This is a genomic window from Reyranella sp., from assembly GCF_017305915.1.
In the GTDB taxonomy this organism is placed as follows: domain Bacteria; phylum Pseudomonadota; class Alphaproteobacteria; order Reyranellales; family Reyranellaceae; genus Reyranella.
In genome coordinates this window covers 56,546-163,958 of sequence record NZ_JAFKJN010000013.1, presented here as the reverse complement: position 1 = coordinate 163,958, position 107,413 = coordinate 56,546, and the positions used below count along the sequence as shown (strand labels likewise).

Genomic DNA, 107,413 nt, shown 5'->3' with positions numbered 1-107,413 from the left:
GCCTTCGGTGCCGGTCTCGACGGCGATCAGCGAGGTGCCCTTGGCGCCGAGCTTGGGATCGGTCTTGGCGACCACGATCACCAGGTCGGCGAGCTGGCCGTTCGAGATGAAGGTCTTCGAGCCGTTGATCACCCAGTGATTGCCGTCCATCACCGCGTTGGTCTTGACCGCCTGCAGGTCCGAGCCGGTGCCGGGCTCGGTCATGGCGATGGCGGTGACCAGCTCACCCGAGCAGGCCTTGGGGATCCACTTCTTCTTCTGCTCCTCCGAGCCGTAGTGCAGCAGGTAGGGCACGACGATGTCGTTGTGCAGCGAGAAGGCCGGACCGGAAGCGAGCGCCCGGCCCTGCTCCTCGATCAGGATGGCGCTGTAGAGGAAGTCGGCGCCGGCGCCGCCGTATTCTTCGGGCATGGTCATGCCGAGCAGGCCCTGCTCGCCCGCCTTGCGCCACAGGGCGCGCGGGACCATGCCCTCCTCCTCCCACTTCATATGAAAAGGAGTGACCTCCTTCTCGAAGAAGCGGCGGCAGGACTCCCGGAAGATCTGGTGCTCGGGCGTGTAATGGGCGGCCAACGCGGTCACGTGCTTTTCCTCCCCGGCGACTCTGGGCCGGCAGCTCTTGGGGCGCCAGCAACGCTTAGGTAGTTTCCCTTTACGTAAACGTCAACTTGAAAGGTAGTGGGGTGGCAGATCGCACGAGTCTCCCTGCCCGAGACTCGCTCCAGTGCCCCGGCGACAGGGTCTTTCCGTGCAGGAGTCTCAAGTCTTGTCACTCCCCCGGGGGTGCAAAGAGCGGCGGCCCCTCCCCTCCGTCGTTCCGCCGCCTGACGACGGAAGAAGCGTACGCAGGAGGCCTCGGCAAACCATGCCGCCATTTTACCAGTGACGCCTGCCGCGACCTATTATGGACAATGGACGGCCGATTCGGCCCTGAGTTTCCGGGGTTTCCGAAGCTTCCATTGCCCATAACGAATTGTCGCCGAGACGGCCTAGGATGGCGGCATGTCCCTTGAAGAAAGCCCAATCGATTACGCCGATGGCGACGTTACCTGCCGCGGCCTGCTCGTCCGTGTCCCCACCGCCGGTCCACACCCCGGCGTCGTCCTGTTTCCCGATGCCCGCGGGCTCGGCGAGACCGCCAAGGCCAGCGCCCGCCGCCTGGCAGGCGAAGGCTTCGCCGTGTTCGTCGCCGATCTCTATGGCAACGGCGCCTTCACCCCCGAGGTGCCGCAGGCGATCGAGTGGATGAAGAAGCTGGGCGCCGACGCTGACCGCTGGCACGCCCGGGCCCGCAGCGCCCTCGACGTCACACGCCGTCATCCAAGCGTGGACGGCACGAAGCTCTCGGCCATCGGCTACTGCTTCGGCGGCACCACGGCCCTCGAGCTCGGCCGCAGCGGCGCCGCCCTCCTGGCGATCGTCACCTTCCATGGCGGGCTAGCGACTTCGCGGCCGCAGGACGCCGCGAACATCAAAGGCCGTGTGCTCGTTTGCCATGGCGCCGCCGATCCGCTGGTGCTGCCCGCTCAAGTGTCGGAGTTCGTGACGCAGATGAGCGCGGCGACTATCGACTGGGAGATCCAGGTCTATGCCGGCGTCCAGCACAGCTTCACCAATCCCGAGCTGACTGACGACAGCGTGCCCGGCCAGCGCTACGACGCCGCGGCCGATGCCCGGTCTTGGAAGGCGATGGTCGACCTGCTGCGGGAGGTATTCGACCGTCGGCCAGCGGACGGATCACCAGCACGCGGGTAACGAACTCGCGCCCCAGCATCTCGATCCGCATGATCTCTGGCGACTTGTCGGGCCGACGCTCCGGACCGTTCTCGATACCTTTTTCGCGCTGCATCTTGGCGGCCATGTCCGCCATATTTTCCTGATGCGTGCCGAGAAAAAGATGCCTCGGATTAATGCACGTCCGTACATCACATCTGTGACAGACGTACAGGCCCTTCGGGATGGGGCCCCGTGCGACTGCCCACGACGTTCGATGAGCCGTCATCAGCTTGTTGAAGGCCGTCAGTATTCCGTACCCCTGTTTGTTGCGGCAGCCCGTCCATAGGATGCAGCCGGTCTTGGGATCACGGACACTGCGGTGGCGAAGGCGTTGCTGGAGCGTCCAGTGACGCGGACATCGGCGGAAGGACATGCCGCCATTGTACGCGCGCGTGTTGCCGTCACCTATTATGGGCAATGGATCGCGATTCGCGGCCTGATTCTCAGGGCCTTTTCATCGTTCCATTGCCCATAATGATTTTCACGGACCGCGGTTGAGATAGCCGCGATCGTGAGTTGCATAGCGCCCATCAGCGCCGGGCGCGTCCTTGCAGCTGACAAGACCAAGAGCTGCAACAAACAGCACCAGCGTGGCGACGATCGGCTTCATCCCATCGACATATGATCGCGGCGGCGGAAAGAAAGTCGATGCCTCCTCACAAGTCGGTGACAGCGCGCCTTCGGCTCGTCACGCTGCGATCACTCTGGCGTCGTGGCGCTCATGCCGAGCATGGCGCGGCGGCGCAGCCACTGGCTGGGACGGTAGCGGTCGTCGCCGGTGATGGCCTGGAGCTGGACCAGGATCTCGTGGCAGTCCTTGACGCCCAGCCAGTCGGCCAGGGCCAAGGGCCCGCGCGGATAGTTGAGGCCGAGGGTCATGGCGGTGTCGACGTCGGCCGCCGAGGCGATGCCGATCATCGCCATCTCGCAGCCGAGGTTGGCGATCATCGACACCATGCGCTGGGCGATGAAGCCGGGCGAGTCCTTGATCAGGGTCACCTTGGTGCCGGCCTTGGCGAACATCGCCGCCGCCGCATCCCGCACCTGCGTGTCGGCGCCCGGCGGCGTCATGATCGTGATGCGCTTGTGGTGGTCGCCGGTGAGGTCGACCGCGACGGTGCGCTTGGGATCGAGATTGCGCTCGATCGCCGTGGTCGTCGCGTCCTTGCCGATCGGCGCCACCAGGATCGGGCTCTTGCCGTCGTCGATCGCCAGGGTGTCGGCGCCGGCCGCGACCACGAGCTGGACCAGCTTCTCGTTGTGGCTGTCCATCACCACCGCGCTCGTCGCGGGCGGCACCGACGGCAGATGGTCGGCGCCGGGATCGACCTTGGCGCCCTTGGCGTCGTAGGCGTACCAGCCGCCACCAGTCTTGCGGCCGAGCTTGCCCGCCGCATAGAGGCTCTCGTGGTACGGGCTCGGCGTCATGCGCCGGTCGTGGAAGAAGCCCTCGTAGATGATCTTGCGCGCCGGGAAGTTCACGTCGATGCCGGTGAGATCCATCAGCTCGAACGGCCCCATGCGGAAGCCGCAGGAGTCGCGCATCACGGCATCGACTGCGGCGACCGTAGCGCGGCCCTCTTGGTAGATACGCAGGCCCTCGGTGCCGATCGCCGTGCCGCCGAGATTGACCAGGAAGCCCGGCGTGTCGCCGACCACCACCGGCACGCGGGTCTGCCGCTTGCCCAGCGCCACCATGGCATCGACCACCCATTGCGCGGTGTCGGCGGCGCGGATGACCTCGACCAGCTTCATCAACGGCACCGGATTGAAGTAGTGCATGCCGCAGACCCGATCGCGCTGCTTCAGCGAACGCGCGATCGAGGCGATGCGGATCGACGAGGTGTTGGAGGCGAGGATGCAGTCGGCCGCCACCACGGCCTCGAGCTCGCAGAACAGCTTCTGCTTGACCTCGAGGTTCTCGAACACCGCCTCGACCACGACGTGGCAGGCCTTGAGGTCCTCGAGCTTGCCGGCGACGGCGAGGTTGGCCTCGGTCTTGGCGAGATCGACATCGGTCAGCCGCCCCTTCGCCACCAGCCCCTTCAGCGTCTCGAGGATGCCGCCCTTCGCCTTGGCCGCCCCGCCCGCCGCGGCGTCGAACAGGATCGCCTTGATGCCGCCCTGCGCCGTCACCTGCGCGATACCGCGTCCCATGGCGCCGGTGCCGACCACGCCCACCGTGAGATCGGGGCGGTTGATGTCGAGAGTCATAATCGTCTTCCTTCCAGCTACTTCCTCGTTCTCCGGCGCTGCGCCCGAAACGGCCGCTTCTCTTCGGCCAGCCCTTTCCGTCTATCCTCGGCATCGAGGCGTCTCAAAGTCGCCTCCAGACGCTTGGGATCGCCACGCGAGGCCATCAGGCGGAACCTCACCTCGGCATCATGCGCCGCTAACGTCGCCGTCGCCATCTCCTCGATGAGCTTGTTGATACTCAGGCCGCGAACGCGCGCAAGATCGCGAAGACGTGCGTGAGTGTCGTCCGGCATCCGAATGGTCAGGGTGGACATGGAAACTCCTTCAGGAAAGCTCCCGGCGTGAGGACGCGCACGGAGGGGAACATCAATTCTCCACTCACCAGATCGCGAACATTGTGGGTGACGATGGCCGCCGCACCACCGGCGACGGCAAGCTCGACGAGATGATTGTCCGCCTCATCTCGCAAATTAGGTCGCCACAGATAATATACGTTCACCCATCGCCCGACGGCCGTCACGTCCGCCAGAATCTCCCGGCGTCGGCTTTGGTTCGCAAGGCTCTCGGGCAGACGTTCATGAAAGAGCGCGTATTCATACTCCGCGAGTAAGGCCGGACCAAACAGAGGCTCGTAGGCGCCGACCGCACAACCAAGCAGAACCTGCCTTGCCGCGCCGCTACCCGACCGCAGGGCCGCGATCACGACATTGGTGTCGAGAACGATTGAAACCACGATGACAGCATATATGCTGTCATTCAAACGGCAACCAACCTACGGTTTCAGCCCTTCGCCGCGAAGCCGGCCGACTTCAGGCTGCCGGTCACTTCTTCCAGCGCGGCCGGATCGTCGATCGTCGCCGGCATCTTCCACGGCTGGCCGTCGGCGATCTTCTGCATGGTGCCGCGCAGGATCTTGCCCGAACGCGTCTTGGGCAGCCGCGGCACGACCAGCGCCTGCTTGAAGAAGGCGACCGGGCCGATCTTGTCGCGCACCATTTGGACGACTTCGCGCACGATCTCTCCTTCGGGCCGGCTGACGCCCGACTTCAGCACCAGGAAGCCGAGCGGCACCTGGCCCTTCATCTCGTCGGCGATGCCGACACAGGCGCATTCGGCGACGGCGTCATGGCTCGCCAGCACCTCCTCGATCTGGCCGGTCGAGAGGCGGTGGCCCGCGACATTGATCACGTCGTCGACGCGCGTCATCACCGAAACGTAGCCGTCCGCGTCGATCACGCCGGCATCGCCGGTCTTGTAGTGGCCGGGGAACTCGCTGAGGTAGGCCTCCTTGAAGCGCTGCTCGGCCTGCCACAGGGTCGGGAAGGTGCCCGGCGGCATCGGCAGCCTGGCGACCAGCGCGCCGACCTCGCCGCGTTTCATCGGCTTGCCGTTGTCGTCCAGCACATGCAGGTCCCAGCCCGGCGCCGGCACCGAGCACGAGCCCGGCTTGATCGGCATCGGATCGAGCCCCTGGAAGTTGCCGCAGATCGACCAGCCGGTCTCGGTCTGCCACCAGTGATCGACGATCGGCACGCCGAGCATGGTCTGCGCCCACTGGATGGTCGGCGGATCGCCGCGCTCGCCCGCGAGAAACAAAGTGCGGAAGCTCGCCAGGTCGTAGCTCCTCAGGAGCTTGCCGTCGGGATCCTCCTTCTTGATGGCGCGGAAGGCGGTCGGCGCGGTGAACAGCGCCACCGCCTTGTACTCGGAGATCACGCGCCAGAAGGCGCCGGCATCGGGCGTGCCGACCGGCTTGCCCTCGTAGAGGATCGAGGTCGCGCCGTAGAGCAGCGGGCCGTAGACCGTGTAGCTGTGGCCGACCGCCCAGCCGACGTCCGAAGCGGTCCACCACATCTCGCCCGGCTCGATGCCGTAGAGGTTCTTCATCGACCAGTAGAGCGCGACGCAGTAGCCGCCGGTGTCGTGCACCACGCCCTTGGGCTGGCCGGTCGTGCCGGACGTATAGAGAATGTAGAGCGGATGCGTTGCCTCGACGGGCACGCAAGCGTGCGGCTCGGCGGCGCCGACCGTCTCGACCCAGTCGAGATCGCGGCCGGGCTTCATGGTCGCGACCGCCTGCGGGCGCTGGAACAGGATGACTTTCGGCACCTTGTGCTGCGCAATCTCGATCGCCTGGTCGAGCAAGGGCTTGTAGTGGACGATGCGGCCGGGCTCGAGGCCGCACGAGGCGGCCAGCACCAGCTTGGGCCGGCTGTCGTCGATGCGGGTCGCGAGCTCGTTGGCCGCGAAGCCGCCGAACACCACCGAATGGATGGCGCCGAGCCGCGCGCAGGCCAGCATCGCCATCGCCGCCTCGGGGATCATCGGCATGTAGACGATCACGCGGTCGCCCTTCTTGACGCCTTGCGCGGCGATCGCGCCGGCAAGCTGCGCCACGGCATCGCGCAGCTCGCGGTAGGTGAAGGTCTTCTTGGTGTTGGTGACCGGCGAATCGTAGACCAGCGCCGCCTGGCTGCCGCGCGGCCCGTCGGCATGGCGGTCGAGCGCGTTGTGGCAGGCGTTCATCTCGCCGCCGGTGAACCAGGCATAGAACGGCGCGCGCGAAGCATCGAGCACCTTGTCCCAGCGCTTCGACCAGTCGAGCTTCTCCGCCTGCTCGGCCCAGAAGCCGTCGGGATCCTTCAGCGAGCGTGCGTGCTCCGCGCGATACTTGTCGCCTGTCGCCATGACCGTTTCCTTCCAGCCTACTGGGCGCCGCCGATCGGGATGCCGGCGGCTTTCACCAGCTCCGCATTGTCGGCGATTCCCCTCTTGAGCTACAGATTATAGACGTCGGGCTCGACCAGCGAGGCCTCCACACCGAGCTGCGACATGCCGGCGCGCAGCTCCGCGCCCTCGATCGCCTTGGCGGTCTCGGGATAGAGCTTCTGCACGATCTCGCGCGGTGGCCAGACGGTACCGATGACCCAATCGCATCGGCCCGCGCCGATCGAAGGCGCGGCTTATAGAAGCCGCGCATGCCGTCTGCACGGGGACAGGCGCCAACGAGAAAGCTTTTCGGCCGGGTGTGACGGTCAAGCCACAGCGCGCGTTACGACGCGATGAAGAACCCGCACTCCATCCAACGCCGACGGCTGCCCTGCGCCGACACCCAGGATCGGCGCACCTCGTCCGGCGTCGCGCCGAGGTGCCGTGCCACCGCTTCGATCCCCGCGTCGACGCCGCCGCCGTCGGTCATCGCCTTCAGGAACAGATACTCCGGCGCGCTGAGCACGACGGTGCGGGTGACGTAGTCCGTCCGCACCAGAGCCGCAAAGCTCGGTTCGGCCGGCGGCAGCTCGACGGACTGCTTCTGGCGAACGGCGTGATAGTAGGCGGCGACCGGAAAGCGATAGGCGCCCAACGCGAAGGCCGGCTGCAGACGCAGTTGCGCGTTCGGAGTCTCAGGCGCGGCAAACGGCTTGCCCTCGTGGCCCGGGGCATCGAACATCACGAACATCTGGCGCTCGAAGCGGGCGAGATCGACCATGAAGTCGATCCACACCTCGCGCTCTTCCGGCGGCTGATCGCGATCGGGCCGGCTCTCGTCGAGGAACGCCGGGAAGCGGCGGCCGAGATCGTAGAGTGTATGGCTTTCGGGCGGCTGCTCGCGGATGTACTCGGCGACGAAATCGTCGAACAGCGGCGCGCCGAGCGCGTGGCAGAGCGCCGGGAACTGCTCGCGCATGCAGCTCGCGATACGCAGGAAGTAGCCGCGCTGGTAGATCGCCAGCCCCTCGGCGCCGCTCAGGCCGGGAAACGAGGCGAGCCGGCCATCGATCCCCTCGCGCGACACCCGGCGCGGGAAGACCAGCGCCTCGTGCATCCAGCGCTGGACGGTTGCGAGGTCGGCGGGCCCGACGCTCATGCCGGCTCCAGCACGGCGCTGTCCATGACGCGCGGCACGAGGAAGCCGACCGGATTGGAGACGCCGGCGCCGCCGCCGGACCCGGTCGGCTGGACGCTCTCCGGATCGAAGCGCCCGTCCATGTAGGGCTTGGCCTTCAGCAGCTCGGCGTGGCAGTCGGCGAAGCCCGGAATGTCGCCGTCCCATTCGAGCAGCGTCGACGCCCCGCCGGTGCGCGCCCAGGCGAGGCGGAACAGCTCCCAGACCTCGGGACGAACCGGCCGGTCGTGGGTGTCGATGATGTGGCCGCCATGCTGCTGGTGCCCGGCGAGGTGCATCTGGACGACGCGCTCGCAGGGAAAGGCCTCGAGATAGGCGACCGGATCGGCGCCGCTATTGAAGCAGCTCACGAACACGTTGTTGACGTCGAGCAGCAGGCCGCAGCCGGTAGCCTCGGCGAGCCGGCGCAGGAACTCGGGCTCCTCCATCGTCGACTGCACGAAGCGGACGTAGCTGCTGGGATTCTCGAGGATCAATGGCCGCTCGAGGATGTCCTGCACCTGGCACACGCGGCCCGCGACATGCGTCAGGCTCTCCGCGGTGAGCGGCATCGGCAGCAGGTCGTGCGAGTTGAGGCCGCCCACGCCGGTCCAGCACAGATGGTCGCTGATCCAGGCGGGCCGGATCTCGTCGGCGAGCCGCTTGAGGCGGGCGAGATAATCCCTGTCGAGCGGGTCGGTGCTGCCGATCGACAGCGAGACGCCGTGCAGTGCCACCGGATAGCGTTCGGCGATGGCGCGGATCACCGCCCGCGGGCGGCCGCCGGAGTCCATGAAGTTCTCGGAGATCGCCTCGAACCAGTCGACCGCCGGCCGGCTCGACAGGATCTCCTCGAAATGAAGGTTGCGCAGACCGAGGCCGAGACCGAGCCTCGGCAGGTCCGCGATCACATCGCTAGCTGCAGCCACCCGCGCCGCTCATCCCGCTCGCGCCGCACGCCGTCATGTTGTAGCGCTCCTGGTTGTCGTCGCTGATCCACAGGTAGGTCGGACCGGTGGCGACGAACGCGGCCGGCGGCGATCCGAGGTTCTGGGGCAGCGGCTGGCCCTTGGGGATCTCGCCCTTCGCCTGCTTGGCGAGCAGCTCCTGCTGGATCTTGGGCCAGTTCTGCGCGAATACCGTGCGCGCCCGCGCCCACACGCTCTTGCCCTGGTTGGGGCCGTTGGTGCTGAAGCGCTCGGCGTTGATCGGCGTGGCGCAGGAGCCGAGCGACTTGCAGTCGTTGGCGCCCGGATTGTTCATCTCCTCGCCGGTGCCGTAGAGGCCGCAGCCGCCCTGCCCGCGGCATTGGTTCTGGACGTGGCAGGTGTGGTCGGCGGCGGTCGAGCAATAGCCCTGACCGGCGCACGCATTGGGCTGGCCGCCCGGCGGGCCCGCCGGGCCGAACCGGTCCGAGCCGGCGCAGCTGTTGAGGCCCATGCAGGCGTGCAGCGGCATTCCCCAGGGTGGCGGGGCGGGATTGGCCGGAAAGGCCGGCACGGGGGCGGGATAGGGATAAGGCGTCGGCACGGGCTCGCCCGGCTTCAGCGCCGCCGCCACTCGCGGCTTCACGGCCTTCAACATGGTCGACTCCTCATTGCTGCCCGCCGGATTGCCGTACGCCGGCCCAGTACGGACCGACATCGGGCAGCGTCCTGCCGGTGTACGTGCTGTCCGGCTGCGGAGTGGCGACGCAGACGTAGTAAATGACGTTCGTCATCGCCTGGTAGAGATCCGACTTGGGGTCCAGGCCGGCGGACACGGTGTACGCCGCGGCGATCGCGTTGGCGCCGTAGGCGATCAGCGCCTTGAACGAGTTCTCCCGGGCGCCGAGGTCGACGTTCTCGAACACCGGCGCCATGTACTTGCCGCTGCCGAGCGGGATGTCGCGGATGGTCCGGATGTACTTGTCGAGCACCCAGATCATCGAGCGGTGCAACGCCTCGTTGAAGAACAGCTTCTGCTTGGCCGGCGGCACCCGGTAGATCGTCTCGGTCATGATCAGCATGTACTGGAAGCACGCGCTGCAGAAGGCCGCGATCGGCTGGTACTGCGCGGGATAGCTCGCCGTGGTCGGATTGTCGGGAAAGTCGACGACAAGCTGCGCCTTCAACAGATCGCTGTCGTGCATGATCGGCATCTGCTGCGGCGGTGGCGTTGGCTGCGCCGGAAGGTGCTCGGTCGTCCCCGTGTACTCCGCGTACTGCGCCTGCAGCGTCAGGAACTTCATGTAGTGCGATTCTTCGTCCTTCGACGGATCGTCGTCGGGACCCGGGCCGACATTCGGCGTCGGATAGCCCTCGCCCTGGTCGCAGATCGTGTCGATGGCGATCGCCGCGTCGCGCCGCGAGCTGACGGTGACCAGCTCGGCCGGGCCGGCGTGGCTGTCCGGGGCGTCCGGATAGACGGCCGCGGCCGACGCGGACGGGGCCGCTGCCCAGGAGGGCGGCGGCACCGGCGGCGCGGGCGTCCAGGGATCGAACTTGCCGGTCGGGTAGACGGTGTCGACGTTGTTCGGCGAATAGTTGAACGGCTGGATCGCGCTGGCGGACGGGCCGTTCTGGAAGTCGGCGTCGGTGACGAACTTGGTGCTGATCAGGCAGCGGATGTACGAATAGAACTGCCCGATGGTCTGCCACTCGCGGTCCTGCGGCGGGTCGTTCCATTGCTCGGGATACTCGATCTGCAGGAAGTGCCAGAGCTGCTCGAAGCTCAGCCGGGCTTGCGGGATCAGCACGTCGGTCCCGCCGTGCGGCCCCTTCGGTCCGACACGCTTGTGGTAGGGCAGCGGGGTCGGATACTGCTTCGGCGCCCGGCCATAGAGCTGCGGTGCGACACCCAACGAGAACAGGACGTTGGACGAGAGCGACATGTGGAGCATCTCCTCCACCGCCACGCTCATGATCACGCCGCCGGCCTTGTTCACGAACTGCTCGAGGGGACCGAGGCCCTCGCCGGTCGTCGTGTTGCGCACCAGCGAATAGTAGGTGTTGAGATAGATCGGGATGGTCGCCAGCTCGATCTCGATCGCGGTCTGGAGATCGCGCTTCAGCCAGCCGATCACCTGGTCGCGATTGCTCGTGGCGTCGAGATGATCGACGAACGCCTGTTCGGCCGGCGTGAGCGGCGTGATCGGGTCTGACTGCGGCATGAAACGCTCCCCAACACCCCACGCTCCCCCAAGAGCGCGTGCAAGCTTAAGCGCATGCCATCGACGAACACAACCAAAAAGAGAGCACCTCTCGCGAGGCGCTCTCTCATCGGATCATAACCGATCTGCAACAAAGTCGCCGATCAGCGCCGGCGCAGCGGAATCGAATCCGACCACGTCCAGCATCCCGGCATCGGCCGGATCGGCGATGGTGAAGCCCGTCGAGGTGAGCGCCACCACTGCCAGCTTGGCCGCAATGCCGGTGCGCTCGCGGTAGCGCCGCAGCGCCGCAGCGCCGCCGACGGATGCACGCGCGATCCTACATGCCCGCAACCGACAAAACGCGTTGATGCGCAAACGCGTAAGCGTTGTGGCCGCAAAGCCACAGACGCGCTTGCGCGCGGCAGCGATCGGGAAAACACTCCGCATGAAGGGATGGCGCAACGATGAAACGACGGCTCGTCTTGGCAAGCTTCGCGGCTCTGACGTCCTCTCGCGCCTGGAGCCAGGCGTGGAGCGACTATCGCAGCGACGACGGAAACTTCCACGTCTAGCTTCCCGGCACGCCCAAGTTGAACGCGACGACGGTGTCGATCGGCAACAACGAGACCGCGCCGGTCGCCGAGGCGGTGCTGGGCACGCCGGACGCGACCTATCAGGTGGTCTACACCAGCTACCCGCGCCGCATCTCGGGCGCGGCGTCGGCGGACGTGCTGCTCGATACCTTCCGCAACAACATGGCGTCCGGCATCGCCTATCGCGGCGAGGGCAAGCTCACTCTCGGCCGCTTCCCGGGCCGCGAATTCGTGCTCGTCGAAACGGCGGTGCGCCATCGTGCGGTGCGGCTCTACTGGATCCGCGGCCGGCTCTATCAGCTCCTGGTCACCGGCAAGCCGGGCATCGAGGCCCGGCCGGACACCCGCAAGTTCTTCGACTCGTTCGCGCTCAACGCCGCCTGACAAGAAAAAGAGGGAGAGGAAACGCATGATCCGACGTCGCACGGCCCTCGCCGCCGGCCTCGCTGCCTTGACGCCGATCGCCGCGCGCGGCGACTGGAAGCCCAGCAAGCCGCTGCGGCTCGTCGTGCCCTACGGCCCCGGCGGCTCGGCCGACCAGGTGGCGCGGCTCTATGCCGAGCGGATGACCGTCGGGCTGGGCCAGCAGATCGTGGTCGAGGACAAGCCCGGCGCCTCGGGCGGCGTCGGCGCGGCCATGGTCGCGACCAGCGCGCCCGACGGCCATACCCTGCTGTTGTCGCCGACGGCGATCATGGCGATCACGCCGTCGGTGCGGAAAGTGCCGTACGATCCCGAGGCGCTGACCGCGGCCTGCCGGCTGTCGACGCCGGTGCTGCCGGTCACCATCACCACCAAGCTCGGCGCCGGCACCTGGCAGGAGTTCGTGGCGCTCGCCAAGGCGAACGCCGGAAAATTCTGGTACGGCTCGTCGGGGCTCGGCACCATCACCCATCTCACCGGCGGGGTGCTGACGCGCGCCGCCGGTATCCAGATGCAGCACGCGCCCTACAAGACCATTGTCGACGCCACCGGCGACATCTTCGACGGCCGCATCCAGATGGTGTTCGATCCGTCGTTCGTGCCCTACCACAAGGCCGGCAAGGTGCGGACCGTGCTGCAGGAGGGCGCGACCCGCCTGCCCGATCTTCCCGACGTGCCGACCGCACGCGAGGCCGGGCTCGACCTCAAGGGCTTCCGCGAGCGGAGCTGGTTCGGCCTGCTGGCGCCCAAGGGCACGCCCAGCGATGCGCTCGAGCGCATCTCGCAGGAGGCGGCCAAGGCGGCAGCCGAACCGGACCTCCAGACCAAGCTGCTGGGCGTGGCGCAGATCGCCCACCACCAGTCGCCGGCCGCGTTCGGCCGGCAGGTTGGCGACGACAAGGTCTACTTCGCCAACCTGATCAAGGAGCTCGACATCAAGCTCGAGTAGAGCGGTTTCCGGTCAGGCCTGCTGGATGGCCGACAGGATCCAGTTGCCGCCGCGGCTGCGCAGGAAGGTCCAGATTTCCGTCGCCTCGCTGCGCGCGGTCGGATTGCCCTCGACCACCGCGCCGTCGGTGAGGCGGCGGGTCACGTCGGTCATGCTGAAGCGCATGGCGACGGTGGCGTAGTCGATGTCGCCCTCGCGCCAGGCTTCCGACAGGTCGCCCTGCTCGAGCTTCACCGCCTCGACCTTGTTCTCGAGGCCGCGGCTCGCGTTGGTGGAGAGCTGCTCGGAGAAGTAGCCCAGCATCTCCGGCGTCGCGAGCGTGCGCAGCCGGCCGAGGTCGCCGCGGCTGTAGGCGCCCTGGACGTCACCCAGTATCGCCTCGAAGGCCTCGAAGTCCTCCTTGGCGATAGCGAGGCCGGCGGTGCTGCCGGCCAGCATCGTCGGCGTCGACCGCGCCATCGGCGCGGCGGCCTGATGCGGCGTCGGACCGGCATAGGCCGGACGCATCTCGCCCGGCATCGCCGAGCGGCCGCGGACCAGGCGCAGCACGAGGAAGACCAGGCCGCCGATCAGCGCCGCCTGGATCAGCAGGCTGAGGATGCCCGCCATGCCGCCGAAGCCGCCGCCCATCAGCATGCCGATCAGGCCGGCGCCGACGAGGCCGCCCATCAGTCCCGACAGGAACGGATGGCGCTGGAAGAAGCCGGGCTGTGCCGCCGGAGCCGCCGGCCGCGGCGCCGCCTGCGCCTGCTGCTGGTTCGGCGTCGTGCTGCGCTCGATCGGCTTGGCCGTGGGCGCCGTCTGGGTCGGCGGCGGCGCCTGGTTGGTCTTGGTGCCGCGACTGCCGTTGTTGGTGCCGCCGCCGGCGCGCGCATCGGCCACCGCCGGCACCAGAAGAACGATCGCGGCGAAGGCCGCCATCAGATGCTTGATTTTCATGTTAGCCACCCCTGTCGCGCGTAATGTGTGTGCAGATTGTGCGCACTTCAAGATGGAACAGGTGTTCCCGCCTGCCGCTTCGTGGGTAAAGTGCAGGGGGTCGGAGGCAACAGGACAGGGCCATGGCGAGAAAGACGTCGAAGGGTTCGGGCAAGAAACGCACGGCTAAGCCCAAGGCCGCCAAGGCAAAACGTCCTGCCCCGAAAACGCCATCGCGCAAGTCCGCCGCCAAGAAGAAGGCGGCGGCGCCCAAGCCGGTCGTCCGCCCCGCGCCGCGGCGCCCGGTGAAGAACCGGCAGTCGGTGGTGCGCATGCCGGGCGCACGGCCGGCCCTCCACCACAAGGCGCCGTCGCTCAATGCCAACATCTACGAGCGCGACCTCGACAAGAACGCCGCCAACTACGCCACCCTGACGCCGCTGCAGTTCCTCGAGCGCTCGGCCAGCGTCTATCCCGACCACCTCGCCCTGGTGCACGGGCCGCGCCGCCAGACCTGGGCGGAGACCCACGAGCGCTGCAAGCAGCTCGCCTCGGCGCTGGAGAAGATCGGCATCGGGCAAGGCGACACCGTCGCGATCATGGCGCCCAACATCCCCGAGATGTACGAGGCGCATTTCGGCGTGCCGATGACCGGCGGCGTGCTGAACTGCCTCAACACCCGGCTCGACGCGGCGATGATCGGCTTCATCCTCGACCACAGCGAGGCCAAGTTGTTGATCGTCGACCGCGAGTACCACAAGGTCGCCACCGAGGCGCTGGCCACCGCCAAGGTGCAGCCGCTGGTGATCGACATCGCCGACCCGCAGTATCCCGAGGGCGTGCCGATCGGCGACACGACCTACGAGGAGTTCATCGCGACCGGCGACGCCGACTATCGCTGGGACTATCCCGGCGACGAATGGAACGCGATCTCGCTCAATTACACCTCGGGCACCACCGGCAACCCCAAGGGCGTCGTGTTCCATCACCGCGGCGCGACGCTTTCCGCCTATGGTAACGCCACCCAGTGGCCGATCGGCCTGCACCCTATCTACCTCTGGACCTTGCCGATGTTCCATTGCAACGGCTGGTGCTTCCCGTGGACGCTGGCGCTGGTCGCCGGCACCTCGGTCTGCCTGCGCCGGGTGAGCGCGACGACGATCTACGATTCGCTGGTCGACCATGGCGTGACGCACATGTGCGGCGCGCCGATCATCATGCAGTTCATCATCGGCGCCACGCCCAAGGAGCGCCGGCCGCTGAAGCGCCGGGTCGAGTTCATGACCGCGGCCGCGCCGCCGCCCGCCGCCGTGCTCGAGGCGCTGGAGAAGGAGAACTTCCGCGTCACCCATGTCTACGGCCTGACCGAGGTCTATGGCCCGGCGACGGTGTGCGCCTGGCACGACGACTGGGATGCGCTCGATTCGGGCGAGCGCGCGCGGCTCAAGGCGCGCCAGGGCGTGCGCTACGCCGCCGAGGACGGCGTCACGGTGATGGATCCCACCACTATGCAAGAGGTCCCCCGTGATGGCAGCACCATGGGCGAGGTGATGTTCCGCGGCAACCTGACGATGAAGGGCTACCTGAAGAACGCCAGGGCGACGCAGGAGGCCTTCGCCGGCGGCTGGTTCCACTCGGGCGACCTCGGCGTGCTGCACGAGGACGGCTACATCGAGCTGCGCGACCGCTCCAAGGACATCATCATCTCCGGCGGCGAGAACATCTCGACCATCGAGGTCGAGGGCGTGATCATCAAGCATCCCGCCGTCGCCAACGTCGCCGTGGTTGCCAAGCCCGACGAGAAATGGGGCGAGACGCCCTGCGCCTTCGTCGTGCTGAAGGCCGGCGCCGAGGCGACCGCCGACGACATCATCACGCACTGCCGGGCCAACCTCGCTTCCTACAAGTGCCCGCGCTACGTGGTGTTCCGCGACCTGCCGATGACCTCGACCGGCAAGGTGCAGAAGTTCGTGCTGCGCGACTGGGCGAAGACGGTCTGAACCTTACGGGCGAAAGTCGAAGGCGAGCGCGAGCCACTCCCAGATCGCCCGCGTCGACGTTTCCTGGGCGTCGCCGCTCGGCATCCAGTTGTCCCAATAGGCGCGTGCCTGCCAGGGCGGGTACCAGTCGGTCGGAAAGGCGGCGGCATTCAGGCCGTTTCGCGCCGCCAGCCGCAGCGCGCGCGGCATGTGGTAACCCGAGGTCACGAGCGCCACGGGCTTGTCCTGCACCATCGCACGGACCAGCCGGATGTTGTCGCTCGTATTGGTCGACTGCGCCTCGCTCACGATCGCCGAGCCGGGCACTCCGAGATCGGTGAGAAACTGCGTCATGGCAACGGATTCGGTCGAGGACGGCACGCCGCCGTAGCGCGCCAGCGGATCGCCGCCGCTGACAATGACCTTGGCCGCTACGCCCTGCCGGTAGAGCCGCGCCGCGTGCCAGAGCCGATCGGCCGCCGAGCTGAGATCGGGGTTGGGCAACCAGGGTGGAATGGCCGGCGCGATGCCACCGCCCAGCACCACGATCGCGTCGTAGCAGCACGGCGCGGCCTTCTGGGCGGCAGCTCGGGCCTGCCTCTGGAGCGGCTCCATCAACAAATCCGCGACGGCCGGCACGGACAGCAGCACCGTCTGGAGCACCGCCAGGATACCTACGATACGCGCGAGCTTGCGCCATCCGAACAGGGCCAGCAGCAGCGCCAGGAGCAGGCCGGCCACCATGGAGGCCGGCGGCAGCGCCGCCCGGCCGAGGAATTTGAGCAGAACGAAAGGATCCATGTCGGGCCTGTGGCGGCGTGAGGAGTCGTCAGGAGAGACCCCTTGGTTTATCCTATGTCGTTGGAATCACAACCGAACAGGTTCATGGACGCCCCATCGTCCTCGGCCCCCGAGATCGACCCCGGCCTCGCCTGCCTGACGCTGCTTCTGCGCTTCCTCGGCATCGGCGCGGACGGCAACCAGATCCTCCACCAGCTTGGTACCCAGACCATCGGCAAGACCGAAATGCTGCGGACGGCCCGCCGGCTGGGGCTGAAGGCCCGCATCCGCGCGACCGCCTTCGCGCGGCTGGCCACCACCCCGCTGCCGGCGATCGCCGCGCTCAAGGATGGCGGCTTCGTCGTGGTCGCCAAGGCCGACGACAAGAAGGTCCTGCTACAGGCGCCCAACGAACCGCGGCCCTCGCTGCTCACCCAGGAGCAGTTCGAGGCGACCTGGAACGGCGAGCTGGTGCTGATGACGCGGCGAGGCTCGCTGCTGCATCTCGCCCGGCGCTTCGACGTGACCTGGTTCATGGGCGCGATCTGGAAGTACCGCCGGATGTTCACCGAGGTGCTGATCGCCTCGTTCTTCCTGCAGATCTTCGCCCTGGTCTCGCCGCTGATCTTCCAGGTGGTGATCGACAGGGTGCTGGTGCACCAGAGCATGAGCACGCTCGACGTGCTGGCGATCGGGCTGGCCGGCATCGCGCTGTTCGAATGCATCCTGACGATCCTGCGCACCTATCTCTTCTCGCACACCACCAACCGCATCGACGTCGAGCTGGGCGCGCGGCTGTTCCGCCACCTGCTGGCGCTGCCGATGGCCTATTTCCGCGCCCGCCGCGCCGGCGATTCGGTGGCGCGCGTGCGCGAGCTCGAGAACATCCGCAACTTCCTCACCAGCTCGGCCCTGACCTTGGCGATCGACCTGATGTTCACCATCGTCTTCATCGCCATCATGTTCATGTACTCGACGATGCTGACCCTGGTGGTGCTGGCCTCGCTGCCGCTCTACGCAATCATTTCAGCGGGTGCGACGCCGCTGTTCCGCCGCCGGCTCGACGAGAAGTTCCGGCTCGGCGCGGAGAACCAGGCCTTCCTGGTCGAATCGGTGAACGGCGTCGAGACCTTGAAGGCGATGGCGGTCGAGCCCCAGATGCAACGCCGCTGGGAGGAGCAGCTCGCCAACTACGTCGCCGCCAGCATGCGGGTGCTGCAGCTCGGCAACGTCGCCAGCAACACCATCCAGCTGATCAGCAAGATCACGGTCGCCGCCATCCTCTATGTCGGCGCCCGGCTGGTGATCGGCGGCGAGCTCACGGTCGGCGAGCTGGTCGCCTTCAACATGCTGGCCGGCCGGGTCACCGCGCCGATCCTGCGGCTGGCGCAGATCTGGCAGGACTTCCACCAGGCGCGCATCTCGATCGACCGGCTGGGCGACATCCTCAACACCCCGGCCGAGCCGTCGCATTCGGCGTCCCAGGCCGCCCTGCCGCCGATCAAGGGCGACATTAGGTTCGAGCGGGTGACCTTCCGCTACCGCATCGACGGCCCGCCGGTGCTGCGCGAGGTCGAGCTCGCCGTCCCGGCCGGGCAGTTCATCGGCATCGTCGGCGCCTCGGGCTCGGGCAAGAGCACGATCGCCCGCCTGGTCCAGCGGCTCTACGTGCCGGAAGGCGGCCGCGTGCTGATCGACGGCACCGACCTCGCGATGGCCGATCCGGCCTGGCTCCGGCGGCAGATCGGCGTCGTGCTGCAGGAGAACATCCTGATGAACCGCACGGTGCGTGACAACATCGCGCTGGCCGATCCCGGGACGGCGCTGGAGCGGGTCATCGAGGCGGCCAAGCTCGCCGGCGCCCACGAGTTCATCCTCGGCATGCCCGAGGGCTACGACACCATGGTCGGCGAGCGCGGCGACACCCTGTCGGGCGGCCAGCGCCAGCGCATCGCGATCGCGCGCGCGCTGCTCAACAACCCGCGCATCCTGATCTTCGACGAGGCGACCAGCGCGCTCGACTACGAGAGCGAGCGGGCGATCCAGGACAACATGGCGGCGATCTCTCGCGGCCGCACCGTGCTCGTCATCGCCCACCGGCTGTCGACGGTGCGCCGCGCCGACCGCATCATCACCATCGAGCAGGGCCAGATCGTCGAGGACGGCACGCACGACCAGCTGATCCACGGCAAGGGCCGCTACGCCACCCTCCACAAGCTGCAGTCGGGGCTCCATGAGGTGGCTTGACGCCCTCGGCCGCGCGCTCACCGCGCCGTTCCGCTGGATCGGCCGGCTGTGCGCCGCGATCGTGTCCGGCGCCGAACGGCTGGTCTATGCGCTGCTCGGCGTGTCCGCGCGCGGCCAGCGCGGCCAGGCCGAGCGCGAGTTCCTGCCGGCGGCGCTGGAGATCATCGAGACGCCGCCGTCGCCGATCGGCCGTGCCGTCGCCGCCACCATCGTGATCCTGGCGGTGGCGATGATCGCCTGGGCCTGGATCGGCCGCATCGACATCGTGGCGACCGCGCCGGGCAAGATCGTCGCCACCGGCGGCACCAAGCTGATCCAGCCGTTCGAGACCGGCGTCATCAAGGCCATCCATGTCCGCGACGGCCAGCGGGTCAAGGCCGGCGACCGCCTGATCGAGCTCGATCCGACCGCGGCCGAGGCCGAGCGCGCCCATCTGCAAAGCGACCTGCTGTCGGCGCGCCTCGACGTGGCGCGGCTGAACGCGGCGCTCGGCGACCTCGACGATCCGCTCAGGAACTTCGCAGCGCCGGCCAATGCCGAGGGACCGTTGCTCGAGCTGCAGCGCAACCTGCTGCTGAGCCTGGCGGCCGAGCAGCGTAGCAAGCTCGCCAATCTCGACCGGCAGCTGGCGCAGAAGGAGGCCGAGCGGGTCACCATCGCGGCGACCATCGAGAAGCTCAAGACCACCATCCCCTACGTCGAGCAGCGGGTCGACATCCGCAAGGGGCTGGCCGACAAGGAGCTCGGCTCCAAGCTCACCTACCTGGAGAACATCCAGCAGCTCAACGAGATGCGCTACGAGCTCGCCGTCCAGCGCCGGCGCTACGAGGAGGCGACGGCGGCGATCGCCACCGTGGTCGAGGCGCGCGCCCAGGCGGTCGCCGAGTACCGGCGCACCCGCGCCGCCGAGCTGGCCGAGGCCGAACGCAAGGCGATCGGCTTCCGCGAGGACCTGAACAAGGCCGAGCAGCGCGCCAAGCTGCAGACGCTGGTCGCGCCGGTCGACGGCGTGGTGCAGCAGCTCGCGGTGCAGACGATCGGCGGCGTCGTGACGCCGGCGCAGCAGCTGCTGGCGATCGTGCCGCTCGACAGCCATATCGAGATCGAGGCCAACGTCTCCAACCGCGACATCGGCTTCGTGTCGGAGGGCGCCAAGGCGCAGATCAAGATCGACACCTTCAACTTCACCCGCTACGGGCTGCGCCACGGCACGGTGCTCAGCGTCTCGCGCGACGCCATCATGCGGCAGAAGCCGGGCGATCCGTCCAAGGACCGGCTGCAGGGCGCGCAGAACGCCTCGAGCGAGCCGACCGGCCAGGAGCTGGTCTATTCGGCGCGCGTTTCGCTCGACAAGGCCGAGATGAAGGTCGACGACAACGTCGTGGCCTTGAGCCCCGGCATGGCGGTGACGGTCGAGATCAGCACCGGCTCGCGCACCGTGCTGAGCTACCTGCTGTCGCCGCTCTCCAAATATGCCCACGACAGCCTGCGCGAGCGTTAAAGCCGCGCGGCCGCCGCAAAACCATGCCGCGTCGATCATCGCGCCGCCACAATCGGCCGGTTAATTCCGGACCAAGACCATGGCCGGCGAAAGCACGCTGATCGTCACGACCCGGACCGGCGTGCGCCCCCTCGGTGTGCGCGGCGAGCCGCTGCACAACGCCGCCAGCCCGTTGCGCAGCGCGGTCCGCCGCCGTCTCGGCGACGCCACCGCCGACCTGCTGGCCGAGCCGCAACTGCACGAGGATGGCAAGGCGATCGACTGGTACGCCGGTTGGACCGGGGCGGTGCAGAAGGTCGCCGATCTCCCGCCGGAGCGGCGCAGCGAGATCCTGGCGCAAGTCGATGCGGGACTGGCCGACATCGCCCGGTTCGGCGCGACGCTCAGCGCCGCCGGCCAGCGCGAGGAGAGCGGGCTGGTCGGCCGCTCGCTGCAGCTCGCGGCGAGGAAGCCGGCTGAATCCTTCGTCTTCCTGGTCGGCGACCGGCCGGTGGTGGTGTGCTGGGGCTACGAGAAGGAGGCCGCAGCCAGCCTGATGGGCCCGGCCCTGCCGCGCGTGCCGGAGGTGACCGGCCGCCGCTCGGTGCTCGATATGGCTCCGCCGCGGCCGGCGCTGCCGGTCCGTGCGCTGCCGGTCCGTGCGGTACCGGGCACCATTCCGTGGTTCCGCACGCTGTTGCTGGCGCTGCCGCTGCTGCTCCTGCTGCTGGGCGGCATGTGGCTGCTGCGCGAGCTGTTGCCGGCCGATCCCGACACCGCGCTCGCCACGCGCGAAGGCCCCGACGCGTCGGTCGCCCCGACACCGGCCGCCGACCCGCTGCCGGCGATGAAGGCCTCGCTGTCGACCGAGCAGGCGCGCACCAAGGCGCTGCAGCTCGAGCTGGCGGCGATCCAGGGCGAGCTGAGGAAGCGCTTCGCCGACTGCCGGCCGGCGGAGGCGGCAAAGGAACCGCCGAAGGAGCCGCCCAAGGAAACGCCGAAGGAACCACCCAAGCCGCCGCAGACCGCACACGCCGTGCCGCCGCCGCAGCCCAAGCCCGCCCCGCCTCCGCAGCCGCAGCGCCCGTCGGATGGACGGATGCGCATGCCCCCGGCGCCGACCAACGACTTCGCCTTCATGGCGGGCTGCTGGCGCACCGATCCGTTCAAGCACGAGGTGAACCAGGGCCAGATGGGCGTGTCGTCCTACTGCTTCGACGCCAACGGCAACGGCAGCCTGGAATGGCGGCGCGGCCGCACCGCGTGCCGCACGCGGGCGCGGGCGGCCTTCAACGGCCCCAATCTGGCGCTGCGCGACCAGGACACGACCTGCAACGACGGCTCGCACTGGTACGCCGACCAGCTGGTCTGCCGCCGCGGCGCCGACAATGTGGCCGACTGCTACGGACGCTCGCAGGGCGCCTACGGCCCGGTGTCCTGGATCGTCAACCTGCACCGCATCAACTAAAAGCAAAAGGCGCGCTGCTCACGGCCGGCCAACGGCCGCGGCGCGCGCCTGGCTGATTGCAATGCTAAGGTGGCGGCTAATGCGGCCTAGGGTCGGCACTCAGCCGCGTGATCTCGTCCTTGATCTGGAGTTTTCGCTTCTTGAGGGAGCAGATCGCGTCGTCATCGGGATACGGCCGGGCATTTTCTTCGTCGATCGCATGCTCGAGCGAAGCATGCTTGGCCTTCAGCGCTTCGATGTGGTCGACGGTGCTCATCGAGAACCTCCACGGCTGGTTGGCAATGCAAATTATGTGACTCCTCGGCCCGCCCGAATCAACCTCTCTCCCGCCGCTGTGCATAACTCTATAGGATCAGGGTCAGGATGGCTGACCGACCGCGATTGATCGTCGGGATTTCCGGCGCTTCGGGCGTGATTTACGGCGTGCGTTTGCTGCAGGTGCTCAAAGGGCTGCCGGTGGAGACGCACCTCGTGATGACGCGCACCGCCGAGGTGGCGCTGGCGCACGAGACCGATCTGAAAGTGGACGACGTGCGGCGGCTCGCTGATGTGGCATTCCGAATTGACGATCTCGCGGCGGCGATTTCGAGTGGAAGTTACCGGACGATCGGGATGATCGTGGCCCCCTGCTCCATGCGCAGCCTTGGCGAGATCGCTCACGGCATCACCAGCAACCTGCTGACGCGAGCCGCCGACGTCGTGCTGAAGGAACGTCGCCGGCTGGTTTTAGTTGCCCGTGAGACGCCCCTGCATGCGATTCACCTGCGCAACATGACGACGCTCGCCGAGATGGGCGCGATCATCGCCCCACCGGTGCCGGCGTTCTACAATCGGCCCAAGACGTTGGACGACGTCATCGATCACACCGTCGGACGTGTCCTCGATCTCTTCGATCTCGATACCGGCACGGTCAAGCGCTGGAGCTGAGCCCCCTTTTGTCATCCTGAACGAAGCGAAGGACCTAAGGGATCGACCGAAGACCCTGTTGAAGCGCTAGATCCATCGCTTCGCTCAGGATGACAGGGGGCTCAGGATGACAGGAGGCTCAGGATGACAGGCCCACCGTCTTCTCGATCTCCTCGCGAGGCACCGTCGGGAAGCAGGCGGCCATCAGCGCCGCGACGGCGGCGCGGTCCCTGGCATCGGGCACCACGCCCAGGCACACCGCATAGACGCCGAGATTGCCGACCGCCGAGCGCAGCCGCTTCTCGGCTGGCCGGTCGCGGTCGGCCGGCGGCGCATGGAGGCTGGCGAGCTTGAGCTGCTCGGCATGTTCGGCTGCGAGCTCGGCATCGGCAACGCGGCGGCGGGCCGAATCGACCGTCTCGGGCAGGGTCCCGAGCCACGGCTTATCCTTCAGGAGGCGCCGGACCTGGCGCAAGGGGCGGACGATCTCGGCCTGCCAGACGTCGGTCACCTTGAGGATGGCGTGCAGCCGCTCGGCGGTCAACGTCGGCCGGCCGGAGGCGCCGAGCCAGCAGCAGAACAGCAGCACGTTGACATCGCAGCCGCGGCGCTCCTGCAGGTCGAGACAAGCCTCGGCCACCCCCTCGCCGGCATAGAACTCGAGCGAGAAGTTCCAGAACGGATGGGGCAGGAAGTCAGACATGCTTGTTGGCTTCGGCGGGCCGAAGGGGTACACGGCGCACAGCCGATGAGCAACGACACCGACCCGCTGGACGTCGAGGCGGTCAAGGCCAAGCTGGAAGCCTTGCGGATCGAGCACCGCGACCTCGACGAGGTGATCGACCGGCTGATCGAGCGCGCCCCGTTCGACCAGTTGCAGCTTCAGCGGCTGAAAAAGCGCAAGCTTGGGCTCAAGGACCAGATTACAAAGCTGGAAAGCCACCTCATCCCCGACATCATCGCCTGAGAGACGAATGGCCAAAGCGAAGAAGACCTCCCCCATGGTCGGCGTGATCATGGGCAGCCAGTCGGACTGGGCGACCATGAAACATGCCGCCGACACCCTGCAGGCGCTGGGCGTGCCGTTCGAGGCCAGGATCGTTTCCGCCCATCGGACCCCCAAACGCATGGCGGCCTATGCCGAAGGCGCGCAAAAACGCGGGCTGAAGGTGATCATCGCCGGTGCCGGCGGGGCGGCCCACCTGCCGGGCATGACGGCGGCCTTCACGACCCTGCCGGTGCTGGGCGTGCCGGTCGAAAGCGCCGCCCTGAAGGGGCAGGACAGCCTTCTTTCCATCGTCCAGATGCCGGCCGGAATCCCCGTCGGGACCCTGGCGATCGGTCGCTCGGGAGCCATCAATGCCGCGCTTCTGGCGGCCTCGATCGTCGGTCTTGGCGACGCCAAGATTGCGGCGGCGCTGGCCCGATGGCGGGCCCGGCAGACCGCGGCCGTCGCCGAGGCGCCGTCCGATGACGCGCCGGCCCATCGCTAGGCCCGTCGACGCGACATGAGGGACCGGATCATCCCGCCGGGAGCGACCATCGGCATCCTGGGCGCAGGGCAGTTGGGCCGCATGACGGCCCTGGCTGCGGCCCGGCTGGGCTACAAGGCGCTGAGCTACTCGCCTGAAGCCGACGCCATCGCCGGCCAGGTCGCCCCGCACATGCAGGGCGAGTACGACGACACCGCCGCGTTAGCCCGCTTCGCGGCCCAGGTCGACGTCATCACCTACGAATTCGAGAACGTGCCCGAGGCCACGGTCGTGGCCTGCGAGAAGCACAAGCCGGTACGGCCGGGTGTGCGGCCGATCCACTTCGCCCAGCACCGGCTGCGCGAGAAGGCGTTCTTCCGCCAGGCCGGCCTCGGCACCGCGGCATACCAGGCGATCCACACCCTGGCCGACGTCGCGGGCGCGACCGCGCTCCCCGGCATCCTCAAGACCTGCACCGACGGCTATGACGGCAAGGGCCAGGCGCGCGTCGCCAACAAGGAGCAGCTGGCGGAATCCTGGGAGAAGCTCGGCCGGCGCGAATGCATCCTCGAGGCGCTGGTCGATTTCCAGGCCGAGGTCTCGGCCATCGTGGCACGCGGGCTGGACGGCCGGACGCGCTGCTTCCCGATCGGGCTGAACGACCATCGCGACGGCATCCTGCGGACCACGACGGTGCCGTCGGGCCTGCCGGCTGCGGTCGTGACCGAGGCGGAGCGGCTGGGCGTGCGGCTCGCCAACAGCCTGGAGCTGGTGGGCCTCGTCGCGCTGGAGATGTTCGTCACGAAGGACGGCCGCGTGCTCGCCAACGAGATGGCGCCGCGGCCGCACAATTCAGGGCACTGGACGATCGACGCCTGCACCACCAGCCAGTTCGAGCAGCTCGTGCGGGCGGTCTGCGGCCTGCCGCTGGGCGCAGTCGATGTGCTGGCGCCGTCCCGCATGGAGAACCTGATCGGCGACGAGGCCAACGACTGGCTGCGCTACCTGTCGGATCCGACGGCGCGACTGCATCTCTACGGCAAGGCCAAGGCGCGGCCCGGCCGCAAGATGGGACATGTCACTTTCCTGACGCTCGGCTGAGCCGCACAGCTTCGGGTTTGCGCCCGAAAAAATTTTCGCTTCTCTCCCTTCTACGCAAAGTTGTAGCGTTCCGCCGCCATCAATCGTGGTGTGTGGGCACCCGTAGGTGTGCGGGTGTCGAAGCTTGGGGAGCTTGAAAAAATGGCGCATGCAATCATCGTCCTGCCCGGGACGACGGGGACGAGTCTGGTCGCGAACCAGGCTGACGAAACCTCTCAGACGCCGGTGTGGGAATATTGGGCCGTTCGCGAGGGCGCGGTTCTCCCTTCGACGGGGGCCGATGCCCTGGAGAAGGCGCTCTATGCCGGCCGGCCCGGCGGATATGGCAAGAAGGACAAGAAGACGGGCCTGCCCAAAGGCTACCCTTCGCTGATCGACTCGATCGTCACGGCCGCCCAGAACGCCAAAGCGACCTATGTTCCGATGTACACGACCTGGCCGACCAACACGCCGCCGATCAGCCCGCCGCAGCAGCAACAACCGTGGCTCCAGTGGCCCCTGACCGCCAACGCGGTGATCGGCTGGGGCTACGACTGGCGCCAGGACAATCTGACGGTCACGGCGCTGATGCTGCAGAACTTCCTGTACAGCCTCGTCAGCAGCAGTCCGGCCGTCGACAAGATCACCCTGATCGGCCACAGCATGGGCGGGCTCGTCTCGCGGACCTACCTCGAGCATGTCGGTGTGAACGACACGACCATCATGCCGAAGATCGACCAGCTGATCACCCTGGGAACGCCGCATCTCGGCGCCCCGCTCGCCCTGGGGCCGATTTCACACACGCTCGATATCAATCTCAGTGGCCAGGGCAGCGGCAATGCCTTCATCGCGCTGTTGCACGACGTCCTCGACGTCCTCGAGCAGCCGGCGGTCGACAACGTCATCAAGATGGTCGACATGGTCGTGAACAGCAACCCGATGGGCATCAGCACCTATCAGCTGCTGCCGCCCGGCTTTACCCCGTTCATCTCGTCGGACGGCACCGACTATTCGATCTTCGCCAACAACCTGCCCGCCGGGCTGGTGGGGCTGCTGAAGGACGCCGGCATGCTCCAGACGAACCTGACCTGCGCCGGCAATCTGTTCAACGTCCTGAACTACACGGGCACGCCGGCGAACATCGCCTACAACTGCCTCTACGGCATCGTCGGCACGGGCAATACCGCCTACGACCCGTCGCTGGCGGGCCAGATCTATACCACCACCGGCTACAGCTACACGCCGGGCGCCATGGGCGGGCCGTTGCAGCCTGTGGAGACCGACAACGGCGGCGATCTCGTGGTGCCCAAGGTCAGCGCCATGTTCACCGGGAACAGTTCGGTCACCACCTATGAAGTGCCCGGCGCGGACCACATCTCCATGCCGAGCAATCCAGCCATCCAGACGAAGGTGAACGCGCTGCTGAACTTCGCCAGCTAACGGCGCGCCATGCGGGGCCCGGCGGCGTTGCGCAGCCGGCCCTTCCATTTCTCGAACGACATCACATTGTCGATGCGGCGGTCGAGGAAGCTCCAGGTCGCCTCGTTGCCCTCCGAGCGGTCGTTCAGCCAGTAGAGCAGCGTCGAGCTGAACACCCCCGCCAGGGTGGCGCGCTTGGTGTAGAAGTTGAAATCGGTGCTGGTGTCGCCGGCGGCGTACCAGATGGCGTCGACGGTGCGGTAGAGCAGCTTCAGCGCCAGCGGGCCGTTGAACGGCAAGGCCAGCAGGGCGAGGCCGCGGCGGACCGATTCCTTGCCGCCGACCGTGTGCTCGATCCGGGTCCGGACGGCGGTCTTGATGCGCTCGCGGATCTTGAGTCCCTCCACCCCGGCCTGCTCCAGGGCGGCGACGGTGCGCTGGTCGGCGCGCCCGGAGAGGTAGGCCAGGACGTCGACCGGGCCGCCCGGGAACAGGCGCTCGGCGTCGGGGCCGGCGCCGATCTGTCGGGCGGCGGTCCGCAGCGCCTGGCCGCTCCAGCCGGTGAAGGCGGCTTCGCTGGCCATAGCCTCGGCCAAACGGTCGCGTAGGGCGGAATCGGGGTCCGAATCGATCGTCCGGGGGGCATCCATGCGACACATATATGCCGTCGGGCGGGGCTTCCCAAGGGGCGGCCCCTGTGATACCACCCCCGCCTCGAATTCCGGCCCCGGAGGATTTCGTCCGGGGCGCTTGGGCTTGGAAGGAAGCGATCGAAGTGCAGGTTCTCGTCCGCGAAAACAATGTCGATCAGGCGCTGCGCGTCCTGAAGAAGAAGATGCAGCGCGAAGGGATCTTCCGCGAGATGAAGCTCCGCCGTAATTACGAGAAGCCCTCCGAGCGCCGCGCCCGCGAGCGCGCCGAAGCCATCCGGCGCACCCGCAAGCTGATGCGCAAGCGCATGGAGCGCGAGGGCTACTAGGCCCTTCGCCCAAGCTTCGGAACGAGACGACGACCCCCGGCATCCCCGGGGGTTTTGTTTTGGGCGAAGAGGTCAGCGCGTCTTGGCCCCGATGACGATCCGGATGGGCGCTTCGGTCGGGCCAGGCGTCTGGGGGCCGTTGAGCATGCCGCGGAAGCGGCCCCAGCTGGCCCCGGCCGGCCAATCTCCCTTCGCCGCATTGAACCCGGCGGCGCGCAAGGCCTCCACGACTGCGGCCGCAGCCTCGTTGGTTGCCGGGTCGCTGCCGTCCTTGATCAGCACGACCACGCCGAAAATGCCTCCGACACCCGACCACGTCCATGTCGCCTGTGCCCAGCCGGCGTCGCCGAGATAGCCGGCGATCGTCGCGCCGACCGGTGCCGCGTCCTGGACTTCATCGACGACGTACACTGCGGCCTTGGTACCGGCGTATTTCCTGAGGCTCTCGACGATCGGCGATGTCGGCGAGGGTCGCGCCTCCGGGCTTGCGGCGGCACTTGCGGGTGCGGCCTCCTCCCTGGGCTGAGCCGTCTCCGCCGCAGGAGCCTGGGCCGGCTCCGGCGCGCGTGCGCCCGCCTCCTTGACCAGCTTTGCGAGCTCGGCCACCCGCTTGCGGACTTCCTCCGCATCGATCTCCGCCGACCGCGCCTGCTCGCGGGAGGTCGCACTCTCGCGAGTGGCTTGCGCCGCCCGTGCGTCGGCGTCGGCGGCGGCCTGTTCGAGCTCGGTCGTCCGCCCTTGCGCCGTCGTGACCTTCCGTTCCAGCTCCGTCGTCCGCTCGCGCTCAGTGGAGACTTTCTGCTCGAGCTCGACGGCGTGCTTTCCCATCTCGGCCTTGTATCGATCGAAGGCGGCCTGCTCGTGGGCGCGCACGGCCCCGCCGGCCTTGAACGACAACCAGGTCGTGGTCGCGAGCGCCGTGACGGACAAGACGGTGGCGACGAGGCTCACGATCACGGCTCTGTCCAGGACCGTCGCCCATCCGCGAAGCTGCTCGATATCCATGTTCCCCGGCTTGTTGGAGCGCATCGCCGTGACGGTGATCGCCATTGTGCTTGGCCTATGCGCGTTACGTGTGCTCGTCGAGACGACCAGTGTATTGCTTTGCCATAGTCCGTCACCGATTTCGAAATCAACAGGCGGCCTACCGGCGGCATCCGCGATGATATTTGTGTGGCGCGCGGCCCAGTCCGTAGAGGCGGTTTATCCACAGGGATTCCCGGTGAAGCCGTTCGCAGACATTCAGCACGTCGGCCGCCTGCTGGCGTCGGTGGCGCACGCCGAGATCATGCCGAGGTTTCGAAACCTCACGCCGGCGGGTGTGCGGGAGAAATCGTCGGCCTTCGACGTGGTCACCGAAGCCAATGAAGCCGCCGAAGAAGCCATCGCACGCGCTTGACTCATTCATATCCCGCTGGTTATGAGAAACCCATAGCTGACGGGTTATCGATCAGATGCCGAACACGCACGACGTGCTCTTCCGGACGCTCGCCGATCCGACGCGGCGGGCGCTGTTCGAGCGTTTATGCCGCGAGGGCGAGCAGACGGTCGGGGCGCTGACGGCGCGGGCCGGCATCTCGCAGCCGGCGGTCTCCAAGCATCTCGGCGTGCTGAAGCGGGCCGGGCTGGTGCGCGACCGTCCCGACGGCCGGCTGACGCACTACAGCGCGCAGCTCGGCGCGCTGGCGCCATTGATCGACTGGACCAGCCGGATGACCGGCTTCTGGCAGAGCAAGTTCGACCACCTCGAAGACCTGCTGAAAAGGATGGACCAATGACCGAAGCCGCGACCGAGGCCCTCTCCGTCGTCGTCGAGCGCGACATCCCCCATCCGCCGGAGAAGATCTGGCGCGCGCTGACGCAGCCGCACCTGATCGAGGCGTGGCTGATGAAGAGCGACTTCAAGCCGGCCGTCGACCATCGCTTCAACTTCACCGCCGACTGGGGCGCGGTCGACTGCAAGGTGCTGACCGTCGAGCCGCACCGGACGCTGTCCTACACCTGGACGGCCCATGGCCTGGAGAGCGTCGTCACCTGGACCCTCACCCCGACGGGCACGGGCACGCACCTGCGTATGGAGCAGTTGGGCTTCCGGCCGGATCAGCGGCAGGCCTATCAGGGCGCCCGGCATGGCTGGCCGCAATTCTTCGCCAAGCTCGAGACGGTACTGGAGCGAGAGGGCTGAGCATGAAGAAGACGACCGCGACGCCCTCAAGCAGCGGGTCCGCCTCGACGCTGATCGACGGGCGGATCAAGGAGCTGGGCGACTGGCGCGGCCGGACGCTCGCCCACGTCCGCGCCCTCATCAAGCAGGTCGATCCCGGAGTGGTCGAGACGTGGAAATGGCGCGGCGTGCCGGTGTGGGAGCATGACGGCATCCTCTGCACCGGCGAGACCTACAAGGCGGCGGTGAAGCTCACCTTCGCCCAGGGCGCCGCGCTCGACGATCCCGCGAAGCTGTTCAACGCGAGCCTCGAGGGCAACATCCGGCGCGCGATCGACATCCATGAGGACGACAAGATCGACGAAAAAGCTTTCAAGGTGCTCATCGAGGCCGCCGTGGCGCTGAACACCTCCAAATCGAAGAAGGCCAGGAGCCGATAGCCGCGCATCCGGCGCGTCGCTTAAGATACCGCGCGTGAGAACGACCCTTCCGCGGCTTGCCGCCCTCCTCGCCCTGTCGACCGCCGGCGATGCCGCGGCGGCCGACGAAGTCCGCTTCCGGCTGGTCAACGGCACCGACTTCCCGATCCGCGCCCTGGTGCTGTCGCAGGCCAACCTGGCCGCCTGGGGGCCCAACGTGCTGGCGCCGCCCTCGATCAAGCCCGGCGAGGCCCGCGAGGTCACGGTCAAGGGAGCCTTCTTCGCCTGCAATCTCGACCTGAAGGTCACGTTCGACGTCAACGCGTCGGAGCCGGTATGGCAGTACCTCAATGTCTGCGAGCTGAAGAAGATCCGGCTGCGCTTCGATCAGATGAGCGGCGTCACCACCGCGTCCTACGAGGAGTGACGGCTGCGATAAGGAAAATCCAATTGCAGTCTCTTGTCCGGGCGTCCGGAGCGTCCGCGGGCGTCCGGCCTGGGGGGTGGTGCCCGGATTCCCGGATTCTCGACAAAATCCTTATGGAATCGGCATCGGAGGCGTCCGGCCCTCCGCCGGATTCGGTGCCTACCGCACGTTGGGGTCGTATGGCGTGACCGGCAGGCCGGTCTCCGCGCCGCCGCGGTTGGGGCCGCCATAGCCCTGGTAGCGGCCGTCGTCGGGGATGCCCTTGCAGCCGGTCGTGCCGATCAGCAGCACGGCCAGCAGCGAGGCAAGCGCGGGAAGGCCGCGGCCCACTCAGTTCAGCCCGTACAACCGCGCGACGTTGTCGTGCACGATCTTCTTCTGCACCGCCGGCGAGAAGCCCGAGAGGTTCTGGGCCAGCGTGTCGCGGCTGTTGGGCCACAGGCAATCGGGGTGCGGATAGTCGGCGCCCCAGATGATGTTGTCCTCGCCGATCAGCGGCACGATCGGCTCGAGGAACTTGTCCTGCTGGTAAGTGACGTAGCCCTGGCGGCGGAAGTAGTCGCTGGGCTTCATCCTGAAGCCGAGCTGGCGGGCGCGGTCGTGATACTCGGTGTCGAGCCGGTCGAACACGTAGGGCAGCCAGGTCACGCCCGATTCGCCCAGCACGAAGTTGAAGTCGGGATACTTCTCGCAGGCGCCCGAGGCGAGCAGCGAGACCAGCACCTCCATGGTGTCGAGCTGGAACAGCGCCGAGCGCACCAGGCGGTGCTGGACGGCGTACTGCTTCTCCATCTCCGGCGTATCGGGCGCGCGCACGTTCTTGAAGCCGGTCGAATGGAAGGAGATCGGGAACTTGCACTCCGCCGCCGCCTCCCACAGCGGATACCAGCCGTGGTGGTAGAGCGGCAGGCTCATGCGCTTGAAGGCGAGGTCGCCGCCCTTCAGCCCCATCCTGGCGCAGCGCCGCACTTCGGCGGCAGCGACGACGGGATCGGTGTTGGGGATGATGGCCAGCGGAAACACGCGGTTGGGATCGGCGCGGCGGGCGAAGTCGGCGGCCCAGTCGTTGTAGCGCTCGTTCACCCAGTTCCGGAGCGCGACGTCGTCGACCATGTCGTTGACCATCAGGCAGCCGTAGATGATCTCCTTGGCAAGCCCGTCGCGGTCGAGATCGGCGATCCGCAGTTCGGGTGTCGTCGGCCGCGGCTTGGCGCCGGGATAGGAATCCCAGTCGAAGCCGGCGTCCTTCATCTCGTCGATGTGGCCGAACGCGCCCTTGGTGTAGGGCAGGAAGCCCGGGCCGACGCCGTTCCACATGCCGCGGTCCTTGTCGTCGACGAACCAGTGCTGGCCGTCGTTGCGCTCCTCGACACGCGGTGCGTTCTGTTTCCATTTGTCGGGCGCCTGCGCCGACCACAGGTCGGCGGGGCAGTAGGTCAGGTCGATGTGGTTGTCGCCCGAAATCAGCTCGTGCTGCATGGCCGTTCCATCTCCTGGTTCTGACGATCATGCTACAGGGGTTATCCGCAGCCCCTCAAGCCGGATCGCTTGCAGCGGCGGCATGGCTGAGGGCACTTTCCCGCCCGGTATGGTCCAGTTCGGCTAGTTCTGCGGTCGGCAACCTCGTGCCGGTCGGGCACGGCCTGCGCGCCCACGCTGATCCCGCCGCCATCGCCGGCTCAACATCATCCCCGACAACGTGGTCGGGCTGATGGCCAAGCTCGAACGGCGAGGATGTTGCTGTGACAGGCTGCTCGCCATGGCACTGGGGCGATTCGAGTCGCCTTCGTGGCACCATGTTTGCGAGACTGTGGCCGCATGGCCCAGAAACCTTCGACGAAGCCTCCCGCTCACACCGTCATTCGCGGCGGCAAGCTCCTCGACATCGATCGTCGCCAGGCGGTGCCGGCCGACATCCTGATCAAGGGAGACACGATCGCGCAGATCGGACGGCCCAACATGGCCGCACCGGAAGGCGCAGCGGTGATCGATGCGCGAAACCGGCTGATGCATCCCGGCCTGATCAACGCGCACACGCACGGGCCGGGGAACCTCGGCAAGGGACTCTACGATCGCTGGTCGCTCGAGCTGTTGCTGACGGCGAGCCAGTGGGTCGGCATCGGCCGTACGCTGGATGACAAACATCTCTCGGCCAAGATCGGCGCGGCCGAGATGCTGCTGAAAGGCTGCACCGCAGCCTACGATCTCGCCGCCGAGTTCCCGCTGCCGTCGGTCGAGGGCCTGTCGGCGATGGCGCGCGGCTACGAGGAGGCCGGCATGCGCTGCGTGCTGGCGCCGATGGTGGCCGACCTCACCTTCTTCGAGGCGATCCCGGGATTGATGGAGCGCCTGTCGCCGGGCCTGCAGAAAGAGGTCGAGAGCTTCAGGCTGGCGCCGTGGAAGGCCACGGCCAAGCAGATGAAGAAGGCGCTGCAGAAGTGGCCGTTCGAGACGGTGCATCTCGCGCTGGCGCCGACCATCCCGCACCATTGCAGCGACGCCTTCCTGCTCTCCTGCCGCGACCTCGCCAGGGAATACGATGTCGGCCTGCATACACACGTCGCCGAATCCAAGGTGCAGGTGATCGCGGGCTTCAAGCGCTATGGCAGCACGCTCACCGCCCACATGGACGAGCTCGGCCTGGTGACCGACCGCTTCACGGTGGCGCACGGCGTGTGGCTCGACAACGACGACATGAAGCGGCTGGGCGACCGCGGCGCCTCGGTGGCGCACAACCCCGGCTCCAACATGCGGCTGGGCAACGGGCTCGCCGACGTGCGCGGCATGATGAACGCCAAGATCAATGTCGGCATCGGCACCGACGGCGCCAACTGCTCGGACAACCAGAACGTCTACGAGGCGATGCGGCTCGCCTCCTTCGCCTCCAAGGTGCAGGGGCCGGACCACGACCGCTGGGTCACCACCGAGGAAGCGCTGCGGGCCGCGACCGAAGGCGGCGCCCGTGCGCTCGGCCTCGCCACGCAGATCGGCAAGATCGCGCCGGGCTACAAGGCCGACATCGTCTTCCTCGACCTGCATCACATCAACTGGATCCCGATGAACGACCCGGTGAACCAGATCGTGCACACCGAGGACGGCAGCGCCGTGCATTCGGTGATGGTCGGCGGCCGCCTGGTCGTCGAGGACCGCAAGCTGCTTACCGTCGATCTCGCCCAGCTCGCCGACCAGGCGGCCGCCTCGCAGATGCGCCGCGCCAAGCCGATGGGCGACGCCCGCAAGCTCTACCACCGGCTGGAGAAGGTGGTCGGCGCCTTCTGCCCCGGCCTCGCCAAGGCGCCGCTGCACATCCACCGCTTCGGCGCCAGCCACCATCACCCTTGAGCTGGACGGCCTACCCCGAGATCGACCAAGTCCTGGCGGCGCTGCTGTCCGAAAGCCGCGCCCTCCTCGGCGATGACCTCTTCGGCATGTACCTGTTCGGCTCGCTGACCAGCGGCGGCTTCGACGAAGAAACCAGCGATATCGACTTCGTCGTCGTGACCCGGAGCGATCCCATGGCACGGCAGACCGAGCTCGGCGCGCTGAACCGGCGGATCCAGGCCTCCGGTTCGCCTTGGGCGGCCAAGCTCGAAGGCTCGTTCCTGCCCCTGCGCGTGTTCGAGGACTTCAATCCCGCGGGCACGATGTTCCCCACCATCGGCATGGGCGGCTGGTACGGGCTGGATCACACAAGGGCATCGAGCGCGCGCTGCAGCGCTTCATGCTGCGCGAGCATGGCATTGCCCTGGTGGGTCCCGAGCCGAGGAGCTTCATCGCGCCGGTCGATCCGCAAGACCTGAAGGCGGAAACGCTCGATGTGCTGCACGGCTGGTGGCAGTCGCAGCTCGACGATCCCGTGCGGCTCAAGCGCCGCGGCTACCAGGCCTATGCCGTCCTCACCATGTGCCGCATGCTCTACACGCTCGAGACCGGCGACGTGGCGTCCAAGCCCGCCGCCGCACGCTGGGCCCGCCCGCGCGTCGCCGAGCCATGGCGCGGCTTGATCGACCGCGCCCTCGTCTGGCGCGACGGTGACGGCGTCGACGATTTCACGACGACGCGGGATCTGATCCGATGGATGCTGGGCACAGCTCGAGGATCGCCGCTTCCAGCCCGGCCACGTCCGTGACCTCGGCATCCGGCGTCTCGGCCGGCGAGCGCGGCTTCTGCTTGCGATAGCGGCCTGTCCTGAAGCGGATCGTCGCCATGCCGAGCGCCTTGGCCGGCGCGATGTCCCGATCGAGACGGTCCGCCACCACGATGCAGTCGGCCGGCGGCACGCCCGGGTCGCCGTAAACGAAGAGATCGCCGAGTCCGGCCCGTTCGATCCGCTCGCGCTCGGCCTCTGCGACGGCGAGCGTCAGGCCGGCTTTGCGCAGTTTCCGCAGCAGGCCGTCGATGTCCGGGCGGAGCTGGAAGACGTCGAGGTTGCCGGTCATCGCCTGCACGCGCTGGCGCACGCGCTCGACCGTGCGCGGGTCGCCGCACAGCGTCTCGATCATGTGGACGTGTGCATCGGGCGCGAACGCCACGACGGCCTTCTCCGAGGCCTCCTCGATCGCCGCCTGGTCGATGCGGATGCCCTCCAGGCCGCAGGCCGAGGCGATCGCGCCGTCCAGCGCGATCTCGCGGGCGAACTCCATGTCGATCGGCCCGCCGACGTCGAACAGGACGGCGCGGCGGGGCAACGGCGTCAGGCCTTCTCGACCGAGCCTCCGGCCTGCACCCAGCCCTGGAAGCCGCCGAGGTTGCGGACGTTGTCGTAGCCCATGTCCTTCAGCGTCTTGCCGACCAGCGCCGAGCGGCCGCCCGAGGCGCAGTAACAGACCACCATCTTGGAGCGGTCGAACGCCTTGTCGTGCATCGGCGAGGCCGGGTCGGCGCGGAACTCGACCAGCCCGCGCGGCACCGCGACCGCACCCGGCACCTTGCCCGAGGACGCGACCTCCGGCGGCTCGCGGACGTCGAGAAACAGCACGTCGGCCTTGCCGACCAGCGCCTTGGCCTCCTGCGGGCTGATCATGGGCACCGCGGCCTGCGCCTCGGCGAGCATCGATTGAACGGTCTTCATGGCGTTCCTCCGCATTTGCGAGGCTCGCCGCGAACGGCGCTCCTCAGTGAGCCGAGCCCTCCAAGGCCTTTACGATGTTCTCGCACATCACCTTGGCATCGGCGAACAGCATCATGGTGTTGTCGCGGAAGAACAGCTCGTTGTCGACGCCGGCATAGCCCGACGACATGCCGCGCTTGACGAACAGCACGGTCTGCGCCCGCTCGACGTCGAGGATCGGCATGCCGTAGATCGGGCTCTGCGGATCGGTCTTGGCCGCCGGGTTGGTGACGTCGTTGGCGCCGATCACGAAGGCGACGTCGGTCGAGGCGAAGTCGCGGTTGATGTCGTCGAGCTCGAAAACCTCGTCGTAGGGCACGTTGGCCTCGGCCAGCAGCACGTTCATGTGGCCCGGCATGCGGCCGGCCACCGGGTGGATGGCGTAGCGCACCTGCACGCCGTCCTTCTTCAGGATGTCGGCCATCTCGCGCAGCGCGTGCTGGGCCTGCGCCACCGCCATGCCGTAGCCCGGCACGATGACCACGCTCTGGGAATTCTTCATCAGGAAGGCGGCGTCCTCCGCGGACCCCGCCTTGACCGGCTTGTCGGACTTGTGGGCCGCCGCCCCTGCCGCCGAGCTGTCGGTGCCGAAGCCGCCCAGGATCACGTTGAAGATCGAGCGGTTCATGCCCTTGCACATGATGTAGCTCAGGATCGCGCCCGAGCTGCCGACCAGCGCGCCGGTGACGATCAGCGCGGTGTTGCCCAGGGTGAAGCCGATGCCCGCCGCCGCCCAGCCCGAATAGGAGTTCAGCATCGAGACGACGACCGGCATGTCGGCGCCGCCGATCGGCAGGATCAGCAGGAAGCCGACCGCCAGCGACAGCGCGATCAGCAGCATAAAGGTGATCGGATGGCCGCGCATGGCGAACCACACCAGCAGCAGCAGCAGCGCCACGCCGATCAGCGCGTTGAGCGGATGCTGGCCGCGGAAGATCAGCGGCGCGCCCGTGACCAGGCCCTGCAGCTTGGCGAAGGCGACGATCGAGCCGGTGAAGGTAATGGCGCCGATGATCGTGCCCAACCCCATCTCGACCAGGCTCTGGGTCTTGACATGGCCGGGCGAGCCGATGCCGAAGGCCTCCGGCGAGACGAACGCCGAGGCCGCGACGAACACCGCCGCCAGGCCGACCAGCGAATGGAAGGCGGCGACCAGCTGGGGCAGCGCCGTCATGTGGATCCGCATCGCCACCACCGTGCCGATCGTGCCGCCGACCAGCAGGCCGCCGATGATCAGCCACGGCGAAACGACGCCCGGGGTCGCCACGGTGACGCCGATGGCGACCACCATGCCGACGATGCCGTAGAGGTTGCCGCCGCGCGACGTCTCGGGCGACGACAGCCCGCGCAGCGCCATGATGAAGCAGATGGCGGCGATCAGATAGCCGTAGGCGGCCAGTTCCTGGGTCATCGGTCGTCTACTTCTTTACCGGAGTCTTCTTCTTGAACATCGACAGCATGCGATGCGTGACGATGAAGCCGCCGAAGATGTTCACGGCGGCCAGCGCCACGGCGATCGCGCCGAACAGCTGCGCCGGCCCGAGGCTCTTCAGACCCGCCGCCAACAGCGCGCCGACGATGATCACCGACGACACCGCGTTGGTCACCGCCATCAGCGGCGAATGCAGCGCCGGGGTGACCCGCCAGACCACGTAGTAGCCGACGAAGCAGGCCAGCGCGAAGATGGTCAGCAGCGCCACGAACGGCATGTGGCCGTCGGGAATGGTGAGCGTGCCCTGCGCCGAGAGATCGGTGATCTGCTGCGCCACCGCCCGGAGGTTGGCGGCGAGTTCCTGCGCCTGGGAGGCGAGCTTGGCGGCTTCGCCGGCGAGTCTGTCGTCCATCGGGGCTCCTAGGAGGCTTGGGCGAGCGAGGGGTGCACGATCCGGCCGTCCTGGGTAACCAGCGTGCCCTTCACCACCTCGTCGTTTGTGTCGATCTTCAGGCTTTTGGTTTCCTTGTCGATCATCGGCGTGATGAAGTTCAGCAGGTTGCGCGAGAACAGCGCCGAGGAATCGGTCGGCACCTCGCCGGGCAGGTTGGCCGGACCGACGATCTTCACGCCGTATTTCTCGACGACCTTGCCGAACTCCGAGAGCGGGCAGTTGCCGCCCTGCTCGACCGCCATGTCGACGATCACCGAGCCGGGCTTCATGGTCTTGACCATGTCCTCGCTCACCAGGACCGGCGCCTTGCGGCCGGGGATCAGCGCTGTGGTGACCACGATGTCCTGCAGCTTGATATGTTCGGCGACCAGCGCCGCCTGCTTGGCCTGGTACTCGGCGGACATCTGCTTGGCGTAGCCGCCCGCGGTCTCCGCCGCCTTGAACTCCTCGTCCTCGACCGCGACGAACTTGCCGCCCAGCGATTGCACCTGCTCCTTGGTCGCCGGCCGCACGTCGGTAGCCGTCACGATCGCACCCAGGCGCCGCGCCGTGGCGATCGCCTGCAGGCCCGCGACGCCGACGCCCATGATGAAGGCGCGCGTCGGGGCGAGCGTGCCGCCGGGCGTCATCATCTGCGGGAAGATGCGGCCGAAACTGTTCGCCGCCAACAGCACCGCCTTGTAGCCCGCGAGGTTGGCCTGCGAGGAGAGGATGTCCATCGACTGGGCGCGGGTGATGCGCGGGATCAGCTCGAGCGCGAAAGCGGTCACGCCCTTGCCGGCCAGCGCCTGCACCAGGCCGGCGTTGGTCAGCGCGCCGAGCGGCGCCATCAAGGTCTGACCCTGGCGCAGCAGGGCGAGCTCGTCGACGCCCTCCTCGGCCGACATCGGCCGCTGGATCTTGAACACGATGTCGCCCGCCGCCGCCGCCGCCGCGGCATCCGGCACGATATTTGCGCCGGCGTCCTGATAGGCCTGGTCGGTGTAGGCAGCGGCGCTGCCGGCGCCGGCCTCGATCGTGATCTCCGCGCCCAGCGCCTTCAGCTTCTTGACGGTCTCGGGAGTCGCGGCCACGCGGGTCTCGTGCGGGCGGCGTTCTTTCAGAATGGCGATTTTCATGGAGCGGGCACCTTGCACAGCGATTTGTTCTTTGCCAAGCCGGTTTTTCGCCGCGCGGGCCGTTGACGATTTACGCATGCAACGGGCGCATGTTAGGGCCAAGCCATGACCGACCGTCCCGTGATCCTGACCGGCTTCCATTTCACCAAGACGACACTGGCCACCATCGGCGAGCGCTACGAGATCGCGGGCCATATGGACAAGCCCACGCCGGCGCACATCCCGCCCGGCGTCGCCGACAAGGTGCAGGCGATTGTCAGCACCGGCAGCGTCGGCCTCTCCGAGGCAATGATGGAGGCGCTGCCGCGGCTCTCCCTCTTCTGCTGCTACGGCACCGGTTACGAGCGGGTCGACCTCGCCGCCGCCCGCAAGCGCAACATCATGATCACCCACGGCGCCGACGCGAACGCCCCCGACGTCGCCGAGATGGCGGTCGCCATCCTGCTCGCCTCGACCCGGCGCATCGTGCGCGCCGACAAGATGATCCGGCGCGGCGAATGGACCAAGCGCATCCCCAACCGCTTCGGCCCGATCGCCGGCCTGACCGGCGGCAAGGTCGGCATCCTGGGCCTGGGCGCGATCGGCCTGGAGTTCGCCAAGCGCATCAAGGGCTTCGACGTCGAGATCGGCTACTGCAACCGCAACAAGCGGACCGACGTCGACTTCCGCTACTTCCCCAACGCGATGGAGCTCGCGACCTGGTGCGACTACCTGATCGTCGCCCTGCGCTCCGACGCCTCCAACCGCCACATCATCAACATGGACGTGCTGAAGGCGCTGGGCCCGCGCGGCCACGTGCTGAACATCTCGCGCGGCTGGGCGGTCAGCGAGGCCGACCTCGCCGAGGCGCTGCGCACCAACGTGATCGAGGGCGCGGCGCTCGACGTCTACGACGAGGAGCCCTACGAGGGCACCGAGCTGCTGGGCCTCGACAACCTGGTGATGACGCCGCATTTCGGTGGCGGCACCGAGCATGCGCAGCGGCGCATGACCCAACTGGTGACGCAGAATCTCGACAACCATTTCACCGGCAAGCCCGTGGTCTCGCCGGTGCCGGAACTGCGCGATCAGGCCGGGGTGTTCAAGCCCAAGGCGGCATAGGCTCCAAGGCGATCACCGCTCGAGCCTCACCGTGACGTCGTAGTAGGCGAGCAGGCTCGCGAGGTTGCGCATCGTGGCCTCGTACCAGCCGTCGCGGTCGGTGCCGCGCGCCGCGACGCCCCAGGCCTCGATCCCGAAATGCCGCGCCAGGAAGATGGCGCGGGCCAGGTGGACGCGCTGCGAGACGATCAGCAGCCGACGCTTGCCGTAGACGTCGCGGGCGCGGCGGATCGAATCCCAGGTGCGCCGACCAAGCGGATCGAGCGTGATCGCCTTGGCCGGCACGCCGCGCGCCACCAGCTCGTCGCGCATGGCGGCCGGCTCGTCGTAGTCGTCGTCGATGCGGTTGCCGCTCACGATGAAGCGGTCGGCCGCGCCGCTGTGCCAGAGGCCGGCGGTGGTATCCATGCGGTAGGACAAGGTCCACTGGTCTTGCCCACGCTTGCCGTAGGGCGAGGTGCCGAGCACCAGGACGGCGTCGACCCGCGGCCAGGCCTGCGGCGCGTCCAGCTCATAGGCGCGGCCCCACGCGTCGAGCGCGGTCCACGCCATCGCCCCAAGCGTCAGGAGTGACGCGATCGCGAGCGCGACAGCCGCCGCGCCGATCCCCAGGAAATGCAGCAGCTTCATCAGTTGGGCGGGTCGACCCCGACGGCGATGGTGGGGCCGGTGTGGCGCGGCGGCGTCTCGAACCAGACGTCGAGATGGGCGCGCACCGCCGACGGATAACGGCGCAGCTCGGTGAAGATGCTGTAGGCGCGCGTCACGTCGCGGGCGGCGAGCCCCCAGGTCTCGATGCCCTCGCGCCGTGCCAGGAAGACGGCGCGGCTGGCATGGAAGCCCTGGCTGACGACGATCAGCCGCTGCTGGCCGAACACCGCGCGGGCGCGCAGCACCGAATCTCGGGTGCGGACGCCGGCGAAGTCGCGATAGATCGCGGCCTCCGGCACACCGCGCTTGATCAACCCGGCACGCATCGCGGTCGGCTCGTCGTAGTCGGGACGGCGGTTGTCGCCGCTCACCAGCAGGTACTTGGCCTTGCCGGCGCGCCACAGCGCAGCCGCGGCATCGAGGCGATACTCGAAGTAGCGGTTGGGCCCGCCCTCCGGCCCGATCGGCGCGGCGCCCAGCACCAGCGCCACGTCGACCTTCGGCAGCGCCCGGGGATCGTCGGCGAGGAAGGGCGCGGCGAAACGCTCGAGCCGGCGGTCGGCGAGCCAGGCGACCAGCACCACCATCAACGCCAGCGCGCCGCCCAGCAGGAGCCCGGCCAGGATCAGCCGCATTGCCTTGCTCGCCTTCCCTGCCCGCTATAGAGCCCCTGCATGCTCCGCCTCAGCCCGCGCATCCGACCTGCCGTTCGAGGCCTTCTACCATGCAGCCGACCGCCTGCGCATGATCGATCGGCCGCACGCGCGCAGCATCGCGGCCCTGCAAACGCCACGTTCGGGGGGCTCGTCCTGGCGCCGGCGCCGTTGTTCTTCGCCGTCGTCGGCCTTGCCCTCTATCGCTACCGGCCGGTGCCGCCGCTCGCCTGGAACGCGCCGCACTGGCTGCGGTCGGGCGTCTTGACGCTGGCTCTCGGCGGGAAGGCCCTGGACGAACTGCAGCGGGCGGCGATCGTTGCCAGGCCGCCCATATGGCTCAGATCCCGTCCTCGCGGTCGAGCTGGGTGAGGATGTCGCCGAAGTCGGTCTGACAGACGAAGCCCATGCGCCGCATCGCCTTGTTCGAATCGTAGACCCGGTCGATGTAGTCGAACATCGTCCAGCCGCGCCGGGCGTAGATCTCGCGGTAGCGCGGAAAGTAGCGATGCACGACCAGCGGCGCGTACTCCATCAGCTGCTCGCAGTCGTCCGGGCTGAACGGCGTCAGCGCCGAGATGATGAAGGTGTCGAAGCCGATCTGCGGCGCGCGGTCGAGCGCCACGATGTGGGCCGAGGCGGCGTCGTGCACGGTGAGGCGGCGGAACAGGAACTCGTTGGCCTTGGTGTTGGCGCTGGACTGGATGATCTCGTGCGCCATGTCGTCTTCCTCGGGGAAGAAGCGCGAGGTGCGCAGGATGACGGTCGGCAGGCCCGACGCCTCGTGCACCATCCGGCAGAGATGCTCGGCCGAGAGCTTGCTGACGCCGTAGATGTTGCGCGGCTCCAGTGTCGTCATCTCCTCGTCGATCCAGAAGGCGCGATCGGCGCCGCGCCTGTGGGCGTCGCGGATCTCCTGCGAGATCATCAGCGACGTGGTCGAGGTGAAGACGAAGCGGTCGACCGTCGAGCCACGCGCCGTCGCCTCCTGTAAGAGGTTCAGCGTGCCCTGCACGTTGGTCTCGATGAAGCGCGTGGCATCGTGGGTGGCGACCTGCGGCTTGTGCAGCCCGCCGGCATGGACGATGCCCTGGATACGATGGTCGCGGATCGCCTTGCGCACCGTGTCGCGGTTGGCGACGGTGTCGACGATGTCGGTGTGGGGGCCGGCCAGCACGTCGAGCCCGACCACGGTGTGACCGGCACGCTTCAGCCGCGGGATCAGGTCCTGCGCCAGCCAGCCGGACGAGCCCGTCACGAGGATGTTCATCAGAGACCCGCGTGCGCCAGGGCGTCCTGCTGGCGGCTGGCCAGCGCATCGACGTCGAAGCCGTCGATCAGGCCCTCGAACAGCCGGTGCCAGTTGATCGACGCCCGCAGGTGGATGAACACGGCGCCCAGGCCGATCGCGGCGCGGTCCATGAACACGAACTCGCGCGGCGGCCGCACGCCGCCCATGCGGCGCAATTCGCCGAACACGTTCTGCGCCATGTCGCGGCCGTGGCCCTCGGCCATGCCTTCGGTCAGGCGGCGCGGACGGTCGTCCATCAGCGGGCCGTAGAGGAACGCAGCCCAGCGGTTCAGCACCGCGATCATGCCGCGGCTCAGGCCGGCGAAGCCCCAGTCCTCGTAGGCCGCCACCGCACGGTCTGTATCGTCGCTCATGAGGGCGCGATAAAGCTCGATCGAGCCGCGGACGAAACGCGGCGGAAAGACGCGCACGCAACCGAAGTCCATCAGGTTGACCGAGCCGTCGGGCCGGACGCTGTAGTTGCCGAGATGCGGGTCGCCGTGGATCACGCCGTAGACATAGAACGGCACGTACCAGGCGCGGAACATGTTGATGGCGAGCGCATCGCGCTCCTCCTGGCTGCGCGCCTTCCAGTTCAGCAGCGGCTCGCCGGCGAGCCAGCTCATGGTCAGCAATCGGTCGGTCGAGTAGTCCGGCACGGTCTCGGGCACGTGGACGTTCGGCTCGTCGCGCAGCATGTGGCAGTAGAGCGCGACGTGCTTTGCCTCGCGGCGGTAGTCGAGCTCCTCGCGCAGGCGGGTCCTGATCTCGGCCTGGATCTCGTCGGTGCGGATCGCCGGGTCGAAGCGCTGGCCGACCGCGAACACCACCTTGAGCTGGTCGAGGTCGGCCTCCAGCGCCGAGGCCATGTCGGGATACTGCAATTTGGCCGCGACCTCGCGGCCCCCAAGCGGATGATTGGCGGGCAGGATGGCGTGATGCACTTGGCCCAGCGAGGCGGCGAACGAGGCTTCCTTGTCGAACTTCCGGAACTTGGCCTGCCAGTCGGGCCCCAGCTCGGTCGCCATGCGCCGCTTCACGAACGCCCAGCCCATCGCCGGCGCGTTGGCCTGAAGCTGCGCCAGCTCGCGGGCGTACTCGGGCGGTAGCGCATCGGGAATGGTGGCCAGAAGCTGCGCCGCCTTCATCAGCGGGCCCTTCAGCCCGCCCAGCGCGCTCTTCAGCTCGGCCGCGTGCTTGTCGCGGTCGAGCGTCCAGCCGAGATAGCGCTCGCCAGCCAGGCGTACGGCGAGGCCGCCGACCGAGGCGCCGACGCGCGCATAGCGGCCAAGCCGGCCGCCCAGCGAGGGGCCTTCGTCGTCCGCCATCTAGAACGTCTCGAGCTCGTCGACGAAGCCTGCGATCACGCCCAACCCCTTGTCCCAGAATGCCGGGTCGGAGGCGTCGAGGCCGAACGGCGCCAGCAGCTCCTTGTGCCGCTTCACGCCGCCCGCCTTCAGCATGTCGAGATACTTGCCCTGGAAGCCCGGCAGGCCCGACTGGTAGGCGGCGTACAGCGAGTTCACCAGGCAATCGCCGAAGGCGTAGGCATAGACGTAGAACGGCGAATGGATGAAGTGCCCGATGTAGGACCAGTAGTGCTTGTACTCGTCGTCGAAGGTGAAGGCCGGGCCCAGGCTCTCGCTCTGCACCGCCAGCCAAATCTCGCCGATCGCGTCGGGCGTCAGCTCGCCCTTGCGCCGCTCCTCGTGCAGGCGCGATTCGAAGTCGTAGAAGGCGATCTGGCGGACCACCGTGTTCAGCATGTCCTCGACCTTGCCGGCCAGCATCGCCTTGCGCGTGGCCTGGTCGGGCGCCGACTTGAGCAGCGACTGGAAGGTCAGCATTTCGCCGAACACCGACGCCGTCTCGGCGAGCGTCAGCGGCGTGTCGGCCATCAGCGCGCCCTGCCGCGCCGACAGGACCTGGTGCACGCCATGGCCGAGCTCATGTGCCAGCGTCATGACGTCCCGCACCTTGCCCTGGTAGTTCAGCAGCAGATAGGGATGCGCCGACGGCACCGTCGGATGGGCGAAGGCGCCCGGCGACTTGCCCGGCCGCGCCGGCGCGTCGATCCAGCCGGTACCGAAGAACTTGGCGCCGACCGACGCCAGCTCCGGCGAGAAGGCGCCGTAGGCATCGAGCACGATCTTCTCGGCCTCGGTCCATGGGATGGTGCGGTCGTCGTGCTCGGGCAGCGGCGCGTTGCGGTCCCAGTACGGCATCGTCTCGACGCCGAACCACTTGGCCTTGAGCTTGTAGTAGCGATGCGCCAGCCGCGGATAAGCGGCCTTCACCGACGTCGCGAGCGCGTCGACGACCTCGTCCTCGACCACGTTGGCGAGGTTACGGAACGACTGCGGCCGCTTGTACTTGCGCCAGCGATCGTCGATCTCCTTGTCCTTGATCAGGGTGTTCATCACCAGCGAGAAGACGGCGATGTTGTCGCCCTGGACCTTGCCGAAGGACTTCGCCGCATCCTTGCGGACCTCGGCATCCTTGCTCGAGAGCTTGTCGAGGATCTGCGACTCGCTCAGCATCTCGTTGCGGAAGGGATAGCGCAGCCGCGCGATCGTCTCGTCGAACAGCCGCGACCAGGCGCTGCTGCCGACCACCGACTGGTCGTACTGGTACTTCTCCAGCTCGTCGGAAAGCTGGTGCGGCCGGAACAGGCGCACGTTGCGCAGCCACGATTCATATTTGGCGAGCGCAGGCTCCTTCAGCTTCGCGGCGAGGTCGGTGTCCTCGATCTTCTTGAGCTCGAGATCGAAGAACAGCAGCTTCGAGCCGACGTCGTTCAGCTTCTCCGACACGTTCTGGGCGAACTGGCCGCGCTTGGGATCGGCCTGATCCTGCGCGTAATAGAGCTGGGCGTAGGCGCCGATCCGGCCCAGCAGGTCGCTGAGCGCCTCGAAGCGCGCCACGGCGGCGCCGAGCGTCTTGCCGTCGAGGCCAGCGACCTTGCCCTCGTAGTCCCTGGCAAAGGACCCGGCATCCTGGTCGGCGCGCTTCAGGTCTGTGTCGAGGTCGGCGCCGGTGGGGCTGGAATAGAGGTCGCTCAGGTTCCAGGTCGGCAGCTCACCCAGCACGGCGTTCATCGACAACTCCTTGGATCGCGGCCACCCGGTCTAGCACGCTTCCCGGAGAGATTGGGATCAGCTCGAAACCCTGCAAGCGGTAGGTCTTTTCATGTACCGCCTCGAACCGTCGTGCCTCTTCGAGACTAATCCGGCGGGCGGCGCTCGGTGTGACGAAACCAAGGCTTTGCACGAAGAACGCGCGCTTTTCATAGAACGCCTCGCGCTTCAGGCGTTCCAGCTCGGCGGTCAGCATTTCCGACGGCGAATAGCCGAGGTAGTCCGCCAGCGCCGCGGTGCAGAAGGCCGAACGGTCATGAAACTGCAGCGGATCGGTCAGGCGTACGCGCCGCCGGGCCTGCAGGGCGACCACCTGATCGATGAAGACAGGCCGCGTCCACGGTTCGGCGATGCCCTTGGCCTGTTCCAGGGCGATGACATCGGTCGCCGCCTCCTCGACGACGCCGTAGCCTTCCCCTTCGAGCTGGCGAAGGATCGCCGTCTTTCCCGATCCCGGCGTGCCGGTCAGGATGAAGCGCTTCATCCCGGATCGGCGGCGATGGCGTCGAGGAACGGGCCGACCAGCAGCGCGGCGAAGGGCTCGCACTTCGCCGGGTCGCTCTCCTTGTAATGCCCCTCCGCATCGAGGAGGTTCATCGTGCCCAGCAGACGGCCATTGTAAAGCACCGGGATGTTCATCGCCGATTCGCAGCCCAACGACACGATCAACTCGTGATCGAAGAACGTCCACTGGATGTCCTTCTTGTTGTAGCCGACCCAGGCCTTCTTCTGGCCGAGGATCTGCTTGTGCCACTCGGTCTCCTTGATCTCCTTGTAGCCGCCGACCGGATATTCCCTGGGCATGTTGCTGTACATGCGCTTCACCCGCTTGCCGTTGGGCGCCACGTAGAGAAGCGTGAACAGCTTGTGGCCGACGACCTCGGCCATGCCCTTCTCGACCGCCTTGAAGATGGCGTCGGTCGGACCGGACCTCACGGCGGCGATGCAGGACTCGAGTGGGCTCATGGCTTTCCTCCAACTAGCGGTGCGCGCGGGATGCGTTCGGGCAGCAGGCCCTTGGGCATCAGGCGCAGCACCAGGATCAGGGCGACGGCGATCAGCAGCTCCTTCAACGCCGCGCGTTGCACGGCGGTGACGGCCGGGATCAGCTCGACGAAGAAGCGTGCCGATTCGAGCAGCGCGATCAGCAGGTAGGCGCCGACCAGCGCGCCGGCCGGGCTGCCGACACCGCCCGACGCGACAGCCAGGAAGATGTAGACCGTGATCAGCGGCAGGAACAGGTCGGGCGCGATGTACGAGGTGAAGTGCCCATAGAGCGCGCCGGCGAGGCCGGCGATCGCTGCCGACAGCGCGAAGGCCTGCGCCTTGAAGCGCAGCACCGGCTTGCCGGCGACCTGCGCCACCTGCGCATCCTCGCGGATCGCGCGCAATGCGCGGCCGTAGGGCGAGCCGTCGATGCGGCGCATCAGCCAGTACACCAGCAACAGCACGACCAGCAGGATCGGCAGGTAGACGGCATTGAAGTACTCGCGGCCCAACGCCACGCGCCATGGGCCGGGGATGCCCGAGATGCCATCGGTGCCGCGGGTCAGCCAGATCTCGTTGGAGGCGACCAGGCGCACGACCTCGGCAAAGCCCAGCGTGACGATGGCGAGATAGTCCTCGCGCAGGCGCGTGGTCGACAGCACCACGACCAGGCCGGCCGCACCGCCGACGATCAGCGCCAGCACCCAGCCGGCAAGGATCGGCATGTGACCGGTCGTGGTGGTCAGCGCCGAGGCATAGGCGCCGACGGCGAAGAACCCGGCGAGGCCCAGGTTCACCATCCCCGTCCCGCCCCAGATCAGATTGAGGCTGAGCGCCAGCAGGCCGTAGATGCTGCCGATGGTGGCGATGAAGAGCAGATAGTTCAGCATCAGAAGGCCCGCTCGCCGAGCAGACCGCGCGGCCGGAGGCTGAGCACGATCAGAATGGCGAAGAAGCCGACCGCGGCGCGGTACTGCGAGCCGACGACCAGCACCGACACCTCTTCCGCGATACCGATCAGGAAGGCGCCCAGCACCGCGCCGGGCGCGCTGCCCAGCCCGCCCAGCACGGCGGCAGCGAAGATCGACAGCAGGACGCGCGTGCCGGTCAACGGATCGATCGAGCTGTCGAGCCCGAGCAGCATGCCGCCCATGCCGACCAGGCCCATGCCGACGAAGCTCGCCATCATCGCCACGCGCTGCGGCCGGATGCCCTTGAGCGCCGCGAGATCGGGATTGTCGGCCGAGGCCCGCATCGCCTTGCCGATGCGGGTGAAGGCGAGCGCGGCGAACACCGCCAGCATGATGGCGAGGGCAATCGCCATGGTCTCGAGCTGCTGCGGGTTGAAGCGGACCTCGCCGATCCGCATGTCGCGCGCGATCGGCCGGTCGTAGCCGCGCATATCGTTGCCGAAGAGCAGCCGCACCACGTTCTCCAGCACCAGGCCCGAGGCGATCGAGGCGATGGCGGCCGGCAGCGCGCCCTGCTTGACCAGCGGCATGTGCGCTGCGCGATCGAGGAACAGGCCGGCCGCACCGGCGATGGCGAAGGCCACGGCGAGCGAACCCACGATCTGCAGGCCCGCGCCATAGGCGACGTAGCCCGCAAACGCACCGAGCGTGGCGATGCCCGAGACCGAGAAGTTCGGGAAGCGCAGCACGGCGAACATCGCCGTGAAGCCGATGGCGGGCACCGCCAACAGCGCGCCCGACACCAGCCCGTTCAGGAGGGCTTGGACGAGGAGGGTCAAGTCGTCAGGCGACCTTCACCAGCGTGGCCTTGCCGGCCTTGACCTGCTCGTAGCGGAACTTGCAGTCGAGGATGTCGCCCTTGTCGTCGAAATCGCACGGACCGGAGGCGCCGGTATAGTCGACCTTCTCGCCCGCCGCGATCGCCTTCAGCCCGTCGACCGCGTTGTCGACGGTCTTGCCGCCGCCCTGGGTGATCTTGCGGATGTTGTCCTTGATGGCGGTGCCGGTCGTCGCCTTGGCGACCGCCATCGCCATCAGCACCATGTTGGTGTGGTCGTAGACCTGGCTGGTGTAGGGGTCGGGATTGGCGAGCCCGCTCATCTTCTTGACCCGCTCCAGGGCCGTGCTGCCCTCGGCGACCGACGGCGCGTAGGTGTAGACGCCTTCAACGACCTCGTTCTGGCCGATCTGGTCGATCAGCTTCTGGTTCACCGCATAGGCCTGGCCGATGATCTTGCCCTTGTAGCCGGCGCGATAGAGATCCTTCAGCAGCACGATGGTGTCGGGCGTGTAGCCGGCGCAGAAGATCGCGTCGGGCGCAAAGCGCATCGTCTGGTCGACCTCGGTGCGGTAGGTCGTCTTCTTGTCGTCGTAGATCTGGCCGCCGTGCGTGCCGCCCGCCTTCTTCATCGTCTCGCCCAAGACCTCGATGCTGCGCTGGGCGAACGGCGTCTGCGGCACCAGGGTGTAGGCCTTCTTGGCGCCGAGCGAGAGCAGGAACTCGCCGCAGCGCGTCACCTGCAGCACGGTGTTGGGCTGGGTGCGCACCAGATAGCCCTGATGCGGCAGCAGCGTGATCGAATCCGCGCCCGACACGGTGCACAGGAAGGTCTTGCTCTCCCAGCACAGCGGCGCCACCGCCGTCGTCACCGCCGAGGCCCAGGTGCCCATGATCGCCGACACCTTGTCGACGTCGATCAGCTTGCGCGCCGCGCGCACGCCGGCATCGGGATTGGTCTGGTCGTCCTCGCTCACGAGCTGGACCTTGCGGCCGAGCACGCCGCCCGCCGCGTTCACCTCGTCGACCACGGCCGCCGCGACCTTGGCCATCACCGGACCGTAGGGACCGCCCGCGCCGGTGAGCGGCGTCAGCGTCGCGATCCTGATGGGCTCGCCCTGCGCCCGCAGCACCGCCGGTGCGACGACCGCGGCAACGCCCGAAAGCAGCGCCGTACGGCGCCCGATGGCCAGACGATTCATTGGAAGTCCCCTCTGTTCCCCGAAAGCATAGGCGGGGCTGAGCCGCCGAGAAAGAGATCGCGCACCGTCGGATCGGACGCCAGCTCGGCCGCCCGCCCCTCGCGCTCGGCGCGGCCCTGCACCAGCACATAGGCGCGCGCCGACACCGCCAGCGCCTCCAGCGCATTCTGCTCGACCATCAGGATCGCGACCCCGCCCTCGTTCAGGGCAACGATCGTGCCGAACAGCTCCTCGGCGGCGCGCGGGCTCAAGCCCGCTGTCGGCTCGTCGAGCAGCAGCAAGGCCGGCGCGTTCATCAATGCCATCGCCATGGCGAGGATCTGGCGCTGCCCGCCGCTCAGCGTACGGGCGGCGGCGCGCCGCTTGTCGGCCAGCATGGGGAAGCGGCCGTAGAGCTCGTCCATCCTCGCCCGCGTCGCCGCGCGGTCGAGGAAGCCGCCCATCTCGAGGTTCTCGGCGACCGTCATGGTGCCGAACACGTTGCGTTCCTGCGGCACGAAGCTTAGGCCGCGCCGGCTGATGTCGGGCGCCGCCAGCCCGGCGACGTCGCGATCCTTGAAGCGGACGTGGCCGGCGCGCGGCCGCAACAGACCCGCGATCAGCTTGAGCAGGGTCGACTTGCCCGCCCCGTTCGGGCCGATCAGGGCGACGATCTCGCCCGGCTCGACGGTGAGTGCCGCGCCGCGCACGATTTCGTCGGCAGCGCCGTAGCCGCCGCGCAGCTCGGTTACGGAGAGGAGGGTCATTTCGTCCCACCTCCCCCTTCAAAGGGGGAGGGGCCCGCGTCTTCGCGGGCGGAGGGGTCATCAGCAACGATTTGCCGCCCACGACCCCTCCGTCGCGGATAGGGCACTTTCACGCGGAGCGTGAAAGTGCCGACGCGCCACCTCCCCATATGAATGGGGAGGGAAAGAGTGAGCAGGATCATGCCGCGCGCCTTCCCAAATAGGCTTCGCGCACCCGATGATCGGCGCGCACCGAATCGAACGTTCCTTCCGTCAGCACCTGGCCCTCGGCCATGACGATCACCGGATTGCAGAGCTGGGCGATGAATCCCATGTCGTGCTCGATCAGCAGCACGGTGATGCCGCGCTTGGGCAGCTCGAGCAGCCGTTCGCCGATCTCGTTCTGCAGGGTCGGATTGACGCCGGCCGTCGGCTCGTCGAGCAGCACCAGCCTGGGCGCGGCCATCAGGGCACGGCCGATCTCCAGCAGCTTCTTCTGGCCGCCCGACAGCGCCGTCGCCGGATTGTCGATCAGCTCGTCGAGCCTGAGGAATCGCGCCGTCTCCCACGCCCGCTCGGCGAGCTCCGCCTCGCGCTGTCGCGCCGCCCGCGTGCCGACAATCGCCTGCCACAGCGTCTCGCCCGGCTGGTCGCGGCCGTAAAGCATCAGATGCTGGAACACCGAGAGCTTGGGGAAGCCGCGCGCCACCTGGAAGGTGCGCACCAGCCCGGCGCGGCTCACCGCGTCGGGCGCCAGGCCCGAGATCTCGCGGCCATCGAAGCGGATCGACCCGGCATCCGGCGGCACCAGCCCCGACACCACGTTGAACAGGGTCGTCTTGCCCGCACCGTTCGGGCCGATCAGTCCGGTGATGCCGCCCGCCTGCACCGTCATGTCGACGCCGCGCAGCACCTCCAGACCATAGAAGGCGCGGCGCAGGTTGGCGATTTGGAGCAGCGACATGTCCCGCCACTATAGTATGCGCTCCTGAAGCTTGCGATGTGGGTAGGACCACATTGCGTGGCTGCCGGCTGCTCGGTACCGTCCGCGCGGGTGAAAGCAATCCAAATACATGGCGGTGTATCGGGGCGCGCATGCACCTTGGCGCGGTCGCTCATCGTCGCGCTCTGCGTCCTGTTCATTGGCCTGCCGCAACTCCTGTCGTCATTCCACGACTCGCAGCGCTACGCCACGGCGACCGAGTCGGACTGGGAGGGTACAAACAACTCGCTGGAAAGCGCCACGTGCGCCCGCAAGACCGGCAAATGGCTGCTGCAGCTCTGCGATGGCGACCGGATCGTGCCGTTCAGCGCGGAAGACCCGGGTCAGGCCCTGCTGATGAGCGCCTGGGCTCGTCTTGCGGGCCGGGACGCGACGGTGATGGATGTGGCCCGGCTCAATCTCGGCATCAACGCGCTGGGCCTGGTCGTCCTCGTGGCAACGCTGATCACTTTCGGCACCTTCGCGACCGCCGTCGTGGTGCTGATCCTCGGCCCTACCGTCTTCCTCTCATGGTTCGATACGCTGCCGCATTGGGCACTGATCGGCACGGTCTCGATGCAGCTCATCCTGCCGCTGGCGCTGATCGCCCGTGCCAGGAGCTGGCTGTCGCCGACCGTCTCCGGCCTCCTGATCGCGGTCGGGCTGCTGTTGCTGGCATTCGCCTCCCTGCTGCGCGAGGTCGTGGGCCTGTCGGTGCTACTGGTCACGATCGTCGCCGGCATCTGGGCTCTGTGGCACGACCGGCATCGACGGCGACGGTGGATGGCGACGATCGCGATCCTCGCGGCCGCCGTCGTGGCATCGCAATCATCGCGGCTGGTCATTACGGCACGGAACGCGGCCTACGCGCTCGACGCCGCCAATCTTCCGGCCACGCACGGCATGTCGCATACGCTCTACATCGGTTTGGGCGCCGTTCCGAACAAGTGGGGCATCCGATACGACGACGCAGTCGGACGCGAGGCCGCCGCCGCTGCAGAGCCGGGCGTGGCGATGTACTCCAAGGACTATTTCCGCGTGATGAGCGCACTCTACTGGGCCAAATGGCGGGAAGATCCCGGTGAGGTCGCCCGCATCTATCTCGTGAAGCTCGGCATCCTTCTCGGCGACAGCGTGATCGAGCTGACGCCGCCGCTGGGGGTGCTGCTCGTGCTGGTGACCGCCATTCAGCTGCTGGCGCGCCATCGGCGCTGGACCGCGGGCGACCGTGGCGGCGAAACGCGGCTTGCGATCAACCTGATCGTCCTGGGGCTGATCGGCCTGATCATGGCGCAGGCCATGCTCGCGACACCGACGCGGCTCTATACGATGCCGATCGGGCCGCTCATCTTGGTATTGGTGGGCATCGCGGTCGAAAATCTGGCGAGTTGGGCGTGGCGAACGATAGCGAGACCGACCACTCAATCGCCCTGAACGTCAGAGCCGGTTGTATTCCTTGAACCACTCTACGAATTTCGGCACGCCCTCGGCCACCGTCACTTTCGGCTCCCAGCCGAAATCCCGGGTCGCGGCGGTGATGTCGGCCGAGGTCTCCTGCATGTCGGCGGGCTCGCCGGGCTTGAGCTCGATGCGGGCCTCGCGGCCGAACGCCTTCTCGAACAGCTTGATGACGTCGAGGATGTCTTCGCTGCGCGAGGCGGCGAGATTGTACAGGCGGTGGCTCGGCGCTTCGGCCGGCTTGTCGAGGACGGCGAGCGTGCCGGCGACGATGTCGTCGACGTAGGTGTAGTCGCGCTTCACGAAGCCCAGGTGATAGAGATTGATCGGCGTGCCCTCGTGGATCGCCTTGGCGAAGATGTAGGGCGACATGTCCGGCCGGCCCCACGGCCCGTAGACCGTGAAATAGCGCAGGCCGGTCGCCCGCATCTTGTGCAGATGGACATAGGTCTCGGTTAGCAGCTCGTCGGCGCGCTTGGTGGCGGCATAGAGCGAGATCGGATGGTCGACGCGGTCGTCGATGGCGAACGGCTGCTTGCGGTTGGCGCCATAGACCGACGAGGACGAGGCATAGACGAAATGCTTGAGGTCGGGCAGCCGGCGCGCCAACTCCAGCATCACCAGGTGCCCCATGACGTTGGTGTTCACGTAGAGGTACGGATCGACCAGCGAATGGCGGACGCCCGGCTGGGCGGCGAGATGCACGATGCGGTCGATCGGATGCTGCTGGGCGAGCGCCAGCATGGCGTCGCGATCGGTGATGTCGGCCTCGAGGAAGGTGAATCCGCGGTCCTCGCGCAACGGCTTCAGCCGCGCGAACTTCAGGACGGGATCGTAGTAGTCGCTGAAATTGTCGATGCCGAGGACCCGTTCGCCCCTAGCCAACAAGGCTTTCGCGACGTGCGAGCCGATGAAGCCGGCGGCACCGGTGACGAGGATGGACATGGACGATTGGGGCCGAGACTGGGGAACGCGGGCGGGTGATTACAACGTTTCATGCGGAAACGAAACCTTGAAACGGTAACCGCGTTTTGCGCGGGCAAGGCATTGGGAAAACGTCTTTTTTTGGCGCGACCCGCGTTCCATGTTGAAGGACGCAACATTCTGTCGTTACCGTCCCCATATCGGTGGTCTGGGAGGGCTCCATGTCCCAAGCAATAACCCTGGACGATAAGTATGCACTGGAAAGCGGCCGGGTCTATCTGACCGGCACGCAGGCGCTGGTCCGGCTGCCCATGATGCAGCGCCAGCGCGACCTGGCCGCCGGCCTCAACACCGCCTGTTACATCTCGGGCTATCGCGGCTCGCCGTTGGGCGGCTTCGACCAGGCGCTCTGGCAGGCCAAGCGCTTCATCAAGAAGAACCACATCGAGTTCCAGCCCGGCGTCAACGAGGACCTCGCGGCCACCGCCCTGTGGGGCACCCAGCAAATCCACCTCTACCCCGGCGCCAAGTACGACGGCGTCTATGGCATGTGGTACGGCAAGGGCCCCGGCGTCGATCGCTCGGGCGACGCCTTGAAGCACGCCAACTATGCCGGGACGTCGGAGCACGGCGGCATCGTGGCGCTGGCCGGCGACGACCACATGGCCAAGTCGTCGACCGTGGCGCACCAGAGCGAGCCCGCCTTCATGGCCGCCGGAATCCCGGTCATCCATGCCGCCTCGGTGCAGGAGTATCTCGACCTCGGCCTGCACGCCTTCGCCCTCTCCCGCTATTCCGGCTTGTGGGTCGGCTTCAAGGTGCTGGCCGAGACGGCCGATTCCTCGGCGTCGGTCCTTGTCGATCCCCACCGGGTCGAGATTCACCTCCCGACCGACTTCATCCTGCCGCCCGACGGCCTGCACATCCGCTGGCCGGACGACTGGCTCGGCCAGGAGCGCCGCGTCATCACCGTGAAGCATCCGGCGGCGCTCGCCTACTGGCGCGCCAACCGGCTCGACCGACTTATGCTGGGCCGCCCGGACGCGCGCTTCGGCATCGTCACGGTCGGCAAGTCCTATCTCGATGTCCGCCAGGCCCTCGACGAGCTTGGCATCGACGATGCCGAGGCCGAACGCCTCGGCATCGCCGTTTACAAGGTGGCGATGGCCTGGCCGCTCGAGACGCAGGGCGCCGTCGCCTTCGCCGAGGGCAAGCGCGAAATCCTCGTCGTCGAGGAGAAGCGGTCCATCATCGAGCAGCAATTAAAAGACGCGCTGTTCAACGCGCCGGCCGACCGCCGGCCGGTCGTGGTCGGCAAGACCGACGAGCGCGGCCAGAAGCTGTTCAAGTCCGATGGCGAGCTCACGCCGTTCGAGATCGGATCGGCGCTGGTGGCGCGGCTCGGCCTGGAGGCCTTCAGCGAGCACACCAAGCAGCGCTTCGACGGGCTGAAGCGCAAGGCCGGGCGCCAGGTGCGCAACGAGGCCGGCATGGCCCGCGTCCCCTATTTCTGCTCCGGCTGCCCGCACAACACCTCGACCAAGGTGCCCGACGGCTCGATGGCGATGGCCGGCATCGGCTGCCATACGCTGGCGATCGGCATGGAGCGCAACACCAAGACCTTCACCCACATGGGCGCCGAGGGCGCGCCGTGGGTCGGCGCGTCGCACTTCACCGAGATGCCGCACGTCTTCCAGAACCTGGGCGACGGCACCTATTTCCACTCGGGCTATCTTGCGTTGCGCCAGGCGGTCGCGACCAACACCACCATCACCTACAAGATCCTGTACAACGACGCCGTCGCCATGACCGGGGGCCAGCCGCACGACGGCAACGTCCATCCCTGGACGATCAGCCAGCAGGCCCATGCCGAGGGCGTGCGCCGCATCGCACTGGTGAGCGACGACCCCGACAAGTATCCGATCGGCACCGAATGGGCGCCGGGCGTCACCTTCCATCACCGCGACGAGCTCGACGAGGTGCAGCGGAGCCTGCGCGAGTATAAGGGCGTGTCGGTGCTGATCTACGATCAGACCTGCGCCGCCGAGAAGCGCCGCCGCCGCAAGCGCGGCACCTACCCCGATCCCAACAAGCGGGTGTTCATCAACCAGGCGGTCTGCGAGGGCTGCGGCGACTGCTCGGTTGCCTCGAACTGCCTGTCGGTGACACCGGTCGAGACCGAGTTCGGCACCAAGCGCGCCATCGACCAGTCGTCCTGCAACAAGGACTTCTCGTGCCTCAACGGCTTCTGCCCGAGCTTCGTGACGGTCGAAGGCGGCAGCCTGCGCCACGGTAAGGCGATGGGAGGCAAAGCGGCCGTCGCCAAGGCCGCCGACAAGCCGGCCGAGTCGCCGCTGCCGGCCGCGCCCGCGCTGCCGTCGGTCGCCGACCATCCCTACGGCGTGCTGATCACCGGCATCGGCGGCACCGGTGTCGTGACCATCGGTGCCATCATGGGCATGGCCGCGCACATCGAAGGCAAGGGCGCCACCGTGCTTGACCAGCTCGGCATGGCGCAGAAGGGCGGCGCAGTCATCAGCCACGTGCGCGTCGGCGCCTCGCCCGAGGCGCTGCATGCGGTGCGGCTGGGCGCCGGCGGCGCCAACCTGCTGCTTGGGTGCGACCTGGTCGTCAGCGCCAGCCCCGATGCGCTCGCCAAGCTCGAGCCCGGCGCGTCGAAGGCCATCGTCAACACGCAGGAAACCATCACCGGCGACTTCACGCGCCATCCCGATCTTGCCTTCCCGTCGAACACGCTGAAGCTCTCGATCGAGGCGGCGGCCGGCGCCGATGCCTGCGACTTCCTCGAAGCGAGCCAGCTCGCCACCGCGCTGATGGGCGATTCGATCGCCACCAACCTCTTCATGCTGGGCTACGCCTACCAGAAGGGCCTGATCCCGATCGGCCACGAGTCGCTCGAGCGCGCGATCGAGCTGAACGGCACGGCGGTACCGATGAATCTCGGCGCCTTTCGCTGGGGCCGCCGCGCCGCGGCGGACCGTGCCGCGGTCGAGGCGCTGATCACGCCGCCGGCCGACAATGTCGTGCCGCTGCGACGGATCTCGACCGTCGACGACGTCATCGCGAGCCGGGTCAAGCACCTCACCGGTTACCAGAATGCAGCCCTCGCCGAGCGCTATCGCGCGCTGGTCGAGCGCGCGCGCACCGTCGAGCAGAGGACGATGCCGGGCGAAACGGCGCTCACCCAGGCGGTGGCGCGCTACTATGCCAAGCTGCTCGCTTACAAGGACGAGTACGAAGTCGCGCGGCTTTTCACCGACGCGGCCTTCGCTGCCCAACTCAACGGCCAGTTCGAAGGTGATTACAAGCTCAAGTTTCACCTCGCGCCGCCGTTGCTCGCCGAGCGCGACCCCAAGACCAACCATTTGAAGAAACAGGAGTTTGGCCCCTGGATGGTCACAGCCTTCCGGGTGCTGGCGAAGCTCAAGGGATTGCGCGGCACGGCGTTCGACATCTTCGGCTACAGCGCCGAGCGCCGGCAGGAACGCGCCCTGATTCGCGAGTATGAGGGGCTGATCGACGAGCTATTGGGGGGACTCGCCCAAAACAATCATTCCCTTGCGGTCGGGCTGGCATCGATCCCCGACGACATCCGCGGTTACGGTCACGTGAAGGATGCCCACCTCGCCAAGGCGCGGCGCAAACAAGATGATCTTTTGTATCGGTGGCGTCATCCGTCGGTTGCAAAACAGGCCGCGGAGTAGGAAAATTTCGAATAGGGCGGAACCGTGGCGGGAACTCTTCGTTAGGTTCGTCAGCCCACCTACCCGATGGGGGATCTGCTAGATGATTAAGAAACTTCTCATTGCGTTCGCTGCCGCTTCTCTCGTCGCCGCCTGCAGCAGCGAGCCTCCACCGCCTCCACCTGCGCAGCCCCAGCCTGCACAGGCGACCTCGTTCATGGTCTTCTTCGATTGGGATCGCTACAACCTTTCCCCGCAGGCTGAGAGCACGATCGGCCAGGCGGCCGCTGCCTTCAAGCAGACGGGTGCTGCCCGCGTCGTCGCGACCGGTCATGCCGACCGCTCCGGCCCCGAGAACTACAACATGGCGCTGTCGCTGCGTCGCGCGAACGCGGTCAAGGACTCGCTCGTTCGCAACGGCGTGCCGGCCGGCGCGATCCAGGTGATCGGCAAGGGCGAGACCCAGCCGCTCGTCCCGACCGCCGACGGCGTGCGCGAGCCGCAGAACCGTCGTGTCGAGATCGTCATCGGCGAGGGCCAGGCCGCGGTGCCGGCGGTCTTCGCCGATCCCCGCTCCTACTGTAAGGCGTTGAGCGACAAGTGGCGCCAGTATCGCAACGCGCAGGTCGACACGGTCGAGGCCGCGGCGATCGCCAAGTGCGAAGCCGGCAACTATGCCGAAGGCATCCCGGTCCTCGAGGACGCCCACATCAAGGCCAAGATCCCGCTGCCGGCTCCTGGCTATCGCTGGCCGGGCCGTCCCTACACGCCGGCCTAAGGCATCCTGACATCGACGGAAAAGGCGGCCCCCGGGCCGCCTTTTTCTTTGGCCGGCAACCTCCGGAGCGGGGGAAAATCCGGGCCCCTTTGCCTTTGCGCGCCAAAAGCCTTAAAAGGCGTTCGCGGCCCGGTGGGATGGGTCGCCCCGTACTTGGGAGTTCAGGTGTGAACCACGTCCTGGTGGGCGCTCTGATGTTCGTCTTCGGAGTAGCCTTCACCTTCGGAGCGGCCACGGCTGTGCAGGCTTGGCACATGTCGAAGCAGGCTCCGGCCGATCAGGGCCCGGTCATCGACCAAGCCTTGCTGCGCCCGGCGTTCGACTATCGCCGCCGCTCCAACGATTGCGCCCCGGCCTCGCTGTGGCCGCAGCCGGTCAACGCCTCTTCCGCGATCCGGCAGTACTAGTTTCGCTCCATTGACACGCTCGCGCGCGGCGGCGCCCAATCGGGCCAGCCTCGCGGAGGGTCCTGTATGAGCACTGTCACCGCCTTGCCCGTCAAAGCCGATCCGGTGGCGCGGGCGCGTGCCCTCGCCACCGCGCTCGAGGCCGCCGCCGACGAGATCGAGCGGACGCAGGAAATCCCCGAGCCGCTGCTCGGCCAGCTGCACGAGGCGAGGCTGTTCCGCATGCTGCTGCCGCGCTCGGTCGGCGGCGATCAGGTCGAGCCCTGGGTCTACATGCGCGCCATCGAGGAGATCGCCCGGTGCGACGGCTCGGTCGGCTGGAACAGCTTCGTCGCCAACAGCTCGGCCCTGATCGCGCCCTACATCCCGATCGAGGCGGCGCGCACCATCTACAGCGACCCGCGCGGGCTGATCGCCTGGGGCCCGCCCAACCAGCATCGCGCCATTGCGGCGCCCGGCGGCTACCGGGTCACCGGCGAATGGCACTTCGCCTCGGGCTCGCGCCAGGCCAACTGGATGGGCGCGCACTGCCACGTCGTCGAGCCGGACGGCTCGCTCAGGCTGAACCGCTTCGGCCGGCCGACCGTGCGCACCCTGCTGATGCCCAAGGACCGCGTCACGCCGATCCGCGACTGGAACACGCTCGGCATGCGCGGCACGGCGTCGGAGGGCTATTCCATCACCGATGTGTTCGTGGCGGAGGCGTTCTCCGGCACGCGCGAGGACCCGACCTTGCGCCGCGACCGCGGGCCGCTCTACGCCTTCACCACCCAGGGCCTCTATGCCGTCGGCGTCGCCGGCGTAGCGCTCGGCATCGCCCGCGCCATGCACGAGGCCTTCATGGCGCTCACCGTCGACAAGGTGCCGCGCTACATGGCGCGGCTGGCCGACAACCCGGTGGTGCAGTCGATGGTGGCGCACAACGAGGCCGCCCTCGGCTCGGCGCGCGCTTACTTGGTCGACATCCTGAAGGAGTGCTGGGCTGGCGCCGACGACATCGAGCCGCTGGCCTCGGCCGACCGCGCGCGGGTGCGGCTGGGCTGCAGCCAGGCGATCCGCGCCGCGCTCGACGTCACCGATGCGGTCTACAAGGCGGCCGGCACCTCGGCGATCTTCCTCGGCACGCCATTCGAGCGGCGCTTCCGCGACATCCACACGCTGTCGCAGCAGATCCAGTCGCGCGAGGCGCATTTCGAGACCGTCGGCAAGGTCATGCTGAACGGCGACCCCGACAACAGCTTCCTCGGCTGAGGCCTACTTCGCGACGATCCAGGCTTTGATCTTGTCGACGGTCTCGCGCTCGATGCCGTTGTAGCCGTGATAGGCGAAGGCCTCGCAGTCGTCGCCGGTCGATTTGCCGCCGTCCATCTCGATCAGCTCGGTGCCGTAGTTGCGATGCGACGCCTCGCCCGATGACGGGCGGGTGACCCGGCAGGCGTCCATGCGGTGCAGCACGATCAGGTGCCGGCTCCTGAACTTGCGCGGATCGAAGGTGGCGATGCCGTTCATCGACGAGGAATGCACGAAGCCCGCGACCTTGCCGTCGAGCGGCATCGACAGGGCCATCGTCGATTCGGTGCTGCGCGACGTGCCGACCATGTAGACCTTGAGCGGACCGAAACGCTTCTGCAGGTCGCCGACGATGGCCAGGATGCGGTCGGACGAGGTCGTGGCGTCGGTCGAGGCCGAGACGAACGGGCCGGTCGCGAACAGCGCGCGCGAGCGAACGAGGAAGTTGCCGCCGGCGCGGAAAGCCAGCCTGCCGCCGGTGCCGATCTGAGGATCGAGGATGCCCGGTCCGCCCGGCATCAGGATGACGGCATAGACCGGCTGCCCGCCGCCCGTCAGCATGTAGGAGAACGACCCGGCCGAGGCCAGCTCGTCGGCCGCCCGCGCGGTTCCCGCAAGGCAGGCCAACGCAAGGAGACTACCCAGGAACCGCCGCATTTTCGGACCGTAGCACAAATTTGTCGGTTATCCGCCGCCACCGCGGCGCCTCCGAGCCGTTAGGTAGATATGGAAGCCCCTCCTCTCGAACGGAAACTCGTCGCCATCCTGGCCGCCGACGTCGAAGGTTACAGCCGGATGATGGAGATCGACGAGGAGGGCACGCTCGCGATCCTGTCGGCCCATCGCAGCATCACCGATGAACTGATCGCCCAGCACGGCGGGCGGATCTTCAACACCGCCGGCGACAGCGTGCTGGCCGAGTTCGCTTCGGTCTTCGCGGCGGTGGACTGCGCGGTCGACATCCAGCGCGAGCTTGCCTTCGCCAACGCGCCGCTCGACGAAGCCAAGCGGCTGAAATTCCGTATCGGCATCAATGTCGGCGACGTGATGGTCAAGGATGGCGACATCTTCGGGGATGGCGTCAATATCGCCGCCCGCCTCGAAGGCCTCGCCGAGCCGGGCGGAATCTGCATATCGCGCGGCGTGCGAGACCAGATCCGGCACAAGCTGCCGCATATGTTCGAGGACCTGGGCGAGCAGGCGGTCAAGAACATCGCCCAGCCGGTGCGCTGCTTCCGCATCCTACCGCGCGAAGGCAAGCCCACGCCGCCGCCGACGCCCGAGCCGATCGCGCTCCAGACCGAGCCCCCCAAGGCGGCCACCGCAGCCGCTCCCGACCCCAAGGCGGTCGAGCTGGTGTTCTGGGACTCGATCAAGGACAGCCTGCGCGCCGCAGACTACGAGGCCTACCTCGAGCAGTATCCCGGTGGCGCCTTCGCGACGCTCGCACGGGCACGGCTGGCCGAGCTGCTCGACTCGGGCGGCGCCGCGCGCGATCCGGCGGAGCGCGAGATCGAGCTCGCCTTCTGGGACTCGGTGCGCGAGCTCGACAACATCGAATCGCTGCGGGCCTATCTCGACAAGTATCCGACCGGCGAGTTCGTCGCCCTGGCCGAGATCCGCCTCAAGGAGCTCGCCGAGACTCCGAGGACGACGGCTACTGCACCGTGACGCGCTGGCTGTGTTGCACGGCGGCCTGTCCGTCCTGCGGCGCGACCTCGGCGACCTCGCAGCCCGGCAGCAGCGCGCCGATCTTCATCGACACCTCGACGAATCGCGTGCCGCCCTCGTCGATCAGCACCTGGCCGGCGCCGGTCTTGTCGCCGATCCTGCAATCGACCTCGATCGGGCCCGGCGGGCCCTCGAGCCGCAGATAGGTGTTGGAGCCGAGCTGCGCGGTGCGGCCGCCGACGACCTGCACGTCGATCGGTCGGGCGAGGCCCATGTAGCCGGTGCGATAGACATAGAGCGCACCCTTGCCGGGCGCGGGCGGCGGAAAGGCCTTGGCCGCCTGGTCGGCCTGCGGGTCGGCCATCGGCACCTGCGCGCAGCCGGACAGGACCAGCGCGGCGGCGATCACGGCTTTGCGGATCACGGGCATTCTCCCAGTTTGCGTCAGGGTCATTGAAGCGCGGTGCGGCGTCGGCGTGTCGGCGATTTGAAGGCAACTCGCGGGCGGGCGCGGCGTTCCCTCCCTGCCATGGATTCCAAGAAGCCCAAGCCCCACGACCACGAACCCAGCCTGGACGAGAAGCTCGACCGTGCGCTGGAAGACACCTTCCCGGCCAGCGATCCGGTGTCGATCACCGAGCCTGCCCCGGCGCCGAAGAAGAAGGGCGACTAGCTCAGCGCTGCCACCACGACCGCTGCGGCTGCGAATAGCCGCGCTGTTCCATGCAGTTGGCGATCAGCCGATCGGAGCGGCGGACGTCGTCGTAATTCGCCATGTCGCTCGGCAGCGTGGTCTGGCCGTAGCGCTCGTAGTTGCCGGCGAACACTTCGCGGCGCGAATCGTCGATGTTGCGCCGGGTCTTCATGTAGTCGTTGACGGTCGCGCGGCACAGCTCGCGGTCGCGCGCGTACTTCTCCGGACTGGCGTTGGCCTTGGCATCGCTCGCCGCCCGCGCGGAGTCGTCCTGCTGCTGCTGTGCGCACGCCGCCAGCAGCAGGATCGCGAGGAGGCCGAGGCGCCGCATCACTTCGCCCCGCCGACTGCGGCCTCGATCGCCTTCAGGGCATCGGACGCCTTGGCCGCATCGGGGCCGCCGCCCTGCGCCATGTCGGGCCGGCCGCCGCCGCCCTTGCCGCCCAGCGCCGCGACGCCGGCCTTCACCAGCTCGACCGCGCTCATCCTCTTGGCGAGATCGTCGGTGACGCCGACCACCGCCGAGGCCTTGCCCTCCTCGACGCCGATCAGCGCGACCACGCCCGAGCCCAGCTTCTTCTTGTACTCGTCGGCCATGCCCTTGAGGTCCTTGCCAGGCACGCCGTTCAGCACGCGGGCGACCATCTTCACACCCGCCACCTCGCGGATCTCGTCGGCCGGATTAGCGGCACCGCCGCCGCCCGCCATGGCGAGCGCCTTGCGCGCATCGGAGAGCTCGCGTTCGATCTTGCGCTGGCCGTCGATCAGCGCCTGCAGCCGCGCCGGCAGGTCCTCCGGCCGCACCTTCATCACCGACGCCGCCTGGTTGAGCAGGTCGATCTGGTGCCGCACATGCGCCTCGGCCGCGTTGCCCGCGACCGCCTCGATGCGGCGCACGCCGGACGACACCGCACCCTCGCCGAGAATGCGGAACAGGCCGATGTCGCCGGTGCGCAGCGCATGGGTGCCGCCGCACAGCTCGACCGAGTAGGTCTCGCCGTCCCGGCCGCCCATCGACAGCACGCGCACCTCGTCGCCGTACTTCTCGCCGAACAGCGCCATCGCGCCGGCCGCGATCGCCTCCTCCGGAGTCATCAGCCGCGTCATCACCGGGCTGTTCAGCCGGATGCGCGCGTTGACCTCGTCCTCGACCGCGCGCAGCTCCTCGGCCGAAATCGCCTTGGTGTGGCTGATGTCGAAGCGCAGCCGATCGGGCGCGACCAGCGAGCCCTTCTGCGTGACGTGCGTGCCGAGATGGCGGCGCAGCGCCTCGTGCAGCAGATGCGTCGCCGAATGATGCGCCCGCAGTTGCGCGCGGCGGATCGGGTCGACCGTCATGACGACATCGTCGCCGACCTTGATCCCGCCCTTCTCGACCGTGGCGTGATGGGCATGCAGGTCGCCCACCATCTTCTGGACGTCGAGGATCGCCGCCTCGCCGTTGCCGCCCGCGAAGCGGCCGTTGTCGCCCTGCTGGCCGCCCGACTCGGCGTAAAACGGCGTCTGGTTGGCGATCAGCCAGCCGGTCTGCCCCGCCTTCAGCGCGGAGACTTCCTTGCCGTCGACGATGATCGCCACGACCTTGCCCTCGGCCTGCTCGGTGTCGTAGCCCAGGAACTCGGTGGCGCCGACCTTCTGGCGCACGTCGAACCAGATCGCCTGGTCGGCAGTCTCGCCGGAGCCCGCCCAGGCCGCGCGCGCCTTGGCGCGCTGCTCGTCCATAGACTTCTCGAAGCCCGCGGTGTCGACCGCGATGTCGCGCGCCCGCAGCACGTCCTGCGTCAGGTCGAGCGGGAAGCCGAACGTGTCGTAGAGCTTGAAGGCGACCTCGCCCTTCAGCGTGCCGCCGGCGCTCAGGCCCTTGGTCTCGTCGTCGAGCAGCTTGAGGCCGGTGCCCAGCGTCTTCTTGAAGCGCGTCTCCTCGAGCTTCAGCGTCTCGGCGATCAGCGGCTGCGCCCGCACCAGCTCCGGATAGGCATCGCCCATCTCGTGCACCAGGGTCGGCACCAGCTTGAAGACCATCGGGTCCTGCGCCCCCAGAATGTGGGCGTGGCGCATCGCGCGGCGCATGATGCGGCGCAGCACATAGCCGCGGCCCTCGTTCGACGGCAGCACGCCGTCGGCGATCAGGAACGAGGTCGCGCGCAGATGGTCGGCGATCACCTTGTGCGAGGCCGCCTGCGGTCCGTCGGGATTGACGCCGGTCTCGTGCGCCACCGCCTCGATCAGGGCGCGGAAGAGATCGATGTCGTAGTTGTTGTGTTTGTGCTGCAGGACGGCAGCCAGCCGCTCCAGCCCCATGCCGGTGTCGATCGACGGCTTGGGCAACGGGACGCGGGTCTCCTTGGTCTGCTGCTCGAACTGCATGAAGACCAGGTTCCAGATCTCGATGAAGCGGTCGCCGTCCTGGTCGGGGCTGCCCGGCGGGCCGCCGGGAATGCCGTCGCCGTGGTCGAAGAAGATCTCTGAGCACGGGCCGCACGGGCCGGTGTCGCCCATCGCCCAGAAATTGTCGGACGTCGGGATGCGGATGATCTTGCTGTTGGAGAAGCCCGTGACCTTGCGCCAGATCTCGGCCGCCTGCTCGTCCTCGCTGAACACGGTCACCAGCAGCCGGTCCTTGGCGAGGCCGTACTCCTTGGTGATCAGGTTCCAGGCGAGCTCGATCGCCAGCTCCTTGAAGTAGTCGCCGAACGAGAAGTTGCCCAGCATCTCGAAGAAGGTGTGATGGCGCGCGGTGTAGCCGACATTCTCGAGGTCGTTGTGCTTGCCGCCGGCGCGCACGCACTTCTGCGACGTGGCGGCGCGCGTGTAGGGCCGCTTCTCCAGGCCGGTAAAGACGTTCTTGAACTGCACCATGCCGGCGTTGGTGAACATCAACGTCGGGTCGTTGCGCGGCACCAGCGGGCTCGACGCGACGACCTCATGGCCGTTCGTGCGGAAGTATTCTAGGAATGTGCGACGGATGTCGCTGACGCTTGCCATAATGCGGTCCTTGTAGCGTGCGCGCGGCGGCCTAGTCCACAACGCGGGAAACGGCGATTCATGGCCGAAACAGGCCAATCCACGGCAACTCTCCGTCTCAAGGTCGGCGACCTTCAGATCGCCCATCCGCTCACCGTCCCCACCCGCCCGGTGGCCGCGACCGCCGTGCTGCCGGCCCTGGAGGGGCTGGTGAACGCGGTGGTCGAGGCCGCGGAGAAGGGCAAGGCTATCTCCTGCCGCAAGGGCTGCGGCGCCTGCTGCCGCCAGCTCGTGCCGATCTCGCGCACCGAGGGTGAAGCGCTGCTGGCGCTGATCGAGGCGATGCCCCGGGAGCGGCGCAAGGCGGTGCGAACACGGTTCGCGGCGGCGGAAGCGGCGATCGCCCGGGCGGGCCTGGCCGAGCGTGCAACCCGCAGCGACCGGGAGTCCGCCCGGTCTGATCGGGCGTTGTCGCTGGCGTACTTCGCCCTGGGCGTGCCCTGCCCGTTCCTCGAGAAGGAGAGCTGCTCGATCCATCCCGACCGGCCGCTGGTTTGCCGCGAATATCTCGTGACCTCGCCGGCCGAGCTTTGTGCGGGACCGGCGCAGGAAGGCGTGACGCCGGTGCCGGTGCCGAAGCTGTCGGCCGGCGCGCGGCGGCTGCAGGACGAGAGCGACACCTGGTTCCCCCTGGCCTTGCTCTTCGCCTGGAGCCGCAAGAGGCCCGTCTCCGCGAAGCGGCGACCGGGTACGGAATGGGTCCAGAGATTCCTCGGGAGTCTCACGAGTCTCAAGTCGTGAGACCTGGCGGATGCCGATGGCGTCGCGCTTTCCCGGCAGGAGTCTCAGAGTGTCAATCCCCCTTCTTCCTGTCGGCAGGGGGCCCCCTCTCTAATAAAAACGGCGGTGCCGTGGGGCGGCACCGCCGGAGACCGAAGATCAGGGGAGAGTCCTGTCTTTCGGCGTGAGCGCTCGAGGGGCTGAGCGCTATTCCTCGTCCTCGTCATCCTCTTCCTTCGAGCCGTCCAGCGCGCCCGCCAGGATGCCGGCGTTCTCGCGGACCTTCTTCTCGATCGCCTGCGCCACCTCGGGGTGCTCGCGCAGGTAATTCTTGGCGTTCTCGCGGCCCTGGCCGATGCGCTGGCCGTCGTAGGAGAACCACGAGCCCGACTTCTCGACCACGCCGGCCTTGTCGCCAAGATCGATCAGCTCGCCGGTCTTGCTGATGCCCTCGCCGTACATGATATCGAACTCGACCACCTTGAACGGCGGCGCGACCTTGTTCTTCACCACCTTCACGCGGGTCTGGTTGCCGACCACCTCGTCGCGATCCTTGAGCGCGCCGATGCGGCGGATGTCGAGGCGCACCGAGGCGTAGAACTTGAGCGCATTGCCGCCGGTCGTGGTCTCGGGGCTGCCGAACATCACGCCGATCTTCATGCGGATCTGGTTGATGAAGATCACCAGCGTGTTCGACTTGGAGATCGTCGCGGTGAGCTTGCGCAACGCCTGGCTCATCAGGCGGGCGTGCAGGCCGGGCAACGAATCGCCCATCTCGCCTTCGAGCTCGGCGCGCGGCACCAGGGCGGCGACCGAATCGATCACCAGCACCTCGATCGCGCCCGAGCGCACCAGCGTGTCGGCGATCTCGAGCGCCTGCTCGCCGGCATCGGGCTGGGAGATCAAGAGGTTGTTGATGTCGACGCCGAGCTTCTTGGCGTAGGCCGGATCGAGCGCATGCTCGGCATCGATGAAGGCGCAGGCGCCGCCCTTCTTCTGGGCTTCGGCGATGACGTGCAACGCCAGCGTCGTCTTGCCCGAGCTTTCCGGGCCGTAGATTTCGATGACGCGGCCCTTCGGGAGTCCACCGATGCCGAGCGCGATATCGAGGCCCAGCGAGCCGGTCGAGATCGCCTCGATCTCCAGCGCCTCGCGCTGGCCGAGCTTCATGATGGAGCCCTTGCCGAAAGCGCGCTCGATCTGGGCGAGGGCGGCGTCCAGGGCCTTGTTCTTGTTCTCCATGCCTTCTTTCTCGACCAGTTTCAGCGCTGCCGACATTGGCTGCCTCCTCTATGTCCCATGGCCCGCTTCGGGGCGGCAATGCGGATAAGTCCGCGGCGTGTGTGCGGCACTGTACGCTCTTTGTTCTAGTCAACAAGGGGATAAATAGAAGCTTGAATCAATTAATGTTATTGACACTTGTTCTAGTGGCGTTCCCATTTATCCACAGGATGGATTGTTAGACGCACTACCGATCACACCCCCTGCGCTTTTTCTCCTTAGGCGGGCGGGGGCCTTGTAAGTGCGGTCGGAAAGACCATATTAACTCAGTCGATACACGGACTGACGACTTGGCTGCGGCTCCAGCTTTCGCAGCGCCTCCGAGATCCTGAAAAAATTGCAACTTCGACAGGTCCGCCCCTCGTGGTTGGCCGGCATATCCATGCTCGTGAAAGGCGTTCCATGTCTCAGGGAACCGTGAAGTGGTTCAACACAACCAAGGGCTTCGGCTTCATCCAGCCGGATGACGGCGGCGCGGATGCCTTCGTCCATATCAGCGCCGTCGAGCGCGCCGGCCTGCAGCACCTGACCGAGGGGCAGAAGCTTCAGTTCGATCTGGTGCAGGACCGCCGCGGCAAGATGTCGGCCGAGAACCTGAAGCCGATCGGCTGACCCGGCCATCAGTTCGGTAAGGGGCCGCCGGAAACGGCGCCCTCGTTTCTCCGCCGCCGCCGACCACGGATGTACTGGCGGACCGCGCGGCGGGGAGACGGACCGATTCCCAATAGGCGTGCGGAGGCCGACGAATGGACATCACCAAAGACACTCTCTTGCGGAAAGCCGATGCGCTTCTCGCCGAGGCACGTCGGGCGCGGAAATTGTCCGCCGCCCAAGCGCCGGGGGCCGACCGCGACCAGCTCATGCGCGATGCCGTGGAGCTGGAGAGCAGGGCCGCCCGCCTCGAGAAGGATGCGGCCTCGGCCAAGAACGGTGTGTTCGCCGGCCTGCAGCGGCCGGCATCCTCGCCATTCCGCTCCTGACCGCGCGGCGCAGGTCACGCTCATGAAATTCCTCGGCAAGTTGCGCGGCAACGGCACGCTGGCCAGTACCGACGGTCCGATCGGTCCCGCTGGCTACGAGCTGGACGGCTACGTCATGCGTCCCGGCGCGGTTGTGGCATCCGGCGAGCTGAGCCTGGAAGCGGGCGTCCTGCTGGGCGCCTTCGAACGTCGCGGCCTGCATCTCGTCACCGCCGACGGCCGGAAGCTGCCGCTGCGCTTCACCGGCAAACCGTCGGACCGCCACGGGCGCATCGCGCACGTCGACATCTCCGAGGGACTTCCCGACGAGAAGGAATGGCGGCGGCTGAAAACGGCGTCGTAGAAGCGCGGCTTCGCGGCCGCCCCTCTCCCCATCGGCTTTGCCTCAGTGAAGGTTCTTCTCGCCCGTCCGCGGCACGGGGGCGAGCAGGATGTCGGCGAGGTCCGGGGCGATCTCCTTCACCTCGTCGAAGAACACCGTGAAGTACCGCGGCAACAGGGCCCTCACTTCTTCGCCGATCATCATGTCACCGCTCTGGGACAGCAGGGTGAGCGAGGTGGCTTGCTGGAACCACAGCACCACTTCCTCCACCGAGTCCGGGTCGTCGAGCACGATGAGCAGGCCGAGGTTCGATGCGGCGCGCTCGCGCTTCACGCGCGCCATCGTCTTGTGACTCGGGTCGGCCAGAGAGAAGCCCAGGATCGCCGTGCTGCCGGACATCAGTTTCACCTCGTATTGCCGCCAGGCCAGCGAGCCCGGCGGCCGCCGTCCCTCCTCTCCGGATCGCGGGCTAGCGGACATCGTTCGCCTGCCGTTCGGCATAGGCGAGGATCAGCCGCTGCTTGGCCGCCAGATACTCGAACCATTCAAGCTGAGCCGATTCGGGGCAACCCGAAACATCGAGAGCGTCGGCGATCGATTCGCGAGTGGCGCATGACTCGCTGATCCGCAGCCAGGTGTCGTAGGCCTCCTGGAGCTCGTGGCGAAGGCGCGTGCGCCTGTCGTCAAACGCTTCCATGCGTGACCTCCTCGGGGCGGTGACGGGCAGCGGTGCTCAAGCGGCAGCACGGTGAAGACGACGCGCGCTTGGATCCAGCACGGCGAGGATCGTCGCCCGAACTCGCCAAGCTGTACGTCTTCCGAGGGCGGTCGTCCAATACGCAATAAAGGCAAGATGATTCCGTCCGAAGGCTTGTCCGCAGGCTTGCCCAAAGGCTTGTAAGTGCGGCGGGAGAGCCCATGTCTCGAGGGACTGACCACCTGGGGCGCGGTTGGAACTTTCGCGACCTCCGAAATCCCGAAATGGTTCGACTTCGACGGCCGGCCCCCGCCTGGGTCGACCGGTACATCCATGCTCGTGAAAGGTGCCCCATGTCCCGAGGAACCGTGAAGTGGTTTGACGAAGCCAAAGGCTTTGGCTTCTTCCAACCGGACATCGACCGTCGCGGCAAGACGGCCGCCGAGAACCTGAAGGCGCTGGACTGACCGGCGCAGCCTTGGAGACCCTGGCCGGGGATTCAGAACAAGAGCCGCCCCAGGCGGGTGCCGCGCGGCAGGCTGTTGCCGCATTCGCGCGGCCCATCAAGCATGACGGCCTAGTACAACTTCTGACGTCGTTCGGCCCCTTCATCGCCGCTTGCGCCGCGATGTACCTCGTCTTTCCGATTTCGATCTTCCTTACCATGGCGCTGGCTGTGCCCACCGGTGCACTGATGGTGCGCGTCTTCATCGTGCAGCACGACTGCGGCCACGGATCGTTCTTCCGTTCGCAGCGCGCCAATACCGTCATCGGCCGGCTGTGCAGCGTGATCACGCTGACCCCTTTCGCCAATTGGGCGCGCCAGCACAGCCAGCATCACGGCAACTGGAGCAACCTCGACCGTCGCAGCGGTCTCGACATCTATTCAGACTGCCTGACGGTTCGCGAGTACCTCGCGCTGCCGCGCTGGCGGCGCTGGCGGCATCGCCTGCCGCGCCATCCGCTGGTCGCCCATCTGCTGCTGCCGCCGCTGGTGTTCCTGGTGCTCTATCGCGTGCCGTTCGATACGCCGCGCCGATGGAGGCGCGAGCGTCTTTCGGTCCATCTCACCAACCTCACGCTCGCGGCGTTGTTCGGTACGCTGGCGCTGCTGCTGGGTTGGCAGCGGGTCCTGACGGTTCATGTGTCGGTGATGGTCGTTGCATCGATCATCGGCGTCTGGCTGTTCTCCGTGCAGCACCGGTTCGATACGGCCCAGTGGACGCGGTGCGGCGACTGGGATGCCGCGGCCGCTTCGATGGAGGCATCGTCATGGCTGCACCTGCCCCGCGTGCTGCGCTGGATCACGGGCAACATCGGCTTCCATCATATCCACCATCTCAATCCCCGCGTGCCCAGCTACCGGCTCGCTGCAGCGCACGACGCCGTCCAGCGCATTTGGCCGGTCAAGCCGCTCAGCCTGCTGCGCGGACTGGGCGCGCCGTGGCTGGCCTTGTGGGACGAGGCGAGCGGCCGACTTGTGAGCTTCCGAGAAATCAACCCGTGTGAACGACCATGACTGGAGACGGGCCGATGGTGAGCGTTGAACAGGAGACGCTGCTGCTGCAGGCGCAGACCGCGCGCGATCTGGCGCAGCGCGCCAAACGGCAAGCCGAGCGTGTCACCAATGCCGACGATCAGACCCGCCTTCGGTCGCAAGCCGAGCAACTCGTCAGCCGGGCCGAACAGTTGGAAGCAAAGGCCATGACGGTCTAGAAAAACATCCCCGGCGCCAGAACACGTCACCGCGTGCGAACGCCCGCGGCATTCTCGCCGCTGAAAATCTTCACGGCAGGTCGAAGGCTGCACCCCGATCGCTTCTTCTTCGTGGATTGTTCGACAGGCCAGGCGCCGTGCGACCGCGGCGTCAGCCGCCGGTCAGCGTCGTTCGCGCCGGCACATCCACCACGCGCGCCACGCACTGAGGCGTTCCTGTGGCGTGCCGGTCAGCGCAAGCCAGCGGTATTCCAACTCGGCGCCTTGGGCATCGAGCCTATCGCTGCGCTTCAGGGTCGAGGCCATGTCCGATCCGTCCCGGCTTGTCACATGCCGGCGGATCCCTGTAGCGGCCTCCCGGGCCGCGCCTGCCTGTTCAATAAAGCTCCGCATCGCTGCTCTCCATCCAAGATGACGGATTGAAGACCATCGCCGTCCGGCGGGCGTGAGTTGAGCGTTACCGGGACGTGAAAAGTGCGGTGCACAAAATGCGGCCGGATTGAAGCTCACGGCGCCAGACGCGCATTGAAAGAGCATTCACGCTGCACCCCTCACGCGCAGTTGACGCGCCGCACCCTCGCAGTTGCGAGACGAGAGAGCCACATCTCCGTCCATGCTGTACGAACCCGCCCCCTATCGCTGGCAGGATCATGTGATCTCGCCGCGCCGCGCCGCAGAAAGCCTGGTGGCAACTGCAGCGGTCGCCCTCGTCTTCGGCGGAGCCCTGGCCTTCGCCTGCGTCAGCGGCCCGATCGCCGACCCGCCCGACCCGCCCGTGACGCATGCCGCCGTCAGCGAGCGCACGCCGTCGCTCTGCCAACTGGTCAAGCGGCCGGGAGCGCCGGACCACGGCCCGAAGCTCCACCGGCTCTGATCGGCGGCCGCCGTGATCGGCATCGTCAGCCGGCGCTGCGGTGGGGCTGGCGCCGACCGATCGGGTGATCGATTCGCCGCCCGAGACCTCGGCGGACGGCGCGCCGGTCAGGCTCGCCAAAGGCGGATGAAGCGGATTGCCACCGCGGCCAGCCAGGCCACCGCGAAGAAGGTCACGGCTGCTCGCACAGCCACTGTCGCAACCTCCGGCGACACGCGCGCCGGCTCGTTGCCGAGCCGCTGCAAGCCGGCGATCAGGCCGAAGCCCGCGCCGATTCCGAGGCTCGCCAGCATCCAGCGCCAGTTGCGCGCCGGCGCACAGCTTTCGGCCACGGCGCGGCGCAGATAGCTCCACGCTTTCATCGCCCTCATCGTAGCCTGGGCCTCGGCTGACGATGGCGGCGATTTGTCCCCGCCTCGCAGTTCGGCGTAACATCGCCGTAACAAGAAGGAAATGGACGCATCATGGGGGGACAGTAGCGGTCGCGCATGACATCCGTGGCTGCAGCCCAGGCGCCGTTCGACGCTTCGCACGCTCGACCGGTATCCGGTCACCGGCTGCAGCGCCGGCTCTTGCCCTGGCTGCTGCTGGCGCCGTCGCTGCTGCTGCTGGCGGCCTTCACCTACCTGCCGATCGGGCGCGTCGCCTGGGAATCGCTGCATGACAAGCCGCATGCGACGGGCAAGACGCTGTTCGTCGGGCTCGGCAACTACACTGCGCTGTTCGCCGACAAGGCCTTCACCCAGTCGGTCGCCAACAACCTGATCTATGCCGCCGGCACGGTGCCGGCGAGCATGGCCCTGGCGCTGCTGTTCGCTTTGGCCGTCCAGCGCGCGACCCGCTTCAACGCGATCATGCGGGCGATCCTGCTGTTCCCGTCGATGGTGCCGCTGGTCGCGGCGGCGTCGCTGTTCTTCTTCATCTTCCTGCCCGGCGTCGGGCTGTTCGACCATTACCTCGCCAAGCTCGGCGTGCGCGGCGCCAACTGGCTGGGCGATCCCGACGTGGCGCTGTGGTCGCTGATCGGCATCACGGTGTGGAAGAACGCCGGCTACTACATGCTGTTCTATCTCGCGGGGCTGACGACGCTGCCCGGCGAGGTGCTCGAGGCCGCGACCATCGACGGCTGCAACGCCTGGCAGCGGCTGCGCTACGTGATCGTGCCGCTGCTCGCCCCGACGACGGCGTTCGTGCTGGTGATCGCGTTGATCAACGTGCTGACCCAGGTCGACCATGTGATCGTGCTGACCAAGGGCGGGCCCAGCAACTCGACCAAGCTGGTGCTCTATTACATCTACGAGCAGGCGCACGAGAACTTCGCCTACGGCAAGGCCGCCGCCGCAAGCCTGCTCTCGGTGTCGTTCCTGCTCGCGCTCTCGGTGTTCTCCCTCAAGACCATGGAGCGCGGCGCCCATGCAGCCTCGTAACCGTCGCCCCGAGCGAAGCCGAGGGGCCTTCTCTCCATTGAGACAGCCATGACCGCGGAGACGGGGTCCCTCCACTCCGCTTCGCTCCGGTCGGGACGACGGCGGCAGCGCAGCGCCCTCGTCGTTGCCGGCCTGATGGCGATCACGGCCTTCCTGTGGTCGACGCCCTTCCTGTGGACGCTGGTGGCATCGTTCCGGCCGGAGACCGCGGGCGGCATCGGCATGGCCTCGCTGCTGCCGGACTACATCCCGACGCTCGACAACTTCCGCAACGCCTTCGAGAGCGGCGATTTCGCCGTCTACTACGTGAACACCGCGATCGTGGCGTTCGGGATTCTGGCCGTACAGATCGTCACGATCTCGCTGGCGGGCTACGCCTTCGCGCGGCTCTCCTTCCCCGGCCGCGAGACGATCTTCTACGTCTTCCTGCTGCAGCTCATGCTGGTGCCGCCGATCCTGATCGTGCCCAACCTGCGCACCATCGTCGATCTCGGCCTGTACGGCAGCCTGGCGGGCGTGATGGCGCCCTACTTCGCCTCGGCCTTCGGCACCTTCCTGATGCGCCAGACCTTCCGCCAGATCCCGCGCGACTTCGAGGAGGCCGCCGTGATCGACGGCGCGCACTGGGGACAGGCGCTGTGGCATGTGCTTTTGCCGATGGCCAAGCCCGGCCTGATCGCCTTCTCGCTGGTATCGCTGATGGCGCACTGGAACGAGTTCCTGTGGCCGCTGATGGTGCTGAACGAGCCACGCACCCATACGCTCACGATCGGCCTCGCCACCTTCGCCCTCTCGACCGAGGGCGGCCGCGAATGGGGCCTGCTGGCCGCCGGCACGCTGCTGGTGATGGCGCCGCTGCTGCTCCTGTTCGCGATCTTCCAGCGTCAGTTCGTCAACAGCTTCATGTTCGCAGGACTCAAAGGATGAAGGGAGACTTCTCATGCGTTGGATCAAGTCATTGGCCGTTGCGGTGGCGCTCGCGCCAACCGCCACATGGGCGCAGACCAAGATCGATTTCTTCTTTCCGGTGCCGGTCGACGGCAAGCTGTCGCGCGAGATGACGCGGCTGGTCAAGGTCTACAACGACAGCCAGAAGGAGGTCGCCGTCACCGCCGCCTACACCGGCAGCTACGACGACACCAAGCTCAAGGCGCAGGCCGCGGCCAAGGCCGGCAAGCCGCCGGCGGTGGTGCTGATGAGCGCCAACTTCGTATTGGACCTCAAGCTCGCGGGCGACATCGTCTCGCTCGAGCCGCTGCTCAAGGCCGACGGCACGACCAAGGCGAAGTTCCTCGACGACTTCTGGCCTGCGGTGCATGCCAACGCCATCGTCGACGGCGACCTCTACGCCATTCCGTTCCAGAACTCGACGCCGCTGCTCTATTACAACAAGGACCATTTCAAGGAGGCCGGCCTCGATCCGGAGAAGCCGCCGCAGACCTGGGCGGAGCTGGTCGACGCCGCCAAGAAGCTGACCAGATCAGACCGCATGGGCTTCGGCCTGCCCGAAGGCTACGACTACATGGGCTGGATCATGGAAGCGCTCTCGATGTCCAACGGCGGCCGCTACTTCAACGAGGAGTATGGCGGCGAGGTCTACTACGACACGCCCTCGATGCTGGGCGCGGCGCAATTCGTCGAGGACCTGGTGTTCAAGCACAAGGTGATGGCGCAGGGCGTGGTCGAGGGCCCGGCGCTGTCGACCACCTTCCTCGCCGGCAAGGTCTCGATGATGCTGCTGTCGACCGGCAGCCTCTCCTTCGTGCGCGATAACATGAAGCAGCCGTTCGGCGTCGCCTTCGTGCCGAGGAACGTGCGCAACGCCGTGCCGATCGGCGGCGGCTCTCTGGTGATGTTCAAGGGCCTCAGCGAGGAGCAGAAGGCGGCGGGCTGGAAGTTCGCCAAGTGGCTCTCCTCGACCGAGACCCTGGGCGGCTGGAGCCGCTTCACCGGCTACTTCTCGCCGCGCAAGTCGCCCTACGACACCGCCGAGATGAAGGACTTCATGGCCAAGAACCCCGAGGCCAAGGTGGCGCTCGACCAGCTCCCCTACGCCAAGCCGTGGTTCGCGACCTACCAGACCGTGGCGGTGCGCAAGGCGCTGGAGGACGAGATCCAGGCGGTGCTGAACGGCAAGAAGAAGGCGCCCCAGGCGGTCAAGGACGCGCAGAAGAACGCCGACGCGCTGATGAAGCCCTATGTCGACCAGACCGCGCTGAAGCTGCCATAAGGTCCACCATGACCCTCATCGCCCAGATCACCGACCTGCATATCCGGCCGTCGGGCAAGAAGGCCTACGGCATCGTCGACACCGAGGCGATGCTGCGCGCCGCGGTCGCGTCGATCCTCGCCCAGCCGCTCAAGCCCGACGCGGTCATCGCGTCGGGCGACCTGACCGACTGCGGCCTCGTCGAGGAGTACGAGCTGCTGCGCGACTGCCTCAGGCCGCTCTCGATGCCGGTGTACCTCATCCCCGGCAATCACGACCGCCGCGAGAACATGCGGCTGGTGTTCGGCGGCGACGGCTACCTGCCGAAGATTGGCTCCGGGGGCGGCGAGCACCTCCACTACACCGTCGAGGACCTGCCTATGCGGCTGATCGGCCTCGACACCGTCGTGCCGGGCAAGGGCCACGGCGAGATGGACGGCCCCCGGCTCGACTGGCTGAAGGCGCGGCTCGACGAGCAGCCCGACCGCCCGACCTTCATCTTCATGCATCACCCGCCGTTCCCGACGGGGCTGCAGCACATGGATTCGATCAACTGCCGCAACGCCCCGGCGATGGCCGCGCTCCTCAAGGACCGCGCCAACATCGAGCGGGTCGCCTGCGGCCATCATCACCGCTCGATCCAGATCCGCTGGGCCGGCACCATCGGCTCGGTGGCGCCGAGCGTTGCCCACCAGGTCGTGCTCGACCTGATGCCGCACGACGACGCCACCTTCACCATGGAGCCGCCGGGCTATCACCTGCATCTGTGGCAGCCCGAGGTCGGCACGATCACCCACACCGCCTTCATCGGCAGCTTCTCGGGCCCACACCCCTTCCTGCTCGATCCCGACTACCCGGCGTTCGGCGACGAGGAGTCGGCGCCGGCGACGCACAAGATGTGACTCTGCATTTGCATCCGCGTTGCAATGCGCGGCTGCCGATTGCCTCGGACCGCTTCGTGCTGGCTGGCGATCAGATGCGGCGTCCAGCCGCTGCCGACCGCGGCGTCCTTCTCGAGCTCGATGCGCACGCAGATGAAACACAGCAGCAGGCCGATCAGCCCGATCCCGGCGAAGCCGAACCAGACGACGAAGACGAAGGCGATCAGGCCCGCGACCAGCCATCCCAGGGCAGCGACAGCCAACGCGACCGTCCTGCCCTCCATCGCCGCTATTTCGGACCGAGCGCGCCGGCGGCCTCGAGCGCGGCGATGCCGGCCTTGTCGTAGCCGATCTCCCCCAGCACCTGGTCGTTGTGCTGGCCGACCTCGGGCGGATCGCTGACCAAGGGCGGCCGCCAGCCCAGCATCTGGAACGGCAGCAGCGGCAGGCGCGTCTTCACCCCGCCCGGCAGGGTGGTCGGCGCCAGCGAGCCGTTGGCCAGCAGGTGCGGATGGTCGAACAGGTCCTGCGGCCGCGCCACCGGCGCGAAGGAGATGTCGGCGTCGAGGCACATCTGCTCGAGCGCGTCCTTGGTGTAGCGCTTGAACACCTCGGCGACCTTCGGCACCAGCCATGGCCGCGCCTCGATGCGCTGGTTGTTGGTGGCGAGCCTGGGGTCGGAGGCCAGCGCGTCCTGCTTGAAGAACTCGCAGAAGCGCTTCCACTGGCCGTCCGAGGTGATGCCGATGAAGACCTGCTGGCCGTCCGAGGTGTTGAAGATCTCGTAGATCGCCCACGAGCTCACCCGCTCGGGCATCGGCGGCGGCGGCGCGCCATTCATCGCCGTGATCGCCAGATGCTGGCCCATCAGGAACACCACCGATTCGAACAGCGCCGATTCGACGAGCCCGCCCTTCCCCGTGCGGTCGCGCTGCTTCAGCGCGAGCACCGTGCCGAAGGCGCCGAACATGCCGCCCATGATGTCGACCACCGAGGTGCCGGCGCGCAACGGCCGCCCGCTCGGGCCGGTCATGTAGGCGAGCCCGCCCATCATCTGCACGACCTCGTCGAGCGCCGGCCGCTTCTCGTACGGACCCGGCAGGAAGCCCTTGAGCGCGCAGTAGACCAGGCGCGGATTGATCTTCTCGATGTCCGCCGGCCCCAGCCCGCGCTTGGCCATCGAGCCCGGCGCGAAGTTCTCGATCATCACGTCGGCCGACTGCAGCAGCTTGACCAGCACCTTGCGGCCCTCGGTCGAATCGGCGTCGAGCGCCAGGCTCTTCTTGTTGCGGTTGAAGTAGCCGAAGAAGCCGCCGCCGAAGCCGCGCAGCCGGCGGGTGCGGTCGCCGTCGACCGGCTCGACCTTGATCACCTCGGCGCCCAGGTCGGCCAGGATCATGCCGCAGGACGGACCGAGGATGGTGTGCGTGAGCTCGACGACGCGGACGCCTTTGAGAGGCGGTTCAACAGAGGAGGTCATGCTTTTCTCTAGTCCTTGCCGGGTTTGGCCGTCCAGCGCGGCGGCAGGAGCCGGGTGTTGAGGACGAACGGACCGCCGTTGTCGCTGAGCCGGAGCGAGCCGAGCACGGGCAGGTCATATTCGCTGCGGAAGTAGAGTTCGGACCGCAGCGCCACGTCCAGATCGCCGGCGCGGAACGGACAGGTGAAGCTCGCCTGCTCGCCCGGCCCGAGGCGCGCGGGGATCTTCGATCCGTCGGCCTCGACCGGCGGCATGTCGGACGCGTCGACGCCGGCCAGCGCACAGCGGATCTTCAGATGGGAGAGCGGGAACCACGCGCTGGCATTCTCGATCCGGAACGTGACCTCGAACGGTGAGCCCACCCTGACCCGCTCCGACGAGTAAGCCGGGAGCGGGCGGAGCGACCAGATGCCGAAGGCAGCTCCGGCCAGCGCGGCGACGCTCGCCACGACCGTCGCCAGCCACAGGAACGACTGCGCGCCGATGGTCGCCATCTCGAGCAAGCCCTGCTGCAGCGGCGGCTCGGCGGCGAACGGAGGCCGCCTACCCGGACGCGGCGCCTTGGCCGCCGGAGAGCTTTTCTTGCCGCGCCTTGCCGGCTTGCGCTTGGTCGTCGTCATCGACCGTCAAAATACCAGTGTCCGGTGGGGGAAAGCGGTCGAGGTAAGCCCGCGCGCGCGGCAAAGCGTCGTAGAGGAATTGTCCCGGTTCGCGCAGCCACAGGCCCTCGATCTGGCGCGACCGCGGCTCGGAGGTCAGCACGTCGCGCGGCACCGTCACCAGGGTGGCGTCCCAGCCGGGCCACAGCCGCCGCGAGCCCCTCCAGGCATGCCTCAGGAAGGCGTCGCGCTTCGCATAGCCGTGGAAATCGAACACCCAGTCATCGGTGCCGACGAAGATGTGGTTGCCCCAGTAGCCGGGCGCGGGCTTGATCCAGGTGACGACGTGCTCGGGCCGGCCATACCGCTCGAGGAAGGCGTGCGCCAGGATGTGGCAGCCGCCGCAGGCGAAGAACACTCTATCGGGCAGCGCCCAGTGCTTGACCGGGTCGCGCTTGGTATGGCCGGGCGTTCGCGGCTGGTACATCCGCCTTCAGGCGAACCAGCCTTCGATGTCCTTGGTGAACGGCAGGCCGGCCGAGTCGCCCAGCACCTGGTGGCTCATGCCGGCGCCGATCAGGAAGGCCTCCTGGTGCGGCACGGCGTTGCTCCTGAGCATCGTCCGGATGGCCTTGCCGTCATGGCCCCAGCCGACCGCCTCGACCTTGCCGTCGAAGGCCCGGTTGACGACCGACAGGAACGCCGCGCGCTCCTCGTCCGAGAGCGCCGGCACCGCATCGATGTCGCCCAGCAGGAACAGCCGGCCGCCGAATTTCGCCACCAGGGCGGCGACCGAGTTGCGCGCTTCGACGATGACCTCGCGGTTCGGCCCGCGGCGGACGCGGGCGGCCAGCGACAGCGGCATCACCGCGGTGCCGAGGTTGGCGCCGGTGTTCATCAGCGACGCGGTCAGTTCCTTGTAGGTGATGCCCAGCCGTTCCGCCCGACGGACGCGCATTTTCGCGATCTCGGGGCTGGGTGTCTTCCAGGCCTTGGCGGCGGCGCGACGCCATACCCAGGCCTCCCACGACATGTCGAAGGTCGGCCCGTTGTTGTGGCCGATACCGGGACGGCGCAGCAAAGCCTCGACATTGGCGTGCCGCAGTTTTAGACGGTCGAACCGATCACCCATGGCGGGGCATTGTACTGCAAGCCGCATGCCAAAATCGAGGAGCGGACGCGTGGACGATTTCCAGGTCGATGTCTTGGTGGTGGGCGCGGGCAATGCCGCGGCCTGTGCGGCCCTGGCGGCGCGCGAGGCCGGCGCCTCGGTGGCGATGCTGGAAGCGGCGCCCGAGGAAGAGCGCGGCGGCAACAGCACCTATACCGCCGGCGCCATGCGGGTGGTATTCCACGGCGTCGACGATCTTGCCCAGCTCTACGACCTCACCGAGGACGAGAAGCGCGACGTCGATTTCGGCTCCTACTCGGCCGACCAGTTCCTCGACGACATGGGCCGGGTGACCAACTATCGATGCGACCCCGAGCTGACCGACATCCTGATCAGCCGCAGCTTCGAGACGCTGAAGTGGATGCGCGGCAAGGGCGTGCGCTTCCAGCCGTCCTACGGCCGCCAGGCCTTCAAGGTGAACGGCAAGTACAAGTTCTGGGGCGGCCTCGCCGTCGAGGCGTGGGGCGGCGGTCCGGGCCTGGTCGATCTCGAGCACAAGGCGGCCGTCAAGGCCGGCATCCCGATCCACTACGAGACCGCGGCGGTGTCGCTGATCGAGGAGGACGGCGTGGTGCGCGGCGTGATCGCCCGGCACAAGGGCCGCAAGATCCGGATCGGCGCCAAGGCGGTGGTGCTGGCGTGCGGCGGCTTCGAGAGCAACGCCGAGATGCGCACGCGCTATCTCGGGCCCACGTGGGACCTCGCCAAGGTGCGCGGCACGCGGTTCAACACCGGCGCCGGCATCAACATGGCGCTGGCGATCGGCGCCAAGGCGCACGGCAACTGGTCGGGCGGCCACGCCGTCGGCTGGGACATGAACGCGCCGGAGTTCGGCGACCTCGAGGTCGGCGACAACTTCCAGAAGCACTCCTACCCGCTCGGCATCATGGTCAACGCCAACGGCGTGCGCTTCGTCGACGAGGGCGCCGACTTCCGCAACTACACCTACGCCAAGTACGGCGCGGTGATCCTGTCCCAGCCGCAGCAGTTCGCGTGGCAGATCTTCGATTCGAAGGTGCTCGACAAGCTGCGCGACGAATACCGCATCAAGCGCATGACCAAGGTGCGCGCCGACACCATCGAGGAGCTGGCGACCAAGCTCGAGGGCGTGAACCAGGAGCAGTTCCTCAAGACCCTCAAGGAATGGAACGCGGCGGTGATGACCGAGGTGCCGTTCAACCCGGCGGTCAAGGACGGCCGCGGCGTGCGCGGCCTCGCCGTGCCGAAGAGCAACTGGGCCAACACCATCGACACCGCGCCGTTCGAGGCCTACGCGGTGACCTGCGGCCTCACCTTCACCTTCGGCGGTCTCAAGATCACGACCAGCGGCGAGGTCGAGAGCACCGACGGCCACGTCATCCCCGGCCTGTTCGCCGCCGGCGAGCTGGTCGGCGGGCTGTTCTATCACAACTACCCCGGCGGCACGGGGCTGGTGTCCGGCGCCGTGCTGGGCAAGCTCGCGGGCGACGGCGCCGGCAAGTACGTCTCGGGCAAGAACTGAGCGGAGCGATGGCGCGGCGGCAGGCTCGCCCCAAGCCGGAATGGCCCGACGGCGCGATCTTCACCGTCGGCCATTCGACCCTGTCGATCGAGGGCTTCGCCGACCTGCTCGCCGCCTACGGGATCGAGACGGTCGCCGACATCCGTACCGTGCCGCGCTCGCGCCGCAACCCCCAGTTCAACGCCGACGCCCTGCCGAAGTCCCTCGCCGGACACGGCGTCGCGTATGTCGGCCTGCCGGGCCTGGGCGGCTTGCGCAAGACGTCGAAGGACTCGCCCAACAAGGGCTGGCGCAACGACAGCTTTCGCGGCTACGCCGACTACATGCAGACGCCCGCCTTCGCAGGCGCGCTCGGCGAGCTGATCGATCTCAGCCGGCACGCGCGCGTTGCCATCATGTGCGCCGAAGCCGTGCCGTGGCGCTGCCACCGCTCGCTGGTCGCCGATGCGCTCGAGGTGCGCGGCATTCCTTCGGTGGAGATCCTGTCGAGGACCAGCCATCGCCTGCACAAGCTCACGCCGTTCGCTGAAGTGCACGGCACCAGCCTGACCTATCCGCCTTTGCCGGACGCGCCCTAAAACGGACAGGTCGCCGGCTGGCGCACGACCGTCGGCGGCGGCAGCGTGTGGCGGTCTGCCGGATCGATCCCGGCAGCGGCCAATATGTCGACTGGCTTGAACAGCGGCATGAAGGCGACCCGGACGCCGCTCCTGTCCGCCAGGTCGCGAACGATCGCCATGTCTGCCGGAAGGTCGTCGGGCCAGCCGAACCATTTGAGCCGCTGATCGAGCGGCCGCGTGTAGTCGTCCCAATGAACCGGAATGACCAGCTTCGCACCGGTCTTCTTCACGACCTGCTCCCAATAGTCCGCGGCAAAGGCCGGGCCCTGACGGGCGAGCAGCGCCACGCCCAGGAACACCACATCGGCCCGCACGCCATCATAGAGCCCGTCCACGTAGTTGGTGCTGGAGTGGATCAGGACGGTGCGGCCGTCGTGCTCGACCAGGAAGGAATAGGTGCCGCCCTGCTCGTACTCGAAGATCCGCGCCGGCACCGTGAAGCCGGGATCGACGTCGTCGTCCAGCGCGGGAATCGGGAACGGCGGCGCCGGCGTGTGCTTGGCCTTGAAGACCCCGACCTTGAACGAGCCGAACTGGAACTGCTCGCCGCCCTCGACCAGGCGCGTGCGGTCCTGCGGGAGGTTCTCCGCCCTGACGATACGGCAGGTCGAAATCGAGCCCACGACCGTGGCGCCGGTCGCCGTCGCGACAGTGGCAGAATCGAGCGCGTGGTCGAAGTGCGAGTGCGGCACCAGCACGGCCTCGAGGCCCCCGACCTCGCCCTGCCCCAGCGCCCACCTGATCGCACCGGCGTCGGGCTGCAGCGGCTGGGTGATGCCCTTGATGAAATCGGGCCGCGAGAAGAAGCCGTCGGTCATGATCGCCGACCGGCCGTCGCTCAGCAAAATGGTCGAGACGCCGAAGAACCGCGCCGTCAGCCGGTTGTCCGGCAAGGTCGTTGGCGGCAATTCGCCCGAAGGCTGCGGGTCGTAGTAGCCGGCGCAACCAGCCAGGGCCATCAGCAAGGCGCCGACGAGCGCGACCTTCCACCCCCGGTACGGTCTCATGCGCCTTGCCTCCCGCCGCCGTTTGCGACAAACAACGGCCGAATCATCATCGTTGGAGACGGCTCATGACAAGCCTCAACCGCCGCCAAGCGCTCGCCCTGGGTTCGACCGCCCTGCTGCTGCCGTCCGCCGGGCGGGCGCAGGCCTGGCCGAGCGGCCCGGTGACCTTCGTGGTCGGCTATGCCGCGGGCGGCAGCACGGACATCAACGCCCGCGAGCTGGGCCAGGTCATGACGCCGGTCATCGGCCAGCAGATCGTCATCGACAACAAGGGCGGCGCCGCCGGCTCGATCGGCCTGCGCGCCGTGGCGGCCGCCAAGCCGGACGGCCAGACGTTGTTCGTCGCCGTCGGCACCAACGTGATCATCAACCCGCATGTCCAGAAGGGCATGATCGACACCATCTCCGCCCTCGCGCCGGTCTGCCAGGTGACGGACTACCAGTACGTCCTCGTCGTGGGCAACAAGGTGCCGGCCAACAACGCCGCCGAGCTGGTGGCGCTGGCCAAGAAGGACCCCGAGAAGCTGACCTATTCGTCGTCGGGCGTCGGCGGCAACAACCATCTCGCCGGCGCGCTGTTCGCCAAGGCAGCCGGGATCAAGATGACCCACGTGCCCTACAAGGGGACGGGGCCGGCCGTGGCCGACGTGATCAGCGGCCAGATAACCATGAACTTCTCGTCGCTGCCGCCCGCGGTGTCGCAGATCAAGGGCGGCAATCTCAGGGCCCTGGCGGTGACCGGCAACAAGCGCGTCAAGTCGCTGCCCGACGTGCCGACCCTGAAGGAGCAGGGCATCGACGTCGTCGTGACCAGCTGGCAAGGCCTGTTCGCGCCCGCCAAGACGCCGGCGGACGTTCTCGACAAGATCGAGAAGGCCGCCAAGGAGGCGATGAAGAACCCCAAATGGGACGAGGCCCTGGCCAGGGACGGCCTGGAGCAGCCGCCCGAGCGCACGCGCGCGGAGTTCACCCAGTTCGTCAAGGACGAGCACACCTTCTGGGGCAAGACCCTGAAGGAGCTCAACGTCGAGATGGAATGAGTCTTCGCGTTGCCTGCCCCCTCCCTGCCTCCCCCGTCAGACGGGGGAGGTGGCCCGAAGGGCCGGAGGGGGAAAGCCACGCGAAGGACGTCTACCGCTTCGGCACCATGCAGAAGCCCTGGGCCTCGATGCCGAGCGGCGGATTGAACTTCGAGCGGAAGTTCTCGAAGGCGATCGCCGCGGTCAGCTCGACGATCTGCGGCTCGGTGAAATGCTGCTTCACCTTCGCGAACAGCGCGTCGTCGACCTGCCGGTCGGTGTAGGTGATGGCCTCGGCATATTCGAGCGCCACCCGCTCGGCCTCGCTGAAGAGCGCGCTGTCGCGCCAGGTCAACAGCTCGCCGAGCTTGTCCAGGCCGCCGTCCGTGGTTTCCGCGGCACGCGCGGAATTGATGTCCATTCAAAACGGACAGCCGTTGATCGTGGCCACGCGGGTATAGATCAGCGGCAGCATGCCCTTGGGGAGCTGGCCCGACTGCTCGAACGCCAGGCCCATCACGCCGGCGGCACGCAGGATCGGCGGGCAATGCGCCATCACCTTGGCCGGGTTCAGGAGGTCGCCGAACAGCTCGCGCTGCTTGTCGAAGATCGGCTTCAGGGTCGGATCGCCGCCATCGTCGGCGATCTCGCTCACTCGAGGCATTCGCTACTCCTTCGCAGGGGACGGATATCATAGCTCTGATATCTCTCCCCGGCGCCAGAGCATTTTTCATGTCAGGGTCGATCCCGTTCATCCGTCGCCGGATGGCCGCGCTCCGCCAGGTCCGCGGTCGGCAGCAGCCCGATCAACCTGCGGGATGCGACCAGTCGCGGACTTCGGGCTCGTCCAGCCAGGCGCGCGCCTCCTTCGGATCGGCGAAGAAGCGCATCGGGCGGTCGGCGACGGCCAGGATGCCGAGCATGCGGGCGAAGGTGTCGTACTTCTCGCGCGGCATGACGATCGCCAGCGGGCCGGCCAGCCCGAGCTGCTGCATGCCGCGCATCCGCACCGCCAGCGCCATGATGGCGTCCGCGTCCATCAGCGGCTCGCCGACGCTGCCGTCGAACAGCTTGCGATAGTTGCCCGCCCCCGCGCCTTCGATGGCGTCGAGGTAGGCGTCCATCTCGTCCTTGCGCACACCGCCGTCGGCCACCGCCGTCACCAGTCGCTCACGCGAATCGATCGTCCAGTACAAAGGCATCGGTACCCGCCACCCGGCAACTCTACCCGCCGGCAGATTTTTCCAAAACCCGTACCTTGGTCGACTAGACTAGAAGCCGAGCGCCTTGGCCTGCACCACGCCCTCCAGCCCGGCGATCTTCGCCGTCAGCTCGGGCGACAGCGGCTGATCGACCTGGACCAGCGCGATCGCCGAGCCGCCGGGCTTGTCGCGGCCGAGATGGAAGGTGGCGATGTTGACCTTGTTCTCGCCGAGCAGCGTGCCCAGCCGGCCGATGAAGCCCGGCTTGTCGTCGTTGGTGATGTAGAGCATGTGCGGCGCGAACTCGGCCTCGATCTCGATGCCCTTGATCTCGACGATGCGCGGATGCTTGCCGCCGAACAGCGTGCCCGAGATCGAGCGCGTGTACTTGTCGGTGGTGACCGAGATGCGGATCATCGAGCTGTAGTCGCTGTCGCGCTCGTGCTTGACCTCGGCGACCTCGATGCCGCGCTCGCGGGCGATCACCGGCGCGTTGACCATGTTGACCGTGTCGAGCTGCGGCCGCAGCACGCCGGTCAGCGCCATCTGGGTCAGCGGCTTGACGTTGAGCGCCGCCACCTGGCCCTCGTACTCGATCGCCACCGCCTTGATGTCGGTGTCGGTGAGCTGGCCGGCGAACGAGCCGAGTTTCTCGGCGAGGTCGAGATAGGGCGCCAGCCGCGGCGCCTCCTCGGCCGTCACGTTCGGCATGTTGAGCGAGTTCTGGATCGCGCCGGTCAGCAGGTAGTCCGACATCTGCTCGGCGACCTGCAGGGCCACGTTCTCCTGCGCCTCGACGGTCGCGGCGCCGAGATGCGGCGTGCAGACCAGGTTCGGCGCGCCGAACAGCACGTTGGCCTTGGCCGGCTCCTCGGTGAAGACGTCGAAGCCCGCGCCGGCGATGTGGCCGGAGACCAGCAGGTCGCGCACCGCCAGCTCGTCGACCAGGCCGCCGCGCGCGCAGTTGATCAGGCGCACGCCCTTCTTGGTCTTCATCAGGTTGGCGCGGCCCAGGATGTTCTTGGTCTGGTCGGTGAGCGGCGTGTGCACGCTGATGATGTCGGCGCGCGGCAGCAGCTGCTCCAGCGTCACCTTCTCGACGCCGAGCTGGGCGGCGCGCTCCTCGCTCAGGAACGGGTCGTAGGCGATCACCCGCATCTTCAGGCCGATCGCGCGCTCGGCGACGATCGAGCCGATGTTGCCGCAGCCGATCAACCCCAGGGACTTGAAGCTGAGCTCGGTGCCGAGGAAGCGGTTCTTCTCCCACTTGCCGGCCTGGGTGCTGGCATTGGCGTCGGCGACCTGGCGGGCGACCGCGAACATCAGGGCAATGGCGTGCTCGGCGGTGGTGATGGCGTTGCCGAACGGCGTGTTCATCACCACGACGCCGTGCGCGGTCGCCGACTTGAGGTCGACATTGTCGACGCCGATGCCGGCGCGGCCGACCACCTTGAGCTTCTTGGCCTCCGCCAGCACCTCGGCCGTGACCTTGGTGGCCGAGCGGATGGCGAGGCCTTCGTAGTTGCCGACGATGGCGCGCAGCTCGGCCGGCTTGAGGCCCGGCTTGAAGTCGACATCGCAGCCGCGCTCGCTGAAGATCTCGACGGCGCGCGGGGAAAGCTCGTCGGAGATGAGAACCTTGGGTTTGGCCATTTCAATCGCTCCTGATTCAGCTTCCTCCCCTTCGCGGACTCCGCGAAGGGGAGGTGTCGCCTCGCCACTTTCGCGCAAAGCGCGATAGTGGCCTATACGGCGACGGAGGGGTCATGAGTCACAGACGGGCGTTGAGGCTTCCGACCCCTCCGCCCGCGACCACGCGGGCACCTCCCCTTGGCGGATTCCGCCAAGGGGAGGAAAGGGTCATGAAAATTCGCGTTCGATCTCGGTATAGGCCCAGTCGAGCCAGGGCAGCAGCGCTTCGAGGTCGGTCGTCTCGACGGTGGCGCCGCACCAGATGCGCAGGCCTGGCGGGGCGTCGCGATAAGCGCCGACGTCGTACGCCGCCTTCTCGCTCTCCAGCAGATCGGCCATCTTCTTCGCCGCCGCGGCCTGCCTGTCGGCCGCCAGCGCGGTGAACCACGGTGCGGCGATGGTGAGGCACACAGAGGTGTTGGAGCGGATCGCCTCGTCCGGCGCAAGGAAGGCGATCCACTTCCGCTCGGCCACGAATTTCTCGAGCACGCCGAGATTGTCGCCCGAGCGCTTCATCAGGCCCTTCAGCCCGCCGACGCTCTCGCCCCATTTCAGGCCGTCGATCGCGTCCTCGACGCAGAGCAGCGACGGCGTGTTGATGGTGTCGCCCTTGAAGATCGCCTCGGAGAACTTGCCGCCCGCTGTCAGGCGGAAGATTTTTGGCAGCGGCCACGGGGGCGAATAGCTTTCGAGCCGCTGGATGGCGCGCGGCGACAGCACCAGCATGCCGTGCGCGCCCTCGCCGCCCATCACCTTCTGCCAGGACCAGGTGACGACATCGAGCTTGGCCCACGGCAGGTCCATCGCGAACACCGCCGAGGTGGCGTCGCAGATCGCGAGGCCTTCGCGGTCATCGGCGATCCAGTCGCCGTTCGGCACCTTCACGCCCGAGGTCGTGCCGTTCCAGGTGAAGACCACGTCGTGCGTCCAGTCGACGGCGTCCAAGTCGGCGATCTGGCCGTAGGGCGCTTTGAGCACGCGGGCGTCCTTGAGCTTGAGCTGCTTGGCGACGTCGGTGACCCAGCCCTCGCCGAAGCTTTCCCACGTCAGCATGTCCACGGGCCGCGCGCCGAGCAGCGACCACAGCGCCATCTCGACCGCGCCGGTGTCCGACGCCGGCACGATGGCGATGCGGTAGTCGGCCGGGATGCCGAGCAGCGACCGGGTGCGGTCGACGGCTTCGACGATCTTCTTCTTCCCGATCTTGGAGCGATGGGACCGCCCGACGGCGGCATCCCCGAGAACTTCCGGAGTCCATCCCGGGCGCTTGGCGCAGGGTCCCGACGAGAAATCGGGACGCGCCGGACGTGCGTTCGGCTTCATCTTTACCTCTCCCTTACAGAAGAGCTGCACTCCGGTGGGGGAGCGTGGCCCGCGGCCCGTATACGGATGTCGGCCGGTTCCGTCAATGCGTGGCGTTCCCCCGGCAAACGCAATAGAGGTGGAGCATGGGGAGATTTTCTCGGGCTTTCGTCGCGACGCTGATGACGCTCGCCGTCTCCATCGTCGTCGCGGAGATGGTCGCACGCTGGGTGTTCGGCCTGCAGCTGCTGCACTATCGCTGGCCCTATCAGCCGCTGTTCGTCACCGGCGACTACCAGTACCTCGTGCCCAACGACCGCCTGGCCCTCGCGCCGGGCGGCCCCGATTCGCTGGGCTACAAGGCGCGCGGCTTCGGCTTCTACACCTCGCCCGAGGCGATCCCGGCGTCGAGCACGCCGCTCAGCGACTTCCTGTTCAGCCACGAGCGCTCGCGCTATCCGGCCGCCGAGGTCGACCGCATCACCTGCGCGCAACCCGACGCGATCCTGATCTATGCGCTGGGCGGCTCGGTGGCGCAGGGCTTCTCGGCGAGCGGCAAGGAGACGACCTGGCATGCCGTGCTCGAGACGCGGCTGCGCGAGACGCTCGGCCGACAGGACGTCTATGTCTTCAACGCCGCGATGGGCGGCTTCGTGTCGCTGCAGGAGCGGCTCGCCTTCCATCTCGCCGTGGCGCCGCGCAACGCCACGCTCGCGATCGTGCTCGACGGCTACAACGACGTCATCATCCCGGCCAATTCGGCGGTGCGGCCGGGCGATCCATGGCAGCTCGGCCTGCGCTTCAGCCAGTTCTACGGCGACGGCCTCGTGTGGTGGCTGTCGACCCACAGCGCGATCCTGCACACACTGATGCAGAACGAGCTGGAGGACGACGTGCTCGCCTTCCGCCGGCGGCTGGAACGGGACGACGCGCTGTTCGCGCGCCACGCCCGGTCGATCGCCGGGCTCTACACCGAGAACATGAACGAGCTCCTGACCTCGTGCGCCGGCCGCAAGCTTAGCTGCTTCGTGGCGATCCAGCCCGGCCGGGCGATGAGTGCCGCCTACTCCGGCGTCGCCCGCGACGACATCCTCAGCCAGAAGCGCATGGTGGCGCTGTACGACACGCTCAAGCAGGCGGTCGCGGCGAGCCCGCAGCACGACCGTTTCGTCGACCTGACGCACCTGTTCGACGGCGAGGGCAAGCTCGCGCTCTACAAGGACAGCGTCCATCCCGGCGACGAGGGACAGGCGCTGCTCGGCGAGGCGCTGCTCGCCCCGACGCTCGCGGCGCTGGCGTCAGCGACCCAGGTCAAGCCGCCGCCGCAGCGCTGCGAGCGGATGCGCTGAACAAAGGCACTCATGCTCATGCGGACCGCGGGCCTCCAGGCCCGCTCATGAGCGGAGCTGGAGCTCCGCGGTCCGTAAGACATGACGCGCCGCGCCCGGGCTGTGGATAAGCCCGTTCGGGCGAATCGCTTTATGGGCAATGGAACGCGGGTCGACCCGCGTCTTCCTTGACCAAAAATCGCTTCCATTGCCCATAATAGGTGTCAGGCGCTCCAGCGTGCAGAGTCGCGCGCATGACGATGCGCCACGTCACGACCATTCCCGAAAGGGCCGCCCGCGCCCTGCGCGCGGTCCGTCCGGGATTGCGGATAGAGTATTTTTTCAGGGGACCCCCGGAGTCGATGGATTCGTGGACTCCGGGCCGAAAACGCCGATGCCATCGGCATCGAACCGGTCCACACCGGTGTGGACTCTTGCGGACTTTCGGGGACTCCCCGCGTCCGGGGCGGGCAGGTCGGCACGACAGACGGAGTTCAATCCATCGCGTTCTAGCGACGCCGAAGCTCGTAGTAGGTGCCCGCCGCCGGCACATCGAGCAGCTTCGTCGCCTCGTAGCCACCGTGCAGCATGGCGTGGATCGCCGGCGCGCGGTCGGCGGCGGACAGCGCACCGAGATGGCCGGCCAGCTCGGCTTCGCTCCAGGTCCAGACGTCGCCGATCACCACCCGATAGCCGCGCGTGAACGCCGCTTCGAGATCGCCGCGGATCGACTGGGCGTGATGCTCGGGTGTCCAGCGGGCGTGGCGGATGGCGCCGGCATCGAGGGCGATCCATTTGAACCTGGCGTCGTTGGGCGTGCCGTCCCAGTCCCAGGTGTGGCTCCACAGCGCGTACTGCCACATGGTGATGTCCTCGAAGCCCCAGTAGACGAACACCGTCCGCTCGGGCGGCAAGCTGCGCTCGATCGTCGCCAGCGCCGCCAGCGCCCGGGTGTCGCCGCCGCGAAAGCGCGCGAGCGAGACCGCGTTGACCGCCAGCGGCACGAGCGACAGCACCGCCAGCACGGCGAACAGCGCGCGGCGCTCGCGCCAGGCCATCCACAGCAGCAGCGCCCACGCCACCGTCAGCCAGGCCATGACATTGACCTGCATCTGCGGGTCGTGCGGCTGGGAGTAGAAGTTCAGCACCTGCCCCGCCGCCAGGGTGCCGAGGAACACGACGGCGATCGCGCGCAGCCGCGGATCGGCACGATGCTTCCACGAGACGGCGACGGCTGCTGCGAAGATCGCGAGCTGGACCAGCACCGACAGCACCAGCAGCAGCGCCGCCTCCTGCGCCTCGACCGGCGTCGCGAGCGTGCCCAGCACCACCAGGTAGCTGCCGACGCCCGCCAGCATCATCCAGAGCTTGGCGACACCCACCCCGCCCCAGCCGCTGTCGACGCCCTTGCCGGTCCACAGCAGGTCGTGCAGGCCGACCGCGCCCGCATGGCCCTCCCAGATCTGCTGCACGATGCCGGCGGTGGCGACGACCGTGACCAGCAGCACGGCGATCGACGCGGCGCGGCGCTTCCACGGCGCCTCGGCGAGGCTGAGCGCCAGCACCAGCGCCGGCAGGGTCGGGAAGATCAACCGCCATTCGACCAGCCAGCCCAGCGTGAACAGCACGCCGACGCCGATCGCGCGGCCCGCCGTCGGCCGGTCGAACCACAGGCCGGCCAGCAGCATCGCCATCAGCACCAGGACGTAGCCCGGCATGATGTCCTCGTTGATCACCGCCAGCAGCAGCACGAAGCCGCAGCCGAGATGGAACACCGCCGCCAGCGCCGCGATCCGCCGCTCGCCCGTCAGGCGCAGCACGAAGGCATGGACCGCGGCGACGCCCAGGCTCGCCCAAAAGGCATTGAGGTACGCGAACTGCTTCCACGCCACGCCGCGCAAGATGCCGAGCGCATCGAGCAGCCGCGCCGAGGCGCCGTACAGCGGGAAGTAGAGGTAGTTCGAGGGATCGAGACGGGCGTGGCGGAAGTCGGCGATCCACGGCTCGGCCTGGAGGCTTTTGTACATCCCGTTGGCGGTGACGACGTGCACGTTCTGCAGCCAGCCGATCAGGCCGCACAGGAAGATCAACGAGAGGACGAACGCCAGCGCCGTCGGCCAGCCGCGCTCTGTCGTCCCGAGCGTAGCGAGGGATCTTTTCGGCAGCAGGAAAGATCCCTCGCTACGCTCGGGATGACGGCGCGTGCTCGACCATCAGAACTTGCGGCCGAGCAGCACCACCGCGCCTTCGTTGCCGTAGCTCTCGTAATGCAGGCAGCCGCGCGGCATCATGAAGGTCTCGCCGGGCCTGTAGGTCCGGCTCGCGCCGTCGCGCGTCAGCGTCAGCGCGCCCTTGATCACCATGGCGCGCACGTCGAACGGATGCGAGTGCTCGGGATTGACCTTGGCGCCGGGCGTGGTGTTGGTCATGACGTCGTAGCCGTCGCGCTTGAGCTCGGCTTCGAAGACCCGGGTATCAAGGGTCGTGTTCATGGCTTGCTCCCTCAGGCGGGCTTTCGCGCCGCCACGGCATATTGCGCCCCGAGCGGCAGCCACGCCAGAGCCCGGTCGACGAAGCGGAGGAAAGCCATCCCCGGCGGCATGAACATCAGGTAGTCGGTCTCGAGCTCGTAGCGGCCCGAGCCCAGCAGCCCCTCCTGGACCTCGTTGGCATCGAGCAGGATGGCGTTCGCGTCGATCGGCGTGCGGGCAATCACGTGGCGCACCAAGGGGTTGCGCGGATTGTGCTCGAACACATAGAGCCGGCCGCCCGGCTTCAGCACCCGGCCGAGCTCGGCATAGACCGCCGGCCGCTCGGCCACCGGCACGTGGTGCAGCACGGCGCTGATCGTGGCGACGTCGAACTGGCCGTCGGCGAAGGGCGTGTGTGCGCCGTCCTGCGCCGACAGCACCGGCGCCGATCCCGCCCCCGCCGGCCAGCGCCGGGCCGCCTCGTCGAGCATGCCGGTCGAGACATCACAGCCTGTGAACGTGCCGCGCGCGCCCAGCCCGGCGAGCACCCGCATCAGGTCGCCGGCGCCGCAGCCGTAGTCGAGCAGGCTGAGGCCGTCCCGCTTCAAGCCGGGCTCGTGGCGCAGCAGCCAGCGCGCCTTCACCGCGATGAACGAATCGGCATCGCCCAGCGCCTTCTTGACCGGGTTGTCGAGGCCGCCGTCGTAGGTCGCGGCGTGCCGATCAAACTCCGGAGGGTCGAGCTCGGCGCTCATTCGGGGCCGCCCCCACGACCGTCGACGATCTCGCGGATCATGAACAGCGGCCGGCCCTTGCTCTGGTCGTACAGCCGGCCGAGATAGGCGCCGATGATGCCGAGCATCAGGAACTGCATGCCGCCCAGCACGCCGATCGCCGCCATCAGCGACGTCCAGCCCGGCAGGGTGTGGCCGATCAGCCAGCCGACGATCGAATAGACGAAGAAGGCGAAGCCGACCGCCGCCATGATCCAGCCGATGGTCATCGAGGCCATCAGCGGCACCACCGAGAAGGCGGTGATCGCGTCGGCGGCGAAGCGGATCATCTTGGAGAGGGGATACTTGCTCTCGCCGGCCGCGCGCGGCTTGCGGTCGTAGACGATCGGCACCTGCCGGCCGCCGATCCACGCCACCATGCCGCGGATGAAGCGATGCCGCTCGGGCATCGCCAGCAGCAGGTCGAGGACGCGCCGCGTCACCAGCCGGAAGTCGCCGGCATCGAGCGGGATCTCGACGTCGGTCATGCGGCCGATCAGGCGGTAGAAGGCGGCGGCGGTGGCGCGCTTGAACAGGCTCTCGCCCTCACGCGCACGGCGCTGGCCGTAGACCACGTCCGCTCCCCCCTTGCCATCGATACCATCCATCAGCGCCATCATGTCGGGCAGCAGCTCAGGCGGATCCTGCAGGTCGGCGTCGATGATCAGGATGCGCTCGCCGCGGCAGATCGACAGCCCGGCGGTCAGCGCGAGCTGATGGCCATGGTTGCGCATCAGCCGCACCGCGACGATGCGCGAATCCTGCGCCGCAGCCTTGGTCATGGTCTCCCAGGTGCGATCGCGCGAGCCGTCGTCGACCACCACGATCTCGGCCGTGCCGCCCAGGCCGCTGCCCAGCCGATCGAGCACGGCGCCGACGCGGGCCAGGAACTCCGGCAGCACGCCCTCCTCGTTGAAGCAGGGCGCCACCACGGACAGGGCGGGGCGGACGGTCATCGGCCGAGCAATAGCCCAACCGCCGATGGAAACAAGCGCCTTGGCCTACCAGACGATGCGCGCGCCGGCGGACAGGATGTGGCTGGTGGTTCCTCCCGCCAGCTCGCCATCGTAGCGCAGGTAGACGCTGGTCGAGTCGGCGATGCTTGTGCTGGTCGCGAGACCGACGATCGCGCCGTCCCGGGGCGTCGGCGCTCCGGCCACGGCGAAGGGCGAAGCCGGTGCGCCGGCGAAGCTTGCATTCACCGGCCGCGAGGTGTCGGCGTGCTCGTGGCTCCAGCCGAGCCGCAGCACCACGCCGAGCGGGCCGCGCCAGCCCGCGTCGATCGCGCCGCCGGTCTGCACGCCCAGCACGCTGCGCAGCGAGTTGGTGGTCAGGCCGGCGACCGTGAGGTTGAGCGCCCCCGCACCGGTCTCGGTGAAGCCGGCTTGCGTCGCGGTCGATCCTTGGATTCGCGCGAACGGCGTCACGAAGGCGTCGAACGATCCCCCCAGCGCGATCTTGTACCCGGCCTCGAGCTGCCCGAAGAACTGGTCGGTGCTCGTCTGCCCCAGCGCGGTGCGCGGGGCGAGGCCGGGGACGAAGATCGGCCGGGTCATCTGGCTGCTGCTGCGGGCGTAGCCGGCCAGCGCATCGAGATAGAAGCTGCCGCTGGCATACTCGCCGTAGAGGCCGAACTGGAAGGTGCTGACGCTGCCCAGCCCCGGCATGTTCTGGGTATACTGGTTGGCGGTCGTGTATCCCGCGGTGACGCCGGCGAGAAAGCCGCCGTCGAAGCGGCGGTCAAGGCCGGCCGCGAAGCCGCCGATGTTGAAATTCAGGCCGGGCGCATTGGTGTTGCCGGCAATGGTGCCGACGCCGCCCAGCGCGCCGCCCCAGGCGCTCCAACGCGGCGCCGTGGCATCGCACGCGACGTCACACGCCTCGGCCAGCGCGATCCGCCCGCCGCCGTTGCCGCCGCCGGTCGTCTGGCTGCCGCCGGCCTGCTGGGCGAAGAAGCTCATGAAAAGCTGCGCGGTCTGCACCCCGAGCGTACCGAGGCCCGCATAGTTCTGGCCGCTGATCGACTGGAACGCGCCCTGAGCCTGCTCCGGGGTCAGCAGGGAGAAGGCATCGATCACGGTGAGGAAATCGCCGCTTGCGCTGGCGACGCCGCGATCGAGCACGCTTGCCACCGCCGCCTGGTTGGGGGTGGTCGCGGCCTGCGCGAACCCGCCCGGCGTCAGGGTGAGGAAGACGTCCGTGGCGTCGTACGAAAGCGTCGGCCGCAGGAAGGCGTAGCTGCTGGTGGCGGTGCCGTAGCTGCCGGTGAGCGAGGTCGCACTGAGGATGGTGAAGGTCCTGCCGTTGCCATAGGCGCCGGCGGTCGGATGCACGGCCACCGTGCCGGCCAGGGCGGCCGGGCCGTTGACCTGCAGCCGGTCGCTCGCGCCGGCGGCGGTGGTCACGACTTCGTAGGTGCTGCCGGCCGTTTGGGTGTAGCCGGTGTTGACGGTGAGCACGCCGCCGGGATTGGCCGGGGCGACGAAGCCGTTGACGACGGTTGCGGGCACCGTCCCCGACCCGCCCAGCACGCCGTCGGCGCCGACCGTCACGCCGCTCGACGACGCGATCGAGCCGTTCACCCTCAGAATGCCGCCGGTGACGGTCGTGCTGCCGGTATAGGTGCTGGTGCCCGACAGCACGACGGTGCCCTGCCCGCTCTTGGTCAGGCTGCCGGTGCCCGCCAGAGCCGCGGAGATCGTGCCGTCCTCCACCGCGAAGGGTCCGCTCGACCGGAAGATGCCGTTCTGCACCGCCCCCGCCTTCAGGGTGAGGCCGCCGTCCTGGACTTGGCTGGTGCCGCCGAGATCGAGCGTGCCGCCGTCGACCGTGGTCGACGCGGTGGTCGCGCCGAGCGTGCCGGTCCCGGTCAGCAGCAGCGTGCCCCCCTTGATCGTGGTGCCGCCGCTGTAGGTCGCCGGACCGCCGATCGTCAGCGTGCCGATGCCGTACTTGATCAGCGGCCGCGCGCCGGTCAGCAGCGCCGCGCCGGGGGCCGAATCGTTGTCCGCCAGTCCGAACTGCAGCACCGAGGCCGCGCTGAAGTTGCTCGTCACGTCGTAGAGGGTCCAGATGCCGCGCCCCCACAGCGACACGACCAGCGCGTCGGCCGCCGGATTGTAGGCCAGCGCGCTCACCATCGTGTTGGGCAGGTTGTTGCCGAAAGCCCGCCAGCTCCCGCCGATCAGCGCGCCGGTCGCATCGGCCTCGACGACCGCGAGCGGGCTCTGGGCACTGGCGGTCTGGCGCAGGCCGCCGACCAGCAGCGCGTTCACCCCGTTGGTCGAGATGAATTCCAAGGTCAGCGGCCGCTCGATGTTCAGCGTGGTGAGGTTGGGGGTCAGATCGCCGAACGTCCCGTAGCCGCCGTTCGTGGTGTTCTGCAGCGTGACGCCGTTGGCGACGTAGAAGTAGTTCGCGTAGCGCGTGTCGAACACCACCGACGTGGGAGCCTGCCCGCCGCTGGCATAGCCGGTCAGGCGCAGCGACCCGCCGGTCTCGGACGGGCTGATGTAGACGGCGCCCGTGCTGGTGCCGGCGAGCAAGGCGTCGGGATTGTCCAGCGTGCCGAACGCGAGCGCGGTGATGGGGCCGATCCGCGTGCCGGCTGTGCCGCGGTTGAGCAGGGTGAGCGTCGTGCTCTCGGCGCCTTCGTCCCGGGTCGTGTAGAGGTAGTTGGTGCCGAAGGCGATTCGCGTGGGATCGACCTTGTTCAGGACCAGGCGCGCGGCATGCGGCAGCGTCTTGGTCGTGCTCTGGGAGTCGGGGTCGGTGTCGGCCTGGTAGTCGTCCGGCTCGAAGTTCAGCCGGTCCTGGCCCGTTTGCAACGTGTTGAAGTGCTGGGTGCTGATCAGGGTGCCGTGCGAGTCGTAGATCTGGCGCATCAGCCCGCCCAGGCCCTGCGTCGAGGTGTAGGTGGCGCTCTGACCGGCGGAGCGCAGCGTCACGTCGTTGACGGCGGCGTTCGTGCCGTCGGCGCCCTGCACCGCGGTGTAGCCGACGCTGCGCGCGGAATCCTGGATCGCCACGCCGGTATCCTGCGCCGCGACCACGATCCGCTTGGTCACGAAGTCGTAGGCGACGGCGTTGGCCTCGCGGATCGACAGGCTGGCCGTGTTGAGGCCGGTCCAGGAGACGCCCGCGGCGGTCGTGGTCATGGCGTAGATGCCGCCGTCGCCGCCCAGCAGCATCCGGCCGTTCGCATCGAACACGAAGATGCGCGCGTCGGCGTGCGGCGTGCTGTTGTCGACCGTGCCGTCGAGAGTGATCGGGCTGAAGGTCGAGGGCTGGCCGTTCGTGCCCAGCACCAGCTTATACCCCGCCAACGTCCAGCTGCGCTCTGCCGAGCTGGCTGCGCCGCCGAAATACACGATGTTCGCGTCGTGGGGATCGATCGCGAGGGCGAGATTGGTGTTCGTCTGACCGGTATTGGGGCTCGGCACCGGCAGGGAGTTCCAGGTCGCACCACCGTCCTTCGACAGGGCGATGCCGGTCACCTTGGCGTCGTTGTAGGCGGCGACCACGATCGAGCCGGCGATGCTGCCGGTGACGACCTTCAGGTTGTCGGCGGTGCTGAGGCCGGGAATGGTGACCGGGCTCCAGTCGGCGCCGCCGTTGACGCTCCTGTAGACGCCGTTGCCGTTCACCGAGGCATAGAAGGTGTTGGTCGAGCCGCTGTCCGCGGCGAGCGCCGTGACCGGCGCGTTCGCCGGAATGCCGTTCACCGGGTTGAAGGACGCGCCGCCGGTCACGCTGATGTACAAGCCGCCGCCCGCGGTATCGACGTTGTTGGGGTCCGCCGACGCGACCAGGATCACGTTTCCCCTGACCGCGGCGGAGACGACGCTCTTGCCGCTGAGACCCGGCCCGAGATCGATCGTGCTCCAGCTGTTGCCGCCGGTGTTGCTGTAGAGCAGCCCGGTCATCTGGCCGCTGCGGAACCGCCCGACGCCGCCGTTCGAGACGTTACCGACGCCGGCGATGATGACGTTGGTGTTCGACGGATCGAAGCTCAGGCTCGCGATCGACAGCGACGATGCGTTGTCGGTGAGCGGCGTCCAGGTGGCGCCGTTGTCGGTGGTGCGCCAGATGCCGCCGTTGGTCGAGCCGACGAAGATGCGGTTGGGGTTGCCGGGGTCGGGCAGCACCGCCTGGATCGCGCCGGCGACCGTCCCCTGGTCGAGGCCCGGCTTGTCGCGGCTCTGGATCGTCTCCCAGGGGCCCTGGCTCGGTGCTGGCCCCTCCGAACGAAATGTCTGAGCCTGTGTCGGCGCGCACGCCCAAGCCAGTCCGGCCGCGATCAGCAGCCCGGCTATTCCATGCCCCAAACGACGCAACGTGTTACTCCCCACTGACAGAGCGATCTTAGCCGGCGCGGCAGGCTTTGGTCGATGCGGCGGAATCGGCTATCAACAGGGCGATGACTGCCAACGACAACGACCATCGCGGCCTGCTGCCCGCCGGTCTCGCCGACCTCCTGCCGCCCGACGCCACGCGCGAGGCCGACGCGATCGATGTCGCCATCAAGCGCTTCGCGGCCTTCGGCTACGAGCGGGTCAAGCCGCCGCTGGTCGAGTTCGAGGAATCGCTGCTCGGCGGCCCGGGTGCGGCGCTGGCGTCGCAGACCTTCCGGCTGATGGATCCGGTGTCGCAGCGCATGATGGGCGTGCGGCCCGACATGACCGTGCAGGTGGCTCGCATCGCCGTGACACGATTGAAGCACGAGCCGCGGCCGCTGCGCCTCTCCTACGGCGGCAACGTCATCCGGGTGCGCGGCAATGCGCTGAAACCCGAGCGGCAGTTCGCCCAGGTCGGCTGCGAGCTGCTGGGTGTCGACACCGCCGAGGCCGACGCCGAGGCGGTGCTGCTGGCGGTCGATGCGCTGCGGGCGATCGGCGTCGCCGAGCTCACCGTCGATCTCAACCTGCCGACCCTGGTGGCGGCGGTCGCGGCGGGGCTCAAGCTCGAGGCCGAGCCCACCCGCCGCCTGCGCCGCGCGCTCGACCGCAAGGACGAGGCGGCGATCGCCGGCGCGTTGGCCGACAACAAGAAGGCGGCCGACCTGTTCATCGGCCTGTTGCGCGCCGCGGGCCCGGCCGACAAGGCGATCGCCCAACTGAAGAAGCTCAAGTTGCCCGCCGCCGCCCAGGCCGAAGCCGCGCGGCTTGCCGAGGCCGTGGCGCTGGTCACCGCGGCCGACGGCGACCTGCCGCTGACCCTCGACGCGGTCGACTATCGCGGCCTCGAGTACCAGACCGGCGTCTCCTTCTCGGTCTTCGCGCTCGCCGGCCGCCAGGAGCTGGCGCGCGGCGGCCGCTACTCGGCGGGCTATCCCGAGGATGGCGTGAGCGAGCCCGCGACCGGCTTCACGCTCTACATGGATGCGGTGCTGGCGGCCTCTGAGCCGATCCCCGTGCGCCCGCGCCTCTACCTGCCCATCGGCACCGCCTGGCCCGATGCCGCGCCATGGCAGGCCAAGGGCTATGCCGTGGTGCGCGCCGTCACGGCAGCCGCCGACGTGCGGGTCGAAGCGAAGCGGCTCGGCTGCACCCACGCCCTGATCGACGGCGACGCCGTGCCGCTGTAGCGCCGAAGCAACACTCGTCCGCGTCACATCGAGTCCACAGAACCTCGCCGCGCGCCGGTCCGTTGTCCCCGCGACAAACGGAGGTTGTGGGATGCAGGCACGGTCGATTTCGGTCGAAGAGCGCGCGGTCCTTCAGGAGCTCGAGAGCAGCGGTCCCAATCGGGCTTTCAACCGCCGCGTGACGGGGCGGCTCAATCTCTACGGCCTGATCAACGAAGGCCCGGGCGGCTGGTTCATCACCGAGGCCGGCCGCAAGATGCTCAGGACCGGCCGGGCCGTGCCGCTGTCGCCCGAGCAGATGATGTTCTCGCTGGGGCCCGTTCTCGCCACCGCCGAGAACATGGCCTGGGTCGACGGCGCGGAGTGCCTGGCGGCGGCCTGACCTCAGGCCTTCAGCATCTCGTTGGTGCGGGCGATGTTGGTCTCGTGGCTGGCCAGCATCTCGCTGAGGTCGCGATGCAGGCCGTCGTCGCGCACCTTGGGCAGCATCTCGCGCAGCTTCTTCACCACCCAGCCCTGGCCGCGATTGAGAAAGGCCATGCGCTCGGGCAGGCCCTCGATCGCCAGCGCCTTGCCCTCGAAGGCCCCGATCCTGGTCGAGGCTGGCACGCCGAGCGCCCTGAGCTGCTTGATCAGCATGGCGCACCAGCGCGCCTCGTCGTGGTGCACGTCGTGCAGCAGGTCGGCGAACTTCGTGCCCGCCGCCGCCGGGCCGCTCTTCAGCGCCACGCCGGTGCCAGCGCGTTCGGCCTCGAGCAGCTCGTTCAGGAAGGCGGCGAGCTCGTCCCGGCTGGCGTAGCCCATGTAGGCATCGTCCGCCTCGTGAGCGAGGCAGGCGGGCGAAGCAGGCTCCGGTTTGTCGGTCGACATCTTCACCTCCACAGGGTGTGACCATCATGCGCCAGACTCGGCGACGGCGCGAGCGGCGTGGAACCGCATGCCGGCAAACGCATTATTCCTCCAGCCCCCTCTAGAAAAAATAGGGCCGGAGAGGCCAATGCGATCATTAGCCGTTGCCGCCTTTCTCATTGCGGCTGGATTTGGGCCGGCCGCGCTCGCCGGCGAGTGGATGACCGATTCGAAATCAGGCTGCACCGTGTGGGATCCGCTGCCCGTACCCGACGAGACCATCGGCTGGACGGGGGCATGCAAGGACGGAAAGGCCTCGGGCCCCGGGGTGCTCACGATCTTCAAGGCGGGCGCCCAGGTCGAGCGCAATGAAGGCGAGTTCGCCGACGGCAAGCAGACGGGCCACGGTGTGAGGCGCAATCGCGACGGCCGCTACCTCGGCACCTTCAGGGACGGCCTGTTCGACGGCAGCGGCCTCTACGTGGCCTCGAACGGCATGCGCTACGACGGCGAGTGGAAGAACGGCAACATCGAGGGCCACGGCAAGCTGAGCTTTGCGTCAGGCCTGCGATACGAGGGCCAGTTCCGCGCGAACACCTACAGCGGCTTCGGCAGCATGATCTTCCCCAGCGGCGCGCGCTACGACGGCGAGTACCTGCTCAGCACGCCGCACGGCACCGGCGTCTACAAGACCGCCAACGGCGCGATCTATGCCGGCCAATGGAAGCACGGCTGCTTCAACGACGGCCGCCGCACGACCCATCTCAGTGTCTTCGCCGAGGATTGCGGCCTGTCCGAGGACGCCCCCGGGGCGCACGCCGCACCATCGGATGCGCGCGGCAGCCGGGCGAACTAGCAGAAGCTAGAATGCCTCCGCCGGCAGTGCCATCAGGGTCGCGGCACCCGCCTTGATCTGGTGGTTGAGCGACGTGGTCTGCGGCAGCACGCGCGCGGTAAAGAAGCGTGCGGTGGCGAGTTTGGCCTCGTAGAAGGCGTTGTCGGTGCCGGCGGCGAGGCCCTTGTGGGCAGCGATGGCGATGCGCGCCCACATGTAGCTCATGGCGGTCAGCGCCATCAGGCGCAGCAGGTCGGTCGCCGCCGCGCCCGCCTCGTCGGGGTTCTTCATCGCGTTCTGCAGCAGGAAGAAGGCGGCGTCCTGGACGCGACCCAGCGCCTTCTCGAGCGGCTCGACGAATTCCTTCAGCTTGTCGTCGTTCTTGTGCTCGGCGACGAAACCCGACATCAGGCCGAGCAGGCGCTGCGCCGCCGCACCGCCCTTCATCGGCAGCTTGCGGCCGACCAGGTCGAGCGCCTGGATGCCGTTGGTGCCCTCGTAGAGCTGGGTGATGCGCGCGTCGCGCACGAGCTGCTCGACGCCGTTCTCGCGGATGAAGCCGTGGCCGCCGTAGGTTTGCACCGCGAGGTTGGCGCACTCGCTGCCCATGTCGGTGAAATACGCCTTGATGATCGGCGTCAGCATCTGGATCAGGTCGTCAGCCGCCTCGCGCCTGGCCGCGTCGGGATGGCGATGCGCCTCGTCGATCAGCATGCCGACCCACAGCGCGAGCGCGCGGGCCGCCTCGGTGAACGACTTCTGCGTCAGCAGCATGCGGCGCACGTCGGGATGGACGATGATCGGATCGGCCGGACCCGCGGCGTTCTTCGGGCCGGTCAGCGAGCGGCCCTGCAGGCGATCCTGGGCATAGGCGAGGGCGCTCTGGCGGGAGGCTTCGGCGATGCCGAGGCCCTGCATGCCGACGCCGAGGCGGGCCGCGTTCATCATCACGAACATGGCGTTCATGCCCTTGTTCAGCTCGCCGACCAGCCAGCCCTTGGCGCCGTCGAGGTTCATGACGCAGGTCGCGTTGGCCTTGATGCCCATCTTGTGCTCGATCGCGCCGCAGCGGATGCCGTTGCGCTCGCCGACAGAACCGTCGGCCTTGGGCAGGAACTTCGGCACCAGGAACAGCGAGATGCCGCGGGTGCCGCCGGGCGCACCCTCGGGGCGCGCCAGCACCAGATGGAGGATGTTCTCGGTGAGGTCGTGCTCGCCCGCCGAGATGAAGATCTTGGTGCCGGTGATCGAATAGGAGCCGTCGGGTTGCGGCTCGGCCCTGGTCCGCAGCATGCCGAGGTCGGTGCCGCAATGGGGCTCGGTGAGGCACATCGTGCCCGACCAGGTGCCGTCGGTGAGCTTGGGCAGGTAGAGCTTCTTGAGCGCGTCGGAGCCGTGCCGCGACAGCGCCTCGTAGGCGCCGTGGCTGAGGCCCGGATACATCGCGAAGGCCTGGTTGGAGGCGGTGAACATCTCCGTCAGCGCGAAGCCCACCGTCGCCGGCAGGCCCTGGCCGCCGTACTCCGGATCGCAGGTCACCGCCGTCCAGCCGCCCTCGCGGAACTGGTCGTAGGCTTCCTTGAAGCCCTTGGGCGTGCGGACCACGCCGTTCTCGTAGTGGCAGCCTTCCTCGTCGCCGGTGCGGTTGAGCGGGAACAGCACGTTCTCGCAGAGCTTGGCGGCCTCCTCGAGGATCGCCTGGATGGTGTCGGGCGTCGCATCCTCGTAGCCCGGCAGCTTGGCGAGGCTCGCGACGTCGAGGACTTCGTTCAGGACGAAGCTGATGTCCTTCACCGGACCCTTGTAGACGGCCATGGCTTCCTCCTCGGTCTCTCGGCCTGTCGGCCTTAGTCGTCGCCTTCGGGATCGACGCCGCGCTGCTTGAGCTCGGCGGTGACCTGGATCTCGACTTCCTTGAACTCGTTGATGTGGGCGTCGAGATCGCGACGCTTGCGTTCCAGATCGGCGATGTGGAGACGGCTGCGGCGCAGCAGCTCGCGGAGCTGCTGGTTGCCGGTGCGGTCGACCTGGTAGAGGTCGAGCAGCTCCTTGATCTCGGCCAGCGAGAAGCCGAGCCGCTTGCCTCGCAGGATCCAGGAGAGCCGCACACGATCGTGCGCGCTGTACAGACGGGTCAGCCCCTGGCGGCGCGGCTTGATCAGCCCCTCGTCCTCGTAGAAGCGGATGGTGCGCGCGGTGATGCCGAACTCGCGGGCCAGCTCCGCGATGCTGTAGATGCGCGCCGAATCGCGCGGCGTTGTGCTCTTGGCCGGGACGGCCGTGGGGGCGGCGACGGGCATGGGCCTGTCATAGTTGCCGTTTACGTAAACGTCAATGATGCTTTACGTAAACGGAAACACCTCGACGGCTAGCCCGTTGTCTTGCCCCGGCGCGTCACCCATGCGCGTCGCGCTGCCGCTCCTGCTCGTCGCGCTCGTGCCGCCTTCGCGCCAGCGTCCTGCCAGTGGACTTGGAGGAGACGGATCGCATCTCGAGGGTAGAACCCACAGTCGTACATCCAATGATAGGTCTGACATAGCCAAGCTAGATTGTCTGGCTCGTTGTTGCTTGCATCATGATCGGGATGGGCCACGGTCAAGCAGGTCGGGATCGCGAGTCCGCAGACGGCGCAGCAGATGAAGGGAGCAGCTTCCCGTAAAGCCTGCCGCGCCGCTCCTTGGTTTCGTCGCCGTTCAATGCCTGGAGTTGCAACCATGATCGATCATAAGCCTCAGAAGCGACCGCAACGATACGGCAAGCCGTTAGACAATCTAACCAACCAGCTCATTCAATTCGACAACCGCAAATTGATAGCTGTTCACAGGCTTTGTGGCGTATCGATAGCCTTCGGGAGGGGACGTATTCGAGAGAGATGAGCCATGTCGTCCACTTCCAACTACGCAGTCGTCATAGCCCTTGGTCAGCTTGTGATCGCCGCAATGGTCGGCGGAATTGGTTTTTATTTCGCGCGAGAACAATCACGAACGGCTCGGCAAAAGCTTCGACTAGATCTATTTGATCGAAGATTTAGGGTATTTGAGGCTGCCCGTAGCTTCATCAGCGTCGTGTTGGCGCATGGCGGATATGAAGTTCGCGACCTTCATGCTTTCTTGGTCGGAACGATAGATGCGCAGTTTCTGTTGAACGATGAGATCGTCCTCTATTTGCGGGAAATCGCCAATCGGGCTTCCAAGCTCCACGCCCTAAAAGCGGCATCTAACCCTCAATCGCCCGGCCCCGACAAGGCAGCGCTGATCAAAAAGCATTACGAGAAGCTGAACTGGATCAGCGAGCAGATCGATGTACTAGCGAATAGGTTTCGCCCGTTCCTTCAGCTCGAAGGTTAAGAGCTAGTCTCGTCACAGCGCAACCGCGGCTGTTGCGCTGTAGCAACGCTCAAGGTCAACGCTTATCGGACCCCGGCAACAAGGTCGTCAGATCACCTTGGTCTGCCGCATGTCCCGGACCTCGTCGGGCGAGCAGCCCAACCACTCGCCGTAGATCGCCTCGCAATCCCCACCGAGCACCGGCGCGGATTTCAGCGGCACCTTGGTGTCCGACATCCTGAGCGGCCAACCCGGCACGGTCACCGGCCCGCGCACCGGATGATCGATCTTCTGCATCATCCCGCGCGCATGCAGGTCGGGATCGTTCAGCAACTCGAGCGTCGTCTTGACGGCGCCGCAGGGCACGCCGGCGCCGGCGATGACCCGCATCACCTCTTCCTTGGTGCGCTTCGAGGTGAACTCCGTGATCGCCGCGTCCACAACCTCCTTGTGCTGGAAGCGGGTGGGACCGTCGACCATACGGGGATCGTCGAGCAGGTCCTCGCGGCCGATCGCCTTCACCAGCCGCTTCCAGTGCTCGCCGTTGCCCCGCGCGGCGAAGATGTAGCACCAGTCGTCGAGCCCGCCCGGCGCGCATTTGTAGAGGCCGCCCGGCGCCGTGCCGATCACCCCGTTGCCGCCGCGCGGCAGCTGATCCTCGCGCGCGGCCTGGCGGCTCATCGGCGTGCGGCAGTAGTTCAGCATCGCGTCGCGCATGGCGATCTGGATGTGCTGGCCGCGGCCGGTGGCCATGCGCTGGTAGAGCGCCGCGAGGATGCCCATGGCCATCAGCATGCCGGTGCCGGTGTCGCCGATGGTCGGGCCCGGCCGGACAGGCGGTTCGTCGGGATGGCCGTTGACGCCCATCGTGCCGCCCATCGCCTGCGCGATCATGTCGAAGGACAGATAGTTCGCGTGCGGGCTTTCCGGCGCGAAGCCCTTGACCTGGGCGAAGATCAAGCGCGGATTGAGCGCGCTCAGCCGCGGATAGTCGAAGCCCAGGCGGGCGAAGGTTCCGGGCGCCATGTTCTCGATCAGGACGTCGGCCTTGGCGATCATCCGCCGCAGCAGTTCCTTGCCCTCCTCGCTCTTGAGGTTGCAGGTCACGCTGCGCTTGTTGAGGTTGTAGTAGATGAAATAGTGCGAATCGGCGTCCGCACGGTCGGTCATTCCCCAGCGGCCGGGCTCGCCGCGATTGGGCTCCTCGACCTTGACGACGTCGGCGCCGAGCCAGGCCAACGCCTCGGTACAAGACGGCCCCGCCTCGAATTGCGTGAGGTCGAGCACCTTTATGCCCTTGAGAGCCGGTTGCGTCGCGGACGCGATCTCCGGCCGCATTACCTGATCCTGCATGGCGATCCCTCCCGTCAGCGGATTTGGTGTTTCACTCCATCAGCTATGCCAAGCGAACTGCTGTGCCTTGCGCGCAGAGGCCTGCGAGAGCACGACGTTGACCAGGGCGGGGCCAGGATGCTCCATCGCCCCGTCGAGCGCGCCGCGCAGCTTCTTCGGATCCTCGACGAAGTAGCCCTTGCCGCCGAACGCCTCCATCATCCTGTCGTAGCGGGCGCCGTAGATCAGCGCGTTGGGCTTGAGGTTCATCATCGGGTTGTCCGGGATCTCCGGCATGCCCGGGCCGATGCCGCCGTTGTTCAGGACGACGATCTTCACCGGGAAGCCGTAGCGGACCAGCGTCTCCATCTCCATGCCGGAGAAGCCGATCGCCGAATCGCCCGAGAGGTGGACGACCGGTCGGCCGGGCTGCGCGACGCAGGCGGCGATCGCCTGGCCGAGGCCGACGCCCATCGTCCCGTAGGTGCCGGCATTGAGGCACGACCGGGCGTCGAAGCTCGGCAACTGGGTCAGGCCGATATCCATCGTGCCGGCGCCCTCGGCGCTGAGGATCGCGTTCTTCGGCATCCAGGCCGCGACATCGCGGAGCGCGCGATAGTAGTTGGCGGGCGCAGCGTCGTCGTCGATCTGCGGCTTGATCGTCGCCGCGTTCTCCGAAACCTTCTTGGAGAGCGCCTTGCGCCACGCCGAGTCGGTCGGATGGAACCACTGGCGGCCGGCGAGCGCCTTGTTGAGCTGCCCGACGATCGCCTTGCCGTCGCCGACCAACGCCACTTCCGTCGGCTTGTTGTGCCCGATCTCCTCCGGCGCGATGTCGAGCTGGACGACCTTGACGTCCTTGGCGAAGCGCGGCGCCAACCCGAAATGGAAGATCCAGTTGAACCGCGCGCCCATCAGGAAGACGACGTCGGCCTGCTGCAGCGCCAGCGTGCGCGCCGCCGAGACCGCCAGCGGGTGGTCGTCCGGCATCACGCCCTTGCCCATCGGCGAGCGCACGAACGGCACCTGGGTGCGCTCGATGAAGGCGCGCACCTCGCCCTCGGCGCGCGACCACGCCATGCCCTTGCCGACGATGACCAGCGGCCGCTGGGCCTTTTCGAGCACATCCAGCGCCGCCTCGATGTTCTCGCCCGGCGCCACCATGCGCGGCGGCTCGGGCACACGCTGGACCTGCACGACCTTGTCGAGCTCGCAGGTGCCCTTGATGATGTCGTCCGGCATGTCGAGATAGGTGGCACCGGGACGGCCGTAGATCGCCTGCCGGGTCGCCATCTCGACATAGTAGGGAATGCGCGCCACGCTCTCGATGCCGTGCGCGAACTTGCAGAACGGCGTGGCGATCAGCACCTGGCGCTCTTCCTGGAAGGCGCCCATGCCGCCGCGATAGGTCTCCGAGGCGCCGCCGATCAGGATCATCGGCCAGCAGTTCTGCTGGGCGTTGGCGAGGCCGGCGAGGCCGTGCACCACGCCGGGCCCCGTCACGGTGAGACAGGCGCCGGGACGGCCGGTCATGTAGCCGTACGCCTGCGCCGCGTAGGACGCGGCTTGCTCGTTGCGCATGCCGATGTAGTTGATGCCTTCCTTCTGCGCAGCCGCGGCGATCGGGCCGACCGGAAACCCGACGATCCCGAACAGGTGATCGATGCCTTGCTGCTTGAGGCTGCGCGCGATCAGGGTGGCGCCGTCGACTTCGCCCATGGTTTCCCCCTGGGAGCGAGTGAACTTCCGCGATGAATTAACGCATTGATAGCCGGGCAGCGAAAGGGGGTTCCCCCCGACCTGCGATACTGCCGGTCCGGGGCGCCGAGCGAATTTCACCGATGGTGCCGCAGGGCCGGTTGGGATAGTCACGGGTCTCGGCAAACGGAAGGGTACAAGATGGCGATCTATCAGCTCGGCGACAAAAAGCCGGTGATTCCAGCGTCCTGCTACGTGGCGGAGACCGCGACCATCATC

Annotated in this window: 116 protein-coding genes and 2 pseudogenes (2 of these 118 cut by a window edge); 49 read left to right on the top strand and 69 right to left on the bottom strand. The window is 67.7% G+C overall.

Features of this window, described 5'->3' with window-relative positions; all coding sequences use genetic code 11:
* On the bottom strand, nt 1–582 hold the 5' portion of the coding sequence (locus J0J01_RS12190) for an acyl-CoA dehydrogenase family protein (RefSeq protein ID WP_296380885.1). Its footprint begins 561 nt before the window's first position; only the first 582 of its 1,143 coding nucleotides appear in the window; the start codon lies at nt 580–582; the stop codon falls past the left edge of the window.
* Nucleotides 583–1,002: 420 nt separating this feature from the next.
* Here J0J01_RS12190 and J0J01_RS12185 point away from each other — a divergent pair, with 420 nt between their 5' ends.
* Entirely contained in the window at nt 1,003–1,755 is a 753-nt protein-coding gene (locus J0J01_RS12185; RefSeq protein ID WP_296380884.1) for a dienelactone hydrolase family protein, read from the top strand.
* A gap of 121 nt (nt 1,756–1,876) precedes the next feature.
* Here J0J01_RS12185 and J0J01_RS32705 read toward each other — a convergent pair.
* From J0J01_RS32705 to J0J01_RS12135, 11 genes and pseudogenes are all read right to left on the bottom strand, one after another.
* A pseudogene (locus J0J01_RS32705) lies at nt 1,877–2,002 on the bottom strand (HNH endonuclease signature motif containing protein); the annotation flags it as partial.
* Between the two features lie 255 nt (nt 2,003–2,257).
* Nucleotides 2,258–2,386 carry a hypothetical protein gene (locus J0J01_RS12180; RefSeq protein ID WP_296380882.1) on the bottom strand — a complete coding sequence of 43 codons (129 nt, stop codon included), beginning with the start codon at nt 2,384–2,386 and terminating at the stop codon, nt 2,258–2,260.
* 89 nt (nt 2,387–2,475) lie between these two features.
* A complete protein-coding gene (locus tag J0J01_RS12175; RefSeq protein WP_296380880.1) occupies nt 2,476–3,990 on the bottom strand; it encodes a 3-hydroxyacyl-CoA dehydrogenase in 1,515 nt (504 codons plus the stop codon).
* Nucleotides 3,991–4,007: 17 nt separating this feature from the next.
* Entirely contained in the window at nt 4,008–4,286 is a 279-nt protein-coding gene (locus J0J01_RS12170; protein ID WP_296380878.1) for a ribbon-helix-helix protein, CopG family, read from the bottom strand.
* Nucleotides 4,274–4,705 (bottom strand): putative toxin-antitoxin system toxin component, PIN family, encoded by a 432-nt coding sequence (locus J0J01_RS12165; RefSeq protein ID WP_296380876.1) that lies wholly within the window; start codon nt 4,703–4,705, stop codon nt 4,274–4,276. The genes J0J01_RS12170 and J0J01_RS12165 overlap by 13 nt, the downstream gene beginning before the upstream one ends.
* Nucleotides 4,706–4,752: 47 nt before the next feature.
* Nucleotides 4,753–6,663: pseudogene (locus J0J01_RS12160) on the bottom strand (propionyl-CoA synthetase); the annotation flags it as partial.
* A gap of 361 nt (nt 6,664–7,024) precedes the next feature.
* The gene (locus tag J0J01_RS12155) at nt 7,025–7,840 is read right to left on the bottom strand and encodes a DNA-binding domain-containing protein (RefSeq protein WP_296380872.1); all 816 of its coding nucleotides are present in this window, start codon (nt 7,838–7,840) and stop codon (nt 7,025–7,027) included.
* The gene (locus J0J01_RS12150; RefSeq protein ID WP_296380870.1) at nt 7,837–8,787 is read right to left on the bottom strand and encodes a DUF692 domain-containing protein; all 951 of its coding nucleotides are present in this window, start codon (nt 8,785–8,787) and stop codon (nt 7,837–7,839) included. The genes J0J01_RS12155 and J0J01_RS12150 overlap by 4 nt, the downstream gene beginning before the upstream one ends.
* Nucleotides 8,774–9,442 (bottom strand): hypothetical protein, encoded by a 669-nt coding sequence (locus tag J0J01_RS12145; protein WP_296380868.1) that lies wholly within the window; start codon nt 9,440–9,442, stop codon nt 8,774–8,776. Before J0J01_RS12145 ends, J0J01_RS12150 begins: the two co-directional genes overlap by 14 nt.
* Before the next feature lie 10 nt (nt 9,443–9,452).
* The gene (locus J0J01_RS12140) at nt 9,453–11,009 is read right to left on the bottom strand and encodes a ferritin-like domain-containing protein (RefSeq protein ID WP_296380865.1); all 1,557 of its coding nucleotides are present in this window, start codon (nt 11,007–11,009) and stop codon (nt 9,453–9,455) included.
* Nucleotides 11,010–11,123: 114 nt separating this feature from the next.
* The gene (locus tag J0J01_RS12135; RefSeq protein ID WP_296380863.1) at nt 11,124–11,453 is read right to left on the bottom strand and encodes a hypothetical protein; all 330 of its coding nucleotides are present in this window, start codon (nt 11,451–11,453) and stop codon (nt 11,124–11,126) included.
* Between the two features lie 128 nt (nt 11,454–11,581).
* Between J0J01_RS12135 and J0J01_RS12130 the strand changes: the two genes are divergently transcribed.
* A complete protein-coding gene (locus J0J01_RS12130; protein WP_296380860.1) occupies nt 11,582–11,968 on the top strand; it encodes a hypothetical protein in 387 nt (128 codons plus the stop codon).
* A gap of 25 nt (nt 11,969–11,993) precedes the next feature.
* Nucleotides 11,994–12,956: a tripartite tricarboxylate transporter substrate binding protein gene (locus J0J01_RS12125; protein WP_296380858.1), complete on the top strand. Its 963-nt coding sequence runs from the start codon at nt 11,994–11,996 to the stop codon at nt 12,954–12,956.
* A 12-nt stretch (nt 12,957–12,968) separates the two neighbouring features.
* On the opposite strand, the gene J0J01_RS12120 is transcribed toward J0J01_RS12125, so the two are convergent.
* Nucleotides 12,969–13,895, bottom strand: a complete 927-nt coding sequence (locus J0J01_RS12120; RefSeq protein WP_296380856.1) for a TIM44-like domain-containing protein — start codon at nt 13,893–13,895, stop codon at nt 12,969–12,971.
* Between the two features lie 311 nt (nt 13,896–14,206).
* Between J0J01_RS12120 and J0J01_RS12115 the strand changes: the two genes are divergently transcribed.
* Nucleotides 14,207–15,874 (top strand): acyl-CoA synthetase, encoded by a 1,668-nt coding sequence (locus tag J0J01_RS12115; protein ID WP_296380975.1) that lies wholly within the window; start codon nt 14,207–14,209, stop codon nt 15,872–15,874.
* Between the two features lie 3 nt (nt 15,875–15,877).
* Here the strand turns inward: J0J01_RS12115 and J0J01_RS12110 are convergent, their stop codons facing one another.
* A complete protein-coding gene (locus tag J0J01_RS12110; protein WP_296380854.1) occupies nt 15,878–16,654 on the bottom strand; it encodes a YdcF family protein in 777 nt (258 codons plus the stop codon).
* 84 nt (nt 16,655–16,738) lie between these two features.
* Between J0J01_RS12110 and J0J01_RS12105 the strand changes: the two genes are divergently transcribed.
* From J0J01_RS12105 to J0J01_RS12095, 3 genes are all read left to right on the top strand, one after another.
* The gene (locus tag J0J01_RS12105; protein ID WP_296380852.1) at nt 16,739–18,880 is read left to right on the top strand and encodes a type I secretion system permease/ATPase; all 2,142 of its coding nucleotides are present in this window, start codon (nt 16,739–16,741) and stop codon (nt 18,878–18,880) included.
* Nucleotides 18,867–20,381, top strand: a complete 1,515-nt coding sequence (locus J0J01_RS12100) for an HlyD family type I secretion periplasmic adaptor subunit (RefSeq protein ID WP_296380849.1) — start codon at nt 18,867–18,869, stop codon at nt 20,379–20,381. The genes J0J01_RS12105 and J0J01_RS12100 overlap by 14 nt, the downstream gene beginning before the upstream one ends.
* Before the next feature lie 79 nt (nt 20,382–20,460).
* Nucleotides 20,461–21,828 (top strand): SrfA family protein, encoded by a 1,368-nt coding sequence (locus J0J01_RS12095; protein WP_296380848.1) that lies wholly within the window; start codon nt 20,461–20,463, stop codon nt 21,826–21,828.
* Between the two features lie 76 nt (nt 21,829–21,904).
* On the opposite strand, the gene J0J01_RS12090 is transcribed toward J0J01_RS12095, so the two are convergent.
* Nucleotides 21,905–22,084, bottom strand: a complete 180-nt coding sequence (locus J0J01_RS12090; RefSeq protein ID WP_296380847.1) for a YdcH family protein — start codon at nt 22,082–22,084, stop codon at nt 21,905–21,907.
* A gap of 107 nt (nt 22,085–22,191) precedes the next feature.
* Here J0J01_RS12090 and J0J01_RS12085 point away from each other — a divergent pair, with 107 nt between their 5' ends.
* Nucleotides 22,192–22,755: a UbiX family flavin prenyltransferase gene (locus tag J0J01_RS12085; protein WP_296380846.1), complete on the top strand. Its 564-nt coding sequence runs from the start codon at nt 22,192–22,194 to the stop codon at nt 22,753–22,755.
* A gap of 118 nt (nt 22,756–22,873) precedes the next feature.
* On the opposite strand, the gene J0J01_RS12080 is transcribed toward J0J01_RS12085, so the two are convergent.
* The gene (locus J0J01_RS12080) at nt 22,874–23,437 is read right to left on the bottom strand and encodes a TIGR02444 family protein (protein WP_296380845.1); all 564 of its coding nucleotides are present in this window, start codon (nt 23,435–23,437) and stop codon (nt 22,874–22,876) included.
* A 45-nt stretch (nt 23,438–23,482) separates the two neighbouring features.
* Here J0J01_RS12080 and J0J01_RS12075 point away from each other — a divergent pair, with 45 nt between their 5' ends.
* From J0J01_RS12075 to J0J01_RS12060, 4 genes are all read left to right on the top strand, one after another.
* Nucleotides 23,483–23,701, top strand: a complete 219-nt coding sequence (locus J0J01_RS12075) for a DUF465 domain-containing protein (RefSeq protein ID WP_296380844.1) — start codon at nt 23,483–23,485, stop codon at nt 23,699–23,701.
* A 7-nt stretch (nt 23,702–23,708) separates the two neighbouring features.
* Entirely contained in the window at nt 23,709–24,227 is a 519-nt protein-coding gene (purE, locus tag J0J01_RS12070) for a 5-(carboxyamino)imidazole ribonucleotide mutase (protein ID WP_296380841.1), read from the top strand.
* A gap of 15 nt (nt 24,228–24,242) precedes the next feature.
* The gene (locus tag J0J01_RS12065; protein ID WP_296380840.1) at nt 24,243–25,307 is read left to right on the top strand and encodes a 5-(carboxyamino)imidazole ribonucleotide synthase; all 1,065 of its coding nucleotides are present in this window, start codon (nt 24,243–24,245) and stop codon (nt 25,305–25,307) included.
* A gap of 141 nt (nt 25,308–25,448) precedes the next feature.
* On the top strand, nt 25,449–26,726 hold the full coding sequence (locus J0J01_RS12060) for an alpha/beta hydrolase (protein ID WP_296380838.1): 1,278 nt from the start codon (nt 25,449–25,451) through the stop codon (nt 26,724–26,726).
* Here J0J01_RS12060 and J0J01_RS12055 read toward each other — a convergent pair.
* Nucleotides 26,723–27,355 (bottom strand): COQ9 family protein, encoded by a 633-nt coding sequence (locus J0J01_RS12055; protein ID WP_296380836.1) that lies wholly within the window; start codon nt 27,353–27,355, stop codon nt 26,723–26,725. The genes J0J01_RS12060 and J0J01_RS12055 overlap by 4 nt on opposite strands.
* Nucleotides 27,356–27,480: 125 nt before the next feature.
* Between J0J01_RS12055 and rpsU the strand changes: the two genes are divergently transcribed.
* A complete protein-coding gene (gene rpsU, locus J0J01_RS12050) occupies nt 27,481–27,684 on the top strand; it encodes a 30S ribosomal protein S21 (protein ID WP_020696578.1) in 204 nt (67 codons plus the stop codon).
* A gap of 72 nt (nt 27,685–27,756) precedes the next feature.
* Here rpsU and J0J01_RS12045 read toward each other — a convergent pair whose 3' ends face one another.
* On the bottom strand, nt 27,757–28,734 hold the full coding sequence (locus J0J01_RS12045; protein WP_296380833.1) for a hypothetical protein: 978 nt from the start codon (nt 28,732–28,734) through the stop codon (nt 27,757–27,759).
* Between J0J01_RS12045 and J0J01_RS12040 the strand changes: the two genes are divergently transcribed.
* The 5 genes from J0J01_RS12040 to J0J01_RS12020 are packed head-to-tail and all read left to right on the top strand — an operon-like array spanning nt 28,718 to nt 30,694.
* The gene (locus tag J0J01_RS12040) at nt 28,718–29,083 is read left to right on the top strand and encodes a hypothetical protein (protein ID WP_296380831.1); all 366 of its coding nucleotides are present in this window, start codon (nt 28,718–28,720) and stop codon (nt 29,081–29,083) included. The two genes, J0J01_RS12045 and J0J01_RS12040, sit on opposite strands and share 17 nt — an antisense overlap.
* Nucleotides 29,084–29,138: 55 nt before the next feature.
* Nucleotides 29,139–29,462: a metalloregulator ArsR/SmtB family transcription factor gene (locus J0J01_RS12035; RefSeq protein WP_296380829.1), complete on the top strand. Its 324-nt coding sequence runs from the start codon at nt 29,139–29,141 to the stop codon at nt 29,460–29,462.
* On the top strand, nt 29,459–29,869 hold the full coding sequence (locus tag J0J01_RS12030; RefSeq protein ID WP_296380827.1) for an SRPBCC domain-containing protein: 411 nt from the start codon (nt 29,459–29,461) through the stop codon (nt 29,867–29,869). The genes J0J01_RS12035 and J0J01_RS12030 overlap by 4 nt, the downstream gene beginning before the upstream one ends.
* A 2-nt stretch (nt 29,870–29,871) precedes the next feature.
* Entirely contained in the window at nt 29,872–30,288 is a 417-nt protein-coding gene (locus tag J0J01_RS12025; RefSeq protein ID WP_296380825.1) for a DUF1801 domain-containing protein, read from the top strand.
* 34 nt (nt 30,289–30,322) lie between these two features.
* Complete coding sequence (locus J0J01_RS12020) at nt 30,323–30,694, top strand: hypothetical protein (RefSeq protein ID WP_296380824.1); 372 nt, start codon at nt 30,323–30,325, stop codon at nt 30,692–30,694.
* Nucleotides 30,695–30,853: 159 nt separating this feature from the next.
* Here the strand turns inward: J0J01_RS12020 and J0J01_RS12015 are convergent, their stop codons facing one another.
* The gene (locus J0J01_RS12015) at nt 30,854–31,024 is read right to left on the bottom strand and encodes a hypothetical protein (RefSeq protein WP_296380822.1); all 171 of its coding nucleotides are present in this window, start codon (nt 31,022–31,024) and stop codon (nt 30,854–30,856) included.
* Nucleotides 31,025–32,173, bottom strand: coding sequence for an amidohydrolase family protein (locus J0J01_RS12010; RefSeq protein WP_296380821.1), 1,149 nt, complete (start codon nt 32,171–32,173; stop codon nt 31,025–31,027).
* Nucleotides 32,174–32,512: 339 nt separating this feature from the next.
* Here J0J01_RS12010 and J0J01_RS12005 point away from each other — a divergent pair, with 339 nt between their 5' ends.
* From J0J01_RS12005 to J0J01_RS11995, 3 genes are read left to right on the top strand one after another with little or no spacing between them, the layout of a single operon-like run.
* Nucleotides 32,513–34,036, top strand: a complete 1,524-nt coding sequence (locus J0J01_RS12005) for an amidohydrolase (protein WP_296380819.1) — start codon at nt 32,513–32,515, stop codon at nt 34,034–34,036.
* Nucleotides 34,033–34,494 carry a nucleotidyltransferase domain-containing protein gene (locus J0J01_RS12000; RefSeq protein ID WP_296380817.1) on the top strand — a complete coding sequence of 154 codons (462 nt, stop codon included), beginning with the start codon at nt 34,033–34,035 and terminating at the stop codon, nt 34,492–34,494. The genes J0J01_RS12005 and J0J01_RS12000 overlap by 4 nt, the downstream gene beginning before the upstream one ends.
* Complete coding sequence (locus J0J01_RS11995; protein ID WP_296380815.1) at nt 34,443–34,823, top strand: aminoglycoside adenylyltransferase domain-containing protein; 381 nt, start codon at nt 34,443–34,445, stop codon at nt 34,821–34,823. The genes J0J01_RS12000 and J0J01_RS11995 overlap by 52 nt, the downstream gene beginning before the upstream one ends.
* On the opposite strand, the gene J0J01_RS11990 is transcribed toward J0J01_RS11995, so the two are convergent.
* Genes J0J01_RS11990 through J0J01_RS11970 form a run of 5 tightly spaced genes read right to left on the bottom strand, consistent with a single transcriptional unit; the run spans nt 34,744 to nt 38,808 of the window.
* Nucleotides 34,744–35,382, bottom strand: coding sequence for an HAD hydrolase-like protein (locus J0J01_RS11990; RefSeq protein WP_296380813.1), 639 nt, complete (start codon nt 35,380–35,382; stop codon nt 34,744–34,746). The genes J0J01_RS11995 and J0J01_RS11990 overlap by 80 nt on opposite strands.
* Nucleotides 35,383–35,387: 5 nt before the next feature.
* Nucleotides 35,388–35,765, bottom strand: a complete 378-nt coding sequence (locus J0J01_RS11985; protein WP_296380812.1) for a rhodanese-like domain-containing protein — start codon at nt 35,763–35,765, stop codon at nt 35,388–35,390.
* A 43-nt stretch (nt 35,766–35,808) separates the two neighbouring features.
* Nucleotides 35,809–37,215, bottom strand: a complete 1,407-nt coding sequence (locus tag J0J01_RS11980; protein WP_296380810.1) for an NAD(P)(+) transhydrogenase (Re/Si-specific) subunit beta — start codon at nt 37,213–37,215, stop codon at nt 35,809–35,811.
* A gap of 7 nt (nt 37,216–37,222) precedes the next feature.
* On the bottom strand, nt 37,223–37,648 hold the full coding sequence (locus J0J01_RS11975; RefSeq protein ID WP_296380808.1) for an NAD(P) transhydrogenase subunit alpha: 426 nt from the start codon (nt 37,646–37,648) through the stop codon (nt 37,223–37,225).
* An 8-nt stretch (nt 37,649–37,656) separates the two neighbouring features.
* Entirely contained in the window at nt 37,657–38,808 is a 1,152-nt protein-coding gene (locus tag J0J01_RS11970; RefSeq protein ID WP_296380806.1) for a Re/Si-specific NAD(P)(+) transhydrogenase subunit alpha, read from the bottom strand.
* A gap of 105 nt (nt 38,809–38,913) precedes the next feature.
* Here J0J01_RS11970 and J0J01_RS11965 point away from each other — a divergent pair, with 105 nt between their 5' ends.
* Nucleotides 38,914–39,909 (top strand): 2-hydroxyacid dehydrogenase, encoded by a 996-nt coding sequence (locus J0J01_RS11965; RefSeq protein ID WP_296380803.1) that lies wholly within the window; start codon nt 38,914–38,916, stop codon nt 39,907–39,909.
* Nucleotides 39,910–39,921: 12 nt separating this feature from the next.
* Here the strand turns inward: J0J01_RS11965 and J0J01_RS11960 are convergent, their stop codons facing one another.
* From J0J01_RS11960 to J0J01_RS11900, 13 genes are all read right to left on the bottom strand, one after another.
* A complete protein-coding gene (locus J0J01_RS11960; protein ID WP_296380800.1) occupies nt 39,922–40,539 on the bottom strand; it encodes an ElyC/SanA/YdcF family protein in 618 nt (205 codons plus the stop codon).
* Nucleotides 40,539–41,195, bottom strand: coding sequence for an ElyC/SanA/YdcF family protein (locus J0J01_RS11955; protein ID WP_296380798.1), 657 nt, complete (start codon nt 41,193–41,195; stop codon nt 40,539–40,541). The genes J0J01_RS11960 and J0J01_RS11955 overlap by 1 nt, the downstream gene beginning before the upstream one ends.
* 224 nt (nt 41,196–41,419) lie before the next feature.
* Entirely contained in the window at nt 41,420–41,548 is a 129-nt protein-coding gene (locus tag J0J01_RS11950) for a hypothetical protein (protein ID WP_296380796.1), read from the bottom strand.
* Between the two features lie 5 nt (nt 41,549–41,553).
* Entirely contained in the window at nt 41,554–42,483 is a 930-nt protein-coding gene (locus J0J01_RS11945; protein WP_296380793.1) for an NAD(P)-dependent oxidoreductase, read from the bottom strand.
* A complete protein-coding gene (locus J0J01_RS11940; protein ID WP_296380791.1) occupies nt 42,483–43,832 on the bottom strand; it encodes an AarF/ABC1/UbiB kinase family protein in 1,350 nt (449 codons plus the stop codon). Before J0J01_RS11940 ends, J0J01_RS11945 begins: the two co-directional genes overlap by 1 nt.
* Complete coding sequence (locus J0J01_RS11935) at nt 43,833–45,602, bottom strand: M3 family oligoendopeptidase (protein WP_296380789.1); 1,770 nt, start codon at nt 45,600–45,602, stop codon at nt 43,833–43,835.
* Nucleotides 45,583–46,125, bottom strand: a complete 543-nt coding sequence (locus tag J0J01_RS11930) for an AAA family ATPase (RefSeq protein ID WP_296380787.1) — start codon at nt 46,123–46,125, stop codon at nt 45,583–45,585. The genes J0J01_RS11935 and J0J01_RS11930 overlap by 20 nt, the downstream gene beginning before the upstream one ends.
* Nucleotides 46,122–46,607 (bottom strand): GAF domain-containing protein, encoded by a 486-nt coding sequence (locus tag J0J01_RS11925; RefSeq protein WP_296380786.1) that lies wholly within the window; start codon nt 46,605–46,607, stop codon nt 46,122–46,124. The genes J0J01_RS11930 and J0J01_RS11925 overlap by 4 nt, the downstream gene beginning before the upstream one ends.
* Nucleotides 46,604–47,518 (bottom strand): branched-chain amino acid ABC transporter permease, encoded by a 915-nt coding sequence (locus J0J01_RS11920; RefSeq protein ID WP_296380784.1) that lies wholly within the window; start codon nt 47,516–47,518, stop codon nt 46,604–46,606. Before J0J01_RS11920 ends, J0J01_RS11925 begins: the two co-directional genes overlap by 4 nt.
* Entirely contained in the window at nt 47,518–48,378 is an 861-nt protein-coding gene (locus tag J0J01_RS11915; RefSeq protein ID WP_296380782.1) for a branched-chain amino acid ABC transporter permease, read from the bottom strand. The genes J0J01_RS11920 and J0J01_RS11915 overlap by 1 nt, the downstream gene beginning before the upstream one ends.
* A 4-nt stretch (nt 48,379–48,382) precedes the next feature.
* Entirely contained in the window at nt 48,383–49,579 is a 1,197-nt protein-coding gene (locus tag J0J01_RS11910; RefSeq protein ID WP_296380780.1) for an ABC transporter substrate-binding protein, read from the bottom strand.
* Nucleotides 49,576–50,325 (bottom strand): ABC transporter ATP-binding protein, encoded by a 750-nt coding sequence (locus J0J01_RS11905; protein ID WP_296380779.1) that lies wholly within the window; start codon nt 50,323–50,325, stop codon nt 49,576–49,578. Before J0J01_RS11905 ends, J0J01_RS11910 begins: the two co-directional genes overlap by 4 nt.
* Nucleotides 50,326–50,503: 178 nt before the next feature.
* Complete coding sequence (locus J0J01_RS11900; RefSeq protein ID WP_296380777.1) at nt 50,504–51,268, bottom strand: ABC transporter ATP-binding protein; 765 nt, start codon at nt 51,266–51,268, stop codon at nt 50,504–50,506.
* 138 nt (nt 51,269–51,406) lie between these two features.
* Between J0J01_RS11900 and J0J01_RS11895 the strand changes: the two genes are divergently transcribed.
* Nucleotides 51,407–52,720: a hypothetical protein gene (locus J0J01_RS11895; RefSeq protein WP_296380775.1), complete on the top strand. Its 1,314-nt coding sequence runs from the start codon at nt 51,407–51,409 to the stop codon at nt 52,718–52,720.
* 3 nt (nt 52,721–52,723) lie between these two features.
* Here J0J01_RS11895 and J0J01_RS11890 read toward each other — a convergent pair whose 3' ends face one another.
* Nucleotides 52,724–53,689, bottom strand: a complete 966-nt coding sequence (locus J0J01_RS11890; protein ID WP_296380773.1) for an NAD-dependent epimerase/dehydratase family protein — start codon at nt 53,687–53,689, stop codon at nt 52,724–52,726.
* A 200-nt stretch (nt 53,690–53,889) separates the two neighbouring features.
* Between J0J01_RS11890 and J0J01_RS11885 the strand changes: the two genes are divergently transcribed.
* From J0J01_RS11885 to J0J01_RS11870, 4 genes are all read left to right on the top strand, one after another.
* The gene (locus tag J0J01_RS11885) at nt 53,890–57,393 is read left to right on the top strand and encodes an indolepyruvate ferredoxin oxidoreductase family protein (RefSeq protein WP_296380771.1); all 3,504 of its coding nucleotides are present in this window, start codon (nt 53,890–53,892) and stop codon (nt 57,391–57,393) included.
* 196 nt (nt 57,394–57,589) lie between these two features.
* On the top strand, nt 57,590–58,150 hold the full coding sequence (locus J0J01_RS11880; protein ID WP_296380769.1) for an OmpA family protein: 561 nt from the start codon (nt 57,590–57,592) through the stop codon (nt 58,148–58,150).
* Nucleotides 58,151–58,317: 167 nt separating this feature from the next.
* Nucleotides 58,318–58,557: a hypothetical protein gene (locus tag J0J01_RS11875; RefSeq protein ID WP_296380767.1), complete on the top strand. Its 240-nt coding sequence runs from the start codon at nt 58,318–58,320 to the stop codon at nt 58,555–58,557.
* Between the two features lie 66 nt (nt 58,558–58,623).
* The gene (locus J0J01_RS11870) at nt 58,624–59,808 is read left to right on the top strand and encodes an acyl-CoA dehydrogenase family protein (protein WP_296380765.1); all 1,185 of its coding nucleotides are present in this window, start codon (nt 58,624–58,626) and stop codon (nt 59,806–59,808) included.
* 3 nt (nt 59,809–59,811) lie between these two features.
* Here the strand turns inward: J0J01_RS11870 and J0J01_RS11865 are convergent, their stop codons facing one another.
* Nucleotides 59,812–60,504, bottom strand: coding sequence for a hypothetical protein (locus J0J01_RS11865; protein WP_296380763.1), 693 nt, complete (start codon nt 60,502–60,504; stop codon nt 59,812–59,814).
* A 69-nt stretch (nt 60,505–60,573) separates the two neighbouring features.
* On the opposite strand from J0J01_RS11865, the gene J0J01_RS11860 reads away from it, so the two are divergent.
* Nucleotides 60,574–61,518, top strand: a complete 945-nt coding sequence (locus J0J01_RS11860; protein WP_296380761.1) for an adenylate/guanylate cyclase domain-containing protein — start codon at nt 60,574–60,576, stop codon at nt 61,516–61,518.
* Here J0J01_RS11860 and J0J01_RS11855 read toward each other — a convergent pair.
* On the bottom strand, nt 61,505–61,942 hold the full coding sequence (locus tag J0J01_RS11855; RefSeq protein WP_296380760.1) for a hypothetical protein: 438 nt from the start codon (nt 61,940–61,942) through the stop codon (nt 61,505–61,507). The genes J0J01_RS11860 and J0J01_RS11855 overlap by 14 nt on opposite strands.
* Nucleotides 61,943–62,047: 105 nt before the next feature.
* Between J0J01_RS11855 and J0J01_RS11850 the strand changes: the two genes are divergently transcribed.
* The gene (locus J0J01_RS11850) at nt 62,048–62,191 is read left to right on the top strand and encodes a hypothetical protein (protein ID WP_296380758.1); all 144 of its coding nucleotides are present in this window, start codon (nt 62,048–62,050) and stop codon (nt 62,189–62,191) included.
* 1 nt (nt 62,192) lies between these two features.
* Here J0J01_RS11850 and J0J01_RS11845 read toward each other — a convergent pair whose 3' ends face one another.
* Nucleotides 62,193–62,543, bottom strand: coding sequence for a hypothetical protein (locus tag J0J01_RS11845; RefSeq protein ID WP_296380756.1), 351 nt, complete (start codon nt 62,541–62,543; stop codon nt 62,193–62,195).
* Nucleotides 62,543–65,197 carry an alanine--tRNA ligase gene (alaS, locus tag J0J01_RS11840; protein ID WP_296380753.1) on the bottom strand — a complete coding sequence of 885 codons (2,655 nt, stop codon included), beginning with the start codon at nt 65,195–65,197 and terminating at the stop codon, nt 62,543–62,545. Before alaS ends, J0J01_RS11845 begins: the two co-directional genes overlap by 1 nt.
* A 60-nt stretch (nt 65,198–65,257) precedes the next feature.
* On the opposite strand from alaS, the gene J0J01_RS11835 reads away from it, so the two are divergent.
* Nucleotides 65,258–65,977: a YkgJ family cysteine cluster protein gene (locus J0J01_RS11835; RefSeq protein WP_296380751.1), complete on the top strand. Its 720-nt coding sequence runs from the start codon at nt 65,258–65,260 to the stop codon at nt 65,975–65,977.
* Between the two features lie 186 nt (nt 65,978–66,163).
* Here J0J01_RS11835 and recA read toward each other — a convergent pair whose 3' ends face one another.
* The gene (gene recA, locus J0J01_RS11830; RefSeq protein ID WP_296380749.1) at nt 66,164–67,234 is read right to left on the bottom strand and encodes a recombinase RecA; all 1,071 of its coding nucleotides are present in this window, start codon (nt 67,232–67,234) and stop codon (nt 66,164–66,166) included.
* Nucleotides 67,235–67,639: 405 nt separating this feature from the next.
* On the opposite strand from recA, the gene J0J01_RS11825 reads away from it, so the two are divergent.
* From J0J01_RS11825 to J0J01_RS11815, 3 genes are all read left to right on the top strand, one after another.
* The gene (locus J0J01_RS11825) at nt 67,640–67,849 is read left to right on the top strand and encodes a cold-shock protein (RefSeq protein ID WP_296380748.1); all 210 of its coding nucleotides are present in this window, start codon (nt 67,640–67,642) and stop codon (nt 67,847–67,849) included.
* Between the two features lie 134 nt (nt 67,850–67,983).
* On the top strand, nt 67,984–68,217 hold the full coding sequence (locus J0J01_RS11820) for a hypothetical protein (protein ID WP_296380746.1): 234 nt from the start codon (nt 67,984–67,986) through the stop codon (nt 68,215–68,217).
* Nucleotides 68,218–68,239: 22 nt separating this feature from the next.
* Nucleotides 68,240–68,560 (top strand): hypothetical protein, encoded by a 321-nt coding sequence (locus J0J01_RS11815; RefSeq protein ID WP_296380744.1) that lies wholly within the window; start codon nt 68,240–68,242, stop codon nt 68,558–68,560.
* Nucleotides 68,561–68,602: 42 nt separating this feature from the next.
* On the opposite strand, the gene J0J01_RS11810 is transcribed toward J0J01_RS11815, so the two are convergent.
* Together J0J01_RS11810 and J0J01_RS11805 are read right to left on the bottom strand one after the other, a co-directional pair.
* Complete coding sequence (locus J0J01_RS11810) at nt 68,603–68,938, bottom strand: hypothetical protein (RefSeq protein ID WP_296380742.1); 336 nt, start codon at nt 68,936–68,938, stop codon at nt 68,603–68,605.
* Between the two features lie 70 nt (nt 68,939–69,008).
* On the bottom strand, nt 69,009–69,236 hold the full coding sequence (locus J0J01_RS11805) for a hypothetical protein (protein WP_296380740.1): 228 nt from the start codon (nt 69,234–69,236) through the stop codon (nt 69,009–69,011).
* Between the two features lie 478 nt (nt 69,237–69,714).
* Between J0J01_RS11805 and J0J01_RS11795 the strand changes: the two genes are divergently transcribed.
* Both J0J01_RS11795 and J0J01_RS11790 read left to right on the top strand, forming a co-directional pair.
* Nucleotides 69,715–70,755 (top strand): fatty acid desaturase, encoded by a 1,041-nt coding sequence (locus tag J0J01_RS11795; protein ID WP_296380736.1) that lies wholly within the window; start codon nt 69,715–69,717, stop codon nt 70,753–70,755.
* A 14-nt stretch (nt 70,756–70,769) separates the two neighbouring features.
* Nucleotides 70,770–70,952: a hypothetical protein gene (locus tag J0J01_RS11790; RefSeq protein WP_296380735.1), complete on the top strand. Its 183-nt coding sequence runs from the start codon at nt 70,770–70,772 to the stop codon at nt 70,950–70,952.
* 162 nt (nt 70,953–71,114) lie between these two features.
* Here the strand turns inward: J0J01_RS11790 and J0J01_RS11785 are convergent, their stop codons facing one another.
* Complete coding sequence (locus J0J01_RS11785) at nt 71,115–71,258, bottom strand: hypothetical protein (protein WP_296380733.1); 144 nt, start codon at nt 71,256–71,258, stop codon at nt 71,115–71,117.
* A 307-nt stretch (nt 71,259–71,565) separates the two neighbouring features.
* Between J0J01_RS11785 and J0J01_RS11780 the strand changes: the two genes are divergently transcribed.
* Nucleotides 71,566–71,826 (top strand): hypothetical protein, encoded by a 261-nt coding sequence (locus J0J01_RS11780; RefSeq protein WP_296380730.1) that lies wholly within the window; start codon nt 71,566–71,568, stop codon nt 71,824–71,826.
* A gap of 107 nt (nt 71,827–71,933) precedes the next feature.
* Here J0J01_RS11780 and J0J01_RS11775 read toward each other — a convergent pair whose 3' ends face one another.
* On the bottom strand, nt 71,934–72,188 hold the full coding sequence (locus J0J01_RS11775; protein WP_296380728.1) for a hypothetical protein: 255 nt from the start codon (nt 72,186–72,188) through the stop codon (nt 71,934–71,936).
* Nucleotides 72,189–72,314: 126 nt separating this feature from the next.
* On the opposite strand from J0J01_RS11775, the gene J0J01_RS11770 reads away from it, so the two are divergent.
* The 4 genes from J0J01_RS11770 to J0J01_RS11755 all read left to right on the top strand — a co-directional run bounded on the left by J0J01_RS11770 (nt 72,315) and on the right by J0J01_RS11755 (nt 76,364).
* On the top strand, nt 72,315–73,253 hold the full coding sequence (locus J0J01_RS11770) for a sugar ABC transporter permease (protein ID WP_296380727.1): 939 nt from the start codon (nt 72,315–72,317) through the stop codon (nt 73,251–73,253).
* 135 nt (nt 73,254–73,388) lie between these two features.
* Nucleotides 73,389–74,180: a carbohydrate ABC transporter permease gene (locus J0J01_RS11765; RefSeq protein ID WP_296380725.1), complete on the top strand. Its 792-nt coding sequence runs from the start codon at nt 73,389–73,391 to the stop codon at nt 74,178–74,180.
* A gap of 13 nt (nt 74,181–74,193) precedes the next feature.
* The gene (locus J0J01_RS11760; protein ID WP_296380723.1) at nt 74,194–75,483 is read left to right on the top strand and encodes an ABC transporter substrate-binding protein; all 1,290 of its coding nucleotides are present in this window, start codon (nt 74,194–74,196) and stop codon (nt 75,481–75,483) included.
* An 8-nt stretch (nt 75,484–75,491) separates the two neighbouring features.
* Entirely contained in the window at nt 75,492–76,364 is an 873-nt protein-coding gene (locus tag J0J01_RS11755) for a phosphodiesterase (protein ID WP_296380721.1), read from the top strand.
* Here J0J01_RS11755 and J0J01_RS11750 read toward each other — a convergent pair.
* From J0J01_RS11750 to J0J01_RS11730, 5 genes are read right to left on the bottom strand one after another with little or no spacing between them, the layout of a single operon-like run.
* Nucleotides 76,313–76,606 carry a hypothetical protein gene (locus J0J01_RS11750; protein WP_296380720.1) on the bottom strand — a complete coding sequence of 98 codons (294 nt, stop codon included), beginning with the start codon at nt 76,604–76,606 and terminating at the stop codon, nt 76,313–76,315. The two genes, J0J01_RS11755 and J0J01_RS11750, sit on opposite strands and share 52 nt — an antisense overlap.
* A 26-nt stretch (nt 76,607–76,632) precedes the next feature.
* Nucleotides 76,633–77,823, bottom strand: a complete 1,191-nt coding sequence (locus tag J0J01_RS11745) for a CaiB/BaiF CoA-transferase family protein (protein ID WP_296380718.1) — start codon at nt 77,821–77,823, stop codon at nt 76,633–76,635.
* An 8-nt stretch (nt 77,824–77,831) separates the two neighbouring features.
* Complete coding sequence (locus J0J01_RS11740; RefSeq protein ID WP_296380717.1) at nt 77,832–78,443, bottom strand: hypothetical protein; 612 nt, start codon at nt 78,441–78,443, stop codon at nt 77,832–77,834.
* Nucleotides 78,367–78,909, bottom strand: coding sequence for a hypothetical protein (locus J0J01_RS11735; protein ID WP_296380716.1), 543 nt, complete (start codon nt 78,907–78,909; stop codon nt 78,367–78,369). Before J0J01_RS11735 ends, J0J01_RS11740 begins: the two co-directional genes overlap by 77 nt.
* Before the next feature lie 6 nt (nt 78,910–78,915).
* Nucleotides 78,916–79,554 carry a hypothetical protein gene (locus J0J01_RS11730; RefSeq protein ID WP_296380714.1) on the bottom strand — a complete coding sequence of 213 codons (639 nt, stop codon included), beginning with the start codon at nt 79,552–79,554 and terminating at the stop codon, nt 78,916–78,918.
* Nucleotides 79,555–79,603: 49 nt separating this feature from the next.
* On the opposite strand from J0J01_RS11730, the gene tcuA reads away from it, so the two are divergent.
* Nucleotides 79,604–81,094: an FAD-dependent tricarballylate dehydrogenase TcuA gene (gene tcuA, locus J0J01_RS11725; RefSeq protein WP_296380712.1), complete on the top strand. Its 1,491-nt coding sequence runs from the start codon at nt 79,604–79,606 to the stop codon at nt 81,092–81,094.
* Between the two features lie 8 nt (nt 81,095–81,102).
* Nucleotides 81,103–81,672 (top strand): DUF488 domain-containing protein, encoded by a 570-nt coding sequence (locus tag J0J01_RS11720; protein WP_296380710.1) that lies wholly within the window; start codon nt 81,103–81,105, stop codon nt 81,670–81,672.
* Here J0J01_RS11720 and J0J01_RS11715 read toward each other — a convergent pair.
* On the bottom strand, nt 81,669–82,721 hold the full coding sequence (locus J0J01_RS11715; RefSeq protein WP_296380708.1) for an MBL fold metallo-hydrolase: 1,053 nt from the start codon (nt 82,719–82,721) through the stop codon (nt 81,669–81,671). The genes J0J01_RS11720 and J0J01_RS11715 overlap by 4 nt on opposite strands.
* A gap of 65 nt (nt 82,722–82,786) precedes the next feature.
* Here J0J01_RS11715 and J0J01_RS11710 point away from each other — a divergent pair, with 65 nt between their 5' ends.
* The gene (locus tag J0J01_RS11710) at nt 82,787–83,761 is read left to right on the top strand and encodes a tripartite tricarboxylate transporter substrate binding protein (protein WP_296380706.1); all 975 of its coding nucleotides are present in this window, start codon (nt 82,787–82,789) and stop codon (nt 83,759–83,761) included.
* 91 nt (nt 83,762–83,852) lie between these two features.
* Here J0J01_RS11710 and J0J01_RS11705 read toward each other — a convergent pair whose 3' ends face one another.
* The 5 genes from J0J01_RS11705 to J0J01_RS11685 all read right to left on the bottom strand — a co-directional run bounded on the left by J0J01_RS11705 (nt 83,853) and on the right by J0J01_RS11685 (nt 87,957).
* Nucleotides 83,853–84,161, bottom strand: coding sequence for a hypothetical protein (locus J0J01_RS11705; RefSeq protein ID WP_296380703.1), 309 nt, complete (start codon nt 84,159–84,161; stop codon nt 83,853–83,855).
* Nucleotides 84,162–84,404 (bottom strand): hypothetical protein, encoded by a 243-nt coding sequence (locus J0J01_RS11700; protein WP_296380702.1) that lies wholly within the window; start codon nt 84,402–84,404, stop codon nt 84,162–84,164.
* A gap of 142 nt (nt 84,405–84,546) precedes the next feature.
* Entirely contained in the window at nt 84,547–84,942 is a 396-nt protein-coding gene (locus J0J01_RS11695) for a hypothetical protein (RefSeq protein ID WP_296380700.1), read from the bottom strand.
* Nucleotides 84,943–85,011: 69 nt separating this feature from the next.
* On the bottom strand, nt 85,012–86,595 hold the full coding sequence (gene serA, locus J0J01_RS11690; RefSeq protein WP_296380698.1) for a phosphoglycerate dehydrogenase: 1,584 nt from the start codon (nt 86,593–86,595) through the stop codon (nt 85,012–85,014).
* A 207-nt stretch (nt 86,596–86,802) separates the two neighbouring features.
* Nucleotides 86,803–87,957: a phosphoserine transaminase gene (locus tag J0J01_RS11685; protein ID WP_296380696.1), complete on the bottom strand. Its 1,155-nt coding sequence runs from the start codon at nt 87,955–87,957 to the stop codon at nt 86,803–86,805.
* Nucleotides 87,958–88,082: 125 nt separating this feature from the next.
* Between J0J01_RS11685 and J0J01_RS11680 the strand changes: the two genes are divergently transcribed.
* Nucleotides 88,083–89,285 (top strand): SGNH/GDSL hydrolase family protein, encoded by a 1,203-nt coding sequence (locus J0J01_RS11680; protein WP_296380695.1) that lies wholly within the window; start codon nt 88,083–88,085, stop codon nt 89,283–89,285.
* Nucleotides 89,286–89,773: 488 nt separating this feature from the next.
* Here the strand turns inward: J0J01_RS11680 and J0J01_RS11675 are convergent, their stop codons facing one another.
* From J0J01_RS11675 to J0J01_RS11655, 5 genes are all read right to left on the bottom strand, one after another.
* Nucleotides 89,774–91,354, bottom strand: coding sequence for a hypothetical protein (locus J0J01_RS11675; protein ID WP_296380693.1), 1,581 nt, complete (start codon nt 91,352–91,354; stop codon nt 89,774–89,776).
* A 123-nt stretch (nt 91,355–91,477) separates the two neighbouring features.
* Entirely contained in the window at nt 91,478–91,756 is a 279-nt protein-coding gene (locus J0J01_RS11670; protein ID WP_296380691.1) for a cupin domain-containing protein, read from the bottom strand.
* An 11-nt stretch (nt 91,757–91,767) separates the two neighbouring features.
* A complete protein-coding gene (locus tag J0J01_RS11665; protein ID WP_296380689.1) occupies nt 91,768–92,490 on the bottom strand; it encodes a class I SAM-dependent methyltransferase in 723 nt (240 codons plus the stop codon).
* Nucleotides 92,487–93,464 carry a glycosyltransferase family 2 protein gene (locus tag J0J01_RS11660; RefSeq protein ID WP_296380687.1) on the bottom strand — a complete coding sequence of 326 codons (978 nt, stop codon included), beginning with the start codon at nt 93,462–93,464 and terminating at the stop codon, nt 92,487–92,489. Before J0J01_RS11660 ends, J0J01_RS11665 begins: the two co-directional genes overlap by 4 nt.
* A 45-nt stretch (nt 93,465–93,509) precedes the next feature.
* Nucleotides 93,510–97,844 (bottom strand): autotransporter domain-containing protein, encoded by a 4,335-nt coding sequence (locus J0J01_RS11655; protein ID WP_296380685.1) that lies wholly within the window; start codon nt 97,842–97,844, stop codon nt 93,510–93,512.
* Nucleotides 97,845–97,927: 83 nt separating this feature from the next.
* On the opposite strand from J0J01_RS11655, the gene J0J01_RS11650 reads away from it, so the two are divergent.
* The gene (locus J0J01_RS11650) at nt 97,928–99,094 is read left to right on the top strand and encodes an ATP phosphoribosyltransferase regulatory subunit (RefSeq protein WP_296380683.1); all 1,167 of its coding nucleotides are present in this window, start codon (nt 97,928–97,930) and stop codon (nt 99,092–99,094) included.
* A 91-nt stretch (nt 99,095–99,185) separates the two neighbouring features.
* Nucleotides 99,186–99,476 (top strand): hypothetical protein, encoded by a 291-nt coding sequence (locus J0J01_RS11645; protein WP_296380681.1) that lies wholly within the window; start codon nt 99,186–99,188, stop codon nt 99,474–99,476.
* A gap of 2 nt (nt 99,477–99,478) precedes the next feature.
* Here J0J01_RS11645 and J0J01_RS11640 read toward each other — a convergent pair whose 3' ends face one another.
* The gene (locus J0J01_RS11640; protein WP_296380679.1) at nt 99,479–99,964 is read right to left on the bottom strand and encodes a DUF6306 domain-containing protein; all 486 of its coding nucleotides are present in this window, start codon (nt 99,962–99,964) and stop codon (nt 99,479–99,481) included.
* A 199-nt stretch (nt 99,965–100,163) separates the two neighbouring features.
* Here J0J01_RS11640 and J0J01_RS11635 point away from each other — a divergent pair, with 199 nt between their 5' ends.
* Nucleotides 100,164–100,799, top strand: a complete 636-nt coding sequence (locus J0J01_RS11635; RefSeq protein WP_296380677.1) for a hypothetical protein — start codon at nt 100,164–100,166, stop codon at nt 100,797–100,799.
* Between the two features lie 6 nt (nt 100,800–100,805).
* Here the strand turns inward: J0J01_RS11635 and J0J01_RS11630 are convergent, their stop codons facing one another.
* On the bottom strand, nt 100,806–102,593 hold the full coding sequence (locus tag J0J01_RS11630; RefSeq protein WP_296380676.1) for an acyl-CoA dehydrogenase C-terminal domain-containing protein: 1,788 nt from the start codon (nt 102,591–102,593) through the stop codon (nt 100,806–100,808).
* Between the two features lie 32 nt (nt 102,594–102,625).
* Nucleotides 102,626–103,078 carry a MerR family DNA-binding transcriptional regulator gene (locus J0J01_RS11625; protein ID WP_296380674.1) on the bottom strand — a complete coding sequence of 151 codons (453 nt, stop codon included), beginning with the start codon at nt 103,076–103,078 and terminating at the stop codon, nt 102,626–102,628.
* A 579-nt stretch (nt 103,079–103,657) separates the two neighbouring features.
* On the opposite strand from J0J01_RS11625, the gene J0J01_RS11620 reads away from it, so the two are divergent.
* Nucleotides 103,658–104,125, top strand: a complete 468-nt coding sequence (locus J0J01_RS11620) for a hypothetical protein (protein WP_296380672.1) — start codon at nt 103,658–103,660, stop codon at nt 104,123–104,125.
* 87 nt (nt 104,126–104,212) lie between these two features.
* Here the strand turns inward: J0J01_RS11620 and J0J01_RS11615 are convergent, their stop codons facing one another.
* Both J0J01_RS11615 and J0J01_RS11610 read right to left on the bottom strand, forming a co-directional pair.
* The gene (locus tag J0J01_RS11615) at nt 104,213–105,457 is read right to left on the bottom strand and encodes a CoA transferase (protein WP_296380670.1); all 1,245 of its coding nucleotides are present in this window, start codon (nt 105,455–105,457) and stop codon (nt 104,213–104,215) included.
* A gap of 39 nt (nt 105,458–105,496) precedes the next feature.
* Complete coding sequence (locus J0J01_RS11610) at nt 105,497–107,155, bottom strand: thiamine pyrophosphate-binding protein (protein WP_296380668.1); 1,659 nt, start codon at nt 107,153–107,155, stop codon at nt 105,497–105,499.
* A 180-nt stretch (nt 107,156–107,335) separates the two neighbouring features.
* On the opposite strand from J0J01_RS11610, the gene J0J01_RS11605 reads away from it, so the two are divergent.
* On the top strand, nt 107,336–107,413 hold the start of the coding sequence (locus J0J01_RS11605) for a gamma carbonic anhydrase family protein (RefSeq protein WP_296380666.1). Its footprint extends 447 nt past the window's final position; 78 of the gene's 525 nt are visible here — the first part of the coding sequence; its start codon is at nt 107,336–107,338; its stop codon lies beyond the right edge, outside the window.

What these genes read in the sequence shown, in the direction of transcription:
- J0J01_RS12185 (WP_296380884.1), top strand. Translation starts at nt 1,003, where the DNA reads ATGTCCCTTGAAGAAAGCCCAATCGATTACGCCGATGGCGACGTTACC.
- J0J01_RS12180 (WP_296380882.1), bottom strand. Translation starts at nt 2,386, where the DNA reads ATGAAGCCGATCGTCGCCACGCTGGTGCTGTTTGTTGCAGCTCTTGGT.
- J0J01_RS12175 (WP_296380880.1), bottom strand. Translation starts at nt 3,990, where the DNA reads ATGACTCTCGACATCAACCGCCCCGATCTCACGGTGGGCGTGGTCGGC.
- J0J01_RS12170 (WP_296380878.1), bottom strand. Translation starts at nt 4,286, where the DNA reads ATGTCCACCCTGACCATTCGGATGCCGGACGACACTCACGCACGTCTT.
- J0J01_RS12155 (WP_296380872.1), bottom strand. Translation starts at nt 7,840, where the DNA reads ATGAGCGTCGGGCCCGCCGACCTCGCAACCGTCCAGCGCTGGATGCAC.
- J0J01_RS12145 (WP_296380868.1), bottom strand. Translation starts at nt 9,442, where the DNA reads ATGTTGAAGGCCGTGAAGCCGCGAGTGGCGGCGGCGCTGAAGCCGGGC.
- J0J01_RS12140 (WP_296380865.1), bottom strand. Translation starts at nt 11,009, where the DNA reads ATGCCGCAGTCAGACCCGATCACGCCGCTCACGCCGGCCGAACAGGCG.
- J0J01_RS12125 (WP_296380858.1), top strand. Translation starts at nt 11,994, where the DNA reads ATGATCCGACGTCGCACGGCCCTCGCCGCCGGCCTCGCTGCCTTGACG.
- J0J01_RS12120 (WP_296380856.1), bottom strand. Translation starts at nt 13,895, where the DNA reads ATGAAAATCAAGCATCTGATGGCGGCCTTCGCCGCGATCGTTCTTCTG.
- J0J01_RS12115 (WP_296380975.1), top strand. Translation starts at nt 14,207, where the DNA reads ATGCCGGGCGCACGGCCGGCCCTCCACCACAAGGCGCCGTCGCTCAAT.
- J0J01_RS12110 (WP_296380854.1), bottom strand. Translation starts at nt 16,654, where the DNA reads ATGGATCCTTTCGTTCTGCTCAAATTCCTCGGCCGGGCGGCGCTGCCG.
- J0J01_RS12105 (WP_296380852.1), top strand. Translation starts at nt 16,739, where the DNA reads ATGGACGCCCCATCGTCCTCGGCCCCCGAGATCGACCCCGGCCTCGCC.
- J0J01_RS12100 (WP_296380849.1), top strand. Translation starts at nt 18,867, where the DNA reads ATGAGGTGGCTTGACGCCCTCGGCCGCGCGCTCACCGCGCCGTTCCGC.
- J0J01_RS12095 (WP_296380848.1), top strand. Translation starts at nt 20,461, where the DNA reads ATGGCCGGCGAAAGCACGCTGATCGTCACGACCCGGACCGGCGTGCGC.
- J0J01_RS12090 (WP_296380847.1), bottom strand. Translation starts at nt 22,084, where the DNA reads ATGAGCACCGTCGACCACATCGAAGCGCTGAAGGCCAAGCATGCTTCG.
- J0J01_RS12085 (WP_296380846.1), top strand. Translation starts at nt 22,192, where the DNA reads ATGGCTGACCGACCGCGATTGATCGTCGGGATTTCCGGCGCTTCGGGC.
- J0J01_RS12080 (WP_296380845.1), bottom strand. Translation starts at nt 23,437, where the DNA reads ATGTCTGACTTCCTGCCCCATCCGTTCTGGAACTTCTCGCTCGAGTTC.
- J0J01_RS12075 (WP_296380844.1), top strand. Translation starts at nt 23,483, where the DNA reads ATGAGCAACGACACCGACCCGCTGGACGTCGAGGCGGTCAAGGCCAAG.
- purE (WP_296380841.1), top strand. Translation starts at nt 23,709, where the DNA reads ATGGCCAAAGCGAAGAAGACCTCCCCCATGGTCGGCGTGATCATGGGC.
- J0J01_RS12065 (WP_296380840.1), top strand. Translation starts at nt 24,243, where the DNA reads ATGAGGGACCGGATCATCCCGCCGGGAGCGACCATCGGCATCCTGGGC.
- J0J01_RS12060 (WP_296380838.1), top strand. Translation starts at nt 25,449, where the DNA reads ATGGCGCATGCAATCATCGTCCTGCCCGGGACGACGGGGACGAGTCTG.
- J0J01_RS12055 (WP_296380836.1), bottom strand. Translation starts at nt 27,355, where the DNA reads ATGGATGCCCCCCGGACGATCGATTCGGACCCCGATTCCGCCCTACGC.
- J0J01_RS12045 (WP_296380833.1), bottom strand. Translation starts at nt 28,734, where the DNA reads ATGGCGATCACCGTCACGGCGATGCGCTCCAACAAGCCGGGGAACATG.
- J0J01_RS12035 (WP_296380829.1), top strand. Translation starts at nt 29,139, where the DNA reads ATGCCGAACACGCACGACGTGCTCTTCCGGACGCTCGCCGATCCGACG.
- J0J01_RS12030 (WP_296380827.1), top strand. Translation starts at nt 29,459, where the DNA reads ATGACCGAAGCCGCGACCGAGGCCCTCTCCGTCGTCGTCGAGCGCGAC.
- J0J01_RS12025 (WP_296380825.1), top strand. Translation starts at nt 29,872, where the DNA reads ATGAAGAAGACGACCGCGACGCCCTCAAGCAGCGGGTCCGCCTCGACG.
- J0J01_RS12010 (WP_296380821.1), bottom strand. Translation starts at nt 32,173, where the DNA reads ATGCAGCACGAGCTGATTTCGGGCGACAACCACATCGACCTGACCTAC.
- J0J01_RS12005 (WP_296380819.1), top strand. Translation starts at nt 32,513, where the DNA reads ATGGCCCAGAAACCTTCGACGAAGCCTCCCGCTCACACCGTCATTCGC.
- J0J01_RS11985 (WP_296380812.1), bottom strand. Translation starts at nt 35,765, where the DNA reads ATGAAGACCGTTCAATCGATGCTCGCCGAGGCGCAGGCCGCGGTGCCC.
- J0J01_RS11980 (WP_296380810.1), bottom strand. Translation starts at nt 37,215, where the DNA reads ATGACCCAGGAACTGGCCGCCTACGGCTATCTGATCGCCGCCATCTGC.
- J0J01_RS11975 (WP_296380808.1), bottom strand. Translation starts at nt 37,648, where the DNA reads ATGGACGACAGACTCGCCGGCGAAGCCGCCAAGCTCGCCTCCCAGGCG.
- J0J01_RS11970 (WP_296380806.1), bottom strand. Translation starts at nt 38,808, where the DNA reads ATGAAAATCGCCATTCTGAAAGAACGCCGCCCGCACGAGACCCGCGTG.
- J0J01_RS11965 (WP_296380803.1), top strand. Translation starts at nt 38,914, where the DNA reads ATGACCGACCGTCCCGTGATCCTGACCGGCTTCCATTTCACCAAGACG.
- J0J01_RS11960 (WP_296380800.1), bottom strand. Translation starts at nt 40,539, where the DNA reads ATGAAGCTGCTGCATTTCCTGGGGATCGGCGCGGCGGCTGTCGCGCTC.
- J0J01_RS11955 (WP_296380798.1), bottom strand. Translation starts at nt 41,195, where the DNA reads ATGCGGCTGATCCTGGCCGGGCTCCTGCTGGGCGGCGCGCTGGCGTTG.
- J0J01_RS11950 (WP_296380796.1), bottom strand. Translation starts at nt 41,548, where the DNA reads ATGGGCGGCCTGGCAACGATCGCCGCCCGCTGCAGTTCGTCCAGGGCC.
- J0J01_RS11945 (WP_296380793.1), bottom strand. Translation starts at nt 42,483, where the DNA reads ATGAACATCCTCGTGACGGGCTCGTCCGGCTGGCTGGCGCAGGACCTG.
- J0J01_RS11940 (WP_296380791.1), bottom strand. Translation starts at nt 43,832, where the DNA reads ATGGCGGACGACGAAGGCCCCTCGCTGGGCGGCCGGCTTGGCCGCTAT.
- J0J01_RS11935 (WP_296380789.1), bottom strand. Translation starts at nt 45,602, where the DNA reads ATGAACGCCGTGCTGGGTGAGCTGCCGACCTGGAACCTGAGCGACCTC.
- J0J01_RS11930 (WP_296380787.1), bottom strand. Translation starts at nt 46,125, where the DNA reads ATGAAGCGCTTCATCCTGACCGGCACGCCGGGATCGGGAAAGACGGCG.
- J0J01_RS11925 (WP_296380786.1), bottom strand. Translation starts at nt 46,607, where the DNA reads ATGAGCCCACTCGAGTCCTGCATCGCCGCCGTGAGGTCCGGTCCGACC.
- J0J01_RS11920 (WP_296380784.1), bottom strand. Translation starts at nt 47,518, where the DNA reads ATGCTGAACTATCTGCTCTTCATCGCCACCATCGGCAGCATCTACGGC.
- J0J01_RS11910 (WP_296380780.1), bottom strand. Translation starts at nt 49,579, where the DNA reads ATGAATCGTCTGGCCATCGGGCGCCGTACGGCGCTGCTTTCGGGCGTT.
- J0J01_RS11905 (WP_296380779.1), bottom strand. Translation starts at nt 50,325, where the DNA reads ATGACCCTCCTCTCCGTAACCGAGCTGCGCGGCGGCTACGGCGCTGCC.
- J0J01_RS11900 (WP_296380777.1), bottom strand. Translation starts at nt 51,268, where the DNA reads ATGTCGCTGCTCCAAATCGCCAACCTGCGCCGCGCCTTCTATGGTCTG.
- J0J01_RS11890 (WP_296380773.1), bottom strand. Translation starts at nt 53,689, where the DNA reads ATGTCCATCCTCGTCACCGGTGCCGCCGGCTTCATCGGCTCGCACGTC.
- J0J01_RS11885 (WP_296380771.1), top strand. Translation starts at nt 53,890, where the DNA reads ATGTCCCAAGCAATAACCCTGGACGATAAGTATGCACTGGAAAGCGGC.
- J0J01_RS11880 (WP_296380769.1), top strand. Translation starts at nt 57,590, where the DNA reads ATGGTCTTCTTCGATTGGGATCGCTACAACCTTTCCCCGCAGGCTGAG.
- J0J01_RS11870 (WP_296380765.1), top strand. Translation starts at nt 58,624, where the DNA reads ATGAGCACTGTCACCGCCTTGCCCGTCAAAGCCGATCCGGTGGCGCGG.
- J0J01_RS11865 (WP_296380763.1), bottom strand. Translation starts at nt 60,504, where the DNA reads ATGCGGCGGTTCCTGGGTAGTCTCCTTGCGTTGGCCTGCCTTGCGGGA.
- J0J01_RS11860 (WP_296380761.1), top strand. Translation starts at nt 60,574, where the DNA reads ATGGAAGCCCCTCCTCTCGAACGGAAACTCGTCGCCATCCTGGCCGCC.
- J0J01_RS11850 (WP_296380758.1), top strand. Translation starts at nt 62,048, where the DNA reads ATGGATTCCAAGAAGCCCAAGCCCCACGACCACGAACCCAGCCTGGAC.
- J0J01_RS11845 (WP_296380756.1), bottom strand. Translation starts at nt 62,543, where the DNA reads ATGCGGCGCCTCGGCCTCCTCGCGATCCTGCTGCTGGCGGCGTGCGCA.
- alaS (WP_296380753.1), bottom strand. Translation starts at nt 65,197, where the DNA reads ATGGCAAGCGTCAGCGACATCCGTCGCACATTCCTAGAATACTTCCGC.
- J0J01_RS11835 (WP_296380751.1), top strand. Translation starts at nt 65,258, where the DNA reads ATGGCCGAAACAGGCCAATCCACGGCAACTCTCCGTCTCAAGGTCGGC.
- recA (WP_296380749.1), bottom strand. Translation starts at nt 67,234, where the DNA reads ATGTCGGCAGCGCTGAAACTGGTCGAGAAAGAAGGCATGGAGAACAAG.
- J0J01_RS11825 (WP_296380748.1), top strand. Translation starts at nt 67,640, where the DNA reads ATGTCTCAGGGAACCGTGAAGTGGTTCAACACAACCAAGGGCTTCGGC.
- J0J01_RS11820 (WP_296380746.1), top strand. Translation starts at nt 67,984, where the DNA reads ATGGACATCACCAAAGACACTCTCTTGCGGAAAGCCGATGCGCTTCTC.
- J0J01_RS11815 (WP_296380744.1), top strand. Translation starts at nt 68,240, where the DNA reads ATGAAATTCCTCGGCAAGTTGCGCGGCAACGGCACGCTGGCCAGTACC.
- J0J01_RS11810 (WP_296380742.1), bottom strand. Translation starts at nt 68,938, where the DNA reads ATGTCCGGCAGCACGGCGATCCTGGGCTTCTCTCTGGCCGACCCGAGT.
- J0J01_RS11805 (WP_296380740.1), bottom strand. Translation starts at nt 69,236, where the DNA reads ATGGAAGCGTTTGACGACAGGCGCACGCGCCTTCGCCACGAGCTCCAG.
- J0J01_RS11790 (WP_296380735.1), top strand. Translation starts at nt 70,770, where the DNA reads ATGGTGAGCGTTGAACAGGAGACGCTGCTGCTGCAGGCGCAGACCGCG.
- J0J01_RS11785 (WP_296380733.1), bottom strand. Translation starts at nt 71,258, where the DNA reads ATGGCCTCGACCCTGAAGCGCAGCGATAGGCTCGATGCCCAAGGCGCC.
- J0J01_RS11780 (WP_296380730.1), top strand. Translation starts at nt 71,566, where the DNA reads ATGCTGTACGAACCCGCCCCCTATCGCTGGCAGGATCATGTGATCTCG.
- J0J01_RS11775 (WP_296380728.1), bottom strand. Translation starts at nt 72,188, where the DNA reads ATGAAAGCGTGGAGCTATCTGCGCCGCGCCGTGGCCGAAAGCTGTGCG.
- J0J01_RS11770 (WP_296380727.1), top strand. Translation starts at nt 72,315, where the DNA reads ATGACATCCGTGGCTGCAGCCCAGGCGCCGTTCGACGCTTCGCACGCT.
- J0J01_RS11765 (WP_296380725.1), top strand. Translation starts at nt 73,389, where the DNA reads ATGGCGATCACGGCCTTCCTGTGGTCGACGCCCTTCCTGTGGACGCTG.
- J0J01_RS11760 (WP_296380723.1), top strand. Translation starts at nt 74,194, where the DNA reads ATGCGTTGGATCAAGTCATTGGCCGTTGCGGTGGCGCTCGCGCCAACC.
- J0J01_RS11755 (WP_296380721.1), top strand. Translation starts at nt 75,492, where the DNA reads ATGACCCTCATCGCCCAGATCACCGACCTGCATATCCGGCCGTCGGGC.
- J0J01_RS11745 (WP_296380718.1), bottom strand. Translation starts at nt 77,823, where the DNA reads ATGACCTCCTCTGTTGAACCGCCTCTCAAAGGCGTCCGCGTCGTCGAG.
- J0J01_RS11740 (WP_296380717.1), bottom strand. Translation starts at nt 78,443, where the DNA reads ATGACGACGACCAAGCGCAAGCCGGCAAGGCGCGGCAAGAAAAGCTCT.
- J0J01_RS11735 (WP_296380716.1), bottom strand. Translation starts at nt 78,909, where the DNA reads ATGTACCAGCCGCGAACGCCCGGCCATACCAAGCGCGACCCGGTCAAG.
- J0J01_RS11730 (WP_296380714.1), bottom strand. Translation starts at nt 79,554, where the DNA reads ATGGGTGATCGGTTCGACCGTCTAAAACTGCGGCACGCCAATGTCGAG.
- J0J01_RS11720 (WP_296380710.1), top strand. Translation starts at nt 81,103, where the DNA reads ATGGCGCGGCGGCAGGCTCGCCCCAAGCCGGAATGGCCCGACGGCGCG.
- J0J01_RS11715 (WP_296380708.1), bottom strand. Translation starts at nt 82,721, where the DNA reads ATGAGACCGTACCGGGGGTGGAAGGTCGCGCTCGTCGGCGCCTTGCTG.
- J0J01_RS11710 (WP_296380706.1), top strand. Translation starts at nt 82,787, where the DNA reads ATGACAAGCCTCAACCGCCGCCAAGCGCTCGCCCTGGGTTCGACCGCC.
- J0J01_RS11705 (WP_296380703.1), bottom strand. Translation starts at nt 84,161, where the DNA reads ATGGACATCAATTCCGCGCGTGCCGCGGAAACCACGGACGGCGGCCTG.
- J0J01_RS11700 (WP_296380702.1), bottom strand. Translation starts at nt 84,404, where the DNA reads ATGCCTCGAGTGAGCGAGATCGCCGACGATGGCGGCGATCCGACCCTG.
- J0J01_RS11695 (WP_296380700.1), bottom strand. Translation starts at nt 84,942, where the DNA reads ATGCCTTTGTACTGGACGATCGATTCGCGTGAGCGACTGGTGACGGCG.
- serA (WP_296380698.1), bottom strand. Translation starts at nt 86,595, where the DNA reads ATGGCCAAACCCAAGGTTCTCATCTCCGACGAGCTTTCCCCGCGCGCC.
- J0J01_RS11685 (WP_296380696.1), bottom strand. Translation starts at nt 87,957, where the DNA reads ATGAAGCCGAACGCACGTCCGGCGCGTCCCGATTTCTCGTCGGGACCC.
- J0J01_RS11680 (WP_296380695.1), top strand. Translation starts at nt 88,083, where the DNA reads ATGGGGAGATTTTCTCGGGCTTTCGTCGCGACGCTGATGACGCTCGCC.
- J0J01_RS11670 (WP_296380691.1), bottom strand. Translation starts at nt 91,756, where the DNA reads ATGAACACGACCCTTGATACCCGGGTCTTCGAAGCCGAGCTCAAGCGC.
- J0J01_RS11665 (WP_296380689.1), bottom strand. Translation starts at nt 92,490, where the DNA reads ATGAGCGCCGAGCTCGACCCTCCGGAGTTTGATCGGCACGCCGCGACC.
- J0J01_RS11660 (WP_296380687.1), bottom strand. Translation starts at nt 93,464, where the DNA reads ATGACCGTCCGCCCCGCCCTGTCCGTGGTGGCGCCCTGCTTCAACGAG.
- J0J01_RS11650 (WP_296380683.1), top strand. Translation starts at nt 97,928, where the DNA reads ATGACTGCCAACGACAACGACCATCGCGGCCTGCTGCCCGCCGGTCTC.
- J0J01_RS11645 (WP_296380681.1), top strand. Translation starts at nt 99,186, where the DNA reads ATGCAGGCACGGTCGATTTCGGTCGAAGAGCGCGCGGTCCTTCAGGAG.
- J0J01_RS11640 (WP_296380679.1), bottom strand. Translation starts at nt 99,964, where the DNA reads ATGTCGACCGACAAACCGGAGCCTGCTTCGCCCGCCTGCCTCGCTCAC.
- J0J01_RS11635 (WP_296380677.1), top strand. Translation starts at nt 100,164, where the DNA reads ATGACCGATTCGAAATCAGGCTGCACCGTGTGGGATCCGCTGCCCGTA.
- J0J01_RS11630 (WP_296380676.1), bottom strand. Translation starts at nt 102,593, where the DNA reads ATGGCCGTCTACAAGGGTCCGGTGAAGGACATCAGCTTCGTCCTGAAC.
- J0J01_RS11625 (WP_296380674.1), bottom strand. Translation starts at nt 103,078, where the DNA reads ATGCCCGTCGCCGCCCCCACGGCCGTCCCGGCCAAGAGCACAACGCCG.
- J0J01_RS11620 (WP_296380672.1), top strand. Translation starts at nt 103,658, where the DNA reads ATGTCGTCCACTTCCAACTACGCAGTCGTCATAGCCCTTGGTCAGCTT.
- J0J01_RS11615 (WP_296380670.1), bottom strand. Translation starts at nt 105,457, where the DNA reads ATGCAGGATCAGGTAATGCGGCCGGAGATCGCGTCCGCGACGCAACCG.
- J0J01_RS11610 (WP_296380668.1), bottom strand. Translation starts at nt 107,155, where the DNA reads ATGGGCGAAGTCGACGGCGCCACCCTGATCGCGCGCAGCCTCAAGCAG.